This is a genomic window from Flavobacterium sp. CFBP9031 (genome assembly GCF_034044945.1).
Taxonomy (GTDB): Bacteria; Bacteroidota; Bacteroidia; order Flavobacteriales; family Flavobacteriaceae; genus Flavobacterium.
Genome location: NZ_JAXCWF010000002.1, coordinates 228,519 through 343,861 on the forward strand (window position 1 = coordinate 228,519; position 115,343 = coordinate 343,861).

Consider the following 115,343-nt stretch of genomic DNA (forward strand, 5'->3'; position numbering starts at 1 on the left):
CGGAAGCTCTTGGCAATTTTGTTCGAGGACGATTCGAACTCCATAAGTTATATCCTTTTACTGTAGATACCGAATTGGAATCTAAAATCAATCTGGCAGAAGTGCACAAATTTTATCCTCTAGATAGTTTAGAAGTTAAAGGAGATTTAAATTTAAAAGCAAGCATGCATGGAATTTTAAACCGCAAACAGAAAAAATATCCATCCTCAAAAGCAGTGGCAAGTATTAAGAATGGGTATTTGAAATCACTCAAATTTCCTAATATGCCAGTTGAAAATATAAATCTAAATGCTGCGGTCGTAAGTGAAAGAGGTACCGGAGAAGATTTAAATGTGAAATTGCAGCAAGCAGAATTTGTTCTGGCAGGATCGCCTTTTAAAGTGCAGGGAGAGGTTAGTAATCTTTACGATTTGGTTTACAATATAAAAACTCAGGGGACATTGGATGTTGGTAAATTAACCCAGATATTCCCCATTAAAGATTTGAGCATTTCGGGAGTTATCCAGACCAATCTTATTGCTAAAGGATCTAAAAAAGATATAGATGCGAAAAATTATGAGAATATTAAAAATGGAGGTAAGCTCGAAGCACGAAATTTAGTGATTAAAAGCGCTATGTTTCCTGAACCCTTTGAGATTTCTAAAGGAACATTTAAGTTTTTTAAAGATAAGATGCGCTTTGAAGAATTTAATGTCACTTATGGTAAATCTGATATTGTATTAAATGGATACATCCATAATATTTTAAGATATGTTTTTAATAGAAAATATCTACGCGAGTCTAACGAAAAGCTCAAAGCAGATATTAATCTATCGAGCAGTCAGATTGATGCAAACGAGTTTTTTGATATGATTGCAAAGTATACAGACCAGAAAGCCGAAGAAGAAGCAGCTCAAAAAACAGATTCTATACCTGTAAATGCAGTTGCTAAAAACAGTAATGCAAAGAATAAAAACTACGTAATTAGAATTCCTAACAGCGCCGATCTAAAAATCGCGGCAAAAGTCAATAATCTTCAATTTGATACTTATAAGATTAAAGATTTTGTTGGAACTCTAGTGGTTAATGATCGTAAAGTTCAGGTAACAGAAGCCGCTTTTAATATGGCAGGAACTAAAATAGCCATGACCGGTGATTATAAAGCGCTGCATCGCCGTTTAGCAAAGTACAATGCAAATTTTAAAGCTAGCAATTTTGATATCCAACGCGCTTATGCTGAGATTCCGATTTTTGCCGAATTGGTAAGTATGGCTAAAGATGCCTATGGATTGGTATCGGTTGATTACCAGCTAGGAGGAAGTATCGATCAGAATATGGATATTGACTTTAAATCTATTGAAGGCGAAGGAACATTGACCCTAGAGGATATTAAATTTAAAAATTTCAAGATTTTAAACCACGTAGCCAAAAAAGCAGATGCTGCAGATTTGGAGAAAGCAACTTTTAATAAAATTGCCATTCATTCGGCCATAAAGAATAATGTAATGACTATAACGCCGACAACCATGAAAATGGCTGGTTTTAGGGCGAAGCTTGAAGGGCAAGTTACTATGGATGGTAAAATAAATGTCGGATTTCGCTTGGGGCTGCCTCCAATGGGACTTATAAATATTCCGATGAAAATTACCGGAACGGCAGATGATTTCGAAATTTCAACCGGTAAATTCAAAGAGGATAAAACTTTCGAAGAAAAAACAGAACTCAAAAAACTTCAGCCAGAATATAGAAGATCAAGAGAAAAAGATACGTTGAATTAAATACGATCAGAATAATTTTTAAATTATTAGAAAATTAGAGGTGATTTTTTAATTATGAATGGATAACTAAAAAGCTCCTGAATAAACAGGAGCTTTTGTTAGATACTTGACCTCGCTAAATGTTATTTAAGATTTTTTCAAGTTGACGTTCACCTTCGATTGTCTGTGCACCTTTTTCCATCGAAGCAATCATTCTGGCAGCAGCAGCAGGTTCGCCAAACACCTTGCCTAGCATATTGCTTTCTGTGGTAATTCCATTTGTGTTGTGAAAAGCGGCGTTCACTGCATTTTTTGCAGCATCAATAACACCAGGAAGAAGGGAAGCCATGCGGGTTGCAAGGGTTGATACAAATGAATCAATCTCTTCCTCTGGAATTGCCCTGTTTATTATGCCGTATTTTTCAGCCGTTGCCGAATCATGCAGTTCTGCACCTAAAATTACCTCTAGCGCCCTTGACCTTCCTGCCAGTTTACTCAAGTATTGTGTTCCGCCTCCTCCGGGAATGATACCCATCAGTACTTCCGGCTGGGCAAGCCAGGTTTTTCCAGACACTGCAAAACGCATATCAAGGGCCATAGCCAATTCATTACCGCCGCCTCTTGCAAATCCCGATAGTTTAGCAATAGTTATTTGGGGAAGGTTGCGAAGGCGCTCATGAAGTTGCTGCATTGGGTTAAGTAAAGGATCTCCTTTACTGTCTGCCAGATTCATAAAGGAGGCCGGATCAGTTACAAAATTCATATCTCCATGAGCAATAAAAAACTCCGGGTTACTGCTTTGAAATACGATTACCTTTACTAAGTTATCTAAAGCCACCTTTTCTGCAAATTCTTTAAGTTCTGAAATTAGAACGGCATTTAGAACATTAATTGGAGGATTATTAAATGTAAGATATGCTACACCATGTAGAAGTTCTACCTCCATCAATTTATAGTTTTGGTATTGGGCTGGTTTGTTGTGAATTTCTTTTTCTGTATTCATTTTAGATGATTTAATTGTTTAAAAAACTTATACAAAATTGATTATTTTAAAAGATTAAAAAGCGGACATTTGTCTTCATTATTTAGGGACAAATGTCCCTTTCAGAAATTCTTTTGACTGCATTATTAGAAAATTATTATTTTTGATTAAAAAATATAAATGTTTGAAATCTTAAAAAAGCGGATGGAAGAAATCATGTGTATATCTGTAGAGGACATGCAGGGTTTGAAAGATATCCATCAAACAAAAAAAGTGAGGAAAGGACAAATCCTGCTCTCTGAAGGACAGGTATGCACACTGACATATTACATTGTAAAGGGCTGCTTGAGAGTATACCGTATTGATCAGAATGGAGAGGAGCATGTCCTGAAATTCGGAATAGAAAACTGGTGGATAAACGATGGGGAAAGTTTTAGTACCAAGGAACCGTCAAAAAGTTACATTCAAGCGCTGGAAGACAGTGATTTGATACTATTTGAGGAATCTCATTTTTCCAGACTTATACCGTCAGCACCTTCTTTACAGAAATTTGTAGAAGAAAAAACCACCAGAAGCTTTATTGCGAGCACAGAACGAATATATGAACAGATGAGTTTAAGTGCGGAAACCAGATACAATAATTTTATAAAAAAATATCCTAATATTTTCAATAGAGTCCCTCTTCATATGATTGCCTCGTATTTGGGTGTATCAAAAAAAACGCTAAGCAGGATTAGATCAAAAGTGTGATTTTGGGAGATGCTCAGCTGCTGAGGTTTCAACTTATTTCTTTTTAAAGTTAATGCCGTTACATAATTATATACCTCTTTTGATCGATACTTAAATTTGCAAATACAAGACAAACTTTAAATTTAGCTCAATACTTCTACTGGGAGAAAAATGTGGTGATGGCTGTAAGTTTTTTTTATGATATATGCGACAGTGGATACTTTTGAAAATGGTTTTCTAAAAGTTTAGAGAGAATAAAATTAAGCAGCTGGGGCTTTACATATCAACTGCAATGTGTTGTACAGATATTAAAAAATTCTGAGAGATGCGGCAGAACCATTCAGGGAAAAACAATAGATTAACTTCTGTGTGCTGGTTTTATTTTAATTAGAGACCCGCTTGGAAATATTTTACCGCGATTTAGACAGAATGAATCGCTTGGTTTAAGGAATTTTGAATTGTAATTATAAACATAGGAAGAGAATAAAAAAGTATATAAAGAGTTAGACAAACTGAAGTTACAGTAGTAGACATAAGGGATAGTAGATTGCTATTATAAAATGGCTACAACATTCAATATTTTGGCTACGTAGCTAAGGCTGGATATGCAGAACTTTGCTATGTAAAATTTTAAATAAATAAGTTATGTCAACTAAAAGTAAAATTGCATTAGTAACAGGAGGAAGCCGTGGACTTGGCAGAGATATGATTGTCAATCTTGCTAAAAACGGAAACAATATTATTTTTACCTATCACAGTAATAAGAGCGAAGCTGATAAGGTTGTTTCTGAGGTGTTATCGCTTGGACAAAAGGCTGTCGCGTACCCATTGGACCTTGGTAACATAAAAACCTTTGACAGTTTCGTGCAACAGGTGAGTGAGTATTTATCGGAACATGCAGGCTCGCCAAACTTTGATTACTTGATTAATAATGCCGGCGTAGGCCTATACGGTTCTGTAACGGATACTACTGAGGATGTATTTGACACCCTGATGAATATCCATTTTAAAGGAGTTTATTTCTTAACACAGAAATTACTTCCCCTAATTAATGATGGGGGTAGAATCATAAATATATCATCTGGCTTAACCAGGTTTACTTTTCCCAATGTTTCTGCTTATGCAAGCATGAAAGGAGCAATCGAAACCTACACAAGATCTTTGGCTAAGGAATTAGGCAGCAGGCAAATTACAGCTAACAGCATTGCTCCCGGTGCTATTGCAACTGATTTTGGAGGAGGTTCAACAAAATCTGATAAAAACAAAAGAAATGCAGTAGCATCAATCACAGCATTAGGACGTGTTGGCGAACCTGAGGATATTGGGGGAGTAGTTGCTTTCCTTTGTACTTCTGAAGCTGGGTGGGTTAACGCACAAAGAATTGAGCTCTCTGGAGGAATGATGGTTTAATATTTGTAAATTGGTAATATGATTCAACATCAGGTACATAGGGTAAAATCAATTGCTGAGTTTCATAAAATGAAGGGGCTGCCTTCGCCTCAGCACCCTCTAATCAGTTTATTTGATTATGAAACTTTTGAATGCTCCAATGATATCAACCACAAAAATTTTGTATTTGACTTCTATCATATTTCTATAAAGCGCAGCATTGATGCTAAATTTAAATATGGTCAAAGTCATTACGATTTCGATGATGGAGTTATGTTTTTTATAGCTCCGAATCAGGTTTTTGGCATTGAAAAGATTGAAGAATTGGCCAGCAGTAAAAGTGGATGGGTGCTCATGATACATCCTGATTTTTTATGGAATACTCCGCTGGCAAAAAATATAAGCCAGTATGAATTCTTTAATTATGCTGTAAATGAAGCGTTGTTTCTTTCTGAAAAGGAAGAAGCAACGCTTAATGCTATCGTGAAAAATATTGAACAGGAATATAAGGCTAATATCGATAAATTTAGCCAAAGCATAATTGTTTCCCAGTTGGAAACGATGCTTAACTATTCCGAGCGTTTTTATCAGAGGCAATTTTTAACACGTGGAGTAAGTAGCCATAAGATTTTAGATAATGTGGAAAAAATCATCGAAGAATATTTTAGTAATGAAAAAACATCTGGTCTCCCTACGGTTCAAGTTGTGGCTCAATCCCTGAATATATCTCCTATGTATTTAAGCAGTTTATTAAAATCAGTAACTGGTCTGACAACTCAGCAGCATATTCACGAAAAACTGATCCAAAAAGCCAAAGAAAAATTATCGACTACAGAACTGACAGTTTCTGAAATAGCTTTTCAATTAGGATTTGAACACAGTCAGAGCTTCTCTAAATTATTTAAAAATAAAACAAATATATCGCCTGTAAAATTCAGAAGTTTATTTAAATGATGGCAGCACAACTTATCATCTAAATAAAAACTGAATATGCAAATAAAAGCGACACATAAATTTAAGGTGCATTTTGTAATTTTGTATTGAAAAAAGTTATCCCTTCCAAATGTGACGCTCTACAATTTTGCCGCAAAACTCTGCCTTGTAAAATATCTTTTAAAAAGGCCTTAACTTTCTAAGGCAAAAAAGGCAGCCATTGTATAATATTGTTTTTAATTAAGCATTTTACTTAGACAAACATTCGATTTTTGTAACTTTGAGAAATGATGAGATCCGAAACATTAGAAGATTTTTACAGTGAACTTTACATTACAATTCCCTCAAACCTCAAATTTGAGACAGGTCATTTCAATGTCTTTAAATTTAATGGTCCAACAGGATGCCTTATAAGTCCAATTCCTTATAATCGAAGGGAATATTTTAAGATAAGTCTCATAATCGGTAGAAACAAGGTGCACTATGCTGATCAGACTATTGTTATTGAAAAGCAGGCGTTGTTGTTTGCAAATCCTCATGTGCCTTACAGCTGGGAACAGATCAGCGAGGATCAAAAAGGATATTCCTGTGTTTTTACAGGTACTTTTTTTCATCATTTTGGAAATCCGAAAGATTACTCCGTATTTAAGCCTAATGCTGTACCGGTTGTTGAGCTTTCTGATGAACAGTTAGAAAGAGCCGAACAGCTTTTTGCAGAAATGTATGCTGATTGGGAATCCCAATATGCTTATAAGTTTGACAGGATGCGAATACTAGTTTTCGAACTTCTGCATATAGGTGTAAAGGCACAGCCGGTTAAGGAAATTGAGATAAGTAACTCGAATGCGTCGAAGAAAATTACAAAAGAATTTTTAGAACTGCTCGAGAGGCAGTTTACCGATGAATATAAAGAAGGTATAATGCAGTTACGTTCTGCTTCAGATTTTGCTGAGCATTTGTCAATACATGTCAACCATTTGAATAAAGCACTACGCGAAACTATAGGTAAGCGAACATCGGCAGTAGTGCATGAGAGGATTATATTGGAAGCAAAAATTTTATTGAAGCATGGATCAAAAGATGTATCTGAAATTGCATTTTTTTTAGGTTTTAAAGAAAATACACATTTTAATAATTTTTTCAAGAAACACACAGGATTAAGTCCTAAACAGTTTCGCGCTATTTGATTTTTGTAATTATCAGATTGTTTTTTGTTAGCTGACCCCTGTCCCTGCATATAATTTTGTATCAATAATTTTAAATCGATACAATAATGTCAAAAACAATTTTTATTACAGGAGCTTCATCAGGAATTGGAAAAGCTACGGCTCTTTTTTTTGCAGCTAAAGGCTGGAAAGTAATTGCTACTATGCGTAAACCTGAAGCTGCAGCAGATCTAGCTGAAAACAGCAATATTACCCTGCTTCCTTTAGATGTCACAAATCCTGAGCAGATGCAGAAGACAGTTAAAAGGGCACAGGAATTGGGCCAGATCGATGTGGTTCTTAATAATGCGGGTTATGGAACAGTCGGCCCGCTGGAAGGAACTTCTGATGTAGAGCTGCAGCAAATTATACAAACTAATTTTACCGGAGTTATACAATTGACAAAAGCTTTTCTTCCTCATTTTAGAGAAAATAAAGGCGGGATGTTTATTACTATTTCGTCAATAGGAGGATTAGTTGCCTACCCCTTCTTTTCTTTATATCATGCAACTAAATGGGCAATTGAAGGCTGGACTGAAAGTATGGCGTTTGAATTGAATCAACTTGGCCTCCAGATAAAGACTGTTCAGCCGGGACCTACAAAAACTGATTTTGTCGGCCGTTCTTTAGTTGTGCCTGAGCATCCTGCATATGATGAATTTTTTGATAATTTCAAAAAAATATTCTTCAGTGATGAGGTTATAGGCAATCTGGCACCAGTCGAAACGGTCTCAGAAGTTATTTATGAGGCAGCGACTGATGGTAAAAATCAACTGCGTTATTTGGTTGGAGAAGTTGCTAATGATGATTACAAAAAGCGTTTGGAATTAGGCGCAGAAGAATTTCATCAGAATTTGGAAAAAGCATTTTTTAGTAAATAAAATATTAATACAAGTAACAGGCAGTATCTTGCAGCTTTTTGGGATGGGCTAAAAAAAATGCAGTGAAGTTAAGGGTGCAGAAATGCACCCTTAACTATTTTTTATAAAAATCTAATTTTCAGATTAGTGAGGATTTTTAAAAACCGCCTTAGTATCTTGTGTGAAATAAGGTATGAATTGTACAAAATGATTTGCCATGATTGTCGCACTAAACTCAAAATTTATCAAACGACACAAAAGCTTTAAAAATCTAGATTTCTCAGTTTTTTGCATTGATCTTGCAGCCCTAACAGGACAATTCTCGAATCATTTTCTTGATGATTTGAAGAAAATAAAAATCACTGAATACTAAATTTTCTGGTTCTAAATATCTGGGATAATCTCCTTTGAAATTTTTAAAAATATAATTGCAGATGTTTTTTTGATTAAAACATTTTTTGATTTCTTTAACAGTCTATGTAAGATAGTAGTTAATATTCTATATATTTGAGGAGCTTTAATATTAACAAAACATTACCTATGAAAATAAAACTACTTTATTTAATATTCTTTGTCAGCGTATCTTCTTTTGCCCAACAATACACCCTGATTCCCGATGCATATTTTGAGGCAGAACTAATCCGTCAGGGAATTGATTCAGGCACACCAGATGGTAAAGTTTTAACTTCAAAAATAAACACCCTGACTACCTTAAATGTTAGGGGAGTCGGTTTCATTGCCGATTTAACCGGGATTCAGGATTTCACTGCTTTAAAATCTTTGTTTTGTGATAGCAATCAATTAACGTCTTTAGATGTTTCCGAGAATACCGCTTTAACCTACTTGAGTTTTGGAAGCAATTACTTAACAACTATAGACGTTTCCAAGAATACTGCTTTAACAGAGTTACGTTGTTATCATAACCTACTAACAGTTTTAGATGTTTCTAAGAATACTTCTTTAACAATTTTACATTGTTATAATAATCAACTAAAGAACTTAGATCTTTCCAAGAATACTGCTTTGACATATCTAGATTGTTCTGATAATCAATTGGTAAGTCTTAATTTGAAAAATGGAAATAATTCTAAATTATCGACCAATAGTGCCTTTGATAGTAATAGCTTAAGCTGTATTCAGGTAGATAATGTGGCTTATTCTACTGCCAATTGGACAGCCAAAGATGCTGAGGCAAGTTATAGTTTAGACTGCTCAGCTTTTGTTCAATATACCCTTATTCCTGATGTGAATTTTGAGAAGAAGCTGATTTATTTAGGAATTGATTTTGGAGCAGTTGATGGAAAAGTGCCAACAGCTAAGATTGCTGCATTAACTTCTTTAGATGTCTCAAGCAGTTCTATTACTAATTTAGCTGGAATTCAAGATTTTACGGCTTTACAGTTTTTAAATTGTAATGGCAATCAATTAACGTCTTTAGATGTGTCCAAGAATATTGCTTTAACAAGATTATATTGTGAATCGAATCAATTAACGAGTTTAAATGTTTCTAAGAATACCGCTTTAGAGCAATTAACGTGCTATTCCAACAAATTAACAGCTTTAGATGTTTCGAATAGTTTAGCTCTGACATTGCTGTATTGTTATTCTAATCAATTAACGGCTTTGGATGTTTCTAAGAATACGGCTTTAATAGAATTATACTGTTATTCCAATCAATTGGCAAGCTTAAATGTTTCGCAAAATGTTTCGCTGACAGAACTAAGATGCCATAATAATCAATTAATAAGTTTTGATGTTTCTAAAAGCAGTGTTTTAACCAAATTATATTGTTATTCCAACCAGCTAAAAACTTTAGATGTTTCTAAGAATACTGCTTTAACCGACCTGTATTGCTATTCTAATCAATTAACAGATTTAGATGTTTCTAAGAATATGGGTTTAAGAAATATAGACTGCAGTTCGAATCAGTTAACGAGTTTAAATTTGAAGAATGGACGCAATGAATATCTCAATACCAAAAACTTTAAAAGTAACCCTGATTTAGGATGCATTCAGGCAGATAGCGATTATTATTCGAATAACACTTGGAAGTCATATAAGGACGCTTCTGCAAGTTATAGCAGAGATTGCTCAGCATACACCTTTATTCCTGATGTGAATTTTGAAAAGAAGTTAATCTCATTAGGAATTGATTTTGGAACTCCTGACGGAAAAGTGTTAACATCCAACGTTTATTGGTTAAACGACTTGGATGTTTCCTCCAGTTCTATTAGTGATTTAACCGGAATTCAAGATTTTAGAAATTTACAGACTTTACATTGTGAAAATAATCAATTAACGAGTTTGTATATTGCTAATAGTTTTGCTTTGGTAGAATTATATTGTCATCAGAATCAAATAACGGCTTTAGATGTTTCAAAGAATGCCGGTTTAGTATATTTAGTTTGTTATTCTAATCAATTAACGGCTTTAGATGTTTCTAAAAATATTAGATTAACAAAGTTAGATTGTTATGATAATCAATTAACGGCTTTAGATGTTTCTAAGAATACCAGCTTAGGAACTTTTTATTGCTATAATAATAAATTAAGAAGTCTAAATATGCAGAATGGAAAGAATGCTTGGTTTGTAAGCACCAATAACTTTACAAACAACCCTGATTTAACCTGCATTCAGGTGGATAATGCTAGTTATTCTACCGCAAATTGGGCTACAGCCAAAGATGCTACTGCAAGTTATTCGCATAGTTGCCCTGCCGTTATTGAAGTTAACGGTGAGTTCGAGAACAAGTTAATCGCTTTAGGGATTGATACTGTTAAAGACGGTTCTGTTTTATTGTCCAGCATAAAAAATGTAACCAGTTTAGATATTTCCAATTCCGGTATTACCAGTTTATCAGGTATCCAATATTTTTCAAACCTGGAAACCTTAAACTGTCAAGGAAATTTATTGACTTCAATAGATGTATCTTCTAACACGGCACTGAAATATTTAGATTGTTCAAAGAATCCACTATCGATTTTAGATGTTTCTAAAAACACCCAGCTTACAGAACTGTATTGTGATGGTATGGTAACAACCAATAAAAAAATCAATGCCAAAACCAGCGTTTCTAATCAACTAACGGCCTTAGATGTTTCTAAAAATGTATGGTTGACTAAATTGAGTTGTTCTAACAATCTAATAGTAAGTTTAGACCTTTCTCAGAATACTCTTCTTACAGATGTGAATTGTTCCAATAATAAATTGATCTCTTTGAATTTAAACAATGGAAAAAATAGCAAACTAGCTACTGTCAATTTCAAAACAAATGCTTCACTATCCTGTATTCAGGTAGATGATGCTGCTTATGCTAATGCCAATTGGTCAACAGCCAAAGATGCATTAGCAATTTATTCGAAAACAACTTGCACTTTAGGAATCGAAGATTTAATTTTTGACAAAATCGCCATTTATCCTAATCCGACCAAAGGAGAATTACATATTGACAACATTGTGCTAGAAAAGGCAAATGTGTACGAAACATCAGGAAAGTTGGTAAAAACTGTCAAATTTGCTAATGGCTCAAACACTAACAGCATCAATTTATCAGGATTCCCAAAAGGAATTTATTATGTGTATTTAGAAAGTGAAGGTTATGCTGTTGCTAGAAAAATAATTGTCGAGTAAATTAAAAAGCAAAAGGCATTTTACCATAACGGGATTCGAACCTTGTTCTGCTGCAAACACTGTAATTTATATGTTCTGCAAAATTGAAGTTGCTAGAATCGAACCACAAAAAAACCTGAGAAATATAGATTTCTCAGGTTTTATATTTTTTTAGTAGCCCTAACGGGACAATTTTCGAACCATTTTGTAACTGATCTTAAGAAATTGAATGTTGTTATTAAATTTAAATTTAAAACAACCTAATTGTTGTATGGTTTCTCTTTCGGATTACTATTATAGATTTTAAAGTCAGAGAAGGCGCTGACTCATATGTTAATATTTCTATTTTTTTTTATGATTTGGGTTATTATATTATTTTTACAAAATAATACTTCATATTATCCCATAGGCAAAAAGTAACAGTCCTGTTATTAAAAAAGCTGCTAAATCTGGAAATACACTTCATATGAATGAAGGACTAAATGGTATACCTTTAAACAATACAATTTATAGTGGGAGTCATGCAAGATATGACGCTATAATACAAAGTTATTTGGATGCAGTTCCTGCAAATGCAACACCAGATCAAGCCTATAGTGCTGTTTTAAATATTGTAAACAAAGTAAAGACTGCGATAGCAAATAACCCAGGGGTTCACATAAATCAATTAAATTTTTAATAAATGAAATTTTATAGTATAAAAAGTTCACTTAATTCTAAAGTGTTAGGGCATTATCCTCAAGTGAAAGATATTAAATACAATTGTGATGTTTGGGATGAACCCAAGTTTATAGAACATACTCATTTTGCTAAAATTAATTTTGTACCTATTACAGCCAATGCTATTTTACACGATAAGGCAAAAATCACAGATTTAATAAATGTATCAGGAATGGGATTTACTAATAAATTATTAGTTAGTAATAAATTAAAGGGCATTTTCGAACATTATAGAAAAACAGGATTACAATTTTATGAATCAAATTTAATACACAAGAATCATGAAGTTGATAATTATTGGGTATTGAATTTCTTTGAATCTGGTATGCATTTTATAAACTTTAATAGTTCGCAAATATATTTAACAGAAAATACATTTGATAAAGTAAGAGAGTTAGATATCAAAAATTTTAATGAATATCTCAATATGAAAGAAATTATTGATGAAGAAGGTTATCCCAAAGGGATTTTTATAGAGAAGTTTACGTTAGTAAATAACGTTGATGAGGATTTTTTCTTTTTAACAAATGTGCAAGGAGGTGTCAGTTATATTGTCTCAGAAAAACTAAAGATAAATTTAGAGGAGGAAAATTGTACAGGAATTGAATTTATGCCAATAGAGATTCAATTATCAGAATGGCTTCACGGTGGAGAACGTGATAAAATATATGGAAGTACTTAGGATATCTGTAAAGAAAAATATTACAACCATCTGAAAGAATTTACCATGTGCCCCCGATATATGATAGCGCTACTCAAGCGGCTCATTTCTCGTTCCTCTAATTAATCAGATCAGTATATTTATCCTTATGCCCTCTACATCAAAACTCGTCGGCAATGATTTCTAAAAATTTGGTAAAAAAAGAAAGAGAAAGACAGTACTAATTACTTTTAACCGAATATAACTTACAACGATAGCGCAGATTTGTAATCTGTGCCCGCAAAGAGAATCATAAAGGTATAAACGAGGAAAACACCAACTTTTTCAAGTGGTGTTTTGTCTTAGTAGCGGGAAGCATTCAAATATCTAACCAATTTATAAAATTATATCGTTTAAAATCATACTTAAAAAAGAATTATAAGCACCTCCAGATGCCAGAATACTGACGAGCAAAAATAAATTTTTCATAATTAAATGTATTTTAAAATTGTAAGGAATAAAATCACGTGTTTTTCAAAGTAAAACACATGATTTTATCAAATAGAATCAATTTTAAGATCTTTACAACTTTTTAAAATATAGTTTAATAAATCTATATTATTAATTATAATTCTGTACATTGATGTTAAGAGTGTTAAAATGTAGTATTATTTTTTCTTATTGCGGAAAAAGCTGCAAAGTTTGAAATAAAAATGAAATTTTTATTGATAATTTTTTAATTTTTTTAGTTTTGTGTTGAAAACAACTCCTAAAGGCAAGAGAATCTTCAATGAAGAATGAAAAAAGAGATATTGATTTATGGTATCAGATAAAAAAAGGAGATATTCACGCTTATCATCAATTATATGATCGGTATATAAATGCACTTTTTACGTTTGGCATGCAATACACTAATGACGAGGCCTTAGTGCAGGATGCCATACATGATATTTTTGTCGATCTTCATCGTTACCGTACTACAATTGCAAAAGATGTGGTTGTAAAATCCTATCTTTTCAAAACACTTCAAAATGATATTTTCAAAAAACTAAAATCGCAGACTAAAACCTTGCGTCTTGATATTGTTTCAGAAGGAGAATATCGAACAGATTCTGCCGAAGATGAACTTATCTTTAGCGAAACAACCTTAAATAAAAACGCCAGTTTAGCGTTAGCTTTATCTTCGCTTACCAAAAAACAGCGTTATGCACTTCACCTTCGGTTTAGTGAAGATTTATCTTATGAGGAAATTTCCTCTACTTTAGAAATTAGCTTAGAATCTTGCAGGACTTTGATTTACAGGTCTTTAAAAGAACTTCGGGCTAAACTTTAAAAAAACTTTAAAAAAACATTATTTTTTTTGTCTATGTTTTTGCCTTTTGATTCTTATAGCTAATAGAGAATCTAAAAGAAAAATATTTTGTACCCAAATTTCAAAATTTTACCAAAAAAAGATAAAGCTGATTTAAAAGCGAGAATTGCAGAAAGCATTGCATTCGAAAAACAGCGCAACCGAAGAAAAAGACTCCGCACACTTTCGTGGAGTGTAGCTGCTGTGCTTTTTATAGGCTTAGGAATTTCTGTTGTTTTTAAAAAAGAAGAAAAAGAAATAAGTCCGATTGAGCAATTTGCAAAAAGCAATATAACAGACGGCTCTTCTTTTGAGAAAAGTGATCAGGTTAAACTGGTATTATCCAATCAGGAATCTGTAACAGTTGGTGACAGCTCAACGATTGCTTATGATGCATCAGGAAATAAAGTTAAGGTCAATAATAAGCAGATAAAACAAACAAAATCTCTCGAAGCCCAATACAATACGGTTTTGGTTCCTTACGGAAAAAGAGCGCAGCTTAGTTTGGCCGACGGAACTTTGGTGTGGCTGAATTCTGGTTCTAAATTGATTTATCCTACTTCTTTTGATAAAGGTACAAGAGAGGTATTTCTGGAAGGGGAAGGAATTTTTGATGTGGCGCACAATGCAGCAAAACCATTTTTTGTAAAAGCAGCGAACAATTATAGTGTACGTGTATTAGGAACATTGTTTAATGTAAGCTGTTATGCCAAAGATGCAAAAGTTACAACTGCATTATTAAGAGGAAAAGTGCAGGTGGTTTATGCTAAAAAAGGCTTTTTCAATAATGATACACTTCAAGGCATTCTTAAACCGGGAATGATTGCGGCTTTAGATAAAAAACAGCAAACTATTAAAATGACTGTTCAGAATGTGGAGCCTTTATTTTCATGGAGAAAAGGCTATTATGAATTTTCACAGGAAAAACTTCCATTAGTATTAGACAAGTTAACACGTTATTATAATGTTGATTTTGTCATGAATAAAAAAGTAAGCCAGACCGAAACCTATTCCGGGGCTTTCAAACTTAATGATGATTTAGATAAAGTGGTCAAAACATTAGAAGCCACAACGGGTTTTGAGTTTGTTTATAATGACAAAACCAGAGAAATTACTATTAACTAATTATTAATGACTATAAATTGTGAGTGCCTATGATGTAAGATAAAACCTGAGAATAAAATAATCTAACCAGACCAAAAAAAAAACCAAAAGATGCTCGAACATCTCTTGGCTTATGTAAAATTTTAATTGCACTTGCAATTATCGATAAACTAAAACAAAATTATGAATAAAAATCATGATATAGGCTCTCTATTGCCTAAAAAAATCATCAACCTTACTTTTATTTTATTTATGAGAGTATTCATTTTAGTTCTGTATTTAGGATTAACCAGTATCTACGCCAACGTTGCCAAAGCACAAAATGAAATCTCAGTAAAGGTTCAGGGAGCTTCATTGCAAACACTTTTTACAGCGATTCAGCAAAAAAGCGATTACGTATTTTTTTACAATGATGATTTATTATCTTCTGTTAAAAAAGTAAGTATCAATCAATACGCTACCGTTCCTGAAATTTTAGACACGGCTTTGTATAATACAGGGTTAACTTATACTATTATTGACAAACAAATTGTTATAAAGAAAAATAAAAAAACGCAGCAACAAGTACAAGAAGAATATGAAGTTACAGGAATTGTTACCGATAAAACAGGAAATCCGTTAGTTGGCGTTAATGTTATAGTAGTGGGAAAACAAGCCTGGGATATTACCCGCGAAAAAGGTGATTTCCGAGTAACTTTAGCGGCCAATGATTCACTTCGTTTTGAATATTTAGGTTATAAACCGAGAACAATTGCAATTAACAATCAAAGAAATATAAAAGTTATTTTAAGTCTTGATGTTACCGAGTTAACAGGAGTTGAAGTAGTAGCCTCAAACGGTTATACAGATATTCCTAAAGAAAGGGTAACAGGAGCTTTTGAAGTTATTGGTGCAAAAGAACTTGCACAAGTCCCTACAGTAGATATTGCATCGAGACTGGAAGGAAAAATGGCAGGAGTAAGTGTAGATCCAAGAACAGGTAATATAGCCATTAGAGGAACAAATAGTTATGGAGCAAATTCTCCACTTATCGTTATCGATGGTTTTCCTCAACCTATAAGTGATTTCTATTTAAGTAAAAGAGGAGTTCCCGGACAATCGATCTTAAGTTACATTAATCCGGACGATGTTGAGAGTATTACAGTTTTAAAAGACGCCGCTGCAGCTTCTATCTGGGGTTCTCGTGCTGCCAATGGTGTAATTGTTGTAGTAACAAAAAAAGGTAAAAAAGCAGAGCCTACAATTAATTTCAGCACAACAACTACAGTAGGTGATAAAATCGATTTGAGCAAATTGCGTGTCATGAATACAGCGCAGTATATTGACTATGAAAAAGATTTGGTTGATGGCGGATTTGCAGCAGACGATATTAGCAATTGGCAAGGTAAAAATCCAAGCGCTGCTCAGGAAATTATGTTTCAGCAAAAAAGAGGAACAATTTCATTGGCAGAGAGAGATCAGATGCTGGATAAGCTTTCGCAAAATGATAATCTGGATCAGATTGGCAGATATTTATTAAGAAACTCATTAACCACGCAATATGATTTGTCTGTAAGCGGCGGAAGTGAAAAAAGCACCTATTACTTGTCTTTGGGGTATAATAAAGATGAGGCAGCCATGAGAGGTAATCAATCGAAATCATACAACGTGACTTTAAATAATTCCTTTCAGCTGAAAAGCTTTTTAAAATTAAACACAGGAATAAATTACGTTTCTTCCAGTTTTCAGGCCAATACCGTTGCCAATGAAGCCTTATCCAATGTTTCATCAACCGCATTGCGTCCTTATGATATGATTGCCGATGAAAATGGAAATGGTGTTGACCGTTATATTCTTTTCAGACCAGAAGTTGCGAAAGGATTTGAAAGCCAAGGATATCTGCCATGGTCTTATAATTATCTTGACGAATTAAATTATTCCAATGTAATTACAAAAGGAGCCAACATAAGACTTAATGCCAGTTTAACAGCTACAGTAAACAGTTGGTTAAATTTTGAAGCATCTGGAATGTACACTTCAATTGGCAACAAAACCAAATCTTTGAGCGAGCAGGACAGTTATTATGTTCGAAATATGATCAATGAAGCGACCTCAGTAGATACTGCCGGCAAATTGGTTTATGGTATACCAGTTGGAGCATATTTGTATAATATGACTACATCTAATGAATCTCAAAGCATGCGTTTTCAAATGAATATCAATAAGAATTTCAATGAAAATAATGGATTGCACTTTTTAGCCGGTTCAGAAATCAGAGAAGAACGCAGAGAAGGATCAAGCCAAAGATATTATGGCTATAATACCGATACAAATTCATCACAATCTGTAAACCCGACAACATATTATACTACGATCTACGGTTGGCAGACTTACATTGGAACTTCAGATAATAGCATCAGTAAATACAGAGACCGTTATTTATCGTATTACGGATTAGGGTCTTATGATTTTATGAACAGATACCACATATCTGGAAGTGTACGTTTTGATGATTATAATTTACTTGGAGCTTCCAGAAAAAACAGAGCATTACCATTATGGTCTGTGGGAAGTAAATGGGATATTAATAAAGAATTTTTCTTAAGAGAAGTAAGCTGGCTAGACAATTTATCGGCAAGAGTTACGTATGGTAAATCGGGAAGTGCACCCGGCGGCGGATTCGGAAGTCAAAGTGCTATCATTTCGGTTGGATCTATTGATTTTAATACGCAATTGCCAACAGCTTCTATTTCATTACCGGAAAATCCTGAAATTAAATGGGAAACAACATCGACTCTTAATTTTGGTTTAGATTATGGCGTTTTTAATAATCGCTTACGCGGAAGTGTTGATCTTTATTACAAAAAATCAAAAGATATTTTAACCAATATACCTTATAATCCAACCTATGGCTGGTCTTATTTAAATTACAATACAGGAACACTTGAAGGACACGGAGTTGATGTAAATATTGGAGGACTTATAATCAATAAGGCTTTTAAATGGAACAGTAATTTCAATTTTGCCTATAATACCAACGAAGTAACAGATTCTCGTTTTAAGGCTACATCTACAAACCAGTATTTTGGTTCAAGTCCGATATTGGGTGAAACAATAGGATACCTGTACGCTTATAAGTGGGCTGGTCTGGATGAAACAGGACAATCTACCGTTTCTAAAAAAGATGGTACAATTATAAATGCTTCCCAAGGTATCGCGAATGTTTCTCCGGATGACCTGAAATATATGGGAACTACTGTTGCGCCTTATTTTGGTGGGTTAATGAATGATTTCTCGTATCATAATTTCACATTGGGTGTTCAGGTTACGTATTTCATGGGTCATGTATTTAGAAACACAGTATTACAAAATTATCCTACTTATTCTGGTGCTCAATATGGTGCTGTCGCAAAAGATGAACTTATTGCAGATCGTTGGAGACAAGCCGGAGACGAAGCTGTTACCAATGTTCCGGGATTAACAAATATTAGTTTTAATAGTTTAAACCGTTATCAAATGGCCGATATCAACGTCTTGCCTGCAGATAATATTCGATTACAGCAAATATCATTAGGGTATAATGTTCCTTCAGAATGGCTGGCAAAAACTTTTATAAAGTCGTTAAGCTTCAATTTTGCAGCGAGAAATTTAGGTTTATTATGGGTTAAAAATGACCAGGGTATTGATCCTCAATACTTATCAAATAATAACTATAATACACTTGCACCACAGCGTAATTATACTTTACAGTTTAATTGTAGTTTTTAATTTTAAAAAATAGATTTTATGAAATTGCTAAAATTCACACTATATATTTTCCTGCCGGTACTTTTATTAAACTCTTGTAGAGATTATGTCGAAGTAGAACCCGTTGGAAACAACAGAATCTTAAAATATACATCTGATTACAGAGGTTTGGCGAACAATTATGAAAGCATGACTGTTGGAGGAGGAATTTATCTGCTTGCGAGCGCCGATGCAGAATTTCCAACAACCTACCAAAATAGCGTTTCGACTATTTGGTCTAATGCTTATACCTGGCAGGACAAAATATACGATCCGTCTCAGGGTGACTCAGACTGGAACGGTTTATATAAGGCTATTTATTACAGCAACGTAATTATTGACGGAGTAATGGGAAGTCAGGACGGAAGTGACGCAGAGAAAAAAGAAATTTATGCTGAAGCTTTTGTTCACAGAGCGTTTGCGTATTTACAACTGGTAAACACATATGGTCCGCAATTTGATCCGGCTTCAGATAATTCTGCAAAAGCAGTTCCATTATTATTAGCACCCGAATTGTTTTCAAAATTAGACAGAAGTACCGTGGGTCAGGTTTACGATCAAATTATCTCAGATTTAAACAGTGCTTTGGATAATGATATTCAGGATGCAGCGCCATTTAATGTCCTGCCGTCAAAAAGAGCGGTTTATGCTTTATTGGCCAGAACTTATCTTTATATGGGCTCTTACCAATTGAGTCTGGATAATGCACAAAAAGCTTTGGCTTTGCAAAACGGTTTGATAGATTTTAAAGAATTAGCTACAGCATACAGCTATCCCGTTTTGGTTCAGAATCCCGAAGTTATATTCTCAAAAACCTTGTTGACTACTTATGACGGATCTCCTTTATCAAATGATCTATTAAATAGTTTTGACAGCAACGATTTGCGTTACAATTATTATACAATAGCAGGAAGCAATTTTTTTCCTACTTACACAGGTAGAGGATTTGGTATGACCAGATATAGTTATACTAACGGAATTAACGTTGGAGTATCGGTGCCGGAAATGTATTTAATTTCTGCCGAGTGTTACGCAAGATTAGGGAAAACACAGCAAGCAGTTGATAACTTGAATATTGTAAGAGCAAAGCGTTATAAAACGGGTACAACGTATCAGGTTTCTGCAGCAACAAGCAAAGAAGCTCTGGATCTGGCGCTTATTGAAAGACAAAAAGAGTTTGTAGGCAGAGGATTTCGTTGGTTTGATCAGCGACGATTAAATCTGGATCCTCTTTATCAAAAAACATATACCAGAGTTTTCAAAAATCAGACGTATACTCTCGCGCCTAATAGCGATGGATATGTATTTCCAATCAATCAAAACTATATTGATTTAAACCCGGAATTGGGTAATTAAAAACAACAACAATGTTAAAGAAAATAGTAAATATCAAATTTTTGGTACTGGCGTTCTGTGTCTTTACCTTACAAGTAACAAGTCAGGAATTAAAGTCAAGATTAACCGGAATGGTCGATGTTCCCCTTCCGGGAACGGCTTTGAATATGACGTATGACGCAAAAGGAGGACCGCTGGAAAATATCAAAGAAATCAATGGTTATGCTTATGTTTTTAATGATTACAGATGGGAAATTGAAGATCTTAAAATGAAGAAAAACGGCGCGGTCTGGACTGTAAATTATACTGTTCCGCAAAATTGCGGCTTCATGGCTTTTAAATTTTATGGAAATACAGACAATGGTTTAGTTAAAGATACAGGACAAGACACAGGTTATCTTTTGGTTGTCTTTAAAGAGCCAAAAGTAAAAATGCCGGGAGCAGATTTAGCCTGGGCAACGTTTAGAAACAAAGATTTTAATTCTCAGTTTGACAGTTATTTTAAAGATTTTACAATCGACGGAGATGCTGCAGAATATTGGTTGAAAAAAGAAGCAGCTGCTAATGGAAACAATTTTCCAAAATTTATTGATACCTATATCAAAATATTAAAGGTTCAGAGACCAGAGAAATTCGATGAATTAGGTCACCGCTTTTTAGGAGATTTTACAAAGAAAATGAACGGTCAGCCGGAGGAAGTTTTTCTAAAAGTTCACAATTTATATAAATTCGAACTAAAAGATCAGGCAAAAGCAGATTCTCTTGAAACGGTAATTCAAAAACAATTTCCAAAAGGCGCTTTTCAAAGATTTAAAGCCTATCAGAAAATAATGCCAATTACAGATGGAGCAGAGAAAAACAAAGTAATAAAACAATTTTTAATTGATTTTCCATACACTTCTGATGTACCTGATTCTCAAAAGTATTTTTATGATAACATTGCAAAAACGCAATTTGGATATTATTTTGAAACCAAAGATTACAAAAGTGTTTTAGCTTTAATTCCGACTATGAATTTTGCTAATTTGAATGATGCTTATCATCAAAATATATCTAAAGCTTTGTATTTAAAAGTAATAGATCCTGCTGTTATAGAAACTATGGCCGTACCAATGATTAAGCTGATGCAGGAAAAAGTAAACGACTTGTCCTATATGCAGGGAATTTACTGGTCGCCAAATCAGTCCAATCAAAATGCTAAGGATAGACTAAACGATCAATTGGTGATTCAGATTCGTATGTACGATATGCTGAAAAAATACAAAGAAGTTTTAGAAACTTTCGATTTACTGCCATTTCAAAAGCGTTATGAAAAAGCGAGTATTAATGATATTCACTTAAGAGCATTAGAAGCATTAAACAAGCCAACAATTGAGGTTCTTAAAAATGCAGCAAGAGCTAATGCATTATCTGAAACATCAACCGCTAAACTAAAAGAAGCATTTTTAAAAGAAGGAAAAAAAGAAGCTGATTTTTCGGCTTATTTAGAGCAATTGAAAAAAGAAAATAAGTCTGAAGAAAAAATTGCTTTCATGAATCCGGTTCCTGCACCTGCAATTAAGGTACAGTCAGCAGACGGAAAAACAAAACAACTGGCCTTGGACAGCGGAAAAATTATCGTAATTGATTTTTGGGCGACATGGTGCGGGCCATGCAAAAAAGCTTTTCCGGCAATGCAGCAATTGGTAAACAACTTTAAAGAAGACAAACAAGTTGAGGTTTATTTCATAAGCACTCAGGAAACCAAAGAAGGATACAAAAAAGAAGCATTGGCTTACTTAAAAGAAAAAGGATTAAAACTGGATACTTATTTTGACTTGGTTAAAAAAGGCGGAGGAACGAATAACGAATCGTTTTCTAAATATGCAGCTATCTTTAAATCAAGCGGAATTCCAAGAAAAGTAGTCATTAAAAACGGACAAATCCGATTTACATCTGAAGGCTATTCAGGAAATCCAGGTCAGTTGGTTGACGAACTTACAGAGGTGATTAATGCTTTAAAGAAAGAGTAATTTCTTTTTGAAAATCAAAAAATATGAAAAATATACTTTTACTATGTACACTCGCATTGAGTGTACATAGTTTATCGGCACAGAAAAAAACGGTCGACGAATCGGCTTACCAATCATGGCAGAGAATCAACAGTAAATCTTTATCGTACAATGGTAAATGGATGTCTTACTCCACCGTTTTTCAGGATGAAGAAAAGGAAAATAAAAAACAAACCGTAATTCAGGAAGCTCCAAAAGGAAAACGCTTGGTGCTCAATGATATCAGTGATTTAAAATTCATCGGTAAAAAAGACTGGATTCAGTACAGTAAAAAAGACAGTACGGTTTTGCAAAATTTAAAAACAGGCGTAAAAAAAAATTGGAAAAGCAAGCATTACACCAATGCTCTTGACGGAACAGATTTTTTGTACTATTCGCGTCCGGAAGCTGTTAAAGGAGATTTTTTTCTGCAGCGTGTGGTTTTTTATAATTTAGAAAGCAGCGACAGTATTTCTGTAAATAATATAAAATCGTCCCGTTTTTTAAAGAACAACTCAATTGTTTATGTTCAGATAGAGAAAGATAAAGTATTTTTAAAACACGGATTTCCCGGAGGAAAACAACAGACTGTTTACAGCGGAAAAGCAGCTGATTTCGGTGATTTTCAATTAAATGAAAAACAAGACGGCGGTACTTTTACTCTAAAAGGAACTAACAGCACCGATTTCAATATGCTGTATTATTTTAATTTGAAAACTAATGCGACAAATCTAGTATTCAATTATGATGATATTAAATTAAATGACCCTGATTATTCCATTTCCAAAACAGCTTACGGACTAAATGAAAACAGCAATTTTGTTTCATTATTAGTGAACTCAAATAAACGTCAGGAAAACACACAGATTCCCAAATCAAATATCGAAATCTGGAGGTCCAACCAGGGAAGTATGGAGCGCAGACAGGAAATGCTGCGAAATTCAAAAACACTCCCAAGCGAACCAAAATTTATTTATGATATCCAAAGCAAGAAAGTCATAAAAGTAGCTTCTGCCGGTGAATTTGATCAGGTAATTATTCCTGAATCGGGTAATTTCAAAGGAGTTTTTGCAATTGATAAAAAGCCATACACAATAGAAGTAGACTGGACTTTTAACGAACGCAGTGATATGTACTGGATCGATGCTTTGACTGGCAGATCTACAAAAGTGCTGACAGGAGTTTTTGGCGGTGTAGCTTTAAATCCGCAGGGAAGTTTTGCTGTTTTTTATGATGAACAGCAAAAAGTCTGGACCGTTTTTGACAATGCTTCTATGCAGTTTAAAAACATAAGTTCACAAATTCCTTATCCCGTTTCTGATGATAATGTAGATATGAAATCCAGTAATACTGCGTTCGGAATCGCAGGCTGGTTAAACAATGGAAATACAGTTGTCCTTTATGATGAGTTTGATTTGTGGGCAATAGATCTTACCAATCAAAAAAAGGCGTATTCCATAACACAGGGTTACGGAAGAAAAAATAATATTGAACTTCGTTATAACGAATCGGGTTTTATTGGCGACTTAGACCAGAGAAAATCGATCACTTTCACAGGTTTTGATATTGTGCATAAATCTAAAGGAATTTACAAATTATCCAACAATAATTCGATAGCAAAAGTATTTGCAAACCCAGACTACAATGTAAGAGTTGAAGCCGTTTCCGGAGATGATTCAAGTATTTTATTTGCCAAAGAAAGTTATACTGTTTTCCCCGATTTATGGTGGGCAACTTCAGATTTTAAATCACAGCAGAAAATTACCGATATTAATCCGCAGCAAAAAGAATATTTCTGGGGAACTTCAAAAATATTGACCTGGAAGAGCTTCAGCGGAAAAGAAAATCAGGGTAATCTTTACCTTCCAGAGAATTACGACAGTAAAAAAACATATCCGGTTATCGTTCATTTTTACGAAAAACATACGGAAGATTTCAATGTATATCAAGCCCCTGAGGTTAGTACTTCAAACATCAATATTCCAACATTAGTGAGCCAGGGCTATATTATTTTTCAGCCAGATGTACATTACACGTACGGAGATCCCGGAAAAAGTGTTTATAATGACGTAATCAGCGGTGTCAAATATTTAATTGCAGAAGGTATTACCGAAAAAGGAAAAGTTGGTATTCAGGGACATAGTTTTGGCGGTTATGAAACGTCATTTTTATTGACTAAATCTGATATTTTTACTTGTGCTATTGTAGGTTCGGGAGTAAGTAATTTTACGGCTAATTATCCTGTTATGCGATCAAACGGTATTTCGACTATGTTCAAATACGAAGCCGATCAATACCGAATGGGAAGTTCGTTATACGATAACCTCGATGGCTACATTAAAAACTCCCCGATTTTTTCTGCTAAGAATATTAAAACTCCTGTACTTATCTTTCACAACGATAACGACCGTGCGGTACCGTATCAGGAAGGACAATCCTTGTTTTTTGCACTTCGCCGTTTAGGGAAAACTGCTTTGCTGGTCAACTACAAAAAAGAAGGACATTCTCTGGAAGATGCAGCAAACAAAAAAGACTGGACCAACAAAATGCAGCAGTATTTTGACTATTACCTAAAAGGTACAGCAAAAACAGACTGGATGTAATATAAGCCGATACATTAATACAATCCAAAGACTGTTATTTGAAGGTTTCTTTTGAGACCTTCAAATTAACAGCAGTAATTTCTTATACCATTTTCAAATTACAATTCAGGAAAAATCAATCAAAAAAAAAATATTAACCAAAATGAAAGCAAAATTATTTCTGGCGCATTTTATGATTCTGGGTTTAACTCAGGTATCGGCACAATTTAAAACTACAATTCCCTTACGGAAAGATGTAGTTCATGGCAATTTAAACAACGGAATGCAGTATTTTATCCTTCATAACGAATGGCCAAAAGACAGAGCCGATTTTTATTTTGTTCAGAATGTTGGAGCTATTTTAGAAGATGACAACCAAAACGGTCTGGCTCACTTTTTAGAACATATGGCTTTTAACGGAACGGAGCATTTTAAAGGAAAAGGCATTATCAATATGCTTGCAAAACACGGTGTAACGTTTGGACGTGACATTAACGCGTATACTGCGCATGATGAAACGGTTTACAATTTAAGTAATGTACCGGTTAAAAATCCCGCTTTATTAGACTCGTGTTTATACGTTTTACACGATTGGTCAGGGTTTTTATCTCTAAAAGATAGCGAAATCGACGCCGAACGGGGTGTAATTCATGAAGAATGGCGTACCAGAAGAAATGCCGATTTAAGAATTGGATCGCAGTTAGAACCGGTCATTTACAACGGTTCAAAATACGGAAAAAGAGATGTTCTGGGAGATATGGATCTTATTCAGCATTTTAAATACAAACTATTAAGAGATTATTATAAAAAATGGTACCTCCCAAACCATCAGGCGGTAATTATTGTTGGAGATATTGATCCTGCAAAAATAGAACAGCAGGTTAAGAAAATAATGGGGTCAATTCCAATGCCAGCCAATGCTGCCGAGCGTACTTATGAAGCAATTCCGGATAACGATAAATTGTTGTACAAACTGGCTTTGGACAAAGAAGCTCAGAAAACATCTATTTCGTTAAACTTTAAAAAGAATAAACCGCTGATTGAAGATTTTGCCGTATTTGAAAATAGTATTGCAGAACAATTGGCTTTGCAGATGATGAACAACCGTTTTAGAGAATATACGGTAAACAACGAAACTGCTTTGTTAAGCGCAGGTTTAAGTTATTCTGGTTTAACCCGTTTGACTTCTTTTTTTACTTTGACCGTAAATCCTAAAAACGGAAGATTGTTAGAAGCTTTTCAGCAGGCGTATACAGAATATGAGAGGGCAATTCAAAATGGTTTTACAAAAGAAGAACTGGATCGCGTAAAAGAAAATATGTGCACGGGTTATGAAAATCAGCTAAAAAATAAAGACAAAATCAGCAATGAATACTGGGCTTCGCAATTGCAGAATTACTTTTTGGAAGCCTCGCCTGTAATGAGTTTAGAAGATGAAGCAGCGCTTGTAAAAACAACTTTGTCAAAAGTAGATGTCAATGAAATTAATAAAGTATTTCGTGCACTTCCGACAGAAAAAAATCAGGTTTTAACCGTTTCAGGACCGGAAAAAGAAAATGTTACGTATCCAGCAGAAGCTGATTATACAAAGGTAATTAAAAAAGTAAAAGAGCAAAAGTTAGAACCTTATACCGAAACCATTGCAAATGCTGCTTTGGTGACCGATAAACTTACAGTTAAACCAATTGCCAAAAGATTTGAAATTAAAGGAATCAAGGAGGCTAAAGGATATGTTTTAGATAATGGAGCCAGAGTAATTATTTATCCAACCACTTTGGCGCAGGATCAGATTCTTTTTTCTGCTTTTAGTCCGGGAGGAATATCATTATTGCCGCAAGAGGATTTAGCATCGTCGCAGATTGCAGCGGTTTTAGCCAAAAACTCTGGATTAGGAGAATTTAAAGTTACCGATTTACAAAAACAGCTTTCGGGAAAAACAGTAAAAGTGAGTCCGTTTATTGGGGAACATTACGAAGGTTTTAGCGGAAGCTCTGTAAAAAAGGATTTAGAAACACTTTTAGAACTCACATATTTATATTTTAAAAATCCAAGATTTGAAACTCAGGCTTACAAGCGAATCATTGATTATTATGGCAATGCACTTGAAAATGTAACTGAGGATAACAGTAAAATTTTTGGCGATACAATTGCTTTATTAGATACAAATCACAGCAAAAGAACTTTTCTTTTAAGTAAAGAAAACCTTGGAGAACTAAAATTTGATGATGCTTCTAAAATTTACAAACAGCGTATCTCAAATGCTTCTGATTTTACTTTTGTTTTTGTTGGAAATATTGCTGAGGGTGACCTTGAAACCATCAATAAATATTTAGGAAATATCGCAGGGAGTCATACTCAGGAAAAGTTTATTGATCACAAAACAGGAATGGCAGAAGGATTTTCTAAAGAAAAACTCGTCAGAGAAATGAGCGTTCCTAAAACCAGTATTTATATGCATCTGGAGAACAGAAATGCAGCCTTTTCCGAGAAAAATCAGATTATGGCCTATATGTTATCGCAGTTGTTAGACAAACGATATTTAGATAAAATCAGAGAAGACGAGGGCGGAAGCTATGGCGTGCAGACACAGAGTTCATTATCGAAAAGTCCGACTCCGGTTTTTTCTCTTCGCGTAAGCTTTGACTGTAATCCTGAAAAAGATACAAAACTGCTTCAAATTGTATATAACGAGCTGGATGTAATTGTAAAAAATGATGTGTCAGATAAAGATTTATCAGATATAAAAGAAGATTTAATTAAAAGCAATCAGCAGAATATTAAATCAAATTCTTATTGGATGAACACGATTGTAGATCAGTTAAAAACCGGGGATAAATTTATTGGCAGTGATGCTTATGAAAATTTAATCAAAAGTATTTCTGTAAAAGACATTAAAAAATATGCAGGCGAGGTATTGCCAAATGCTAATAAAGTAGAAGTAATGATGCAGGCAGAGAAAAGTGAGTCTGTGTTAAATAAATAGAATTTAAAGAACGGCAATTCTTAAGGTTAATTTTAATGGTCTTTACAATTTTTTGAATTAGTTATTATTTGGCAAGGACTAAAAAGAGCTGTTTGCCGGCAGCTCTTTTAAAGCATAAGTCAAATATAGAAGACGTGCTTGCGGAAACTAATTTGATTAAGCAGCTGATGGATATTTTGTCTATCAGATAAAATGTATCTTGCAGGTCTTACTTCACAACTGAGTTTGATAAAGATCTTTTTATGGTTATAAAAAAAGAGACAGTAATGATTTGCGGCAAAATTGCGGCACATATGACTAACGAATTATAAACCCTAACAATAATGCGGGGTCCTATATTCTCTAAACTTGTAAGTACTGGATATTGATTTTTCAAATTCTAAAAAAGAACTGTATTCGCCGGTAAGGTTTGATAAAAGCGAAAAAAACAATCTTAAAAAAAAACGGATGTGGTGTTGGATATTGATCCAAATAGTGCGCGCCATGATATTGCCGCAAAACTTACAGCGGTGGAATATCTTTAAAAAACACCTAAACTTTTGCGGCAAAAAAAAAATCAACTGGTGAGATATAGAACCCAGGTTTCCCATAAAACAGCTCTGCTGTCTTTTACTGAGAATTTGAGTAAACTCTTAAAGGGTGAAATAAATGATGCTCTTCTGATTCTGTTTCTCTTTGGAAGATAATTGATATAACCGTACTCATTTAGGTCTCCGGTGCATCTGTGATAGGTAACAGGCCGCTTATTTTGGCAGTCTTCATAATTTCATGCCTGTTACTTTAATAGGATTCGTATAGCCTGCAGCAGTTCTGAACTGCAGCAGTGCCGCAGAAATTCCAATAGGGGTAATGCTGCTGCGCTGGTCTTTTTCTACTGCTTTGAAGAATTGCGTTAAAGGGTTCAGCTGGTCCATTACTCTTGTTATTTACTTGTGTTTTTTTCCTGAAACGGCGCCGTTCCTTATAAGGGTTCTGCGGGTCATAGGGGCTGGGTGTTTTTGGCTGCGGTTTTTGGGTTTTTGATCGGGTTTTGGGAATTACGGTGGTGTTTGTGGTAATTTTTGGTTGTATGGGAAGTTGTAATTTTATTTTTTGATTATTATATACATGGACAATGTTGAATCACTTGGTTTTTAGGTTAGATATTATTTTTTGGGCGCTTTTCCCGCTAACTCCGGGTCAATTGTATATAGTATTGTGTTTTATGTTTAAATTTTTTTTTGGAGCTTTTTCCCGCTATACGTTCCAATCTTTTGTGCCGAACCCCGGCACAAAAGGATTTCCACTGCTATCGGGGCTAGGATCTGTTACAGATCCAATTTGTCCTTGGAGAATGTAATTTGAACCAAAATGTTCTATTTTCCAGTTTACAGGTCGAAGTTAAGATTAAGAGTTATTGTATGTTTGAATTTCTTAACTTTGCATTATGAAAGAGATAATAACAAGAGAAATTTCGCAGTTTAACAATGAACTGAAACTCCAGGGTTTTAAGGCATTTCAGATAGAGGATGATGGCGCAGAAACCAGAACCTACAGCAGAAAGGAATTTTATAAAATCTGTCTGACTACGGGAAAAAGCAAGATTCATTATTCTGATAAAACCTATGAGCAGGAAGGAACGATTCTTTTTTTCGGAAATCCGCACATTCCGTATTCGTGGGAAACCATTTCTACGACATACGTTGGTTACACTATTTTATTTTCTGAGGAGTTTTTTAAAAACTCCGAACGTTCTGAAAGCCTGCAGCAATCTTCCTTTTTTAAAATAGGCGGGACCCCTGTTTTGAAAATCACAGAAGAACAGAGAGGCTTTCTCAATACTATTTTTCAGAAAATGATTGCCGAGCAAAAAAGTGATTATGTATTTAAAGATGAGCTGATCCGAAATTATATCAGTCTGATTATTCACGAATCCTTAAAAATGGAACCTTCTGAGAATTTCGAGCAAAACAAGAATGCTTCTTCCAGATTAGCATCTGTGTTTTTAGAACTGCTGGAAAGACAGTTTCCTATTGAAACCGCTTCGAATCCGCTCCAATTAAGAACGGCGCAGCATTATGCCCAGCATCTCAATGTGCATATTAATTACCTGAACAGGGCTGTAAAGGAAGTTACGGGAAAACCAACAACGACCCATATTACAGAGCGAATCATCACAGAAGCCAAGGCGCTTTTGCAGCATACCGACTGGAGTATTTCTGAGATCGCATATGCCTTGGGATTTGATTATCCAACCTACTTCAATAATTTCTTCAAAAAGACTACGGGAACCAATCCCACTGCGTTTCGTCTGGCTGAAGTTTGAATTTCTTAAGCTTTGGTTTGATAATCGTTACTTCCCTGCTTAAAGGCAGCCTTATCTTTGTATCTGAATATTTAATTCAAATATTATGTCAGATAAAGACCCTATTTCCGCTGCCTTATCATCTCAAAAAGATATTTTTGAGAGGCTTTTAGCCGGTGAGGCGATACTTCCAAACGATCCGCAACTAGGCAGATTAAGAGAAGAGGCATTTGCTGTCAAAGCATTGCTTAACCAGATGAATAATTCCTCAAATCCAGAGGAAATTGCACAGATACTGAGCATAATTTTAGATACAAAAGTTCAGGATGTAACCGTTTTTACACCCCTTTACATTAACTACGGAAAACATATTAGAATTGGTCAAAACGTATTTATCAATTTTGACTGCACCTTTTTGGCACTCGGCGGCATTACCATTGAAGACGACGTTTTAATCGGCCCGAAAGTCAGTCTTGTTACCGAAAACCATCCCTTAGATCCCAAGGAGAGAAAAGGACTGATTGGAAAACCTATCCACATTAAAAAAAATGCATGGATTGGTGCCAATGCCACTATTTTGCCCGGCGTTACTATTGGGGAAAATGCAGTTGTCGCGGCAGGGGCAGTAGTTTCCAAAGATGTTCCCGATAACACCATAGTTGGCGGGATTCCTGCAAAATTCATTAAAAATGTTTAACCTTAAAGCATATCGTATGAAACTGAAATCTTTTCTAAGCGTTACGGCTGTTGTTTTCGTTTTTTGTTTTTGTAATGCAGGCTGCAGCAAGGACAATGAAACGCTACCGCAAAACAATGAGAATGGAAATGAAAATACTAATACTAATTCAACAAGTAAAATGAAAATTACAATTGGTACAGCAGTTTTTACGGCGACATTGTATAACAACCCGAGCGCCGCTGCACTAAAAGCAAAGCTTCCCTTGACCATAAATATGAACGAACTGAACGGCAATGAAAAGTACTACGATCTCCCTGGTCCGCTTCCAACAAATGCTTCAGTTGGAGGCGATATAAAAGCGGGTGATTTAATGCTTTACGGCGACAATGTGCTGGTGCTTTTTTATAAAAGTTTCAGCACTTCCTATAGTTATACAAAACTCGGATACATTGACAATCCTGCGGGACTGGCCGATGCATTGGGTAATGGAAATGTAGTTGTGAAATTTGAAAACAATTAAAACAGGATCATTATGAAAAGTAATTTAAAAATAGCAGTGACACTTATAATTTGCGTGCTGGCAATAGCTTGCAATAAGGATAAAAATCAGGAAAAAATAAATGGAGATAAAAACCAGCTGACTCAAATTTTTCCAAAAGGTGAAAAAGGTTCAAAAGATTTATTTACAGGTAATGCATACAATACCGGTCTGGTTGATGCCGATAGCGTTTTTACAACAGCGGTTGGCAATGTATATTTCCAGCCTGGTGCAAGAAGCAACTGGCACAGTCATCCTTCTGGTCAAATCCTGATTATTACCGATGGTGTTGGTTATCATCAGATTGAGGGCAGGCCTGTTGAAATTATCAAAAAAGGGGATGTCATAAAATGTCCTCCAAATGTAAGGCATTGGCACGGCGCTAGCGCTGATGTGGGTTTGCAGCAACTGTACATCGTTCCAAACACTGAAAAAGGAATTGTAAACTGGAACGAAGCGGTAACCGATAAGTTGTATCAAAGTGCAAAATAGTTTTTCAAAAAGAATTGAAATTAAATATAATTAATTATGGAAAATAATATCAAAGATAAAGTAGTAATCATTACAGGAGCAAGCAGCGGGATGGGAGAGGCTGCTGCCAAGCATCTGGCAGGATTGGGAGCAACAGTGATATTAGGGGCTAGAAGAGCTGACAGAATTGACAAGCTGGCAAAAGATATTCAGCAAACGGGCGCGAAAGCTCTTGCTGTAGAAGTGGACGTGACAGATCTGGAGCAGGTAAAGAACCTGGTTGACACGGCAGTCCGGCAATTTGGACGCGTAGATGTCATCGTGAATAATGCTGGGGTCATGCCTTTGTCTCCAATGGACCGGATAAATGTAGAGGAGTGGAACACCATGATAGATGTCAATATAAAAGGAGTGCTCAATGGCATTGCCGCTGTTCTGCCATATATGAAAGAGCAAAAGTCCGGCCAGATTATCAACACTTCTTCTGTGGCCGGCCATAAAGTATTTTACAGCTCTGCAGTTTATTCGGCTACCAAATATGCGGTTCGCGCCTTAACGGAAGGCTTGCGTATGGAGCTTAAGCCCTATAATATCCGTACCACCATTGTATGTCCCGGTGCTGTTAAAACAGAGCTGCTGGAACATATTTCAGAGGCAGATATCCAGCAGGCCAACAAGGACTATGTAGGCGAAGTAGGGATTAGCGCGGACAGTTTTGCCCGTGTAGTGGCTTTTGCAATCAGCCAGCCTTCGGATGTAGACATTAACGAAATTATCTTTCGCCCAACAGCGCAGGAGCTTTAGTAAACCTCTGTACAAAATTTAGGAAAGAGATGATGAATTGGGAACAAGAGATAGCCCAGGAGTAGTATCTAAGTATTAAAAACAATTCAAATATAAAATGAAAAAAGCATTGGCAATCACAATATTGTTTCTGATAACAGGGCAGTTATTTGCACAAAAAACAAAATTAAATTCAGAAAAAATGAACACGTCAAAAGAACATTATACCTTCCAATTAAGCGATAAGGTAATACGTCAGAAAGTGAGCTTCAAAAACCGTTATGGCATTACGCTTTCTGGTGATTTATACCTTCCAAAGAATAAAGAAACTCAAAAATTATCAGCACTAGCCATTGGCGGGCCTTTTGGAGCGGTTAAACAGCAATCATCAGGATTATATGCCAATCAAATGGCAGAACGCGGGTTTATGGCGCTCGCTTTCGACCCGTCTTATACAGGGGAGAGTAGTGGCGAACCCAGAAATCTGACATCCCCTGAAATCAATACCGAGGATTTTAGCGCCGCGGTTGATTTTTTGGGATTGCAAAAAAACGTTGACAGGAACAAAATTGGGATCATCGGGATTTGTGGTTTTGGCGGCTTTGCCTTAAATGCCGCGGCTATTGATAAAAGGGTGAAAGCGGTTGCCACGACAAGTTTGTATGATATGACCCGGGTCATGTCCAAAGGATATAATGACTCGGTTACTCCCGAGCAAAGAACCAAAACACTGGAAACTTTAGGCGAGCAGCGCAACAAAGACGCCGAGGCTGGAAAACCGGCCGATGGGCCAAGGAACCTGCCCGAAAAATTAAAAGGTGATGAGCCGCAATTTGTAAAGGAATATTTTGATTATTACAGGACCCCGCGTGGTTTTCATGTCAATTCGGTGAACTCAAACGGAGCATGGCTTGCAACCAATCCAATAGCTTTTATGAATATGCCAATACTTGCTTATGTAAAGGAAATTGCGCCACGACCAATGTTATTGATTGCAGGGGAAAACGCGCATTCAAGATACTTTAGTGAAGATATTTTTAAAGTGGCAAACGAGCCAAAAGAACTGATCATTATTCCAAATGCAGTTCACGTTGATCTGTATGACAAAGTGGATGTGATTCCTTTTGATACATTAGGGCGTTTCTTTAAGGATAATCTGAAATAAGATTTCAAAGGGTTATTGAAAATTTTTAATTTTATATCGACCGCGTTTCCTAATGATCTTTAAAATTGGCTGCACCTTGCTAGGCGTTCAGAGCATAAACCTCCAAAGTCATTTGATTTAGGAGGTTTTTGTGTAAAGTTACTATATGCATAAGCCTTGGCGGTAACCGGCTTTTTTACAATTGAACAATTGATATGGCCAGCTAATTTTTTGAGCTGTTGAAAATTGGCCAGCTGCTGTTTATCTTCAAAAAAGGCAATTAATTCTAAAATAATCGAGATAAGATTCATAGTGGCCCCTGATTAATTGTTTGATTAACTTAACGAATAGTTTGAATTCACTAATTTTTTTATGAATCAATTGTGTTAACTTTGATCATAAATTAAATCTTAAGCTATTTATGATTAATTTTAAATAAAAACTAAATTAATTGGAAGATGATTAAATTAAATGTAAATAATAAATCACATGATTGTGACATTAGCAGTGACATGCCGCTGCTTTGGGCCTTGCGTGATATTCTACAGCTAACCGGTACAAAGTATGGATGCGGCGTAGCACAATGCGGTGCCTGTGTGGTACATCTTGACGGGGAAGCGGTGCGCTCCTGTGTTACTAAAGTGAGCCGTGCCCAGGGGAAAAAAATCACTACCATTGAAGGTTTATCTTTAAACAATGATCATCCTTTACAACAGGCATGGCAGGATATAGATGTCCCGCAATGCGGTTATTGTCATTCCGGGCAAATTATGTCCGCTGCAGTACTGCTGCGTGAGAATGACAACCCTACAGATCAGGATATAGATAATGCGATGGCCGGTAATATTTGCCGCTGCGGTACTTATCCCAGAATTCGAAAAGCGATACATATTGCTGCTGAAATACAACGAAAATCAGCTGAGAAATCCTAGAGATCAACAGATTCTAAATTTATACAACTTTTCAATTCTTCAGTATGATAAAAAATAGGCACTCAAAAAACATAAGTGTTATGCTCCGAAAAAAAGGCGGCTCAATTGCAGCTGTAATCCTAGTTATGATTACCATTGCAGCTTTTGGTTTTAGCAATACATACAGTCCCGATAAAGCATACAAAGATATACCCACGCCTATTGTAAAGGACAGTATAGCATCAGTTAAGGCTTTTGAGAAAGTATATAAAGTGCTGATGAGCCCCAGATGTGTTAACTGCCATCCCATTGGGGATATACCCCTGCAGGGAGATGACAGCCATATCCATAAAATGTTTCCAAAACGTGGAGCAGACGGTAAGGGGCTTTATGCCATGAAGTGTGCCAATTGCCACCAGTTGGAGAATACCGCAGGTCCACACGCGCCTCCGGGGGCTCCAAACTGGCATTTGCCCCCGGCTAACATGAAAATGGTTTTCCAGGGAAAATCGGCCCATGAGCTTGCCAAACAGCTTGTAGACCTGAAACAAAACGGCAATAAGAATATGAAGCAGCTCCTCGAGCATGCTGATGACGAACTGGTGCTGGCGGGATGGAAACCTGCCCAAGGGCATTCAATGCCTCCGATGAGCCACAGCGAATTTAAAAAAGCGTGGACTACCTGGATTAAAAACGGGGCCTATGCGCCAGCTAAATAATGAAGTTACACTAAACACTCAAAAACATGTCAGAGTCAAATAAAGTGCCAGTCTCAAGGAGAAGTTTTCTTAAACTGGCAGGTATAGGGGGAACGGCTTTCTACCTTGGTGTATTTAACAGCGCGGGTGCATCGGCCAATATCGTAAATCCGCAGCTGGGCATGCTCAATTCGGTGGAGATGAACGCCTGGATTATTATTGAGCAAAGCGGCAAGGTAACCCTTATAGACCATCGCGCAGAAATGGGGCAGGGTTCTTTTCATTCTGTACCGCAGATTATAGCCGAAGAACTTGAGGTGGACCTCAAGGATATTAATGTGGTATTTGCACAGGGAAGTAAAAAATATGGCGGCCAGATCACAGGGGGGAGCTCTACAATCCGGGGTTCGTATAAAAATCTTCTCAAGTTAAGCGCCACGGCAAGGGAAATGCTTATCGCTGCAGCTGCCGGTGTATGGGCTGTGCCGGGAGGTGAATGTTTTGCACAATCAGGTCATGTCATCCATAAGCCGTCGGGAAAAAGCCTGCATTATGGGGAGTTGGCCCAGAAAGCCTCTACACTGCCTGCCCCTTTAGAGGTAAAATTGAAAAAACGCTCGGATTATAAGCTGATTGGCAAAGGCATTCGACGAATTGATACGGCCAGAAAAACCAATGGAACTGCTGTATTTGGAATAGATAAAAGAATTCCAGGGATGGTTTTTGCGGCAGTGGAACGCAATCCCAGGCTGCGGGGAAAGCTCGTGAGCTATGACGACAGTGAGACCTTGAAAATTCCCGGGGTAAAAAAGGTATTTAAAATAAAAATGAAGGTACATAATACCCTGCGTGAAGGGGTGGCCGTTATAGCGGACAATACCTGGGCTGCCCTGCAGGGCAAAAAAACATTAAAAATTGTTTGGGACGACAGCGGGTTTGAGCATTTGGACAGCGCTGAAATATCCAAAAGGCAATTGGATTTACTCCAAAAAGAAAAGGGGCTCATCTTTAAAAAAGTGGGGGATCCAGATAAGATTATACAGGCTGCAGTAAAAAAGCTCGATGTGACCTACCAGACACCCTACCAGTCGCACTATGCAATGGAGCCACTAAACTGCATTGCGCATCATCAGGGAAATAAAATTGAAATTTGGGGACCCCTGCAGGCCCCGGACTGGATGCAGGAATTTATAAGTACAAGTTTTGGGATCCCTCTGGATTCGGTTATTGTAAATATGACCTTTTTAGGGGGTGGTTTTGGAAGAAAGGCCTTTACGGATTTCGTTCATGAGGCCGTTGTGATCTCCAAGGAGATCAGGGGACCTGTCCAGGTCGTATGGACAAGGGAAGATGATGCCAGCCAGGGGCCTTTCAGGCCGGGTATTTCCTATAGGGGAGAAGGTGTTATAGAGGATGGGGAAATGACCGCCGTAAAGTTTCGTATGGCGGGCCAGAACATCGACCACTGGATGTCCGAGAATAGGGGAAAAGCCAATGGAAGCACTACAGAAGGGTTTTTGGCGCCCTATTTCGAGTCGGTTAAAAATATAAGTTTCTCTGATATTCCTTTTGAAACGCCAATACCAGTGCTCTGGTGGAGGTCTGTCTATGCCTCTACCAATGGTTTTGCCTATGAGAGCTTTATGGACGAAATGGCGCATGCGGCCGGGAAAGACCCACTGGATTTTAGAAGAAAATATTTAAAAGAACAGCGCCTTCAGAAACTTATCGATAAGATGGAAGAAGTATCGGGATGGAAGGCAAGAAAAAAAAACGAAGGATTTGGCGTTGCCATCACCGAATGTTTTGACAGTACGGTCGGGCAGATCGTAAAGGTTTCCCGTAAGCCTGAAGGAGGGGTGAGGGTAGATAAGGTATGGGCTGTTATGGATTGCGGCTGGTATGTAAACCCCGATATTATTGAGGCCCAGATAGAGGGCTCTATCATAATGGCACTGGGAGCCGCTGCATTCCATGAGATGACTTTTACAGATGGAATGGCAGATCAGCAGAATTTTTACACTTACAATATGCCGCGCATCTATGATATGCCGCAAATGGAGGTGCATGTCATGGAGAATGACGCGGATGCCGGGGGTGTGGGCGAGCCTGCACTTCCGCCTTTTGCACCGGCGCTTACCAATGCTATTTTTGATCTGACAGGAAAAAGGATAAGAAAACTTCCTTTTAACCTGGACGAGGTATAGTTTAGGTCTTTTTCTATGTTCTTCACCGTTATGTCTTTGGGGTTGCTGTCGCGTTTCTTTTAAGGGTTCTGCGGGTCATAGGGGCTGGGTGTTTTTGGCTGCGGTTTTTGGGCTTTGTTTTGGTTTTGAGAATTACGGTGGTCCTGAGGTTAATTATTTTTTGGAGCTTTTTCCCGCTATCCGTTGCAATCTTTTGTGCCGAACAACGGCACAAAAGGATTTCCACTGCTATCGGGGCTATGGCTAGAATTACAGAATCAGAAAAATTAGCAAAGTAAAATAAAGTGTGTTAATTTTAAAAAAGGCAATCTAACCAGATTGGCTTTTTTATTGAGTTCTTTCATTTTGTTCTAAATTGGAACATTGAATTTGTGTTACGTTGTTACTATCTGTGTTAGTTTTGTAGCTCTAAATTACGATGAAGATGAACACAAATGAAAAAATTGCAGTTGAACAACACTTACTTAAAGTGTGTGGCTTTAATCCGGCAAGCCGTGAGTACAAATTAATTCAACTATTATTTAACAATGATGAGTTAGATTTTATTTCTACTAATCGTGATGATGCTGTTGAGCTTAGAAAAGAACTTTGGTTTTTAAAGTTCGAATGTCGGATGCAGTGGAACAAGGTAATTCTAACAGATGATGCCATTGTAAAATATTATGAAAATGTAATGGGTTTAATTGCTGAATCTAGAGAACCGGAAAAGAGTTTTTACGATATTAAAAGAGGACTTTAAAATAAATGATGATGATAACCAGGGAAGAGAAAAAAGAAATTACTAGGCACATTAGCAAAATTGGTGGTTTTAATGAAAAGACGAAAGGCTACCATGCCGTTGAAAATCTATTGATTTTGGGTGAATGGTCTTTTCATTGGTATGAGAAATCCTTCTGCATACAGAATGCAAGCTGGTTGCAACATATAGGTTTAGATGTTGAGGTTTTAAGTGATGCGGTGAAAGTATCAGATCAAGCCATTGAAAAATATTATATAAATGTGATGGGTCTTGCGATTGAATTTCAACCAGTCGACAATAATCTATCCAAACGTGATAGACGTTTAAGCGTTGGAAAAGAAGAAAGTAGTGGAACACGTCACTGGGGTAATCAAATTATGGCAAGGAAAAAAGATTCAGAATAAATAGGATAGTGGAATTCATTCTTGTGCAATTTATTTAATAAATCTGGTGTGATGAATTTCACTATCATTTAAAACTACAGTTTCTACTTTACCTTTTTTATTTTTTACTAGGATGAAATATTTACTGTTCATATAAAAAACAAATTTACCTTTTGCTTTTGATTCATTATTAAAAGTAATTTCAATATCTTGATTTTTAAATTTTTTTCTAACTTCATTTGCATCCTTTTTTGCTTTATCACTATAGACTAAAAAGCATAAAAAATACATAATGACTAGCACGCCGTAGATAAATTTTGATTTATTGACTGTTTTCTGCTCTATATTATATTTAGAGGAAAGATACATGTGTAAAATGAAAAATAATAGCAAACCAGAAAGGATAGATATAAAAAGTATATCACTCATATAGGTAGATAATATCATTGTAATCGCGACAGACACGCCAAATATTGCACTAGAAGCATCTAAATCATTACCCTTTTTATTTAAAACTTCAATAACGCCAGCTAAAAAACAAAAAAATACAAATAAAGATAAATACCATGTAGTTGTAATAAATTTTTCAAATGGCATTTCTATAAAAGAAGCATCAATATCCAGTACTGAAAAATAATTTGTCCAGTAAACCCAACCCATTTGATAAAGAACTATTCCTCCGATAGTTATAGTAGTCGCTAAATCAGTAATCTTATTTAATGTGTTTTCTTCTTTTTTTACAATTGGTATTTCTTCACTCATAAATTTGGGTATCTAGCTTTAAAAATCGTTCTTAAATCTTCATACTCACCATTTTTAAAAATGTCACTGAATCTTTGTGAAATCATTAATATTACTTTCCATTTATCTTTATCGGTCTTCGCTTTTTGATATTCTTTATCTCGCTCAACAAATTCAAGAAATTGTTTGGTTGGTGTATTGCTATGTTGTATTTCTTCAATTATCTTTTCTAATTGTGTCATACTTCTATTATGATTTAACTGATTTGAATTCAGATTTAAATGCCTTAAATGCTTCACGCACGTTTATAAGTTTGCGCTTTAAATGCTCTAATCTTTCATCATCCGATTTTAGTTCTTTGAAATCTGCATCCCTTTGTGAATCTCTGGCTACATCGCCTACTTGCGAATCTTCTTCAAGTTTTGATTTGATAAATTGTAGTAGTGTCATTTGTTTTTGGTTTAATAGTTTATATATGATAAATGTAAGTTTATGTTGAATTGTAAAAAAATAAAATTCAACAATTAATCTCTTACCCTAAGATATGACCCTTACTAATCATTACTTTCTATAAGTTTTTTTATCTGTTCAATCACTTGATTATCACTTGATTTTTTTATTGAACCTTGATTGAATACTGTAAATTCTATTGTAGAAGTTTCTGTGAATTTTGAAATATTTTCATTGCGTACTGCCAGGTTGAAAGTTAATATATTTAATTTTTCACTTGGAAATATTGCCGGAACAACATTTGTCGATAAAATTCGACCATCTTCAAAGTTATTCGTTAAGCTGTATGGATTTGTAGCACTAAGTTCCGCTGGTACAGTAGTATTTATTATAGCAGCAACTTTATATTTTTCGGCTACATTATTACCTGTATTTGTTATTAGCACTTCAATTTTAAATTCATAACGATTTATATTATGCGTATTTACAAGTTGTACAATAAAACTATCAATTTTTACCATACTCGCAGAAACTCTTAAATATGAATCTCTAACTTCATATTCCTCCATTGGTACAGACTTAAAATTAAATCTTCGGTAATATTTATTATCACCGTTTAAATGAGGACTATTAGGTGATTTAGGAATCTTAACCACATAAACGGTTTTCATAATGTCATTATCAAAACGTACTGGTATAATTAGTAAATTTTGAATTCGTTGCTGAATGTTAGAAGTTATTTTATTCTCAAGCCATTCTTTATTATATTTATTTCCATCTACAAAAGAAGTTCCAGTTGCCACATGATTTTCTTCATTAATTCCATAAAAAATAAGTCCGCCATCTGAATTTGCAAATGCACTCACATCTTTTGAAATTTCTTTACCATCACCTGATGATAATGCTCTAGCATCTTTAAAATCTATATTAATTGATTCCTCTGTTCTTGAAGCAATTAGTCCTAATATATATTCTTGTGTAAATTCTGTTTTATCTAATAAATTTGACATCTAATAATTTCTAAGTATTTAGTGCTAAATGTAAGGTTTTATTTTAATTTTGTTTTTATCACAATCTTTTAAATATGTCAATTTTCAAAATATTTCACGTTTATTTACTGATACTCTCAAAGATGAAAATCTACAAGATGTAACCTTAGAAATATCAGAAGTCTATTAATTTATTTGATTTTTATATATTAATTTCATTTCTCATCATCATTTCCATCTGTAATGTAGTCTTCTATATCTTCTTCTATTCTTACTTTTAATGGGTCTTCAACTAAAATAGTCTCTTCTTTAAGTTTATAAGTTGGCTTTATATTTAATTTCAAGTCTCCTTCGGTTTTATAATTTAAGGATACGAGCTTCCAATGTATTTTAACTTCTGTATTTTTGTTAAATGGTTTTAAACAAATAGTATCGAAGCCGATAGTATCATCTTGAACTAAAATAGTTTTCAAAGGAATAATTTTTCCCTGTCTATCTTCATTCCAAATGAAAGTATCATATTGAAGATTAGGATTTGGAATCATATAGTGGCTTTTTGTGCATGTTTCTATAGATTGGAAATCTCCTTCAAAATCTAAGAATACTTTGAATTCTTGAAGAGGTTCAGAGCCAAGGTTATGAAGTCTAAAATGAAATCTTGCATAACTATGATTAAAGCTGTACATCGAAAATGGTTTAATATGATCCGTACGAAATTGACTGAACAACATTTCAGAAAGTCCTACAAAGTTATCTTCTGCTGGAACAATTTTTTGTTTGTAATGTGTGATTTTCTTTCGAAACGGAATTTCGATAACGTATTCAGTTTCGTCATTTTCGAATGTAAAAAGAACTTCATGTTCAGTTTTAAAATTTATACTCCGAACATAATAGTCATGAGTTTGTTTATTTTCGTCTATTAAGTCAACAATATCTTCCCAAGAGTATAGGTGAACTTCAAAAAGTTTATTTTGTAAATGTTCTATATTTTTCTTTCGTACATATTCTTCAATCTTGGCATCTTTGTTTGCTGTCGTTGCGAAATACATTTTTTTTAGTGTCGGTTGAAAACTTAAAGCTAATTTGATTTCCCTATCAATTTCTTTTTCAGCCAAAGTTGCATTTGTGTAATCATCCTTCCCTTTACATTGAATTCCATAATATTTATCTTCTCCAAATGGTATCCCATAAATATCTATTCCATGCTGAGATTGTCCACTTCTTCCATTTTTTTTGATTTCGGGACACCTCCAAATTTCTCCCCATAATTTTTTACAGAGATTTTCAAAATCAGGCCAATTTTCAGGCTTACGTAATTGTTGTTTTGCTTTCATTTTATTATTGTTCCCCAAAGTTCTGTAAATACAGTGAATTTGTGAGTAAATTAAACCCTTTCTTCGGATTTGTCAAATCATTCCAAACATGAAACCAACTTTTCATTAAGCCAATTGCCTAATCCGTTGTAACTGTTGTAAGCCGTTTCTATTCACTTTTAAATTTATCAAAAAAATAATCGTTTCCACAAGGACATTCTGATACTAAATTTTCTTGATAGAAATTGATATAAGATTGCACAGCATTAAACGCCCTAATAAAATCAAAATCTAGGATTTCTCTATAAGTTCCTTTATAACCAGTATTAGTTTTTTCCGCCGGCTTTAGATGTATAATATCATTTCGTAATTGTATTAACTTATCTATGGATTTATTGTGTTTTTTATTTTTTGCTTGCTTGAAATCGATAAGTTTAATTTTTGGAACAACATTATAAAGTTTGTAGCTAACTGTAGGGAAAATTTTATTTCCGGTTTTATCTATAAACAAATAATCTTCTGGAATTACTCTATTAGCAAAGCTTTCCAATGAGGCCTGAAGATTTATTATACAATTAATAGCTGGCTGAAAAAAATCTCCTGATAAATTTAAATCTAAATTCTTTCCAGTTTCACCAGCTTTTGATGATTCTTCTAAAAGCTTAATCTTATAATGTTGTAGCCGTCCATAAGACATTACGGCATTTGAAAAGAAAATTGTAATTGGATCTACTTCGGGAAGTATAAGCTTTTTATTTTGGTAAATATAATCATAGCCATAAATTACTTTACTTTCCAGCATTATCATAATATCGAAATTTTCGTGCTCAGCTAATTTATTTGAACTCAAATATTCTTGGCTATATTTTTTACTTTCTTCCGGAACATTTGAAGAATCCAGTTCAGATGGATGAAAATCTATTTTGAATTCTTTTGAGGGTTTGAGTCGTACGTGTGACATTTGGTCGGATTTTGGTTTTGAAATAGCTTAAAACGTTGTTGTTGTTGTTGTTGTTGTTGTTGTTGTTGTTGTTGTTGTTGTTGTTGTTGTTGTTGTTGTTGTTGTTGTCTGGCGTTTTAGATTGTATATGATAGTATTTTTTGGGAGTTTTTTCCCGCTATCCGCTGCACCCAAGCGCAGCGAACTGGCGAAGCAATCTTTTGCGCCGAAACCCAGCGCAGAAGGATTTCCGTTTCACACGAGCGAAGCGAACTGGCGAAGCAATCGGGGCTGGACTGATGCATTGAATATCTGCTTTAGTATTATTTTAAGGAAAGATAATAAAAGAAAAAATGATTCAAAGTTAGTTCATTTAATATTTTAAACGAAAAAAAGGCACCAATTGTCTTCAATTGAGGCCTTTTGGCTTTGGCGACCCTTATTCCACTAATTAAATTTTTACGGCGTAAAAAGTAACCGCTACGCTTTTAAACAAGAAAATAAATAACACTTTTCTGGTTTCTGTTTTTTTTTGGGACGTAGTTTATATAACCGTATTCATTTAAATCCTTTATGCACCTGTGATACGTAACAGGACCGGTTATCTTGGCTATTTTCATAATTTCATGCCTGTAGGCTTTGATAGGATTGATGTTGCCTTGATTTGCTCTGAATTGAAGCAGTGCCGCAAAAATTCCAATATGGGTAATGCTGATGCGCTGGTCTTTTTCTATTGATCTAAAGAATTCAGTTAAAGGGTTTAATTGTTCCATCACTGCTGTATTTTAGATTTTATTCCTTTTTGGACAGATTGCTTCGGAAATGCTGCTGCCTGGTTTTTTGATGAAGCTGTCTGGATTTTACGAAAATGCCGGTCATAGATATTCAATGTTCTAAACTGCGGATTGGCCTCTATATAAATCTGATTTTCTCGTCCATTTTTAACCAGCACAGCAGATACGCTGTCACCCTGTCTTAAAGCATGTTTTAGTTTCTCCATTTCATATGTATTAGATATCTCTTTTAAAGGAATGGCCTTTAAAGTCTTTTCTAAATCATAAGCATATTCATTTCGAAATTCTTTTAAGTGATAACTGCCCGAAGCGTCTTGATCATTAAAGTCGAGCTGAAACCATGATTGGTTATGCTCTACAGAACGGCCTGACAATAAATTATAAGCTTCATTCAGCTTAAAATTGTTTTCCAGCGCATTTTTAAAATAATATTCCCTGCTGTCTTCTGGTCTAGAATTATTCTGCAGGCTGCTTTTAAATCCATCAAGTTCAAAATGCCCTTCAGCATTTTTTGAAAAGGAAAGGGTATGAGTGATCTTTTCTTTTTCATTAAGGCAGTAGGATAGTGGAATGGTGAAATTTTCCTGTTCCTTGTCAATAAGATTTTTTAATTTTTCGGATAAATCAGGAAAGCCGATACGCTGCACTTCCTCGTTAAGCGAATTGAAGTTTCTTTCGTCTTTTTTTGCCTCACTGCGGAGTGAAAGATGATTTTGCGTGCTGGTGATTATTTTCCTCAGGATACGTGAAATGAGACTTGGATATAATTGTTTTGACATCCTTTGGATTTCCATTTTAAGGATTCGAAGCATATGCTGCTCCTCAATATTTTTTGAAGATCTGTATTTCGTTCTGATTCTCTCGAACTGCCGCAGTTTCTCAGCCAATAAAGATCTGTTTTCTGCCGGAGTAATTGAAAAGAGCGTACCCAAACGCTCCTCTCTTGCTTTCCATTGGCTGAATTCCATTTCTACTCTATTTACGGGAAACTGCGGGTTCATCATCTAAACTTTAATAATTTTAAAATCTCTAAACCGAATTAGACTGCTGTCTTCTTTTTTTTGGTTTGTTCGCCGAAGGGGTTTCACTGTTCTCGTCAGCATTCTCCGACTGTTTTTTGTCTGATTGTTTTTCAGATGTTTTTTCTCCTTCTGATTTTTTCTCTTCCTTGCTTTCTCGATGATTGATGCGCTGGAGGTTTCCATCATATACATTAAGAGTCTTAAACTGAGGATTTGCTTCCACGAACATTTTGCTTTCAACGCCGCTGACAACAAAAGTCACAGACTGAAGATTTCCTTTTTTAAGGGAGTTCATAAGGTCTTGCTTATATTGCGGCGTAATGAGTTCTTTTATGGAATGTTTCTCAAGACTGGCTTCCAGATCATAGCCGTAATTCTGATGGTAATGGTTAATCTTAAAATTTCCGGAATTGTCTGTCTGTTTAAAATCGAATTTTAACCTGGAAAGCGTGCATGATTTTCTTGAACAGGGCGATATGCTCCGCCACTGCGTATTTACCAACGAATACTACAAGAAGAAAAACTCCCTTATCCTTTCGGCTAGATTTGAGAACAAGCCTGTGGAGACCATAGAGGTGGCGCTTCCCTCGCTTGAAGTTCTGCAGTGCAGGGGAGACAAAAACAGGGTTTCCCCGCATCATAAGCAGATTTTAAAGTTGCTGCATCAGAACCTCTATCAGATTAAAAAGCGCATGAAAAACAAAAAAGAAGAAAGAGCCGAAATTTAGTTTTGGCTTTTTTTATGGAATTCCGCGGCGCAGACACTTGAAAGGGATATTGTTTCAGGGTTCAGGCTTAATTCCGAAACAAAGTTCGGGAAGGAAAGGCGGTTCGCAGAAAAAAAATCCCCCATAAATGCAGGCGGAAAAGCCTGCTTTATTGCGTTGCTTTTTTCGCTTGCTTTCTCATTCCCGGTTCAGGTTCCATTATTAATCTTTAAACTTAAGAAATCATGGAAACTTCAAAAACACTTCAGAACTGGAATCAGGTGGCAGAAATCCAGCTTATCTACAAAGCAAAAGTGAAAGCATCAGACAGACCTTATATCAGTTCCTCCAAAACAGTTTATCAGCTGGCGCTCCAGTTCTGGAATGCAGATACAATCGAATTTTTTGAGGAGTTTAAGATCCTGCTTTTGAACCAGTCCAATAAGGTATTGGGCATGTACGAAGTATCATCGGGAGGAATTGCAGGCACTTCAGTTGACCTCAGACTGATTTTTGCAGCGGCGCTTAAAGCAAATGCCGCATAACTGATTATGATCCACAACCATCCATCAGGACAGGTTAAACCATCAGAGGCGGATAAACAGATAACCAGAAAAGTCAGAGAAGCAGGCAGTGTTCTAGATATCAAATTGTTAGATCATCTTATCATTACTCCTGAAACCTACTATTCTTTTGCAAATGAAGGAGCTTTTTAGCTCCGTTATTTAATAAACTCAAGTCTGCTTTTTTTATTAACAGAATGTACCACAAAAAAAATTAACAAATAATACTGCAAATGTTTATTTATAGCATTTTTTTTGTACAATTGATAATTCAAATTTATTAAGACTAGTATTATTTTTTTTGTATAATTGTATTGTAGATTTTTCTTAATGAAAGTTTTACTTCAAAACAATAAATATTTTTTGTTTAATCTTCTAATAAAATATATCTGATGAGTTTAAAAACTGATATTAGAAAAGATTTTCTCGATTTATTCTACTCAGATATAAAGGATCAGGAGTTGGAAAATTCAAATAAATTAAATTTATTTACTCTTCGCGTTACTAATAACCAATTTGTTTACAATGAACTGATTGATTTATTAGCCGACCAGTTGCACTACTTTGCCTTATCTAGAACAGAGGTAAAGAAATTAGTTGATGAAGGAAAATTTAGGACGCTTACTGATAAAGCAAGAGGTCTTCTTAGAAACCATTTAGAAATCAAAAAAAATCCTTCATCCACAACAAAAGAAACTGAAGGAGGTGAACTGGGGGAAATATTACTTTATTGCCTATTAGAATCTCATTTAAATGCTCCAAAAATTTTAACGAAACTTGAACTAAAAACCTCAAATCAAATGTTTGTTAATGGTGCAGACGGAGTTCATTTGCTGAAATTAAACGATAAGGATTATCAGTTGATTTTTGGAGAATCAAAGCTACATTCGGATTTACAACAAGGCATTTATAAAGCATTTGAATCCATTGGTAAATTACTTTCCCAAAAAGGAGCAAAAAAAGACTTTGAAATTGAACTAGTAAGCAGCCAACTGGTAAAGGAAGCTTACGATGAGAATAGCTATGATCTCTTAAAAAAAATTATTATACCAAGTGCAAGTACAGACGAAACAAATATTGACCATTCATTTGGAATCTTTTTAGGATTTAATATTGACATTGATGCCGACGAAAAAAAGATGCCCAATCATGAATTTCGCGAAAAGATCAGAACTAAAATTACTGCTCAGGTTAATTCATTATTAACCTCAATAAATTATCAAATAAAAAAAGCAGAATTCACAGGATATAATTTTTATATTTATGTTATTCCATTTTCTGATTTGGAGAAGACTAGACAGGACATAATAAAGGAATTATTATGAGCCAATTAAAAATCATAGATAAATTAACCGAGGACATACTGCATGATGAATATTTTAAAATTTTATTCGATAAATGTTCTTTGATAAATGCTGAACAAGCTATAAATAAAGAGATAAAAAGTATTCTTTCAAATAAAGAATTGAAGGATTCATTGAGATTTGCAGATATTCTTTCAAATTCATTAGATTCAGCGGCAAGAAACAGATCTTACCAGATTGTTACATTTCTTAATTATAATTATTGTGATAATGAAATATATAGAACAATGTCAAAAGCTATATATTCCAAATTGGGTAATTTTCCCGCAGTAAGATATCTGGAAAACTTAAATTCGAATCGTTCTTTAATACCATTTGACCGGATGATTGAAGTGGAAGCAAAAAAGATAATCCAGCATGTTCCGGACTCCGAGAATCAGGTTTTTACTGATTCTCAATATTTATTGTTTAAGAATTTAAGTTCAAGCCTGAGATATAGCTTTTCTGGTCCTACTTCAATGGGAAAATCATTTATAATAAAAGCTTTTATTAGAAAAGTTATAAAAAATATTCCTCCTGAAAATTTAGTTGTACTGGTTCCTACAAGAGCTCTAATTAATCAGTTTACAATAGATTTAAAAGGAGAATTACAAAGCATACTTGAACGCTATAATTATAAAATTGCAACCAATTCCAATATTAGCGATCTACTGACAGAGGAAGTTCATAACTATATTCTCATCTTGACGCCAGAAAGATTAATCAGTTATTTGTCGCAAAAGAACAATCCTCCAATAGGTTTTTTATTCGTAGATGAGGCTCATAAACTCGCACAGGAAAAGGATTCAAGAAGCATAACCACTTATTCTGCTATTGAACGAACGTTGAGTAAATACGGTAAAAATGTTAAGTTGTATTTCTCCTCGCCCAATGTTTCGAATCCGGAGGTTTTTTTGAATTTGTTTGACAGCCAGACTAGTGATAATTATTTTCAAACAGATGAATCGCCTGTTTCTCAAAATTTATACTTTATCGACATAGTAAACGAAACTGTAGAGCTAATTGAGAAAAATGATTTCAAAAAAATTGAGACAGAAAATTTTAATGAAAAATTTTCCACGATCAGTAGAGTGATAGATTATTTGGGGGAGAATTCTAATAATCTAATTTATAATAACAGCAAACCAAAAACCATAAATGGAGCGGTTGATTTTGTAAAAAATAGAGATCACAAAAAAATAGAAATCACAACTGCCATTGCCAACGCCTCAAAACAAATTAGGGATTACATCCATAAAGATTATTTCTTGGCTGACTTAATAGAAAATAGGGTTGCTTACCATCATGGAAAACTTCCGCAATTATTGAGAAATCTTGTAGAGGATTTATATAAGAGCGAGGAAATCAGGAATGTATTCTGCACATCGACATTATTGGAGGGAGTCAATATGCCGACTAAAAACTTATTTATCCTAAATAATAAAAATGGTTTAGGAAAATTGGAGGAAATTGATTTTTGGAATCTTACTGGCCGGGCGGGTAGGTTAAATAAAGAATTATTTGGAAATATCTACTGCATTAAACATGAGGATTGTACATGGGAAAATAAAAGTACTATATTGCTCAAAAAGCCCATTACCTTAAAGCCTACAATTTTGACCAAAATTGACAAGAATCTGCAGAAAATAGAAAAAATTTTATTAAACAAAAATATCAGTGGCACCGAAACTGAAAAAGAAATTCTAGATTACATAGCAAACATAATATGTATCGATACTTTAGAAATCAGGTCTTCATACAAAAGCCCAGTCATTGAAAAACTTATAGAGAAAAACAAACAGAAGATAATTGACATAGCGAAAAGCATTACAAAGGATATAACTATACCCAGAGAAATTCTTAATGCCAACCAGTCAATAAAAATTAGCAAGCAGCAAAAAATTTTTAATGTTTTAAAGGGAAGACATTTAAAAAAGCAGGATATAAGACTTCCAAATGCAGATATTTCCTATGCTGTCTGTCTGCAGATTTTGGAAAGTATGTATGATTTATATGAGTGGGATAAAGCTGAAAAAAAGCTTTCAAATAAGAATAGTATGAAATACTATGCTGTTATAATGAACCAGTGGATGAACGGAATAACTTTAAATCAAATTATAGTTCAATCTCTTAACTGGCATGATGAAAAATCCTTGCAGATACAAGTTGATTACAATGAGTTTGCAGTATTTGAGAAGAATAATTTAAATCATGTTAACATTGTTATTGAAAAAATTATTGATGATATAGAATACGTCTTAAGATTTTTGTTTGAGAAATATTTTAATCATTACTATCAAATAGTAATAAACTTGTTAGGTGAAGAGAATTCAGGAGAAAATTGGGCAACCCTTTTAGAATATGGTACTCAAAATAGAATTGTTATCGCATTACAAAATATGGGATTATCAAGACATACGGCAATGACTATCTATAATAAATGCAGATATGCGCTTACTATTCAAGATTCAAAGCTTGTATCAATCAACAAAAGTGAAATACTTAAAAATTATAAAGAATCATCCATAGAGTATCATGAAATAACTACCATGCTGTAATATTTAAGTTAAATAAAATACCCGAAATATATTATTATCGCTAACGCATAAATTGCTATAATTCAAAGTTAAAGAGTCCGATGTTGGAAAGTATGCGATGGTTGGCAATGGCGTTCGCAATGTTTCTTTCTATTGTTAAATTTGCGGTTGGTTTATTTCCTGCTGCGCGGCTTCAATAATCTTAGAAATAATATCCTGATCTGACCATAGCTTTTTTGAATTACAGTTTTCATAATACCAATTTATAAAGCTATTGTTTATATTGCTTTCAGGAATTAATTTAATGTTTTTTTCGACTATTTCAAGATGTTTGTGTTCTAGTTCTTCAAGCCATTCCTTATCAAATATTTCATCACTGCTTAAGATTGATCTTGCCTGTGATAACTTCCATACTTCTAATAAAATTCTGTATTTGAGGTCTGCCGTAGACTCCGTCGCCTGTTCTCTTATTTCGACATTCAAAAGATCAGCATGCTCATGATCCGGAATTATAGGTAAAGGGAGGTTTAAATTTAAATCTTCGAATTTAGTGTCATCAAAATCATTTAAAATTTCAAAAAGTTCCTTTTTGAATCTAAATCCGCTTACAGCTATGTTGTTCTGGATTGATAATATTGAGAAAAAATAGGCTGGGTAATCAGCTAAGGTGCGAAGTGAATATGCGAGTAAAAAAATGTTGTTTTCTTTTGTGAAGTCAAAATCTTTGATGCCTATCACTACAGTAGGAACATTTTCCATTTTGTTGATTCTTTTGGGCATTATAAAATCATAGCCGATTTCCTGAGATGCTGCTTCCAAAATTTGTTTGAGCTGGGACATTTCACTGGTAATAAATTCAGTATACCAATTCTCGATAGCCAGGCGCCCGACTTTCACAGGAATCTGGGTACTGAATGGAAAATGATTCATCAAGTAAGTAATGCTTTTGTAAAGTCGCTCATATATAATATTTTCATCTTTATCTACTAATGAGGAATCAAAATGCATTGCAGTGAGTTTTTCGATATCGTGAAAAGCAGTCTGCATTTCTTTTAGCTTAAGGAAAATGGACTTGAAATTGTTTGATGCTACATATTGGTCATTTTCTCCCTGTGGATTAAATAAGTTTGTAAATTGGGAATTTGAATTCCTAATTACGCCAAACCATGAATTGATTAATTGTTCAGCCTTCTTTAGATCGGCTTTATCAGGCATAGTATTGGCATATTTTGGATACGGTTTAACAGGAGTCATTGACTCGCTTAGTTTAGCGCTGGCTAGCACATAGATTTCTGTTTCCTTATCTCTTTTTGCCTTATTCCCTTCAAAAGAAGAGTCAATAATCCTCAAGACACTTTTACACCAGTCAATAGCTGCAGTTCGTATTTGCAGATTATTTTTCTGCCATTCAAAAGCTGAATTTTCATAATAATTTCTGCTTATAGTTTCTATCCATATGTTAGAATATGAAGCTTCAGATGAATCCGGAACGATTTCTGGACTGATGCTTTTAGTTGCATCACTTCTAGTTACTCTGATGATTTCTTCTGTTGGAAAAGGCAGTATAATGGGGTGGGTATTATATTTTAAATAATAAGGAAGAAAATTATAAACATATTCAATCCTATTCATGCTTTGATTGACCGTTGTTTTTGATGATTCACCATCCCATATGTAATGTATGTCAATATGGTTACCATTTTCTTCAATTCTTAAGGATTCGGTGTTTTTTCTAAGAAAGTTTATAATAATTTGTTTGTTCTCCAAAACATAATTTTCATACAATGGAGGATTTGATATAAAGGCATATTGAAAAAGTCCTACTGCTTCTTCGATTGAAAGATTTTTTAAGTTTTCGGATAAGAAATTTGTGTCAAAGGGAATAGTTAGTTTCAGATCAAGCTTTATAAACCATTTTGCTAGATGGCCTAGTCCCAGATATGAAGGTTTGAAGGAATTAGAGCTATTGATTTTGTTTATTAATGCAGCGGCGAGATAATTTATATCACCTCCCTTAAAATCATATTTCGATAAATTTTTCAAAAGATCTCGTTGTCGGGTCATGTTTTCAGTAAACTGGCTTGGCATTACTTTTAAAAGCTCATCATAGGTGTTGATCTGTTTGCCAGGTATTGTATGCATTACAAACAAATCCAAGGCTCCAATTTTGAATGCCTCATCAAACTGCTGCTGATTTTCGAGCCAGTATTTTTGAGGTTCAATATGAGAAACACCATTAAGGGCATATACCATATCCATATATGTTCCATGGCTTAGAATTTCTGATATACTGTTATAAAACTCGAAAGATTCTTCTTTTTTGATTAAAAGCGCGGCAGTCTGAAAGAAATTCTGCTTCTCGGAATCTTGTAGTAATTGATAAAGATTAATAAAAGTATCTGAAATAGCCAGCGTAATGTGCAATAGCTGCAGCAGATGAGAAGAACGGACTGGATGCAGTCCTTCAATATTTTTGCTGTCAAAATTAAGAAAATATTCGTTTTGCAGTTCTTGAAGCACTTCTCCGCGGTCCTGATTAGCAAATGATACAGATTTTTCAATATAGGAGACAAGGGTTTTGGTTTCTATTTTTAAACCAAGACAATCTGCAGCCGAGACGATTCTAAGAATTTCCGTTTTGGCAGCTGGACTTCTATCATCTTTTAATTTTTTAATCTGTGATTCAAGGCGTTGGCTGATCATTTCACCACGTGTCAGCAAGTAAGTGTATTCAATCAGCAGACCTTTATCTAAAACCTGTTCCCAGACAGGCTGCCATTCTTTAATTTCCGGATGCAGTTTTCCTTTTTGTTTGAATTGCTTGAAGATATCCTCAGCTTCTTCTTTTCCAATACTGATATCTACCGGCTGCATGCTGATAGAGGAAATGTCACCCCCATATCTTATCCAATCTTCGTATCTGGAAGTGATGATATATTTAACCGGCAGCATTGATGTACGCTGCACCAGTTTCTGCCAGTTATCCACCGTTGCATCTAGGCCATCAATAATCACAACTGGGAATTCACCGATCAAAACACGTGAATGAAGGAATTCCATTATTGAATTAGCCTGTTCCCAGCTATTTGCAATATGAAGCTGGTAAATATTACGTTTTTCTCTCAGGGTATATCCGGTCTGCCAGGCGAGGGTAGATTTTCCCTGCCCACTCGATGACCTGATAAGGACGACATCATTAGTTTTGACAGCCTGGATTATTTCTTTTTCCCACAATTTTCTTCGCGCTGGAAGCCCGTTTGAAATATGATAAGGCTTGGCAGCTTTACCATCATAATAATTTAAAAGACTGGTAGGAGATTCATTAGAATAATTTATCTGCTCTATCCAGTTGTTTTTTACAGCTTCATTTTTTACAGCCTTGGAATAGGAGTCTCTGACATCTTCAAAAACTGCACGAACATTTTGATGGCTGATTGTTGCTCGTTCCTTAGACCATTGTAAAATATTGTTGACTAATGCATTTATAAATTGTTTTTCTGTACCGATGTTGACGCCCCAAAATTTAATTAAAAGCTGTGTAATGCTTTTTGTAATTTCATCAAATGAGATTCTTTCATATGATATCCTGCTTAAAAAGTCCTCAATATCAAAGGCAGGTTTATAGTAACTGGTTATTTTTGTTTTCCAATGTTCCATTGAATTTGATGTAAGCCTATTTTCAAACAGTTGTTTTAAAGCGCCGTCCGATACTTGGAAATTATGAATCAGTCTAAAGGTGCTTGAGCTATCTCCTAAATAAACCTGCAGGAAGTTCTGAAGAACATTCCAGTTCCAAAAGTCACCTGCATTTATTTTGTTATCAGACGATTTTAATTGGATGAACTCACATGAGTTTGTGGTCAAGGAAGTTTGTATTGAGTCTATATCTTCAATTCCTTCAAGTGTTATTTTTTCGTTACCTGCCGGTTCATTTAGTTTTTCAAGAATTAGTTGGCAGGAATACAAAACCTGGTAATGAATTCCTCTAAAGTTAACCGCTCCACCGTTTCTTTTTTTTAGAAGTGTATTTAAATCCTCTATGATATCTAATGTTTTTATTTTTTTGTTGGGAGATTGCATATAGATTAATTAAAATTTAAAGGATTAGTTAACTATAGATATTAAATAGTAGCTGATATTGCTCATAAAACTAACTAAATAAAAATACTCACAAAATTTATTTTAAAAACACGTATTTATACGGGCATTTTAGTAGATGGACGTTATATATATTTATAAGCAATGAAACTTCAAGCTAATATCATTTACAGTAAATTAAATTTATTACTATAGTATCTATGGCAATTTACATAATATAAATAGATGCTAATTACGGTTTTCCGTAAAGAAAAAATATAAAAAAAAAGGATATTTGATTTGTACTAATAAAAGATTATTTGAAATGAAAATAAGTGCGTTAAAGATTAAAGGTTTTAGATCTTTTGGACCGGAAGAAATATATATTCCAATCAATGAAAAATTGGTTGGATTCATTGGCCTTAATAGCGCAGGTAAGACTGCATCGCTTGAGGCATTGAAAAAAATGTTTGGTCATTCTTTAGCAGATAGAGAGATTTTCCGCCAAGATTTTCATATCGGAAAAGAGGAGCAGGCTGATGAAATCGAAGAAAGAATTCTTTCAATTGAAGTTAGAATTGATTTTGTTGAGGATGATATGGAAGCAATTCCTCATTTCTTTACCGATATGGTCGTTGATGATCAAGGCGATATCCCTTATATACGTTTAAGATTAGAAGCAATCTGGAGAAAATCTGATTTTGAACCTGAAGGAGAAATAGAAAGTAAAACTTACTATATAAAAGTAGGAGAAGATACTCCAGAAAAAGAGGATGACAAACAAATTTTCCCAAATCACTTAAGAAAATTAATACAAGTATTGTATGTTCCCGCAATTAGAAAACCAGCAGAACAACTAAAATATGCTTCGGGAAGTATTTTATATCGCGTTTTAAAAAAAATTAAATGGGATGACGCTTTTAAAACTGAATTTGATAGGAAGATAAAAGAGATAAACAATGATTTTAAAGGGCTGAATGAATTTAGCACCGTTCAAAATTCTATAACAGACTTGTGGCAGCAGTTTCATAAAGATATCCGCTATCAAGATTCTACACTTAGTTTTGCAGGTACCGATTTTGACTCGATTCTTAAAAAGTTAGAAATATCCTTCAGTCCGACAGGCACTCATAAATCGTACAAGATAGATGAATTAGGGGAGGGGTACCGGTCGCTTTTTTATTTGACGCTTGTTTGTGCATTGCTGGAGATAGAAGAAAAGCTAGCAGAAAATGAAGCAGACGAAAATATTGGAATAAATCGTCCATTGCTTACAATTTTAGCTATTGAAGAGCCAGAAAACCATATAGCTCCACAATTATTAGGAAGAGTAATAAAAATACTAAAAACAATAGCAGATAAAGAAAATTCTCAGGTTTTATTGTCCTCGCATACTCCCGCAATTGTGAAGAGACTTGATCCGGAAAGTATTCTCCATTTTAGAATAACTGAAGAGTACGAGACAGAAGTTAATCAAATACTGCTTCCTGATAAAAAAGATGAAGAATATAAATATGTAAAAGAGGCAGTGCATAATTATCCTGAACTCTATTTTGCTAAATTAGTTGTTATTGGGGAAGGAGACAGCGAGGAAGTTATTTTTAACCGTCTTATGGAGGTCATGGAACTTGATTTTGATGATAATATTATCACTTTTGCTCCTCTTGGACATCGTTTTGTCAATCATATATGGAAGTTATTAGAAACACTTCATATACCTTATGTAACACTTTTAGATTTAGATTTAGAACGTGAAGGAGGTGGTTGGGGAAGAATAAAGTATGCTCTAAAACAATTGATTGATAAAGGTTCTAGCAAGAAGATTTTATTAAAGCTCCGAGAGAATCAATATTTAACAGATGATGAACTTGAAAATATGCATCTTCGAGATTTAAAAAAATACAATAAGCAGGCTTTAGAAAATTGGATAAGAGTAAAATTAAATAAAAGGAATATTTTTTATTCTGCTCCCTTAGATTTAGATTTTCTGATGCTTAGCCATTATCCAGATTATTATAAAAATGCAATTCCTGAAAACGGAGGACCGCAAATTCCTGACGAAAAAAAGCAGAATGTAAAATTTAATGAAAAATTGATTGCGTCAGTTCGTGCGACCTTAAAATCTGAAAATGCTCAGGGAGAATCGTATAATGAAGATGAAAAAAAGTTAATGATCTGGTACAATTACCATTTTTTGGGCAGAGGAAAGCCAACAACACACATTAAAGTTTTATCCTCCATGACTGATGATGCGATAAGAGAAAATTTACCTGAGGTCTTCACACAAATTTTTGATCGCATATCATCAATTTTAAAAAAGGATTGACATTTTATGAAGCCTTTACAAACCAATTGCTGGAATCCTGTAGACGGGATGAATTTAGAAGAAAATGCACTTCTGGTAGCCAAAAAAAGTAAAAACTATCTCGTGGTAGCAGGGCCAGGCGCAGGAAAAACAGAGCTTCTGGCGCAGCGTGCCTGTTTTCTTTTACAGACTAACACTTGCAGGTTTCCACATAAGATCTTAGCAATAAGTTTTAAAAAGGATGCGGCTTATAATCTAAAGGAACGTGTGATAAAGCGCTGTGCTGATGAGCTTTCTAAACGGTTTGATTCTTATACGTTTGATTCATTTGCAAAGCAGCTGTTGGATCGCTTTATTCAAGCTCTTCCAGACGATTTTAAAATTAATCCTGACTATGATATTATTCATGGAGATCAGTTAATATTAGATCTATACGAATCTGAAAACGCTGAATATTGCAACACAACACACAAAAAAACTATCCTCGCATTTCATCACGCGCAACTTCCTTTTTCAAATGATAGTCTCGAGGATGAAATTAGAATGAAGGTATGGAAGAAAATGATCCAGCAATCTAAATTATCATTTGCAATGGTTATGAGGCTTGCGGAGTATATAGTTATTAGCAATAAGAATATTCGAATATTTCTCCAACAAACTTATCATTTTGTTTTTTTGGATGAATTTCAAGATACCACAGAAATTCAATATGATTTCTTCAAGAGCTGTTTCTTAACGAGTAAATCAGTATTCACCGCTGTTGGTGATGACAAACAGCGTATAATGATTTGGGCAGGTGCCAGAAAAACTATATTTGAAGATTTTATTGCAGAAACCGGAGCTACTCGTATTCCGCTTACAATGAATTTTAGATGTGCTCCAAGGCTGGTTACTTTATTAAATCATCTCACGCAAAATCTATTAGGGAAAACAGATTTTGCCACACCCTCCCCGAAATGGAACAATAATCAAGGCGAATGTTTTGTATGGTTCTTCGAAAATCCTGCAGATGAAATGGAAATATTATTTCAAGAAGTGAAAAAATGGATTGAAGAAGATGGTATCGATGCCAGAAATATATGTATACTGGTTAAGCAGCAACTAGGACAGTATGTTGGCGAACTTATTAATTACTTTAACCAATATGGAATAAAGGCGAGGGACGAAAATGTTTTTCAAGATCTTCTTTCTCAAGAACTTCCGATATATATCATTAATACGCTGTATGTCATCTTTCAGAAAAAATCTCAAGGGAGGAAACAAAAAGTATTCACTTTTTTAAGTAACCTTCATACAGAATTAGAGGATGAACAGTTATTGAAATTAGAAATAGCACTTTCAAATTTTATAAAAGCAACAAAAAAAAAATATAAAAAAACTGTTTTTACTGATCAGCATTTTGATTCTTTGATCGATGATATAATTGATTTTGCGGGGCAAGACCGCATCAGGGTATTGTTTCCTCAATATAAGAATCCTGCTGAGTTTACAAGGATTTTAGTTTTATTAAGAGATGAGTTTCTTAAGAATTTTGAAACTGTAAATGATATGGTTTTAGCATTAGATATGCTTATCGGAGAAGATACAATCCCTGTGATGACAATACATAAAAGTAAAGGATTGGAATATCATACAGTTATATTTATTGGATTGGAGGATGGGGCATTCTGGTCCTTCCAACAGCAGGAAGATGAAGATAAATGTGCATTTTTTGTTGCATTATCCAGAGCAAAAGAAAGGGTTGTTTTTACTTTTAGTCAGCAAAGACCCAATAGATTTGGAAATCTTGCAACTCAATATAGAGATAATATTGAAATTTTATTTCAAGAACTTGAAAATTCCGGTGTAGTTGAAATGAGTGAAAAAAAAGTTGATTAAATAATATTTAAGTATATGTCTTGATTGTAAAATCCACTTTATGGATTCAGAATTTGTTTTTAAGTAAAAGTTTCTAATATCATAAAAATAATATTAATTCAGGTATGAAAAAAAAGCATTTAATTCTTTTAACGCAGTTGATGGAAAAGAAAAAAGAAGATTTTAGTTTCGATTCTCCTTATAATATTTTGATACATAGCATCCTTAACAATATCGAATTAAACCAACTTATAGATTACTATCTTAAGATGAAAAATACCGATCTTAAGAATTCTGTGAATTCAAATATTAGCAAACGTCTTATTACAGCAAACGATTCAGAAAAAATCTATTCGAATTTTCATAGTCAATTAGAATGTGCACCTTATATCAGAAGACAAAGGATTAGGAATATATTGTATGAATTACTGCCAACCTTGCCAGATATTTATTATGAAGACTTTTTCAATACATTTTATTATTCCAGATATTCCAATGATAAGAAATCTGCGATTAGCATTTTTCAAAAAGTTTCAGATAAAAGGCATCATGAAATAATTCTAAAAGATTATTTCAAGTCTGGTAACGAAATCTATTTACAAGCTTTAATTGATGATAATGCTTCCGAAATTTTATCCTCAAAAATAGAAGAAATTTGGGATTCTGATCCTAAAAGTTATTTAAAGAGAAGTATAATTTTATTACTGCAAGAAAATTATTTAAACTCTCTTGATTTCCTACGAATTAAAGACTCAAAACATTACCATTTTTTGAAATGTAATATGAGAGTATTCAATATAAAAGAAGTTTTGCGTAGTTTTCAAGATATTCCAGAGAAAGAAAGACATTTTGCTATTTTTAATATGAGTAAAAAAGTAAGCTGGAATACTTTAGAAAAACAAATTTTAATGTACTTGAATTAACTATACTTATCCTTGCAATTCATTTTTCGAGTTGCCATTAATTTATTCTTTAATTTTAGAAAAGCTTTTTATGCCGATTTATTTTACTCCAGAAGAGAAACTTCTAGCATGGTACGATCAGAAAACTATTAAAAAGTATCGTCCTCTAATTTCTGCAGAATTGATTGATCAATTTGGCAAAGGTCCATATAGTGAAAAGGAGATGACAAAGATTTTGTTTTTTACTTTAGAATGGTATCAGAAGCAATTTTTGGAAGTGATAAGTAATGAAACGGAGCTGTCTTTTTATCAGGCACTTTTCCTTTTTCATGAGGTATCATGTGATTTTCAACAGAAAAGACCAAATGTTTCGCCTGTTCAAGAAATGAACAATCAAAAGTTCGCAGTATACCGGAGAGTTTTAAAGCTTTGTTTAGAACAGGGATGCGATTTGAAACTGACAAGCGGGCCGCCGGGCTCTTTTGAATATCTCAAAAGTAAAGAGGATATAATTGATTCGCTACTTTATTTAGGCGATTTTATTTTTGCCTGCTCAAATCTGCTTGCCGAGCAGCACTTGATTGAAGACTGTGTAGACCTTAAATTTACTGGAGATGATCTTTATTATTTTGATCATAAACATCATTATGGTTATTTAATTAAAGAATTGCTAAACACCATAAACGGACATTTAGATTATGCAGTCACAGGAAATAATGATTTTGTTGATTTTAAATCGGCAGTTAATAGGTGTCTAGGAGTTGATTATGACAAGGCAGTTGCGACTATACAGGCAATTCACGAAAATGCAGATGGAGGTAAGTTTATTTTGGACGAATGGTGGATTTTTCCACAAAACCTTGAAAATTTATATGGTATTCCTTATAAAAACGGTGAGCAGTTTTACAAGGGGCTGACATTGTCAAAAGAGAATAAAATGTCGTTGGGAGAAGCAGTGTACAAACCGCATAATATTAACAAGTACTTATATCGCCCTTTCCTTGTTTATAATGTTGAAGGCGTTGATTTGACTTTTGTAGGCGACAAATCTTTTATAGAAAGTGTCATGTCTTTGACTACAAATGCTATTGGTTGGGGTAAATTTCCTGAAGAATGGAATAATGACTGCTTTTCTGCATATGTTAAGAGCAAAGTCTCTGCTAACGATAAAATTCTTGAGGATGAAGCGGACAAAATATTAGATAGCGCAGGAATTATTTTTGACAGAAATATTAAATATCTTAGACGTTGGAATGGACAGCATCTAAATATTGACACTCCGGAATGTGGAGAGATTGATTTTTTGTTTCTACATAATAATAGGGTTTATATAGCTGACAGTAAGCATCAGATAGCACGATATGATATGAATAATTTCAGAAATGACTACGCCTACTTTGAAACTAATAAAAAAGCATACAATAAAACTATTAAGCGAAAAATTGAATTCTTGTCAAATATGGAATCTCAACTTGAAGAACATTTTCAAGTGCTTCAAAATGACAGAAATTTTAAATTAGGATCATTTGAGGTTCAAGGTATTTTTATAGTCAATACGCCTACTTTTATAATGTTTAATAATGCTTATAGAATTTACACGCTAAAAGATTTTTCCGAGTTTATTAATAATACGTTTGTTGACAAGACCTACACAATTTTTATTGAAGATGAAGAATATGATGCACTTTTAGAAGTAAATTACCCTTATTTTAAAAAGCCAAATTATAAGGTTTTTGATGATCAGGATTTAGATGAAGAAGGCGAATAAAAGTTTATGCTGGAGCTTAAAGATAAATTATTTAAAAATTCAAACTAAGACAAATCCGTTTTTTTTTATGTATTTATAAAATTTATAAAAATAAATTTATTGTCAACTGGATTGTCAACTAAAACACGTAGATATACTTGCTGCAATTTTTTATTTTTTTATTTATTTTATTGCCTTAATAATTAGAGCTGAATACAAATGCTTTAATCAGGCAACTTGCTGTTCTGCTTTAGGTTTTTATTATAGTCATGAAACATATAATAAGTATTGGAATAAATAATACCGAAGGATTGCAGCCTCTTCAGGGAGCAGTAAAAGGAGCGGCCGATTTTGCCGATTGGGGTATTTCTCAAGGATACAAAACCACTCTAATAACAGATCAGAGCGGGGACGTTTCCCAGAATCAGATTTTCACAGAGATTAATAAGATCGTTAACGCAAAGAATTGCGAGAAGCTGATCATATTTTTTTCAGGACACGGCATATTGCGGAGCCCCAGTCAGGAAATATGGCTTTTAAATCAAGCTAGAAATAATCCAAATGAATCAGTGAATCTGACTGAATCGATTGAATATGCGAGACTATCAGGTATTCCATATATAGTTTTTATATCTGATGCCTGCCGTGTGCTGCCTCAGGAACTTCAATTCACTGGCAATGGGTCATTAATTTTTCCAATTCGTCCCGATACGGGCCAGGACTGTTTTATAGATCTTCTTTACGCAACCAGACCAGGAAATCCTGCTTCCGAAGTGAGCGTCAGCAAAAGTTCTGAGAAATTTGGACTGTTTACCCAAACTATAGTTGAAGTTTTAAAAGGTGATTACCCAGAACTGATCACACAGGATGCAGGGGTGAGCCTGAATTCATATTATGATGCTGAGAGTTTAACTAGTGACAAAGGATATAAGAAACTTACGGGCGGGTCATGGTTTATAAATACGATAAATAGTGAAGAGTCGATTAAATCATTAGTCAGCGAAAAAGCTAAAGCGATCAGTATTAGCTTAAAACAGACACCTGAGATTAGAATCCAATATCAAAATCCAAAGCCTCACTTGTCAGAATTTGACGATTCTGCCGCTAAAGACATGCTGCTGTCATCTAAAAAGGAAATAAAAATTAAGACTTCTTCAGATAAGATGATAGTCAAAGGCGTGCAGGAAAATCTGAAAACAGGCATGGAAGCACTGAAAATAGAAAATAGAAGCTTTAAATCCATTTTAAATGGTTTTGAATCTATACCCAATTCTATAAATATGTATGAGGTCAAATCAAATTTAATCAAAAATTCAGAAATAATTTTTGATGCAAAGGGTAAACCTGCCTTTGAAACATATACTGGATTTTCCGTTACTGGGGCAAAAGTCAAGGACGTTTTGATTAATTGCAACTTTGACATTGAATATTATAATGGTAGTGCCAATATAAGAATTTACAAAGAAAACAAAACTTTTTCGGCCTTGATTATACTTAGTAATGGACAATCCGTTCCTGTAGCTGTATTATATGGATACATTGGTAACCTTGTTTTTAAGAAAAACAGGCTCCTGACAATAAATTATACGCCAAGCAGAAATACTTTTAAATATGCTTTCTATGAACAGTTTGAAGATAAAATCTCATTTGTAAGAGCCTTTGTAGCTGGGGCTGCAAATGAAGGCTTTGACTATTCTAAAGTTTTTGAAAATGAATTTAATGATCAAAGACTTTTCTTTAGCGATGCAGGGAGCTATTTAAGGCAAGAAAAATCTTTAGACCCTTCCCTCGGACTTTACGCTGTTTATGCCTATATGCAGCAGGGAAAAACAAAAGATATTAAGTCTGTTTACAGATTTATGGAAAGAGAACCTGATAATATGATTTTTGACGTTGCGATGCTTGCCGGTGAACTTGAAAACCATTTATTTAATACAGCGCCTTTTTGTCCAATGATCGCTTTGGGATGGGCCTATAATGGTAAGTTTAAGGATGTTGTACACCAAGGGGTGATGGAAGCATCACAGAGCATACTGCCAAATCTTTGGACTACATTCGATAAAAAGGGAACGGCAATTTTAAAGGAGCTATTTACCATAAACGAAATAAAGTAATATGAAATTAATATTTGTACATGGCCGTGGCCAAGGAACTGAAGATGAACAGAAATTAAAAAAGCAGTGGATTGACACACTCAAAACAGGGCTTGCAAAATCTGGACTAGAGCTTCCAATTGCTGAGTCTGATGTTAAATTTCCGTTTTATGGCAAAATTTTAGACCAGATGATACTTGAATACGGAAAACCGGTCAGAAGTATTGTTAAGAAAGGAGCTAACGGGGAAAATGTGCAGGATGCCCGTTTTGTTCATGATTTTTTAAAAGAAGTATCAGATAATGCTAAAATTACAACCCAGCAGATTGAAATGGAAAACCCAGAGCAAATAACTGATAAGGGACCGTTGAATTGGGGGTGGGTGCAAGCTATTTTGAGAGCTTTAGATGAACATACTTCGTGGGGGGAAGTATCAATAAAAAAGTTCACAAGAGACGTCTTTATATATTTAACGGTTTCAGCTATAAATGAGAAGATTGATGAGATGGTTACAGATGTCTTTGACGATGAACCGTGTGTTGTTGTCGGGCATTCATTAGGATCCATTGTTTGCTATAATGTTTTAAGAGACAGTAATTCCTTTAAAGTATGTAAATTTATAACTGTTGGTTCTCCATTAGGCTTAAAAGCAGTAAAGAATTATTTAAAAACTCCGATTATAATGCCTCAATGTGTTAAGAACGGATGGTATAATGCTTTTGATGATAGAGATGTAGTAGCTCTAAACCCACTGAACGAAGAATATTTTGAAATTGATCCAGCCATCGAAAACAAAAGTGATGTTGAAAATCATACAAAAAACAGACACGGTATAATAGGATATCTAGATGATAAAGAAATTGCCAGACAGATTTATGATGCACTAGTTAACGGATGCTGATAAATTGTAATATTTTATTTTAATATTTTTAAATCCATATGAAGTGATGCTGAAGTCACAAGGCTTTCAAATAAAAAATTTGCAGCATTGTTTGAGTTATTGAAAATTTAGATAATTTATTCGACGTTTTGATTCTGAAATGTACGTGCAAATCAACCTTTAAACCGCTGAATTAATATTTTTTCTTTTTTTTTTACTATTGGTAAGTGTTTTATCTTTAGCGATATATCAAATTTATTTTGTATCATATTTGTACCATACCGTTGTAAAGTATTGATTTATATGGTGTGTTAATTTTGAAGAAGTAAAATAATTCTTTAGTACTAAGTAATTAGTACAAAGTATTAAGATAGAAAACCGAGTCAGAAATGACTCGGTTTTTTTATGGGTATAAATTACTGTAGAGATGCACTGCAGTGCGTCTAAGTCTAGGTTTTCCATAAACTGATAATTGTCATTTCGTGTTCGGATTCTTTTTCGTAATATTACTATTGTAAATTTTCATGGATGAGAAAGATCAAATACAAGAAAGGACGTAAGTTGCAACACATTACTTTAGAGTATACTGGCACCCACAAAGAGCACGAAACAGAAATGCAGCTTTTTGTTTATAATGATAATGATGTTGTTGAATATGATAAGTTTACAGTTCTTGCCCTTAATTCTTGTTTTGATTATACTAAAAACAATTGGCTCAATATTCATGGTTTAAACGATATTAATCTGATAAAAACTATTGGAGCGCATTTTAAACTTGACGATTTTCTTTTAGCCGATATTTTAAATACAACCAAAAGAACCAAGTTAGAAGAACAGCAAAATGTTTTATTCTTTAATATAAAATCGCTTTTGCCCTCTGAATATTCCGATAATATTAGTGTGGAACAAATCAGTTTTATTCTGAAAGAAGGCATTCTAATTTCTTTTCAAGAAAAAAGAAGCGATTTCTTTACCCATATTCGTGAGCGTTTGCGTACCCATGCAGGAATTGTTAGAACCAAAAAGGTAGATTATCTCTTGTATTTGCTTTTAGACGCTGTAATGGAGAATTTCTATATCACATTGGAAGACGAAGAAGATAAAATTGAAGAATTAATCAATTTGACCAAAAAAGAAGCGAAACCCGTTATTTTAGAGAAAATTGAAAATCACCGTGATAATTTAAATTTCTTAAAACGCTCCATTATACCGCTTCGGGATTCTTTGTTTTATCTAAAAACGATTAAAGATGATGATGAATCAAACGGTTTAATTCAAAAAGAAACATTTAATTTCTTTATTAGGCTTCATCAAAAAAGTCTAGAGCTTTTAGAGCAGATAGAATCTGACATGAGCGCATTGGAAAGTGCCTCAAACTTTTATTTCTCGGAACAAAGCCGAAAAATGAACGAAATCATGAAAACGCTGACGATTATTTCAGCAATCTTTATTCCGCTTACTTTTATAGTTGGAGTGTACGGAATGAACTTTGAAAACATGCCAGAACTTAAAACCCAAAATGGCTATTTTGTTGTCATGGGGATTATGTTCTTGCTCGTAGTCGCCCTGATCATTTATTTCAAAAAAAGACGCTGGTTTTAACATTTGTTACAATCCAGAGAAGTAGTATTTATGTAATTTTGTTATTTAGAATAAATATAAATAATTATGAGTAAAGCAATATATATAGCCACTAGCGACCATAACAGTGGTAAATCAATTATTACGCTCGGTTTAATGAGTATCTTAATTGGTAAAACGGCTAAAGTAGGGTATTTTAGACCTATAATCGAAGATTTTGTGGATGGTGAGGTAGATAATCATATCGAAACTGTTTTGTCGTATTTTAACCTTGATATTGCGTTTGACGACGCGTATGCTATTACCAAAAGCAGATTGATTAAGAAAAAGAATAAAGGTAAGATAGGAGAGGTTCTTGACTTAATTATTGAAAAATATAAAAAGCTAGAGGAACGTTTTGATTTTGTTTTAGTTGAAGGAACAAGTTTTACAGGCGAGGGAACTTCTATCGAATTAGACTTGAACGTTTTAATTGCCAAAAACCTCGGAATTCCAACCATAATTGTAGGTTCAGGAGTTGGTAAGACTTTAGAAGAACTTTTAGATAGTTTATATCTGGTTTATGATTCTTTCAAAGTAAAAGAGGTTGAAGTATTATCAGTTTTTGCCAATAAAGTGCAGCCGGAAAATATAGAATTGGTTACTACGAGCTTGCAAAAAAGTTTACCTTCAAATGTGTTGATTAATACAATTCCGCTTATTTCGAGTTTGAATAATCCGACCATGCAGGAAATCGTACACGAATTGAATGCTAAAGTGCTATTTGGAGAAAATTATCTGAATAATGAAATTGGGCATTACAGTGTAGGAGCGATGCAATTGCATAATTATCTGGTCCATTTGCATGACAATGCGTTAGTTATTACTCCAGGAGACCGTTCTGATATTATTTTAGGTGCTTTACAAGCAAATGAATCAGCAAATTATCCAACTATTTCAGGAATTATCCTGACAGGAAATATTGTTCCAGAGGAAAGTATTTTAAAGCTTATAGAAGGACTTTCTCCTATTGTCCCAATTATTGCTGTTGATGGTGGAACTTATCATATCACCAATAAAATAGGTTCGATTAAATCGGAGATTTACGCTAACAACACGCATAAGATAGAAACATCGATTAACACTTTTGAAAAGTACGTTCAAATTGAAGCTCTATCGCAAAGAGTAATCACTTTCCAACCTGAAGGAATGACTCCAAAAATGTTTCAATACAACATGGTTAAAAGAGCTAAAAAGCATAGAAAACATATTGTATTGCCAGAAGGAAATGATGACCGAATTATTGCAGCAGCTTCAAGATTATTAGATATGGATGTGGTTGATATTTCTATTATTGGAGACAAAAAACAAATTGAAAGCAAAGTGGCAGAACTCGGACTTACATTTGATTTTTCTAAAGTAAACATCATCAATCCGATCGAATCTGAAATGTATGAAGATTATGCTAATACGTACTATGAGATAAGAAAGGCGAAAAACGTAAGCATTACAATGGCAAGAGATTTAATGGAAGATGTTTCGTATTTCGGAACAATGATGGTGTACAAAGGACACGCAGACGGAATGGTTTCTGGTGCGGCGCACACTACACAGCACACGATTTTACCAGCACTACAATTCATTAAAACAAAACCGAATTCATCTGTAGTTTCTTCTGTATTCTTTATGTGTTTAGAAGATCGAGTTTCTGTTTTTGGAGATTGCGCTATTAATCCAAATCCAACGGCAGAACAATTGGCAGAAATTGCAATTTCTTCTGCAGAATCAAGTTTAGCTTTCGGAATTGAACCAAAAATTGCGATGCTTTCTTATTCTTCTGGGTCATCTGGAAAAGGTGATGAAGTAGACAAAGTGAGAGCGGCTACAACAATCGTAAAAGAAAAAAGGCCAGACTTAAAAATCGAAGGACCAATTCAATACGATGCTGCGGTGGATTTAACTGTAGGAAAAAGCAAAATGCCAGATTCAGAAGTAGCAGGGCAAGCAAGCGTATTAATTTTCCCTGATTTAAATACAGGAAATAACACGTATAAAGCCGTTCAAAGAGAAACTGGAGCATTGGCAATTGGTCCAATGTTACAAGGCTTAAATAAACCCGTAAATGACTTAAGTCGCGGTTGTACTGTAGACGATATTATTAATACGGTAGTTATTACAGCAATCCAAGCGCAGGGAATGTAAATTCAATTAAAAATTAAATAATAAACTAAGAACCTTAGCATCTTAGAACCTTAGTACCTTTAAAAAGAATGAAAATACTAATAATAAACTCAGGAAGTTCTTCAATTAAATATCAATTAATGGTAATGCCAGAAAACGAAGTAATCTGTTCTGGAATGATTGATAGAATTGGTTTAGAAACTTCAAATATAACTTTTAAAACAGCAACCGCTTCAATCGAAGAAATGCTTCCGATTCCGAATCATAAAGTAGGTTTACAAAAAGTAGCCAATATGCTATTGGATGCTGAAAAAGGAGTTATTAAATCAACTTCAGAAATTTCGGCAGTGGGACATCGTGTTGTGCATGGAGGAAGCGATTTTAGTGACACCGTAAAAATCGATGAGAAAGTTAAAGAAAAGATCAAACAGCTTTTTGAATTGGCGCCTTTGCATAATCCAGCAAATTTAGAAGGAATTAATGTAGCAGAAGAGATTTTCAGTTCAGCAGAGCAAATTGCTGTTTTTGATACCGCTTTTCATCAGACTATGCCAGAAGTAGCGTATAAATATGCTATTCCAAATTATCTTTTGACAGAAAATAAAGTCCGTGTTTATGGTTTTCATGGAACGAGCCATAAATATGTGTCTGAAAAAGCCATTAATTATTTAGAAAATAATTCTAAAATAATCACGATTCACTTAGGAAATGGCTGCAGTATGGCCGCTGTTAAAAATGGAAAATGTATTGACACTTCAATGGGGTTTTCTCCTTCAAATGGTTTAATCATGGGGACTCGTGCTGGAGATATTGACCAGTCTGTGGTCTTTTATATGATTAAAAATTTAGGATATACTCCAGATGAAGTAAATGCTGTTTTACTGAAACAAAGCGGTATGCTTGGTCTTACAGGCTACAGTGATTTGCGTGATATTGAAGCTGAAGCCGAAAAAGGAAACAAAGATTGCCAGTTGGCATTACATATGAATGCTTATAGAATCAGAAAGACGATTGGTGCTTACGCAGCAGCTCTAAACGGACTTGACGCTATTGTTTTTACTGCGGGAATTGGAGAAAACTCATCATACATGCGTAATTTGATTTGTACAGATATGAATTATTTTGGAATTGAAATTGACGCAGCAAAAAATCAAATTCGTTCTAAAGAATTAAGAGAAATCAATTCAGAAAATGCTACTACAAAAGTTTTAGTTGTTCCAACAGATGAAGAGTATGAAATTGCCAATCAGGTTTTTCAATTACTGGAAAATTAAAATTTAAAAATGGACAATAAACTATTTGAGCTTGAAAAGCAACTTGAAGATTATTCTGGATATTGTCAATTGGACATCGAAAGTCGTTTGTTGTTTCCTGAAAATTTCAGACAAATTTATAAATATAAAATTTTCGGAGACAATCTACTTTCAATCCCAGCAAATTTAATTATCGATGGTGATGATGATGAATTTGAAAAGCCATTTAGTTTTTTAAACACGTCAGAAGAATTAGATGTTTTTGAAACAGAGTTTAGATCTGAAATTTCAGGCGATTTTATCCAAATAGGTCATTTATATAATTTTACAGAAGTTGTACTGTTAAATAAGATAAAAAATACAGTGCATGTTTTTCATGTTTCTGATATTGCAGATAAAGACTGGTTGAATTATAAATTAGAGAATGGGATTTGTAATTTGGATGAATTTGTAAATAGTATTAGGCCACAGACAGTTTGTTGTTTAATCAATCCGAAAGATTATTCTGAATGGGATATATTTGAAATTAGAAATGAGACAGAATTAAAAACTGAAAGAGAATTGATGGAATTTAAAGATAAAAAAACTGTCAATGAAGAATATATTGAACAAGTGAAAAAATCTTTAGAAAAAGGATTTGATATTAATTACGCTCCTCAATCAGTACTACTTAATTTTAAAAAATGATTTTATCTAAATAGTATAAAAAACTCCTCAAGCTTGAGGAGTTTTTTTTTGACCTAAAAATTAAATATTTGTGAGTATCTTTGAAGTTAAAAACGAATACTTTGAAATCGATACTTTTTAAATCAGTTATCTTCTTTTTCATCGCTTTACAACTTCAAGCACAAGAATTACTTCCCTTTGTCGAAAATTACAGCAAATCAGATTATCAGGGTGATAATCAGATTTGGAATGTGGCACAAGGAAATGATAATGCGATGTATTTTGCCAATAATCACTATTTGCTTCGTTACGACGGAGTAAAATGGGAAAAATATACACTTCCGAACAAAACGATCATTCGATCTATCCTGATTGAAGGAGATAAAATCTATTCTGGTTCTTATAAAGAATTTGGCTATTGGTATAGAAAAGAAGGAACAATGCACTATGTTTCTATTACCAAAAATCTTAGATTATTTGATGAGAAGGACAACGAGGAAATTTGGAAAATATTCAAATTTAACGGGTCTCTTTATTTTCAATCTTTTAATGATGTTTTTATTTATAATGGAAAAACAATTAAGAAAATTAAATTTCCATTTCTTATTTCTTATTGTTTTGGTGTAGATAAAGATTTATATGTTGCTTCTGTGAGAGACGGAATCTTTAAAATGAATGGTAAATATATTGCCAATCCAAAAGGATGGAATGTTTTGAAAAATACTGTCGTTCATGCCATAGAAAAGTATCAAAACCAGACTTACATCTTTACACAGAAAAAAGGAGTATTTATTGTAGAGAAAAATGGACTAAGAAGTTGGGAGCATCCAATAAATGAAGTTTTAAAATCGGCTACAATTAATGTGGCAAAATTTGTCAAAAATGAAAAATTAATTATCGGAACTGGAAATCGTGGAATTTTCATTTTAGATTTAAAAACCAATTCATTCAAAAATATTGAACGCAATAATGTCTTAATGAATAATTCGGTTTTAAGTTTAGGATTGGATAAAGAAAATGATTTGTGGGTTGGTTTAGATAATGGTATTGCGCACGTTGAGGTTAATTCTCCTATTTCTTTCTTTTATGATAATTCTGGACTTTTAGGATCAGTTTATGCAGTCGCTTCAATTAATAAAGGCTATTTAATTGCTTCCAATCATGGAATTTTTGAATATAGTGCCGGAAAGTTTAATATGATGCCTAATACGCAAGGGCAGGGCTGGAATATTTCTCTCATTGATGGAAAATATATTATAGGTCATAATGATGGTACTTTTTCGTATGAAAATAATACTTTGACCAAAATAAATGGTGTTAGTGGAGGTTGGAATATGTCTAAGAGCAGTATTAATGATACTTACTTTCAGTCGACTTACAGCGGTATTCTGGTTTATGACGATCCCTCAAACATGTCTCATTATAAAATCATAAAAGATCTTGCAAAACCTATAAAATATGTTGCTCAAAATAAAAAAAATGAAATTTGGGCTGCAGATAATTATCGTGGTTTGTATCGTGTTTTATTAGATGATAATTACAACACGCTAAAAGTTGAAAATGTCACACAGCAGAGTAAAATACAAAACGATTTTGGGATAAAGATTTTTGAGTTTAGAAAAGAAATACTTTTTCTAATTAATAATTCTTGGTATACCTACAATTCGATAGCTGGTAAATTGGAAGAAAATGAATTGTTTAATACAAGTTTTAAAAATGTAACAGATATTGTTTCCATAGACGATGATCATTTTATGGTGTTGCAAAACGGAATCTTATATCATATTTATGCCGAAGGAAACAAGTTTGTGTGGAATATTATTCAGGAGAAATATTATAAAGGAAAATTAATCAATGAGAATTTAAGGATTTTCAAGAAAGATAATTATTATCTGTTTAATCTCGATGACGGATTTGTTTCACTTAAACTTGAATATGAAAACAAACAAAATTCTGGAGTAAAAATTGAAGCATTTAGTAATGATATTTTAGTTCCTAACGAAGAGAAAGTTAAATTCAATACGGAATTAAAGATTAACGTCATTTCGGGAATTTATGGTGCGAGCAGACCAAATTTGTTTTATAAACTTGATAAGGAAAAAGAATTTATCTCTATTTCAGACGGATTAATCGTTTTGAATAATTTAAGCAGTGGTGATCATACAGTAGAAATATTCAAACACGATGGATCAACTTATGATAAAGTTTCTTCTTATAAATTTAAAGTTGCAGAGCCGTGGTATTTTTCTTTTTGGATGATTCTGTTATATCTTCTTGTTGTTGGTGCAGTTTTATTTTTCTATTATAAATGGAATAAACTTCGCTATATGCAAAAATTAAAATTGCAGGCTGAAGAATTAAAACATCAGAGAGAAATTCTTGAGATGGAGTTGAAGAAAGAAAACGAACTTAATATTCAAGAATATGAAAAGCATATCTTGGAATTAGAATTGCAAGCAAAATCTTCAGAAGTAGCGGGTAAATCTTTATCAATTGCCAAACAAACAGAAATGATTGATAAAATTCAAGGTATTTTGGAAACCGAAAAAGATTTTGGCAAACTTAAAAATGAAATTAGAAAAGCAATTAAGATCAATGAAGTGAATAAGCACGAATGGGAAACTTTTGAAACCAATCTGAATCAAATTCACAATGAGTTTATTATTAACCTTTCTAAAAAATATCCACAATTAACTCCAAAGGATATAAAACTGTGTGTTTATCTAAAAATGAACCTTTCTTCTAAAGAAATTGCTCCTATGATGAATATCTCTTTTAGAGGTGTAGAATTGCATAGATATCGTCTTAGAAAGAAGCTAAACCTTACTCAGGACGAAAACCTGTCAAAGTTTTTATTAACTCTGTAAGATTTGGTTTTGTTTTTTACAGAATTTATATTTTTCTATATCATTTTTTATATAATTGCGATACATCATTACTACATCATAATGTTATGTTAAACGAATTTCTTTAACATTTATAGTGTTGATAATCATTGTTGTAAGCTAAAATTTTAACATAATGATGTAGCTATGTTGTAGTGGTATTTGATGTACTACAACGTTGTAATTGCTTAATTTGGCTCTACTAACTTAAACGATTACGTACTGTATGAAAAATTTTATTTTTAGCTTTTTAGCGCTCTTGCTGCTGCCTACCTATATGATGGGGCAAGCTCAAGCAATTAAAGGAAAAGTAGTAGACAGTAATGGAATGGGAATTCCAGGAGCAATTATCGCTTCAGCTGATGCTAGAGCAACTGCAGATGCAGATTTCGACGGAAACTTTACAATTAATGCAAAACCTGGAGACATTTTAAAAGTTTCTATGTTGGGTTTTGATTCGGTTTCTGTACCGGCTACTGCCGCACCAATGTCAATAACCTTAAAAGAAGCGGGTGATACTGCTTTAAAAGAAGTAGTTGTAATTGGATACGGTACAAGAAAGAAAATTGATAATACTTCGGCTGTAAGCTCAATTAAGTCCGAAGAGATTACCAAAATGAAAGTAATAAATGCTTCTCAAGCTATTCAAGGTAAAGCTGCAGGGGTACAAGTTGCTACTTCAGACGCACCAGGAAGTACACCTTCTATTGTTATTAGAGGGGTTGGTACTGCATTAGGAGGAAGAAATCCATTATATGTTGTGGATGGTATGCCTACTGATAACATTAATAATATCAACTCAAATGATATTACTTCTTACGAGGTTTTAAAAGATGCTTCTGCACTTGCTATTTATGGAACAAGAGGTGCAAATGGGGTAATCATGATTACTACTAAAACAGGTAAAGGAAAACTTACTGTAGATATTGATAGCTATGCTGGTTTTAGATCTCCTCTAAAGAAAGTGAAAATGGCAAATGCTGACCAATATATTCAGTATAATAATGCGGCATTTATTAGTCAGTTTCCTGCTGGAAGATTTTCTCAAAATCAACCGTATAATACAAACTGGTTTGATGAAATAACAAGAACAGGAGTTTACACTCAAAATAACGTATCGCTTTCTGGATCAGGAGAAAATATTAAATATTTCTTTAGTGTTGGTAATTACGAAGAAGAGGGTATCTTAAAAGGAACTGAATACGGGCGTACTACTTTTAGAAGTAATAATGAGTACAAAATTTCGGAGAAACTTAAAATTAGCCAAAATTTCAGTGTTAGTTCTATAAAAAATACTCCACAGCCAATGTCTGCATTCACATCTGCTTACAGACAATCGCCTTTAGTTCCGGTACGTTTTCCTAATGGAAAATATGGTGTGCCATTTATACAAAATGGAGTTATTTCTCAAACGGGAGATTCTTTTAACTCAGTTGGAAACCCTGTTGTTGCATTAGATTATAACAACGAGCAACAAAAAACAGTTACACTTCAAGGTGGATTAAGATTAGATTGGGATATCATGAAATCATTGAAGTTTACATCTCAATTTAATGGAGAATATTTTACTTATAAACAATATAATTTTGTTGATAATTTAGGTCTTTGGTTAGCAGCTGATCCAAGCAGAGTAGAAGCTTCTTATGACAAAAAGAGTTTGAATACAAACACTTTGACAAGAAATACTGATGATTATTTCAACTGGAATTTATCGAACTATTTTACTTATAACAAAGTTTTTGCAGAAATTCATGATGTTGAAGTTACTGCAGGTATTGAGGCTAACGTAATAGGAACTAGATCAAAAACTACTGCAGATATAAGAAACGTAAATCCAAATAGTAACTATTGGGGACTTGATGGTATTAATTACGCACAAAATGGAGGTGTAACTACATATAAAGCTGTAAATGATAATCAAGCTCGATTAGCATCATATTTTGCACGTTTTCAATATAAATTATTGGATAGATATTTATTAACAGGTACTGTAAGACGTGACGGATCTTCAAATTACTCGAGCGACTACCGTTGGGGAACATTCCCATCAGTAGGTATTGGATGGATTGTAACAAAAGAAAGCTTCTTATCTGATATTAAAAATTTAGATTTATTAAAAGTTAGAGGTTCTTGGGGTAAATTAGGAAACCAAAAAGTGCCATTAAACATTCAGTCATTTACATCTGGAGTAGATTATAATGGAGGTTCTGGAACAACTATTAATTCCCAAATTGATCCAAGTTTATCATGGGAAATTGTAGAAGAAGCTTCTGCAGGTATTGATGTTGAGTTATTTAATAGCAGATTGAAAGGATCGTTTGATGTTTACAGTAAAAATACTAACAATGCTATTTTAAATGTTACGCCTTATTCAACTTCAGGAATTACTGTAGAATCTCCAACACACGTAGGTGAGGTATCTAATAAAGGGTACGAAATCGCTTTACGTTGGGATGATAAAATCACAGATAACTTAAGTTACTGGGTAGGAGGAAATTTCTCTCATAACAAAAATGAATTAGCTAGTTTGAAAAATGTAAGACTTGCAACAATTAATGGTGGTTCATTAGGAAATGGTCAAGTAACAAAAATACTTGATAATACATCAGTAGGACAGCCTTTAGGTAGTTTCTATATGTACGAATATGCAGGGGTTGATCCAGCAAACGGACAAATGTTGTATTATACAGCAGACGGAAATAAGGTAGCTCAAGGTGCTTTAGATCAAACTAAAGACAGAAAATATGTAGGTTCAGTTTTACCAACTTCTACTTACGGGGTTACTTTAGGATTAAATTACAAAAATGTTGATTTCTCTGTAGACGGATACGGAACAGGTGGAGCCAAAGTATATAATGGAAAAAAAGCGCAGCGTTTTTATGGGGAAAATGTAGAAACGTCTTTACTTAATGACATGTGGACTCCAACAAACACATCAGGATCTAATCCAGCTCCATTTAATCAGGTTCCAGTAGCATCAACTTATTATTTAGAATCTGGAGATTTTTTCAGAATCAATAATATCACATTAGGATATAAACTTCCATTAAAAGAAGAAGGTTTTATTAACTATTGTAGAATCTACGTAAATGCTATGAATCCTTTCATTAGCCAAAAATTTTCAGGATTCTCACCTGAGGTTTTAGGAGATGGTGAATTAGTTAAAGGTACTCAGGGAGTTGAGTTAGATGCTTATCCAGCATTGAAAACATTTGTAGTTGGTGCAAACTTAAAATTTTAATATCATGAAACGATTATATATATCACTTTTTATACTTTCTGGTTTGTTTGTATCTGGATGTTCAGATGAATTTTTGGAAGTAGATCAGACAAAAAATATTCCAGCAGATCCTGCTTTAGTGGATAGCGATGCAGGGGCTACATCAATGGTTGATGCAGTTTATAATATATTTTTATCTTGGGACATGTCTTCTTTTGCTTGGAACGGGGTAAGCAGTATTATGACTGACGACGCAGATAAAGGTTCAGATCCAGGAGATACTGGTACAGATAAAGATGTTTTAGACGCTTTAACGTTCAATTCTTCTACACCATCTTTTAGTAGTATCTGGAATTATAATTATGCAGGAATCAACAGAGCTAATCAAGCATTAGCAATGTTTCCAAAGCTTAAGCAAGTATCTCCAGCTTTAAAAACAAGATTAGAAGGAGAAGCTAAGTTTTTAAGAGCTTTTATGTATTTTACTTTAGTTAAAGGATATGGAGGAGTTCCAATTGTTGACCGTTTGCCAATTCCTGGAAATGAAGAAGACAGACTTATGCAGTTAACTCGTAAAACTCCAGCTGAAGTTTATGCTTTTATCGAAAAAGATTTAAATGACGCTATCGAAGCTTTGCCATTAAAATCTTCATATAGTGGAAATGACGTTGCACGTGCTTCTAAAGGAGCTGCTTATGCTTTGTTAGCTAAGGTTAATTTATACCAAAAAAACTGGCAAAAAGTAATTGACAATTGCAATCAAGTAACAGGTTATTCTTTAGTTTCTGACTATTCTCTACAATACAAGAAAGAAGGAGAGTTTGGTCCAGAGTCAATTTTTGAAATTAATGGAATTGGAGGAACTTCTTCTCCAGGATATGGAATAGGAAATTATACTGTTTCTCAAGCGCCTAGAGGTGCTGGAGGATGGGGATGGGGTTTCAATACACCATCTCAAGGACTTGCTGACGCATATGAAGCTGGAGATGTAAGAAGAGCTGCAACCATTATTTTTAGAGGTTCTGTTTTGTATGATGGTAGAGAGGTGGCATCTACTGTATCTAACCCAATGTACAATTATAAAGCATATTCATCAGCGTTTTACAATCAGGAATTTACAGACGTAAATCTTAGATATTTAAGATATGCTGAGGTAATATTAATGAAGGCTGAGGCTCTAAATGAATTAGGACAAACTTCAGAAGCGATTCCTTTGATCAATCAAATTAGACATAGAGCGGGATTAGGTGATACTCCAGCAACAGGTCAGTCAGATGTTAGAAAAGCAATTTATAAAGAAAGAAGATTAGAATTTGCTTTTGAGCACGACAGATGGTTTGATCTTGTAAGAACAGGACAGGCAGAAGCAGCTATGAAAGCTGATGTTAGCGCTACTTTCCCTAACGGAAAAACTTTTATAGTGGGTAAACATGAGTTATATCCAATTCCAGCTTTAGTGGTTCAACAATCTGGAGGGGTAACAACACAAAACCCTGGTTATTAATCAAAATCTTAAAAATCACTTCCCTTTAGATTTTCTAAGGGAAGTGATTATTTATTAAAATCTTAAATTTTTATAATGGTTAGAATTTCAGTTTTATTTTTAGCTTTTACTTTTTTTAGTTGTGGATCCAATGCCGATAAGTCGAAAGAAAATGTACAGGAAAATACTTCTGGCGTTACTGCATTAACAGACGAGCAGCTTTTAGATGCTGTTCAAAAACAAACTTTTAAATACTTCTGGGACTATGCAGAACCAAATTCTGGATTAGCGAGAGAACGTTATCATCCTGACGGAGTTTATCCTGAAAATGATTCGAATATCGTTACAACAGGTGGTTCAGGTTTCGGATTAATGGCACTTGTTTCAGGAATGTCTCAAGGTTATATTACTAAAGAGCAAGGGGTAGAAAGACTTAACAAAATTGCAGATTTTTTAGGCAAAGCAGATCGTTTTCATGGAGCATGGTCTCATTGGATTGACGGAAATACAGGAAAAGTAAAACCTTTTGGAACCAAGGATAATGGTGGTGATTTAGTCGAAACTTCATTTTTGGTTGCAGGAATGATTACCGTTCGTGAATATCTTAAAGATGGTTCTGAAAAAGAAAAAGCGGTAGCACAAAAATTTGATGCACTTTGGAAAGGTGTTGACTGGCAATGGTACACAAATAATAAAAATGTTTTGTACTGGCACTGGTCTCCGAGCTATGCTTGGGAGATGAATTTTCCATTAGAAGGATATAACGAATGTCTTATTACTTACGTAATGGCAGCGTCTTCACCAACGCATGCAATCGATGCGAAAGCATATCACGAAGGATGGGCGAGAAGCGGTGGTATAGTTTCTTCAAAAACAAAATACAATATCCCACTTATTTTAAAGCATAATGGTGCAGAAGAATTTGGAGGTCCATTATTCTGGGCGCATTATTCTTATGTAGGTTTAGATCCAAACCAGTTGACAGATAAATATGCTAACTATTGGGATTTAAATGTTAATCAGACTAAAATTAACTACGAATATTGTGTTGAAAATCCGAAAAAAATTGCGGGTTATGGACCAGAATATTGGGGATTAACAGCATCATATTCAAGAAATCCTGACGGTTCTATTGGATATAATGCACATATGCCAAGTAACGATCAAGGTGTGATTTCTCCGACAGCGGCAATTAGCTCAATCGTTTATACGCCAAAAGAATCAATGACATTTATTCGCAATTTATATGAGAATCATAAAGATGAAACTTGGGGAAATGCAGGTTTTTATGATGCTCTTAGTTTAGGAAATAAATGGGTAGCAAAACGTTATTTGGCAATTGATCAAGGTCCAGAAGTTGTAATGATCGAAAATTACAGAACAGGATTATTGTGGAAATTGTTTATGAATGCTCCAGAAGTAAAACAAGGCTTAACAAAACTTGGATTTAAATCTGGAAAATACGGAATTTAAGGTTCTATGAAAAATAAGTTAGCATTTATATTTCTGTTGTTTTCTATAGTTGTTTTTGGGCAGAGTGAAACAACTGGAAAAATCAATACAGTTATAATGTCTAAATATGAACTGGGATATGTTTTACATCGTCCAGCGAATGTTAAGGAGAAAAAACCATTGATTGTTTTTATTTCGGGCGATGGAGAAAAAGGAACCGATTTGGAGAAAGTAAAAATTAATGGTCCTTTAAAATATTTAAAAACACACCAATTAGACGCTTATGTTTTGGCCCCGCAATGCAAAGAAGACGAAAATTGGGATATAGAATCAATTTATCAGCTGATTGTAAAAATTCAGAAAGAGAATAAAATCGATTCAGAAAGAATATATGTTACTGGTTTGAGCTCAGGAGGTTGGGCTTCTTGGAATTTGGCTTTTTCACATCCGGATCTATTTGCAGCAAATGTACCTGTCGCGGGTTTGTAGATTTAATTCAGTTAGAACATGCTTGTGAAATAGCTAATATTCCAACCAGAATTTTCCACGGATTACAGGATAATGTGGTAAATGTAAATTATGCCATCACGATTTATAATGAATTGAAAAAATGTAATACCAAAGATGTAAAGCTGACCATTTTTGATGATGCAAATCATGACAGCTGGACAAGAGTTTATGATAACAAAGAGATCTATGACTGGATGTTACAGCAAAGAAAAACGAATACAAACAAATAAATAGAATAGAATGAAATCACTTTGATTCAAACAAAAAATTGAACAAAGAAAAGTGATTCCATGTTCCGATTAAAAACAAATATTAAATACACATGAAAAACAAATTAGTCTTACTTTTTTTAGGATGCGCTGTTTTGGGTTATGCTCAAAAAAAGCCAGCTAAAAATACAGTGAAAATTAAACCAAAGTCTGAATTTGTGGCGGAGTTAATGTCAAAAATGACTTTAGACGAGAAATTGGGTCAGTTAAACTTGCCAACATCTGGTGATATTACCACTGGGCAGGCAAACAGCTCAAATGTGGCAAAAAATATTGCTGAAGGAAAAGTGGGTGGTTTGTTCAACATTAAATCAGTTCAAAAAATTAAAGAAGTGCAGAAAATTGCGGTTGAAAAAAGCCGTTTAAAAATTCCGTTGCTTTTTGGTATGGACGTTATTCACGGTTACGAAACAACATTCCCAATTCCGTTAGGCTTATCTTGTACTTGGGATATGGGATTAATTGAAAGAAGTGCACAAATTGCTGCAAAAGAAGCAAGTGCAGACGGAATTAACTGGACATTTTCTCCAATGGTTGATGTTTCTCGCGATCCAAGATGGGGAAGAGTTTCTGAAGGTTCAGGAGAAGATCCATACTTAGGAAGCCAGATTGCAAAAGCAATGGTGAATGGTTACCAACAGCATGATCTTTCAAAAAATAACTCAATTTTAGCTTGTGTTAAGCACTTTGCATTATATGGAGCTCCAGAAGGTGGACGTGATTACAACACTGTCGATATGAGCCACATCAGAATGTTTAATGACTATTTCCCTCCTTACAAAGCTGCAGTAGATGCTGGTGTAGGTTCGGTTATGGCTTCTTTCAACGAAGTTGACGGAATTCCAGCAACAGGAAACAAATGGTTAATGACAGATGTTTTAAGAAAACAATGGGGTTTTAAAGGATTTGTAGTAACAGATTTTACTGGAATTCCTGAAATGATTGAGCACGGAATGGGAGATTTACAAGCAGTTTCTGCTCAATCTCTAAATGCTGGTGTTGAAATGGATATGGTTGGAGAAGGTTTCTTAGGAACTTTGAAAAAATCTTTGGACGAAGGAAAAGTAAAAATCGAAACAATCGATAATGCTGTAAAACTTATTCTAGAAGCAAAATACGACTTAGGATTATTCCAAGATCCGTATAAATATTGTGATGAGAAGAGAGCAAAAACGGAGATTTTTACAACAGATAGCAGAAAAGAAGCACGTGATATTGCTGCACAATCTTTAGTTTTATTAAAAAACCAAAACCAGCTTTTACCACTTAAAAAATCTGGAACAATTGGTTTAATCGGACCATTGGCAGATGCTAAAGAAAATATGCCAGGAACTTGGAGTGTGGCTACAAAAATGGAAAATGCCGTTTCATTATTGAGAGGTATTAAAGAAGTAGCGGGAGCTGGAACTAAAGTTTTATATGCAAAAGGAAGTAACTTAGATTACGATGAAACTTTTGAAACTAATGCGACAATGTTCGGTAAAACCTTACACCGTGATGCTCGTTCAAAAGAAGATTTATTGGCAGAAGCTTTAAAAGTAGCAGAGCAGTCAGATGTAATTGTAGCAGCTTTAGGAGAATCTGCAGAAATGAGCGGAGAATCTAGCAGCCGTACAAACTTAGAAATTCCACAAGCGCAGAAAGATTTATTAAATGCGTTATTAAAAACTGGAAAACCAGTTGTTTTAGTTTTATTTGATGGACGTCCGTTAGTAATTACAGACGAAGAAAAAACAGTTCCAGCAATTTTAAATGCTTGGTTTGCTGGTACAGAAGCTGGTTATGCAATTGCTGATGTGTTATTCGGAGATGTAAATCCTTCAGGAAAATTGACTTCAACTTTCCCAAGAAGTGTTGGACAGTTGCCAATTTATTATGCACACAAAAATACAGGAAGACCGCTTTCTAACACAGAAGGGAAATTCGAGAAATTCAGATCAAATTATATTGACGAAAGAAACGAACCTTTATTCCCATTCGGATTTGGTTTAAGCTACACAACTTTTGATTATTCAAACATCAAAATTTCTTCTGATAAAATGAATCCATCTGGAAAATTGAAAGTAACTGTTGATGTAATAAATACTGGAAATTTTGACGGAAAAGAAACAGTTCAATTATACATTAGAGATTTAGTTGGTTCAGTAACAAGACCAGTTAGAGAATTAAAAGGTTTCCAAAAAATAGCACTTAAAAAAGGTGAAAAACAGACAGTAAGTTTTGATATTACTGTTGAGGATTTAAAATTTTATAACTCTGATTTACAATTCGTAGCAGAGCCAGGGCAGTTTGATATTTTCGTTGGAGGAAATTCAAATGCCGATAAGAAAGTTAGTTTTGAGTTAACTAAATAGTTGGTTTATTTGATTAGTGAAAAGCCCTTCGTTTGGAGGGCTTTTTTTCTAAAAAGACAAAACCTTTTTGTAATTTTTTAACTACGTTATTATGAATAAAATTAAAATATTTAGTGCCGTATGTCTTATTGCTTTCTCTTATTGCAATGCGCAAAAAAATGCAATAGTAGCACATCGCGGAGCTTGGAAAAAGAATAATCTGCCTGAAAATTCTATTGCATCATTAAGACATGCAATAGATTTAAAATTGCCAGGATCAGAGTTTGATGTTTGGAGAACAGCAGATGATTCACTTGTAATTAATCATGATGCCCATTACAACAAACTGCTTATTGAAGAAACAAATTATGCAGATTTGATAAAGTTTAAACTTTCTAACGGAGAAAAACTTCCAACGTTGTATGAATATATTTCAGAAGGAATGCGAAATAACAAGCATACACTTTTGGTTTGCGAAATTAAACCTTCTGAAATCAGTAAAGAAAGAGGACAAAAAACGGGTGTAGCAGCAGTCGAAACCATTAAAAAATTAAAAGCCGATAAAAATACCTGCTACATCAGTTTTGATTACGATATTCTAAAAAAAATCAGAGCAATAGACCCTAAAACTTCTTTGCAATATTTAGAAGGGAATAAATCTCCAAAAGAGGTAAAGGCGGATAAAATTAACGGTGTTGATTACCATTATTCTGTTTTTCAAAAACATCCTGAATGGATACAAGAAGCAAAGGATAACAAAATTATTCTAAACGCTTGGACTGTTAATGAGGCTAAAGATATGGATTGGATTATTGCACACAAATTCAATTACATTACTACAAACGAACCCGAACTTTTAAAGGAAAGAAAAGAGATTAAAAAATAAGTTGTAAAGCTTAACTAAAGAATCTAACCATGAAGAATATATATAAACAATTTAAGCCAATTTTATTGCTTTCGATGCTTTTCGGAAGTAGTCTTTCGGCACAAAATTCTGGTAAAACAGAATGGTTTGACCCTAGCAGACCAGCAACAACATATTGTAATCCGATAAATATTGGGTACAATTTTACGACTCATAATCACAACGGAATTCCAGAATCACGCCGTTCAAGCGCGGACCCAGTAATTATTACTTATAAAGGCGAATATTATTTATTTGCAACCAATCAGGCTGGTTTCTTTTGGAGTAAAGACATGTCAGACTGGAATTTTGTTTACGGAAGTTTCCAGAGACAGCCAGGAGATGACGACCAATGTGCTCCAGCAGCATGGGTTGTAAATGATACTTTGTTTTATGTAGGTTCAACTTGGAAAAGAGATCATCCGATTTGGAAAACGGCAGATCCGAAATCGGGAAGATGGACACGTCACGTAGACAAAGCAATGCTGCCAACTTGGGATCCAGCGATTTTTCAAGATGATGACAAAAAAGTATATATGTACTACGGCTCAAGCGGAAAATTACCACTTGTAGGTGTTGAGGTTGATTATAATACTTGGCTTCCAAAAGGAAATCAAGCAGACTATGCAGAATTGTATAAAGCGACAGAAGTAGAGGATATTCAGAAAGTTTATGGACAAGTTAAGGAAGTCGCTATTTTGGATCCTTCGGCTCACGGATGGGAGCGTTTTGGACCAAATAACGATATGGAACCTGCACCTTGGGGGAATTTTATTGAAGGAGCTTGGATGACAAAACATAACGGAAAATATTACATGCAATATGGAGCGCCTGCTACCGAATTTAAAGGCTACGCAAATGGTGTTCATGTTGGAGATAATCCGTTAGGGCCATTTACGTACCAAAAACATAATCCGATGTCATATAAACCAGGCGGATTTGTAATTGGAGCAGGACACGGAAATACTTTCGCAGATAATTATGGAAATTACTGGAATACAGGAACGTGCAAAATCTCTATTAAAGATCGTTTTGAGCGTCGTATAGATATGTTTCCTGCCGGATTTGATAAAGATGATGTAATGTATTCGATCACAGCTTATGGGGATTTTCCAATTGTATTGCCAACAGCCCAACGTGATCAAACAAAAGGAGCTTCTTCTGGATGGATGCTGCTTTCCTATAAAAAGCCTGTAACGGTTTCTTCTTCAGAAGAATGTATGGAAGTAGAAACGCACAGAATGGATAATGGCGGTAAAAAAGTATATGAGAAATTCTGTTATGGACCAGAAAATCTTACCGATGAAAACATTCAAACCTATTGGTCTGCAAAAACTAGCAATCCAGGAGAATGGCTTCAAATGGATTTAGGAAGACAAATGGAAATTAATGCTCTTCAGATTAATTATGCAGACCATAAAGCAACGCAGTTTAATAAAGCAATGGATATCTATTATCAATATAAAATCTATATGTCTGATGATGCTCAAAATTGGACTTTGGTTGTAGATAAATCTAAAAATGATAAAGATGCACCTCATGATTATGTAGAGCTTTCAAAATCTATTAAAGCGCGTTACATTAAAATGGAGAATATTCATAATGCATCTGGTTTATTTGCAATTTCAGATTTTAGAGTTTTTGGAAATGGATTGGCAGCAAAACCAAAAGCTGTTGCTTCTTTTAAAGTAGACAGAAACAAGGCAGATTCTAGAAACGCTATGATTTCTTGGAAAAAACAAGCTGATGCTATTGGTTATAATATTTATTACGGAATCGAACCAGATAAATTGTATAACAGCATTATGGTTTTCGGTGATAATACCTATGATTTTAGAGGTTTAGATAAAGGAACAAAATATTATTTTACGATTGAGCCTTTTAATGAAAACGGAATCGGAACGAAAAATAAGATTATTGAAGTTAAATAGTCTTTATTTAAAAAATCTGTAAAAGCTCTAATTGCAAATTGAAAAATTTGTAATTGGAGCTTTTTTTTGAGAAAAGGTTAAGAAAAAGAACTTAGAACTGTCAATAATTTTGTTCCTTTGTGAACGTGCCAAAAGCACTATAAACTCCAAAATTACTATCAAAACTATGAAAAAAACGATTCTTTTAACTGCATTAGTTTTAAGCGGATTGACATCTTTTGCTCAGACAAATGATGAAAAAAACATCAAATTATTTTATAAAAAAGCTTTAACCGAATCAAAATGTTACACTTGGTTAGAATATTTGTCTAACGATATCGGGGCTCGTTTGTCTGGATCTAAAGGTGCAGAACTGGCAGTTGACTATACTAAAAGACAATTAGAAAGTTTAGGACTAGATAAAGTTTATTTACAAGAAGTTATGGTACCTCATTGGGTACGTGGCGAAAAAGAAACGGCTTACATTCTTGATGGAAAAGTGAAAACTACTGTGCCGATTTGTGCACTTGGGGGTTCTGTAGCTACTGCAAAAACAGGTCTTACAGCAGAAATAATCGAAGTTCAAGGAATTAAAGAACTAAATGAACTTGGAGCAGATAAAGTAAAAGGAAAAATTGTTTTTTATAACAGACCAATGAATCCTGAAAATATTGAAACTTTTACGTCTTATGGAGCTTGCGTAGACCAAAGATATGCTGGAGCAAAAGAAGCTGCAAAATTAGGTGCGGTTGGAACAATTGTTCGTTCTATGAATTTACGTTTAGACGATTTCCCTCATACAGGTACTCAAAGCTACGGTGATTTGCCAAAAGAACAATATATTCCAACAGCTGCTATTAGTACAAATGGAGCAGAATTGTTGAGTAAAACTTTAAAAAGAAATCCAGCTTTGAAATTTTATTTTAAACAATCTTGCGAAACTTTACCAGATGCATTGTCTTATAATGTAATTGGTGAATTGACAGGAAGTGTAACTCCAGAAAACATTATGGTTGTTGGAGGACATTTAGATTCTTGGGATTTAGCAGATGGTTCTCATGATGATGGAGCAGGAGTAGTGCAGAGCATGGAAGTAATTCGTATTTTGAAAAACTTAAATTATAAGCCAAAAAATACGATTCGTGTGGTATTGTTTATGAACGAAGAAAATGGCGGAAAAGGTGGAGCTAAATATGAAGAGGTTTCAAAACAAAATAAAGAAAACCACATTTTTGCTTTAGAAAGTGATTCAGGCGGATTTTCTCCAAGAGGATTTTCAATTGAAGCAGATGATGCTAATTTGAAAAAGATTCAAGGTTACAAAGACCTTTTTGAGCCTTATTTGGTACACAGTTTCACAATTGGCCATGCAGGTTCAGATATTAGTTATTTGACTTCTCAAGCTATTGTAAAAGCAGGTTTAAAACCAGATTCTCAGCGTTATTTTGATTATCACCACGCAGCAAACGATAAATTTGATGCAATCAATAAAAGAGAGCTTGAACTTGGTGCAGCGACAATGACCACATTAATGTATTTATTAGACCAAAACGGAATTGAAACTAAAAAAGCAAATTAAGTTTCAGAATAAGATACAAAAAGCCATAAGTTTTTACTTGTGGCTTTTTTTTATGTCAAGATTTCATCACAACTAAATAATAAAAATAGAGGATTGGAATATTTGAAAATAAGATTAGAAGCTTCACTCCAAGATCTTTTCGCTGTTCTGAGAGATGAATAAATAAATCTGTCAAATGCACAAACATAATTGCATTTACAATTATTGCTCCTAAAGCGAAAGGCCATGCAATAACTAATACCATAGCATTTCCGTTTGAAACGATGTAAAGAATAAATAGAATTGTACTGATTGCAAATGTGCCAATAGCTAATTCTGTAGACTGTTTTTCTTCAGAAGGATTATAAATTGTTTTCATGATTTTTAAATTTTAAAAGTTTGCTGAATAGTTTGAATTGGCAAAAAAAGCATTTTTGAAAAATCGAGGTAATGAAAGGCATTTGCCTTTTTCCCTCTTTTAAATTGCTGAATGAAATAGCTCATACGTTTCGGATAAAAAATAGTGCCTGTTAGTATGACCATAAACAAATACAAGCTTTTCTTTCCATTTCCGAGTAAATAATACTGCATTCCGATTTCTTCATAAACTGAAATTCCCGTATTGGTCAGAACATGAATGATGTCGTGATCTTCCAGTTTTTCTTGGATATCAAAATGATTTTTATAAAGAAAACTACCCAAGCTAAATCCTAGGCTTTCTTCAGGGTAATCCATTAAAAGACCTTTCTCAATATTCCAAGGCTGGTTCTTCTTGAAATATTTTTGATACGGTTTTTTAGAACATTCATACAGTTTTTCAATCAAATAATCTTTCATAGGTTAACTTTTTGTAAAGTTCTTTGAATTTCAAAGTAAATAGATAAATAAAAAAGCTAGAAACAATAAAGCAATCTAGCTTTTTAAAATATTAATAAGTGTCTATTACAGTTTTTAAAATAGTAGAATCGGCAAGGTCAGAAGGAGCAACGACTTTTTCCTGTAATGGTATATTGTTACCATAACGTTCTTTTAGTATTTTCTGAACTCTCGGATCTTGCAAATTAAAATCTTTCAATTCTCTAAGTGGAGACAATTCGATTCCTGCAGCATTTTTATAAATTTTCCAGATCAATTCAGAGCAATATATCCTGTTATCAGTCCATTCAAAATAAGCATCATATTCTTTACCGTCAAACTGCTGGCTGTAGTCTTTCATTTTTTGTAAAACTTCTGGTTTTAAAACAGTATCGTCTTTTAGTCGTTTAACAACATATTTATGATCTTTTCCATGTTGGATCCAATCTTCCAACGGAGTAAGCTTTACAGGCTGAACAGCTTCAAAAACAAACCATTTTCCGTTAATGTCATAAATGATTCCACAATGAGAAAACTTCGAATTTGTCGCAATGCGAACTGCTTCACACTGTTTAGATTCTGATGTTTGAAAAATAAGATCTCCGTCTTTAAACTTGCTAACAGCTGTTTTTTCTGTTTTGGATGTTCCAGTAAACGGATTATTCGGAAAAACTTTTATAGCCACGAATAAGGCACAGCCAAAGCTTAAGAAAAAAGTAATAATCGGAAATAAATATTTTTTGTTTTTCATAAAGTAAAATTTAAAGTACTTTGAAGTACAAAGTAAATGATAAAAAAAATAGCTGCCAAATAAAATGATAGCTATTTTCTAAATATATTTTACGAAATATTAGAGTCTAAAAATACCTCCAACAGCAATAATTCTTTGAAAATAAGTAAAGTGCTGAGAAGCTTTATCTTCATTGCTAGTAGTTGTTCTAATGTCTTGCATATTGATGTAACCACCTTTTAGTTCTCCCTGAATATAGAAATGCTTGAAGAAAGTAACGTTTAAACCAGCTTTTGCAGAAACACCATAACCAGAAACGTGAAAATCATCGTGACGTTCTTTACCTAAAAGAGTAGTATTTGTTTTAGGATATAAAACTCCAGCGCCAATACCTTCGGTTAAGTTAATCTGAACTTTATCAATATTTGGTAATCCAAACCATTTAGAAACATCATCAAATCTTGCAACTTCCGTATTAATGTAGTTTAAACCATCTGTATGTTCGTACATTAAAAAAGCTGGACCATTTACATTTATTTCACCATTGCCATAACCGCCTTCTTTCGCTCCTCCTTGAGACATATCTACAGGAGTATTGTTGTAATTACCATTGTAAATTGACGCGGGATCATCTGCAGGTAAATTGATGTTTCCGGTAACATTTGCGATTTGATTCTGTGACATTACATATTTCATATGGTCAACACCAATTGTAACACTATAATGATCACTAAAAAAGTAACCCAATCTCAAATTGGTTTGAGGAATAGTCATGTTAACAGGATTGATGTAATCAACATGCCATCCTTTTGGTTTGTCATGAGCAGCCATATTCTCAACTGTAAAGTTGTAATCTTTACCTCTAAAGTTTACATCAGATTTTGAGTAGCTTTCTCTGTTACCACCCCACATAACAAAGAATTTTCCTTTATTATGGGCAGCATATTTTTGTACTGGTATTTCTTCCTGAGCAAATGTGTTTAAAGAAACGCAAGTCAGTAAGAAAAATAAAATTTTTGTTTTCAAAGAACTTAAGTATTATAAAAAATTAAAATGAGTTAACCGTTTTTCTAATAGCTACTAATTTGTTCATCAAACCTTCAAAATAGTCTAAATGAAGCATATTAGCACCATCACTTTTTGCATTTGCAGGATCAAAGTGTGTTTCGATAAAAATACCGTCAACACCAACTGCGATACCAGCTTTTGCTACTGTTTCAATCATGTCAGGTCTTCCGCCTGTAACCCCAGCAGTCTGATTTGGCTGTTGTAAAGAGTGTGTTACATCTAGAACTGTAGAAGCATATTGCTGCATAGTAGGAATACCTCTAAAATCAACAATCATGTCTTGGTAGCCAAACATAGTACCACGATCTGTAACCATAACATTCTCATTATTACAGTCTAAAACTTTTTGAACAGCATGTTTCATGCTCTCCGGACTCATAAATTGTCCTTTTTTCAAGTTTACCACTTTTCCGGTATTGGCAGCAGCCACAACAAGATCGGTCTGGCGTACTAAAAATGCAGGAATCTGTAAAACGTCAACGTATTGAGCTGCCATGTCAGCATCTTCGTTTGTATGGATATCTGTTACAGTTGGAACATGAAAAGTTTCTGAAACTTTTCTTAAGATTTTTAAAGCTTTTTCGTCACCAATGCCCGAAAAACTGTCAATTCTAGAACGGTTTGCTTTTTTGAAAGATCCTTTAAATACATAAGGAATCTGAAGTTTGTCGGTAATACCAACTAATTTTTCAGCAATTCGCAACGCCATTTCTTCTCCTTCGATAGCACAAGGCCCTGCCAATAAAAAGAAATTTCCGCTGTCAGTATGCTTAATTTGTGGAATATGTTGTAAGTTCATAAAATTATTTTTTGCACTGCAAAGGTAGTTATGATTTATGAATAGCAGATGAAGATTTAAGATTATTTTAAGAACTCGAATAGCTGACTAGGAGCTGAGTAGAATTAACGAATTGCTAAAATTTCTTTAAAACCATTAAGTGCTTTTTCCGTGGCAATATTAAAGCATCAAAAGAAACTAATAAATGACATTTATCATGTTCTAAAGTTTTACAGTTTAATGCAAGAAATAGTAAGATTTATATCCTATTTCTTTTTGCTCGCCATCTCCTTATTATAAATTGAATTGCAAGAATCAATATAAGAACAAAAAGTAAAAAGAAACAAGCTACAGCCATTCCAAAAAGTGGCATGCCACATCTCATAGGATTTGGATATCGTTCATATTGTTTAGAAAAATTATAATCAGCAATATTAAAAGCCACAAGAGAAAGTACAATTTGCAGGATAAAATTGATCCAAGAAATTTGGCTGAATTTAAATGATGCAGGTCTATAGATAGAAAATGTTCCCCAGATTAACTGTGATAATACGGGTAAAATAATCAGCAATAACGGTAGTATAGTAAGCATAATCATGATCTGAGATTATTCTATTTCAACCTCAATCCCATCGGAACCATTAAAATCCCTTTTTCATAAATATTCAAATAGAGTTTTACAGGCTTTTTCTGCCCTTCCCATTTCAATTCATAAACATTCAAAAATCCAGCGCCCATATTGCTTCTTTTGGTTGGAAACGGGCAACAAGTTTCTAATCTAGTATACGTAATTTTTTCGCCATTAGGACCAGCCAAAGCATTTAAGAAACGGGTTTCGTTTAAAGTCTCACTATTTGTATTTTGAAAAAATATATTAACAGGATAATCAGGATCATAACCGTACTTTTTGTCTTTAGCAAATTGCGTTATAGCAAACGTATTGTCCTTCTTCAAAATCAAATCAGGCGCATTATCATCAACATTTTTTAAAGTCGATTTTGTGCTTACACAAGAAGAAGCAAAGATTACTAAAACAATTAAAAGTGCTATTTTTTTCATCATTGAGGTGGTTGGAAAAGTTAAACTGTTTGCTGTTCTTTTTTTGGATTTAGTTTTAAAACACCAACTACAATCAGATATTGTGCCAGAAGATAAGTTAACATAATAAAAAAGGAGCTTTTAGGAATTGGAGCATAAAATTTATTTACAGCCAAAATACTGTCAGAAATAATAAAGAAAACAGCCCCTAAAAACACAAGCTGATTTCCCGGTTTTTCCCACACTAAAAATCCGTTGAAAGCAAATAAAAGCATAATTGAAATTATCGAAGCGTAAATAGAGACAGGAATTTCAAGATCTCCTAAATGGGGCATTAATAGAGAAACCATCCCGATTAAATAGACTGCAATTAATATACTGCCAAATATAAAAATAGGTTTGTTTTGCTTTTTTCTAATTCTTTTCTGCTTATTGAAAAGAATGCAGTAGATGATATGTGCAGATAGGAAACATACGAGTCCTAGAATAAAATAAATTTCACCAAGATCTGAAAAAAGTAAAATAACATCTCCAAGCCAAGAGAGCACAAGCGCAGCTAATAAAATATTCTGCGTTGGAAAACTTCTATAAAAGTAAGCGCCAAACCCAATAATTGGTATTAGAATGGGTTTGAGAAAAAGATCAAAACGTTCGTGCCCAGTGAGCAGGATAATGAGGTAAACCACACTAAATGCAGCGTAAATTTTAAAAAAAGATGAGTTTCTCATAATAGGGGTTATGAATTGGTATATTGGTTTTGGTTGGTTTTAAAGTCAAAATTAACAAAATAAAGTGTTGTTAAAAAAGATAAAATCAGGTAGGTAAAAATAATGTAATTACTAATTGGAATTGTACGATTTAGCCCAAACCAGTCTCCGTAATAGCCAATAATACCAATTACTATTGCTAGTCGGATGCCTTCCCATAAGAGAGCAAATCTACTTTTGTCCATTAGCTCTGTGTAACTATATATGGTTACGAAAATAAAAAAACCGTAGATAAAAATATTTGGCAGACCAATTTTGGCAATATTTTCAAATAGATAGCTTACAAATAGTAAGGTTATTAAAACTTGTAAGACCGACCAGTAAATTAATTTTTGAGAGTTTTGAGTGCCGTATTTCTCAAAATTAAAAACATTTTCAATTTTGTTTACAGGATATTTTTCTTCAAAATTTTCGGGGCGCCAGCCTGTTGGTTTAAACCAAATGGTGAGTTTGTCTTTCCATTTTGGAGCGCGCCAGGCATCTTTTATAAGTAAGCTCAAATGCTGAAAATTTATTTTAATAGGATTCCAGGTATTGGCAGGTCTTGTGATTCCGAAAACCGGTGGAACTTCGTCTAATTCTTCTTGGAAAGTGCCAAAAAGTTTATCCCAAAAAATAAAAATCTGAGAGTGGTTTTTGTCTAGGTATTCTGAATTAATAGCATGATGCACCCGATGATGCGAAGGAGTTACTAAAATATGCTCCAAAAAGCCCATTTTTTTGATGTGTTTGGTATGATACCAAAATTGCAAAAATAAGTGAATAGGAAGCGTTATCGCAATTACTGAAGCAGGAACACCCAGTAAAGCAGCAGGAATCAATAAAAAAGTAAAGAGATTAACCAAACTAGCAATGGGCTGACGTAATGCGCAGGCAAGATTAAATTCTTCACTGCTGTGATGAATAGCATGTTTGTTCCAAAGAAAATTAATCTGATGCGCTAGTCGATGACTCCAATATCCGTAGAAATCAATCACAAAAAAGGCTATGAAATAGGAGAGAACATTGGCTTCTAAGTGCTGTAATGCAATTTTAGAAACTAGCCATTCATAAGAAAGAAAAGTAATACTGAGTCCTAAAACATCTTTTACCGAATTGGTAATGCCAGAACTAATGCTCGATACGCTGTCTATAAGTGGCGCCGTATCGTTTTTTACATAAATGCCGTATATTTTTTCAATGATAATTAAAGTCAAAAAAATGGGCATTGCAATAATCAATATCTTTCCATATTCTTCCATAAAAAAAGCATTCTATTTCGTTCAAATATAGAATAAAATCGAATGCTTTTTAAATTATTGTTAAATTAAACGGTTTTTAATGTGATATTTTGATTTAAAATAAGACAAATAAAAACGCATTCTATTTTATTCGAATATAGAACAAAACAGAATGCGTTTTTAAATTATGGATCAATTAGACAATTTCGGCGCTAAGTCCAGCTTCCAAAAGTTGTGTGCATTGAGGTTTAAGCTTTTCAATCGGACCAGTTTTTACAGTGCATTTTCCGTTGTAATGAACAATCAAAGAGCATTGTTCAGCTTGTTCAGCCGTATGGTCGCAAACACGCATAAGAGTATCGATTACGTGATCAAAAGTGTTTACATCATCATTATAAACAATGATCTCGTTATTAAAAGCAATGGCTTCTTTTTCGCGAACTCTTTCTCTTACTTTTTCTTTAGTACTCATATCTTATAGGTTTTGTACTGAATTGATTATCAGTATCTAATTTACGTATTTTAAAGATACCCAGTTGTTTCTTTGAAGCTTTTTAACATAAGTTAATCCCTTTTCAACGCATGAAGCGTCAATAAATGGAATGTCTTCTTCATAAAAACCGCTAAAAAGAATAATTCCTTTTGGGTTCAAAGCATCAACATAAGCCTGCATATCGTTCAACAAAATATTTCTGTTGATATTGGCAATGATTAAATCGTATCTTTTACCCGCTAATAAAGCCGCATCGCCCTCATAAACGCTGATATGTTTACAATTATTGCGTTCGGCATTTTCAATAGAATTTAAATAACACCAATTGTCAATATCAATGGCATCGATAGGTTCAGCGCCTTTCATTTCTGCTAAAATAGCTAAAATGGCAGTTCCGCACCCCATATCAAGTGTTTTTAAGCCTTTTACATCCATTTCCAATAAATGCTGAATCATCATATGAGTAGTTTCATGATGGCCAGTACCGAAACTCATTTTAGGTTCGATCAAAATATCAAACTCAGCGTCAGTTTTTGGGTGAAAAGGAGCTCTTACGTGGCATTTTCCATCAACATCGATTGGTTCGAAGTTTTTTTCCCATTCTTCGTTCCAGTTTACCTGATCGATTTCTTCAATGGTATATTCAATTTTAAACTCTTCAGATTGTAAAATGTAAATATCATCCAGAATATTCTCATCCCATAAATCTTTCTTCACAAAAGCCGAGATTCCGTTTTCTGTTTCTGTAAAACTTTCAAACGCTTTTTCGCCCAATTCAGCAACTAAAATTTCTGATCCTAATTCTTTCGGCTCAATCGTAAAATGATATCCTAAATAGATGTTTGACATAAATAAAAATTTTTGCAAAGGTAATTCTTAAATTATAAACTTCAATTCAAAAATTCCAAATTCCAATACAAAAAAACCATTCGCACCGCGAATGGTTTTTTTGTAAAATCTAAAATCTAAAATCTAAAATCTAAAATCTAAAATCTAAAATCTAAAATCTAAAATCTAAAATCTAAAATCTAAAATCTAAAATCTAAAATTAGATAGCAGTTACAATAGCTAAGAAATCGTCAGCTTTTAAAGCAGCACCTCCAATTAAGCCACCATCTACGTCTGGTTTAGAGAAGATTTCTTTAGCGTTTTCTGGTTTTACAGAACCACCGTATAAAATAGAAACTTCATCAGCGATTTCAGCTCCAAAAGCTTTACGGATAGTTTCTCTGATAAATTCATGCATTTCTTGTGCTTGTTCTGGTGAAGCAGTTTCTCCAGTTCCAATAGCCCAAACTGGTTCGTAAGCTAAAACAATTTTAGACCAAGATTCTTTAGCAATATGGAAAACACCATCACGTAATTGATTTTCAACAATATTAAAGTGATTACCAGATTGACGATCTTTTAATTCTTCTCCAAAACAGAAAATAACTGTCATGTCATGTTTTAAAGCTGTATCAACTTTGTTTGCAATTAAAGCATCTGTTTCGTGGAAAATAGCTCTACGCTCAGAGTGACCTAAGATTACGGTGTTAACGCCAATGCTTGTTAACATATCTGCAGAAATTTCTCCTGTAAAAGCACCACCTTCAGCTTGGTGAACGTTTTGAGCAGAAACACCAATAGTTGTATTTTTTAATTTTGCAGCAGCAGCTTGTAAGTTTACAAAAGTTGGAGCTACAATTACTTGTGCATTTGTTTTAGCTGGAATTTTAGCCACTAATTCGTTTAATAATTCTTCAGTTTGCGCAGCATTTTTATGCATTTTCCAGTTTCCTGCAACAATCGATTTTCTCATTTTGGTAGTTTTATATTATTTTTTTGTTTTTTTGTTTTGAAAGAAGTCAAAATTTAAATTGAATTTTGACATTGATATTGTTATTAAAATATTATTTCAATGATTGTAAAGTAGAATTGATTTTCTCAAAATCAGTTTCAATCGCTCTGTATAAAACGATTTTTCCAGTTTTATCAACTACAATGTATCTTGGAATCCAGTCTAAGTCAATAGCTTTTCCAAAAAGCCCTTTCATGCCATCATTCATCATGTAATGATCGCCTTTATTTAACTCATGTTTTTCGATTCCAGCTTTCCATTTATCAGCCGTTTTATCAGCAGAAATGAATAAGTAAGACACATCAGGATTATTAGCTTGTAGCTCTTTTAATTTTGGCATTGCTTTCACACAATCACCACACCAAGAAGCCCAAACTTCTATCACTAAAGTTTTGCCTTTGTATTTTTTTAAGATGTTTTTGAATGTAACCTGACTTCCATCAGTGGCTAGTAATTTCTCAGACAGAGCTTCTTTAGAAAAAGCTGTTTTTTGAGCTTGTGAGCAAGAAAAAGAAATAAACGCAATTACGACTAGAACTAATTGTTTCATATTTGATTAAAATTATTTTTTATTAGGGTACTGAATTCACAAAGTTAAACAAACAAATTGAATGCCAATTGTAGATTAACAAAATTTGAAGAGTCGTTTATTTTGTAACAAATCGACGTTTTTTGGTTGAAAAAAGAGTATTGAAATCGTAATAGTTGAGGTAGGAAATGGTGTTTTTTCCTAATGGATGTGTTTTGCAAATAAAAAAATGATAAAAAATTTATTTTTGGAAAAAGATTTTAATCAAAAAAACGTCAGATTGCAATAAAAAAAGCCTTCAATAAAATCAAAATTATTGAAGGCTTCCTTTATGTTTTTCAATGCTTAATTTAATTCATAGTTGCCATTTGCCCATTTTTTGCTCGGAGCAATCCAATTGTCTGCAGCTTTGAACAAAAAGCCGTGTTTTAGACCTGTGTTAAGTTCAATTTCTTTAAAATGATCTATTTTACATTTCGAAGTTTCTTTTCTTTTAATGGCAGAAACTCCATAAATATCTGATTTTTCGTAAATGGTTAAAATATTGCCGCAGAAATTAATATCTGGAATTTCTTGAATATCAATATCTCTAAAGCATCCAATGAAAACAAAATTCACATCTGGATTAGAGAGATAAGTCGAAACATATTGGGCAATATAACCACCTTGTGAAGTTCCAATTACGGTAATATGATTTGGCGGAACCCCTTTTTTAATTAATGCTTTTACCTGTTTTACAATCTTTTCTGCGTACTCAGCAGAATTTGTGTTTTTCTTTCTTTTTTCACTAAAAACGATGAAATTATCTTTTCTGAATGATTCTAAAATTTCGTTGTATTCTGCTTTTCCATATTCGGCATGAGTTGCGTTTAAAGGATTTTCTTGAACAAATTTGTTATGAAAAAAGAAAATGTAACGCTGATCTCTATTAAAAGTTTTTTCTTGGCTGAAACCTGAAAAACTTAAAAAAAGAAAAAAGAAAGCAATGGAAAATACTTTTGGCATTAGTTTCATGGGTAGTTTTTTATGAAATAAAAGTAAATAGAAAAACAGAATAATTCTTATCTTTTTTTTCCTAAAAAAATGTAATTGAATGCATTTATAAAAAACGGAAATGTAACAATCACAATCCAGATTATAAATTGTTTCGGAACAAATTGATAATAGTAATTTAAAAAGAAAATAGTACTTATAAAAACGATACAAATTAAAGAATGTAAAGGCGAAACCTGATTATGTGAATACCTATTTATATGATCGCCTTTGAGTTTTCTTACGCTATTAAAATACTTTGAATTGAAAAATTTGCCCGGGCGTGGTATAAAACGAAACAACATGATAAAATTCTGAATGATATAAATACTCGAAATGCCTAATAGAAAATATTGGAGACCGAGATAAAGTATTTTTAATATGTTGGCAGTAATTTCGATTGGAGCTGGCTCATCAATAATATGAAGATTATCTACTGCAAAAAGAAACATAATAATAGAGCTCCAAATGCTCAAAATAAGCTTGTGCGTGTTTGATAAATGTGTATTTGTAAACGCATGAAAAATAGAAAACAGCGAAAACAACAAGCCAATTACCAGAAATGTCTGCATGACAATATTTGTGCTTGTGATGAAATCATAATCGATTGCCCAATAAATAACAGCGATGGATTGTAACAAAGTAATGCCTTCTGTCAGTTTCGGAATGATCCTGTATTTATAAAATAAAAGCGAAAAGATAAAATACAATACCAAGAAGATAGAAGGCCAAATTCGAATACTAAGGGTGAAAACGTCTCCTAATCCATGTCTACTGTGAGAATCTGCATTATTTATGAAGTTTAAAAATGCGAAGGCAATAAAGAAAGATACTAAACCAATAATTACTACAAGAACCCATCTGCTGGTAATTCTTTTACTTTCAAAAATTACTCCAGCCATCAGGGCCATTATATTAATTGGTATTAAATGACTGCCAGAAGTTGCTTTGATATAAGTATCATAAACAATGTAAACAAGTAACGCCGAAATAAACATAAAAAGCAAAGGATTTGAAAAAAATCTTTTGGTTAATTGCTGTGGTATTCTTGAAATCATAGTAGGGTAGGGTATCTTAAAGTTTAATTTGGGGTTTAAAATTTAGAAAACAAAACGCCAATTCAACTAAAACAAGAAGAATTGGCGTTGGTAAAAATGTATATCTATAGTGTATAATTACAATTTTAAATCATCAACATCGTTGTAATGCACTTTTTGAGCGATAGTTCCGTCATGTACCACAACAATGCTTGGGTTTGCTCTTTCGACCGTTTTTAAAGCTGTTCCGTCGCAGAAATAGAAATCAATGTCTAAAGTATATTCTTTTTTGGCTTTAGCAATTTCATCAGCTCCAGAAGCCGTCATTCCGATTACTTTGTAGCCTTTTGCTTTTGCATCTGCAGTAACTTTTGCTAATTTTTTCATTCCTTCTGGATTTGATAAATTCAAATCGTAAGTTACATAGATTAACAATTTTGGCTCTTTTAATAATTCTTCTTTATAATCAGAATCATCTTTTGTCATAGTAAAATCGTGAATAGGAGGAACGTAACCTTCAGAAATTACTTTGTCTTTACGATCCACAAAAACAGCACCTTCAGGAATATTCATTAAATCTTTCTCTGTAAATTCTTTGTCAACGCCATTTACTTTGTAGATAAAAATCATTTCTACAACCGATTTTGGAGCACCTTCTGGAATTTCCATTCCTTTCTCGATGTTTGTACCTACTTTATACGGACGGAAATCTTTGATTGGATTATGGTTAATAACCCAAACGGCCATAAAAACACATAAAACAATACTGATTAAAGTGATAATGTTAGTTGCCAATTTAGAGAATAAAGGTTTTACTAATTTTTTGTTGATGAATAAAATCAAGATAAAGAATAGTAAAACAATATCTTTTGTGAATGATTGCCAAGGCGTTAAATGTAAAGCATCTCCAAAACATCCACAATCTTTTACTACATCAAAATAGGCAGAATAGAAAGTAAGGAATGTAAAGAAAACAATTAGTAAAAGTAAAGCCCAAATCGTTAGTTTTGATTTATAGCCAACCAACAGCATAACGCCTAATACTACTTCTAAAATCACTAAAAAGATCGCCAACCCTAAAGCCAATGGCTCTAAAAACGGCATATTGAAAACTGGTTCACTGAAATATTCAGCCAGTTTATAAGAGAATCCAACAGGATCGTTTAGTTTGATTAGTCCGGAAATGATAAATAATACACCGACAAATAATCGGGAAAATTGAGTAATGATGTTTTTCATGGCAAATATTTAGGGTTTAAATTCCAAAACTAAAATTCCAAATTCCAATTTTTCAATAAAATTTTGGGATTTGGAATTTTTAAAATTGAAATTTTACTTGTTTATAGGGTTTAAGATTAAAGCAAACACAGAGTAATTAATCATATCCTGATAATTGGCATCGATACCTTCAGATACGATTGTTTTCCCTTTGTTGTCTTCAATTTGCTTAACGCGAAGGAGTTTCTGCAAAATTAGATCGGTTAAAGAACTTACGCGCATATCACGCCAAGCCTCGCCGTAATCATGATTTTTGGCCTCCATTAATTCTTTGGTCAATTTTACTTTAGCATCATATAATTCAGTTGCTTTTTCAACATCAAGATCGGGCTGATCAACAACGCCTAATTCTAATTGAATCAAAGCCATAATAGAATAATTAATGATTCCGATAAATTCTCCTTTTTCATCTTCATCCACTTTACGAACATCATTTTCTTGTAAACTTCTGATTCGTTGCGCTTTTATAAAAATTTGATCTGTTAGCGATGGCAATCTTAAGATTCTCCACGCGCTACCATAATCTTTCATTTTATTGATGAATAAGGTTCTGCAAACCTCGATAACATTATCAAATTCTTGGGAAGTATTCTTCATTTATATGCTGTATATTTGCTAAAATTTCTTCAAAAATAAGGATTAAATTAAAGAGTTTCAAGTTTCAGGTTTTCTTTGTTTCAAGTTTTTTCTAAACAAAGTGTTAACAGCAGTAACTTGAAACTAAAAAATGTTTCAAGTTTTAGGTTTCAAGTTTTAACTTTTCGAACTTACGCAATCTGCATCAACTTGAAACATGAAACATGAAACAAAAATAACAAAACGCATGACGATTAACTGCAAAGGTGAACTTATAAATTTATCGATTCCTAAAGTAATGGGAATCTTGAATATTACGCCGAATTCTTTCTTTGACGGAGGGAAATATAAAAACGAAGACGAAATAATTTCGCAAGTAGATAAAATGCTTTCTGAAGGCGCAACATTTATTGATATTGGAGCGTATTCCAGCAAACCAAGCGCTGAGTTTGTAACCGAACAAGAAGAAATTGACCGAATTGTTCCAGCAATAGAATTGATTTTAAAACACTTTCCAAAGACTTTATTATCTATTGACACTTTTAGGGCTGAGGTTGCAAAAGCAAGTATCGAAAGTGGTGCGGCTATTATAAATGATATTGCTGCAGGCGAATTGGATGAAAAAATGTTTGATGTAATTGCGCATTATAACGTTCCATATATCATGATGCATATGCGTGGAAATCCGCAGACGATGCAGAGTTTGACCCAATATGACGATATCATTAAAGAAATGCTTTTTTATTTTTCTGAAAAAGTGAAAAAAGCGAGAGCTTTAGGAATCAACGATTTGATTTTAGACCCTGGTTTCGGTTTTGCCAAAACAACCGATCAGAATTATGAAGTCATGCAAAAAATGGAACTTTTTAATCTTTTAGAATTGCCCGTTTTAGCTGGAATTTCAAGAAAATCAATGATTTATAAAACGCTGGATATTACGCCTCAAGAAGCCTTAAATGGAACAACTTTTCTGAATACAATTGCTTTGACAAAAGGCGCAAAAATTCTGCGTGTGCATGATGTGAAAGAAGCGGTGGAATGTGTTACTTTGTTTAATAAACTGAATAAATAGAATTCATTTTATTGTAGATAGATTTATGGAAAAGCCAAACATTTTAAATACTCTGAATATTCTCAAAAAAGTTGAAATGGGTGAAAACTCAACAATTTTACTATATTTCGGAAATATCCCTAATTGGAATCAAAATGATTTTTCTTATAATATTGGAGAATCTGTAGATCATTATGAAGTTGTAGAAGTAAATTTCGATCTGGAATACTCAGATAAAGTTGATTTATATTGGAAAATTCACAGATATATAGGGGAAAGATCTTTTATAACTGTTGAAAACAATTTTATAAGCTTATGGCGTGGAGAAATAACAGACTATGAGGAACAGTGGAATTATTTTGATGATTTGGATGACGAAATTCTGATTCTAAATTATAAAAAATATAACGTTGAAAAAACAATGCAAGATTGGAAAACAGATTATATGAAACTAGAAAAAAGATATTATTCATTATTAATAGAAAAAATGCAATGAAATACTTTACTCTAATTATAGTTTTCCTTCTTTTCTCCTGTGGAAAAAAAGAAGACGTTTTATTGCCAAAATCAAATGTTTCGATTGTAAAAGATGTACAAGATCATTCGCCGATTTACATTTTCTTTAAAAAAGAAGGAAAAGATACCATCGCCGATTTGAATAGAAAAAGTGCGATTATCTCAACCAATTGGATATTAAATATTGACAAGCGTTTGCCATTAAAAGTTGTAATTCCGCAGGTAATCAAAATGCAGGAAAAAAAGCGAGCTGACAGTGCTCACAAAAATGAAAATGCCGAAAATTATTATTCCTACGCAGATTCTATTGGGAAAAATCTAGCCTTTTTGCCTTTCACGAAAGTGTTTTATAAAATGGAGAAACCTACAGCAGGAAGTTTTGTGGTTTACTTTAGAAAAGGTAAAAAACAGGTTTTTATGGGAAATCAGGAAATAAAAATATCAGAAATACTAAAGCAGTTTTATAGTATAAAGTTTGATAAAGTACCAGATCTAGTATTTTTATTTGATAAGAACATGAGTTATGAAGAATATATTCAATATAAAATTCTACTTCAAAAAGACGTGACTTATAATCTTGACACACTTCCCGTAGAATTTATTTTCTAACTTGAAACTTTAAACCTGAAACAAAAAAACTATTGATGATGATACGGCTCATTTCGTAAAATGGTAAATCCGCGGTACAATTGCTCTATAAAAAACAAACGAACCATTTGGTGCGAGAACGTCATTAGCGAAAGCGAAACTTTTCCTTGCGCTTTTTTATAAACGGTTTCAGAAAATCCGTAAGGACCACCAATTACGAAAACTAAAGTTTTAACACCAGAATTCATTTTCTTTTGTAGTTCTTCAGAAAAACGAACGCTTGAGAATGTCTTTCCGTTTTCATCCAACAAAATCAATTGATCGGTTGCTGAAAGTTTAGACAGAATTAATTCGCCTTCTTTTTCCTTTTGCTGACTTTCAGATAAGTTTTTTACGTTTTTGATATCGGGAATAATTTCCAGATCAAATTTGATGTAAAAGGACAAACGTTTGGTGTAGTCGTCTATCAAAGTTTGAAGCGATTTATTATCTGTTTTGCCTATGGCTATAAGTTTAATGTTCATTGGTTAAGTTTTTTGCAAAGAATTACACTAATTCGCACGAATTTACTTTTTGCCACAGATTAAAAAGGATTAGAATGATTTCTTTAGATTGTCACCCTGAGCGAAGTCGAAGGGCGTTCCAATTGGACGTAGGCTTCGACTTCGCTCAGCCTGACAAAAACAGCAAATAGAAAATCCTTTTTAATACTTTTAATCTGTGGCAAATAAAAACATTATTTTTTATTTTCAAAAACCGTTTCAAAATGTTCTACAATTGGAAAAGGTTCGTAATAATGATGTAAAATCTTTTTCCATTCGAGATACGCTTCAGAAGTTCTAAAACCTACTGTGTGATCTTCTAATGTATTCCAATCGACCAATAAAAGATATTTGTTTTCGACTTCCAGACATTTCTCTAATCGATGCCCTAAATAACCATCAATTGAAGAAATGTATTGACTTGCTTTTGCAAAATCGACTTCAAATTGATTTGCTAAGTCTGGTTTTACGTAAAGAAATGCTGCCTCTAGTATCATATTTAAAGGAATTTTATCTGCTTAATCTGCCAAATCTGCGAGAGTATATTTTTCCCGCAGATTTAGCAGATCTGATAGATTTTATTTTTACTAGTTTTTTGAGAACTTTGCTTCAAAAGTTTTAAAGCGGTTATCTAAATCTTTTATTAATTGTTTTTTTACTGATGCGTCTTGAATAAAACTGTAATTGATGCTATTGTAAACGTATTTTTTAATTGTTTCGTAATTCACATCAGGATATCTTTTTGCCAGTAAAACATATTGTTCGGTCATATTGCTTCTTAAAATTCCCGCATCGTCTGTGCTGATCACAATTGGCACATTAAATTCTTTGTAAAGCGTAAACGGATGTCTGTTTTCTTTTACTTTCAAAATAAATTCGTTACTGACTAAATTGATTTCAATCGGAATATTTTTTTGAGCCATATATTTCAATAAATCATAAGAATTGGCTTCATAAGCGATATCAACTCCGTGGCCAATTCTGTTGGCACCTGCTACATAAATAGCGTCATTAATATGCCAAGTCAATTCTTCGGGCTGAACTAAACCTAAAGTCAATTCACCAGCATGAAGCGTATATTTTACGTCAGGAAATTTGGAATGACAGTATTTAAACATCACCATGTGCAACCAATAATCTTTCATAGAAGTCTGTCCGTGTTCTGGCGAAACGATATTTACACCAGCAGTCAATTTACTTTCGCTTGACGAAATAAAAGCAATAACCAGATTTTTAAACAAATCTACCGGTTCCATAAAACGAAGCACAAAGTTTTGATAACGCATCGTGAATTTATCGTCATCCATTTTTAAATCCTTGTGTAGCTTGGCAATGAAATTATTGTTGAAATCGTCAGCATATTTTTTAGCCTCTTTTTTCTGAAGTGATTTATACAATTCATCCAAAAGTTTCAGAACCGCTTTTTCGTCTTTTTGTTCTGAAGCTTGACGAAGTTTCGTATTGAAATCAGCTAAGTCAGAAACATTCATATCACATGGAATTGTTGATAATTGCGTTTCAATATAAGTAACGTTTTCTGCAATCGCGCGTTTTTTTAGTTCAAGCATTCCTTCTGCAAAATGCCCCGCGATAGTGGGTTCAAATTTCATGAAAGAATCAAAAAACTGATCATCCGAAGGAACAGAACCATTATAATCTTTTACCGACCAAGTTTGCATGATCTGCTGTTCGTAATACTCTAATTTTCCTTTGTTATTAAGAGAAGAGAAGTTTTCCCAGTTTCCTTTTTCGGGTTTGGTTTTAGAAACTGCCATAGTTTCCAAATTTAAATAAAAATCTTCTGCAATAGCTCTTTCTAAAAGAGGTTCTGCATAAACTGATCCTGAAAAATGGTGGTGTAAATCGCCTCCTTTAGGCATTTGTTGAAAGAAAGCTGTTAAGGGAGCTTCATTATTTCTGATTTTTTCTAAATAACTCTCAGCCGATTGAGAAAAGCCGATTTGTGCTATAAAAAAACAGAAAAGCGTAATTATTCTTGTCATACTCTAAGATTAAATTACGCGCAAATATACGAGTTTTCGGAGAATTTTGAAAATTTGTTTTTTGTTGTGGTGAGTTTTACCGCAAAGAGCGCAAAGTTTTATGATATACGAAACCTAATATAAACGCAAAGTTCGCAAAGCTTTATGTAAAAAACTTTGCGAACTTTACGTAATCCTTTGCGTTCTTTGCGGTTAAAAAAAACTTAGAATCTTAGCATCTCAGAACCTTAGAAACTCAAGAAAAAAGTACATCACGAATTTCTTCAACTTTATCGAAAACGCTTTTTGCGAAAGGACAAAGTGGAATAATTTTTAAGTTGTTATTTCTAGCATATTCTACAGCTGCCATAACCAGTTTCTTACCAACGCCTTTTCCGTTAAAATCTGGGCTTACTTCGGTATGGTCAATGATGAATTTTGAATCTCCCGCCCAAGTATAAGTCATTTTTCCAGCTTCTTTTCCGTCTTCTATGGCTTCAAAATAGCCTTTTCTTGTATCGTTTATTTGTTGAATTTCCATATTATTTATACTAAAGAAGTTTCTATTTTAATTGTATTTATAAGTGTTTTATGGACAGGACAGCTGTTGGCAATTTTCAAAATTCGCTGTTTTTGAGCATCGTCTACATTTCCTGTAATTAAGATTTTGGTTGAAAATAAAGAAACGGTATGTTCTTCATTCTTTTCAAAATCTACCCAGATTGTAAGTTCTGAAACATCCCAAGCTTTGCGGTCAATGTACATTCTTAATGTAATTAAAGTGCAGGAAGCGAGCGAAGAAGCTAGGAGTTCAAACGGACTAAAGCCTAAATTTTTTCCGCCCATTTCTTGCGGTTCGTCGGCAATTAGAATATTTCCTGTTTTAGAAGTTATTTCTGTGCGATATTTTCGGGTGTCTATTGTAGCTTTTACTGTATCCATATTTATTTGATTCTTGGTTCTGGTAATGGCACAAATTCAGTTTCTCCTGGAACTTTCGGGAAAGTTTGGTTTGTCCAATCTGTTTTTGCTTTTTCGATGAGGTTTTTGTCAGATGAAACGAAGTTCCAAAAGATAAAATGCTCTTCAGGAAAAGGCTGTCCGCCAAAGATATAAACAGTCGAATTCGCGGCAATTTCGAATTCGCAAAGAGAAGCTTCAGTTGTAATCAGAATTTGTCTTGGATCGTAAGTATGTTCGCCATTTTTAATGCTTCCATCTAAAATATATAAACCGCTTTCGCCAAATAAATGTTCTCCAATATTGATTTTCTTCGCTTCTTTGCTTTTAATTTCAATAAAATAAAGCGGACTATAAACAGGAACTGGAGATTTTTTGCCAAAAGCTTCACCAGCAATTAATTTATACGAAACGCCATCTTCTTCCCAAGCTGGAATATCATCTGCTTCAACGTGCGTAAAATTAGGTTCCATTTGCTCCAATTCTTTTGGAAGCGCGACCCAAATCTGCAATCCGTGAAGCATTTTGTCTGAATGTCTTAGATATTCAGGAGTTCTTTCAGAATGAACTATTCCTTTACCCGCTGTCATCCAGTTTACAGCACCTGGTTTTATTTCTAGTTCCGTCCCTAAACTATCGCGGTGCATAATACTTCCTTCAAACAAAAATGTAAGAGTAGAAAGTCCGATATGCGGATGTGGAGGAACATCCATATTTTCATGATCACTTAAATGCGCAGGTCCCATATGATCGATAAATACAAATGGTCCGACAGCTCTTTTTTCACGGAAAGGCAATAATCGCCCTACCATAAAATTGCCAATATTGGCAGCACGTTCTTCGATAATTAAACTGATATTTGACATGTGGTATTATTTGATTTGAAAACAAAATTACAGTTGTGATAGAAATCTGTAACTTAATTTAGATTAAGAAAAGTTGTTTTTGGTATTAATTATAAAAGTAGTGAAAATGTGTAATTATTCAAATTATTGATTTTGATGTTTCTAAGTTTTTTTGTCATTTCGACGAAGGAGAAATCTTCGCAAGAAACTCGACAAAGATTGAATTCTCGTTGCGGAGCTACTTGTGGAGATTTCTCCTTCGTCGAAATGACAAACTAGACGACGACACCTTGATTATTTACGAAATTTGTACTTTTAATCAATCAATTCAAACTCCAAAACTTCACTTTCTGTCCCATTAATAATAATTGATAATTGATGCACTCCCGTATAAAAAACACGTGTCGTAATTAACTTAAACGATTGGTTTCTTTCAATCTTAGTTAATTGATTGGGATGATAAATTTTTTCACTAATCTTAAAGACTTTTTTCGCCAAATGCCCTTTTGCTTTTTTATAATGAACCGCATATTCTAAACGGATTGTTTTTGGTTCTTCGTTTTTATTATTTAAGTGAAATTGAAACTGCAAATAATCACCAATTTTTACAATTGGCGTTTTAATTTCGAAAGACGAAAGTTCAATATTGGTACTTTCTAAACCATAATGGCCTAAAATTTCAGGATGTCCTTGTTTTAATAAAGTTCGGCAGCCGTGTTTGATGATTCCGTCGATTTCTTTGCTATGCCCTTTCCATTTATTGGCGATTTCTAATACAATCTGTGGATTATCTTTTGCAATATCATTTAAATTATTGGCAACACTTCTGCGGACATATTCTGAGGGATCATTCTTTAAATTCTCCAAAATTGGAAGAATAGACGAGGGGTCTTTTTTAAGAAACGGAATTGCCATTGCCCAAGGTAATCTTGGGCGAGAACCTTCGCTGGCTAAACGTCTGACGTGATGATTTTCGTGCAATGACCATTGGATCATTTCGTTGATCATTTGTTCTTTATATTTTAAAATAAAAGGACGAACGGCAAATTCGCAGCTTATAAATTGTGTTATGGAAACAAAGGCTTTCACTGAAGTTTCAAAATCATCTAAACCATACATTTCGATATAATCGGCAAAGAAAATGAAAGCCAAATTGCTGTCTGCAAAATTATTTCTCTTTAAATTTTCGATGATTTTATCAATTAAAGAAGTGGCTTCTACGAAATTTTGAGGCATGAATTGATGAAGTACAACTGTAGTATGTTTCATTCGTTCTTTCCATTCTTTTTGAATAAAATCACCTTCATAAATGGTATCGATGAATTTCTTTTTGTTGAATGAAGGATGCACTTCGGCCACAGCTTGACCAAATTTTTCGTAAAAAGAAACCGAGTAAATATCTTTAATTAATCCCATAAATTTTGTTTGATTGAACTTCAAAGATATTTAATTGAACGCTTATTAGTAGATTAAGTTTTGTTAAGAATTGTAACTTTATTTTTCGGAATATCTTAATGGTTAAAAAAGAGATATTTAATGTTTTATGTGATTTTTCATGTTGTCAGAACTTTCAAATCCATAAAATATATCCTAATTTAGCATTATTATTAAAAACAGAAAAATGATAAGCAAAGCTCAATTTCAAGCAGAATTAAAACTTTTAATCAGTAATGCCATTAGAGAAGATGTTGGTCCAGGCGATTATAGTTCGCTGGCCTGTATTCCAGATACAGCACACGGTCAGGCTAAATTATTGGTAAAAGATCAAGGAATAATTGCTGGTGTTGAATTGGCTAAAATGATATTTGAGCATGTAGATCCGAAACTGAAAGTGAAAACTTTTATCGAAGATGGAACGCGTGTAGAGTATGGCGAAATTGTTTTTGAAGTTTCTGGGAGCTCGCAATCTATACTAAAAGCAGAAAGAGTTGTTTTAAATACTATGCAGAGAATGTCTGCAATTGCAACAAAAACAAACCATTTAATGCAACTTTTGGAAGGGACAAATGCAAAAATATTAGATACACGTAAAACAACTCCAAATTTTAGAGTTGCAGAAAAATGGGCTGTAAAAATTGGCGGAGGAGAAAATCATCGTTATGCTTTGTATGATATGATTATGTTGAAAGACAATCATATCGATTTTGCTGGCGGAATTACTCGCGCTATTTCTAAAACTAAAGAATATTTAAAGGAAAATAATCTGGATTTAAAGATTATTGTTGAAGCCCGCAATCTAGATGAAATTAGAGAAATTTTATTGAGTGATGGTGTTCATAGAATCCTAATTGATAACTTTAATTATGAAGATACCAAAACGGCTGTTGCTTTAATTGGTACAAAATGTCAGACAGAATCTTCAGGAAATATTAGCGAAAAAACAGTTCGCGAATATGCTTTGTGCGGTGTAAATTATATTTCGTCTGGAGCTTTAACACATTCTGTTTATAATATGGATTTGAGTTTGAAAGCGTTTTAAGGAAGTTATAAGTTTTGAGTTATAACTTATGAGTTTTGTAAATCTAAAATCAGAACTCTAAAATCTAAAATCAAAAAAATATGTCGCAAGAGATAGAAGATCGGATTGAGAAACTGCCTGTGGTGCGGACTTTAGCCCGACTTTTGAAGAAAATAAAACTGCCTTGGCTGGAAGGATTTTCATTGTACGATTTATTAGAAATGTACACCATCGGGATTATTGATGGCGCTTTTTCGTATCATGCAAGTGCGGTTTCTTTTAGCTTTTTTATGGCTTTATTTCCTTTTGCGCTGTTTATCTTAAACTTAATTCCGTTTATTCCTATAGACAATTTTCAGGAAGATTTTTTGCAGTTTGTGCAACAGAGTGTTCCTCCGAATACGTTCGATGCTATTAGTAAAATCATCAGCGATATCTTAAATAATAGTCACTCAGGATTGTTATCGTCAGGTTTTTTGCTTTCGATATTCTTAATGGCAAATGGTATTAATGGAATTCTAAGCGGTTTTGAATCTTCCAAACATGTTTTTGATAAACGCGGTTTTTTTAGACAATATCTAGTTGCGCTAGCGATCTCTATTGTTATGACTGTTATTCTGTTTGTAACAGTAGCAACAATTGTGGTTTTTGAGGTATTTATTCAAAAAACAATAATTCAGGATGTACTGAGTGATCGAATTCCGTTGATCATTTTAGGAAGATATCTGTTTGTTGTTTTAATGATTTTGATAACATCTTCAATATTATTGCGTTATGGTACAAAACAGTACAATAAAGTGCCTTTTATAAGCATTGGTTCTGTTTTTACAACGGTCTTAATTGTTATATCTTCATTCTTTTTTGGGATTTGGGTTATAAAATTTTCAAAATACAATGAACTTTATGGTTCAATTGGGACATTATTAATTCTAATGTTTTATATTTGGATAAACTGTATGATTCTGCTTTTAGGGTTCGAATTGAATGCTTCTATCAGAAAATTAAAACAAAAAAAAGAAAAATAATATGAAAAATTTGATGCTAACTATCGGAGTGTTCTTCTTTGCGCTGACCATGCAAAGTCAAAGTGTAATTGGAAAATGGAAAACAATTGACGATGAAACAGGAGAAGCTAAATCTATAGTAGAAATCTATGAGAAATCAGGAAAAATATATGGTAAAGTAGTAGATATCCTTCGCGACAGCCACAAAAAAGATGTTTGTGTAAAGTGTGATGGAGCCGAAAAAAATAAGCCAATTTTAGGTATGGTAATCATGAATGGTCTTAAGAAAGATGGTTCAGAGTATAATGGAGGAACAATTTTGGATCCTACAAGTGGTAAAAAGTATAAATGTTATGTTACTTTAGAATCTGCAGACAAATTAAAACTTCGCGGTTATGTTGGGATTTCTTTGATGGGAAGAACGCAATATTGGACCAGAGTAAAAAACTAATTAAAATATAATGCGAAAAATTGCTTCAATAATTTTATTCTTAGTTATAGTTTCAAATAGCTTTGGACAATCTAAGAACTCGCCATTACAAATAAGTCATCTTACGGGTGACTTTTATGTTTATAAAACTTTTAACGAATACAAAGGGGTAAAGATTTCTGCTAATGCTATGTATGTCGTTACAAAAGAAGGTGTTGTTCTTTTTGATGCTCCATGGGATAAAACGCAGTTTCAGCCTTTATTGGATAGTATTGAAGCAAAACACAATAAAAAGGTAGTGATGGTTTTTGCAACGCATTCGCATGAAGATCGCGCGGGTGGATTGGATTTTTATAGAAAAAAAGGAATTAAAACCTACTCAGGTAAATTGACAGATGAAATCCTTAAAGGGAATAAAGAAGGAAGAGCAGAATTTGTAATTCCAGATGATGCGACTTTTACAGTTGGGCAATATAATTTTGAAGTGTATTATCCAGGTAAAGGCCATGCGCCAGATAATATTGTGGTTTGGTTTGGGAGAGAGAAAATTCTTTATGGAGGTTGTTTTATAAAGAGTGTTGAAGCACAAGATTTAGGGTATTTAGGCGATGCTGATGTTAAGGAATGGGAGAAATCCATAAAAAAAGTTCAGTCAAAATTTAAGAATCCGAAGTTTGTTATTCCGGGGCACGATGGAGGAACGACAAATGAATCTGTTGTGCATACTTTAAAGCTGATTCAGGATTATAATCTTTCAAATGACACTTCCTCTAAATCAGGTCAGAAATAATAACTGACTTATAATAAAAATCCATGTATTTCATTGAAGTTATTTTACCGCTTTCTTTAGCTAAGACATTTACATACCGAATTTCTGAAGCCGAATTTCATTTCATAAAAAAAGGAATGCGTGTTGCTGTGCCATTTGGTAAAAGTAAAATATATACAGCGCTTGTTCTGGACGTTCATGAAAATGCTCCAACATTATACGAAGCTAAAGAAATCCATCAAATTTTAGATGAAGTACCCATTGCGACCGAAATCCAGATTAAACATTGGCTTTGGGTTGCAAATTATTATATGTGCGGAATTGGAGATGTGTATCGAGGCGCATTTCCGAGTGGATTATTGTTGGAAAGTGAAACAATCATTTCGCATAAACCTGATGTTGTGGTAAATGACAGCGAACTTTCTGATGATGAATTCTTGATTTATGAAGCGTTACATCATCAAAGTTCATTAAAGATTCAGGAGATTACTTCGATTTTAAATAAAAAGAATATACTTCCGATTCTGCAAAAGCTAATCGCGAAAGATATTATTTTTTTGGATGAAGAAATAAAAGAAACATACAAACCAAAATTGGTTCGATATGTTAAATTGCATTCAAAGTACGAATCTGATAACGGCTTGGCTGAATTACTCGAAGTGCTGAAAAGTGCTAATAAACAGAAAGAAATTGTTTTAACTTATTTTCAGTTGAATGCTTCGGAGAAAAAGCCTATTACGGTCAAAAAACTTACGGAAGTTTCAAATGTAACAGCAGCAGTTGTAAAGGTTTTAGTTGAAAAAGAAATTTTCGAAGAATATTATTTGCAGCATGATCGTGTTACATTTAATGGAGAAGTATCAGATAAGCAATTGCAGCTTAGTGAGGCTCAGGAAAGTGCTTTTTCTGGAATCAAAAATAGTTTTCTGGAGAAAGAGGTTTGTCTGCTTCATGGTGTAACTTCTAGCGGAAAGACTGAGATTTATATCAAGTTAATTGAAGAGTATTTAGAGACAGGAAAACAGGTTTTGTATCTGTTGCCAGAAATTGCTCTTACTACGCAGTTGGTTTCGAGATTGCGTTTTCATTTTGGAGACAAAGTAGCTGTTTTTCATTCCAAATACAGTAATAATGAAAGAGTTGAGGTTTGGAGGCAAACGCTTGAAAACTCTCCAAAAGCACAAATTGTAATTGGAGCAAGATCGGCTTTGTTTTTGCCTTTTAATGATTTAGGATTATTAATTGTTGACGAAGAACACGAGCAGACTTTTAAGCAGACAGATCCTGCACCAAGATACCATGCGAGAGATGCTGCAATTGTTTTGGCTAATTTTCATAAAGCAAAAGTGTTATTGGGTTCTGCAACGCCTAGCATTGAAACCTATTTTAATACCCAAAATGATAAATACGGATTGGTAACACTTTCTGAACGTTACAAAAATGTCCGTTTGCCTGAAGTACTTTTAGTTGATTTAAAAGACAAGCATTTCAGAAAAAAAATGACGGGGCATTTTAGCGATCTTTTAATCGAAGAAATTGCAGAATCGATGTCATTAGGAGAGCAAGTTATTTTGTTTCAAAATAGAAGAGGATATTCGCCTATAATAGAATGTTTGACTTGCGGCCACGTTCCGCATTGCCAGCAATGTGATGTAAGTTTGACTTATCATAAACATAAGAATCAATTGAGATGCCATTATTGCGGTTATTCTATAGCAAAACCTACAAATTGCCATAACTGCTCCAGTATTGACTTAACTACAAAAGGATTTGGAACGGAGCAGATAGAGCAGGAGTTGGCTTCACTTTTTCCGAAAGCAAAAACAGCTCGAATGGATCAAGATACGACTCGAGGTAAATTTGGTTTTGAAAAGATAATCGATACGTTTAAAAATCGCGAAATTGATATTTTGGTGGGTACGCAAATGCTGGCCAAAGGACTTGATTTTGATAATGTGGGTTTAGTCGGAATCATGAATGCGGATAATATGCTCCATCATCCAGATTTTAGAGCTTTTGAACGTAGTTTTCAAATGATGACTCAAGTTGCGGGAAGAGCAGGTAGGTCTGAAAAACAAGGAAAAGTTGTCATTCAGACTTATAATCCGAATCATAATACAATTCAACAGGTTACAAACCATAATTATATAGGTATGTATAAAGAACAGTTGTATGATAGGCAAATCTATAGATATCCGCCTTATTTCAGGATTATTAAGCTTACGCTAAAGCATAAAGATTTTGATAAATTGAAGGAAGGAGCTATGTGGCTGTATCAGGTTTTAAGTCAGAACTTAGGAATGCCTGTTTTAGGGCCAGAAGAGCCAGCGATAAGTAGAATACGAAATGAATATATCAGAACTATTTTAATAAAGATTCCGCATAATCTTCATTTAGGAAACACAAAAAAAACTATTCAGAAAATGCTGAATAGTTTTGAAGCTGTGGCTCAATATAGAGCTATAAAAGTTGTAGTAAACGTTGATTTTTATTAAAACGACAATTTAAGAAGAAGTTGAAAGTGCTTTTACTAGATCCTCTTTTTTATTGCGGCTTAGCGGTATTTTGGTAATGCCAATTTCGGCAAATTTACTATTGAATCGTTCAACCTTATCGATATTAATAATATACGATTTGTGAACACGAATAAATTTGTCTTTGGATAAATCATTTTCAAAAGACTTCATAGTAGAGAGAACCAAATTGCTGTCGTCTTCGGTTACTACTCTTACGTAATCTCCAAAAGCTTCAATCCATTTTATTTTTGAAGTGAAGATTTTAAGTTTTTTTAGATTACTTTTGATGAATATATGTTCGCCTTCTTCTTCTTTGATATCTTTTTTAAGCAAATGCATATCAATTGCTCTCTTTACCGAGGCATTAAAACGATCTACTGCAATAGGTTTCTGAAGATAGTCGGTAGCGTCATAGTCGAAAGCTTTGAGGGCATATTCGGCTTTAGATGTAATAAATATAATTTGCGGTTTTGATTTTAATCCGTCAAGAAAATCAAATCCGTTAATAACTGGCATTTCTATATCAAGAAATATTAAGTCAATATTATTTAATGAGATACAACTTTTTGCTTCAATTGCATTAGAAAAATCCCCGATTAAATGCAAGCCTGGGTGATTATTGACCAATTTGGCAATAATTGTCCTTTGTATAGAACTATCATCTACAACAACACAGTTTAGTTTCATAACATTTATATTTAGAATAAATTCAGGATAGCAGTAGTAAATGTATTATTTTTTTGTAAAAAAAACTAAGGTTGAGGCATCTTTTTTGCATTATGACGAATAAAAGAAAAAAAATGTTGGATATGTAAATTAAATGCTTACTTTTGCACCCAATTTTAACAAATAAATTTTTTATTTATGAATCATTATGAAACTGTTTTCATTTTAAATCCCGTTTTATCTGAGGTTCAGGTGAAGGAAACAGTAACGAAATTTGAAGAATTTCTTACTAGTAGAGGAGCTGAAATGGTATCGAAAGAGGATTGGGGTCTTAAAAAAATGGCTTACGAAATCCAAAACAAAAAAAGTGGTTTTTACCATTTATTCGAATTCAAAGTAGCTGGAGAAGTTCTTTTAGCTTTTGAAACTGAATTCAGACGTGATGAAAGAGTTATGCGTTTCTTAACTGTAAGTTTAGATAAACATGCTATTTCATGGGCTGAGAGAAGAAGAGCAAAATTAAAATCTACTAAAGCGTAATTATTATGTCTACAATCGAGCAATCTGCAAAAGGAAAAAAAGACGGAGATATCAGATATTTAACGCCTTTAAACATTGAAACTAACAAAACTAAAAAGTATTGCCGTTTCAAAAAATCAGGAATCAAATACATCGATTATAAAGATGCTGATTTCTTATTGAAATTCGTTAACGAGCAAGGAAAAATTCTTCCACGTCGTTTAACTGGAACTTCATTAAAATACCAAAGAAAAGTTTCTGTAGCTGTAAAAAGAGCTCGTCACTTAGCTTTAATGCCATACGTGGCCGATTTATTAAAATAGTATAAAAAAATCTAGTCGCTGGTTTCTGTTTGATCAGAACCTAACTTCTAAAATATAAGGACAACAACATGGAAATTATTTTAAAACAAGACGTACAAAACCTAGGGTTTAAAGATGATGTAGTATCTGTAAAACCTGGTTACGGTCGTAACTTTTTAATTCCTCAAGGTTTTGCTACTTTAGCAACTCCTTCTGCTAAAAAAGTTTTAGCTGAAAACCTAAAACAAAGAGCACACAAAGAAGCTAAAGTTGTAGCTGATGCTAAAGCAATAGCTGAAACTTTAAAAGCTCTTGAAATTAAACTTACTGCAAAAGCTGGTGGAGAGAAACTTTTTGGTTCTATCACTAACATCGATATTGCTGCAGCTTTAGAGAAATCTGGTAATGCTATCGATAGAAAATTCATCACTAGCGGTGTTGTAAAACGTTTAGGTAAATACAATGCTACAGTTCGTTTACACAGAGATGTAATCGTTGAATTAGCTTACGAAATTGTTGCTGAAAAGTAATAGTTTTTAGATCTATACAAAAATCCCGATGAAAGTCGGGATTTTTTTGTTTAAGACAAGATTAATAGTAATAATTAGACTTATGGCTGTTGGCTTAGAGCTCACAGCGTAAAGCATAAAGCCTAAAAAAGAAATGAAATACGCAAGATTAACAAAAGAGCAGTTTGACGAATTACATGCTGAATTTGCA

At 33.8% G+C, this 115,343-nt stretch carries 100 protein-coding genes and 1 pseudogene (1 of these 101 only partly in view); 63 read left to right on the top strand and 38 right to left on the bottom strand.

Annotation, left to right across the window (positions count from 1 at the left end):
• Window positions 1-1,757 (top strand): AsmA-like C-terminal region-containing protein (locus SOM12_RS04540; RefSeq protein WP_320492553.1); only part of this gene is annotated, 1,757 nt, incomplete at its 5' end.
• Between the two features lie 115 nt (window positions 1,758-1,872).
• Here the strand turns inward: SOM12_RS04540 and SOM12_RS04545 are convergent.
• Window positions 1,873-2,739: an enoyl-CoA hydratase/isomerase family protein gene (locus SOM12_RS04545; protein WP_320492554.1), complete on the bottom strand. Its 867-nt coding sequence runs from the start codon at window positions 2,737-2,739 to the stop codon at window positions 1,873-1,875.
• 159 nt (window positions 2,740-2,898) lie between these two features.
• On the opposite strand from SOM12_RS04545, the gene SOM12_RS04550 reads away from it, so the two are divergent.
• The 15 genes from SOM12_RS04550 to SOM12_RS04620 all read left to right on the top strand — a co-directional run bounded on the left by SOM12_RS04550 (window position 2,899) and on the right by SOM12_RS04620 (window position 27,953).
• Window positions 2,899-3,468: a Crp/Fnr family transcriptional regulator gene (locus SOM12_RS04550; protein ID WP_320492555.1), complete on the top strand. Its 570-nt coding sequence runs from the start codon at window positions 2,899-2,901 to the stop codon at window positions 3,466-3,468.
• Between the two features lie 624 nt (window positions 3,469-4,092).
• Window positions 4,093-4,857, top strand: coding sequence for an SDR family oxidoreductase (locus tag SOM12_RS04555; protein ID WP_320492556.1), 765 nt, complete (start codon window positions 4,093-4,095; stop codon window positions 4,855-4,857).
• 18 nt (window positions 4,858-4,875) lie between these two features.
• Window positions 4,876-5,790 carry a helix-turn-helix transcriptional regulator gene (locus SOM12_RS04560; RefSeq protein WP_320492557.1) on the top strand — a complete coding sequence of 305 codons (915 nt, stop codon included), beginning with the start codon at window positions 4,876-4,878 and terminating at the stop codon, window positions 5,788-5,790.
• A 266-nt stretch (window positions 5,791-6,056) separates the two neighbouring features.
• Complete coding sequence (locus tag SOM12_RS04565; RefSeq protein ID WP_320492558.1) at window positions 6,057-6,956, top strand: helix-turn-helix transcriptional regulator; 900 nt, start codon at window positions 6,057-6,059, stop codon at window positions 6,954-6,956.
• Between the two features lie 86 nt (window positions 6,957-7,042).
• Window positions 7,043-7,855, top strand: a complete 813-nt coding sequence (locus SOM12_RS04570; RefSeq protein ID WP_320492559.1) for an SDR family oxidoreductase — start codon at window positions 7,043-7,045, stop codon at window positions 7,853-7,855.
• Window positions 7,856-8,374: 519 nt separating this feature from the next.
• Window positions 8,375-11,464, top strand: a complete 3,090-nt coding sequence (locus tag SOM12_RS04575; RefSeq protein WP_320492560.1) for a T9SS type A sorting domain-containing protein — start codon at window positions 8,375-8,377, stop codon at window positions 11,462-11,464.
• Window positions 11,465-11,909: 445 nt separating this feature from the next.
• The gene (locus SOM12_RS04580; RefSeq protein WP_320492561.1) at window positions 11,910-12,122 is read left to right on the top strand and encodes a hypothetical protein; all 213 of its coding nucleotides are present in this window, start codon (window positions 11,910-11,912) and stop codon (window positions 12,120-12,122) included.
• A gap of 3 nt (window positions 12,123-12,125) precedes the next feature.
• The gene (locus SOM12_RS04585) at window positions 12,126-12,845 is read left to right on the top strand and encodes an imm11 family protein (RefSeq protein ID WP_320492562.1); all 720 of its coding nucleotides are present in this window, start codon (window positions 12,126-12,128) and stop codon (window positions 12,843-12,845) included.
• Window positions 12,846-13,593: 748 nt separating this feature from the next.
• Complete coding sequence (locus tag SOM12_RS04590) at window positions 13,594-14,136, top strand: RNA polymerase sigma factor (RefSeq protein WP_320492563.1); 543 nt, start codon at window positions 13,594-13,596, stop codon at window positions 14,134-14,136.
• A gap of 87 nt (window positions 14,137-14,223) precedes the next feature.
• On the top strand, window positions 14,224-15,279 hold the full coding sequence (locus tag SOM12_RS04595; protein ID WP_320492564.1) for a FecR family protein: 1,056 nt from the start codon (window positions 14,224-14,226) through the stop codon (window positions 15,277-15,279).
• A 162-nt stretch (window positions 15,280-15,441) separates the two neighbouring features.
• Window positions 15,442-19,005 (top strand): SusC/RagA family TonB-linked outer membrane protein, encoded by a 3,564-nt coding sequence (locus SOM12_RS04600; protein ID WP_320492565.1) that lies wholly within the window; start codon window positions 15,442-15,444, stop codon window positions 19,003-19,005.
• Between the two features lie 18 nt (window positions 19,006-19,023).
• On the top strand, window positions 19,024-20,379 hold the full coding sequence (locus SOM12_RS04605; RefSeq protein ID WP_320492567.1) for a RagB/SusD family nutrient uptake outer membrane protein: 1,356 nt from the start codon (window positions 19,024-19,026) through the stop codon (window positions 20,377-20,379).
• An 11-nt stretch (window positions 20,380-20,390) separates the two neighbouring features.
• The gene (locus SOM12_RS04610; RefSeq protein ID WP_320492568.1) at window positions 20,391-22,370 is read left to right on the top strand and encodes a TlpA disulfide reductase family protein; all 1,980 of its coding nucleotides are present in this window, start codon (window positions 20,391-20,393) and stop codon (window positions 22,368-22,370) included.
• A gap of 23 nt (window positions 22,371-22,393) precedes the next feature.
• On the top strand, window positions 22,394-24,991 hold the full coding sequence (locus SOM12_RS04615; RefSeq protein ID WP_320492569.1) for an alpha/beta hydrolase family protein: 2,598 nt from the start codon (window positions 22,394-22,396) through the stop codon (window positions 24,989-24,991).
• A gap of 142 nt (window positions 24,992-25,133) precedes the next feature.
• Window positions 25,134-27,953: an insulinase family protein gene (locus tag SOM12_RS04620; protein WP_320492570.1), complete on the top strand. Its 2,820-nt coding sequence runs from the start codon at window positions 25,134-25,136 to the stop codon at window positions 27,951-27,953.
• Between the two features lie 758 nt (window positions 27,954-28,711).
• Here the strand turns inward: SOM12_RS04620 and SOM12_RS04625 are convergent.
• Entirely contained in the window at window positions 28,712-28,867 is a 156-nt protein-coding gene (locus SOM12_RS04625; protein WP_320492571.1) for a hypothetical protein, read from the bottom strand.
• A 512-nt stretch (window positions 28,868-29,379) separates the two neighbouring features.
• Between SOM12_RS04625 and SOM12_RS04630 the strand changes: the two genes are divergently transcribed.
• The 6 genes from SOM12_RS04630 (at window position 29,380) to SOM12_RS04655 (ending at window position 33,873) form a co-directional block, all read left to right on the top strand.
• Window positions 29,380-30,258 (top strand): helix-turn-helix domain-containing protein, encoded by an 879-nt coding sequence (locus SOM12_RS04630; protein WP_320492572.1) that lies wholly within the window; start codon window positions 29,380-29,382, stop codon window positions 30,256-30,258.
• Window positions 30,259-30,343: 85 nt separating this feature from the next.
• Window positions 30,344-30,934, top strand: a complete 591-nt coding sequence (locus SOM12_RS04635) for a sugar O-acetyltransferase (RefSeq protein ID WP_320492573.1) — start codon at window positions 30,344-30,346, stop codon at window positions 30,932-30,934.
• A 16-nt stretch (window positions 30,935-30,950) separates the two neighbouring features.
• Window positions 30,951-31,436, top strand: coding sequence for a cyclophilin-like fold protein (locus SOM12_RS04640; protein WP_320492574.1), 486 nt, complete (start codon window positions 30,951-30,953; stop codon window positions 31,434-31,436).
• A gap of 12 nt (window positions 31,437-31,448) precedes the next feature.
• Entirely contained in the window at window positions 31,449-31,946 is a 498-nt protein-coding gene (locus SOM12_RS04645; RefSeq protein WP_320492575.1) for a cupin domain-containing protein, read from the top strand.
• A gap of 36 nt (window positions 31,947-31,982) precedes the next feature.
• Window positions 31,983-32,729 (top strand): SDR family oxidoreductase, encoded by a 747-nt coding sequence (locus SOM12_RS04650; RefSeq protein WP_320492576.1) that lies wholly within the window; start codon window positions 31,983-31,985, stop codon window positions 32,727-32,729.
• Between the two features lie 97 nt (window positions 32,730-32,826).
• Window positions 32,827-33,873, top strand: coding sequence for an alpha/beta hydrolase (locus SOM12_RS04655; RefSeq protein WP_320492577.1), 1,047 nt, complete (start codon window positions 32,827-32,829; stop codon window positions 33,871-33,873).
• Window positions 33,874-33,932: 59 nt separating this feature from the next.
• Here the strand turns inward: SOM12_RS04655 and SOM12_RS04660 are convergent, their stop codons facing one another.
• Window positions 33,933-34,163 (bottom strand): hypothetical protein, encoded by a 231-nt coding sequence (locus SOM12_RS04660; protein WP_320492578.1) that lies wholly within the window; start codon window positions 34,161-34,163, stop codon window positions 33,933-33,935.
• Window positions 34,164-34,310: 147 nt separating this feature from the next.
• Between SOM12_RS04660 and SOM12_RS04665 the strand changes: the two genes are divergently transcribed.
• From SOM12_RS04665 to SOM12_RS04685, 5 genes are all read left to right on the top strand, one after another.
• On the top strand, window positions 34,311-34,784 hold the full coding sequence (locus tag SOM12_RS04665; protein WP_320492579.1) for a (2Fe-2S)-binding protein: 474 nt from the start codon (window positions 34,311-34,313) through the stop codon (window positions 34,782-34,784).
• Between the two features lie 80 nt (window positions 34,785-34,864).
• The gene (locus tag SOM12_RS04670) at window positions 34,865-35,482 is read left to right on the top strand and encodes a c-type cytochrome (protein ID WP_320492580.1); all 618 of its coding nucleotides are present in this window, start codon (window positions 34,865-34,867) and stop codon (window positions 35,480-35,482) included.
• Between the two features lie 26 nt (window positions 35,483-35,508).
• On the top strand, window positions 35,509-37,668 hold the full coding sequence (locus tag SOM12_RS04675; protein ID WP_320492581.1) for a xanthine dehydrogenase family protein molybdopterin-binding subunit: 2,160 nt from the start codon (window positions 35,509-35,511) through the stop codon (window positions 37,666-37,668).
• 424 nt (window positions 37,669-38,092) lie between these two features.
• The gene (locus SOM12_RS04680) at window positions 38,093-38,407 is read left to right on the top strand and encodes a hypothetical protein (RefSeq protein WP_320492582.1); all 315 of its coding nucleotides are present in this window, start codon (window positions 38,093-38,095) and stop codon (window positions 38,405-38,407) included.
• A 5-nt stretch (window positions 38,408-38,412) separates the two neighbouring features.
• Window positions 38,413-38,811, top strand: a complete 399-nt coding sequence (locus SOM12_RS04685; protein WP_320492583.1) for a hypothetical protein — start codon at window positions 38,413-38,415, stop codon at window positions 38,809-38,811.
• A 30-nt stretch (window positions 38,812-38,841) separates the two neighbouring features.
• Here the strand turns inward: SOM12_RS04685 and SOM12_RS04690 are convergent, their stop codons facing one another.
• The 9 genes from SOM12_RS04690 to SOM12_RS04730 form a co-directional block, all read right to left on the bottom strand.
• On the bottom strand, window positions 38,842-39,552 hold the full coding sequence (locus SOM12_RS04690) for a hypothetical protein (protein WP_320492584.1): 711 nt from the start codon (window positions 39,550-39,552) through the stop codon (window positions 38,842-38,844).
• Window positions 39,549-39,773 carry a hypothetical protein gene (locus tag SOM12_RS04695; RefSeq protein WP_320492585.1) on the bottom strand — a complete coding sequence of 75 codons (225 nt, stop codon included), beginning with the start codon at window positions 39,771-39,773 and terminating at the stop codon, window positions 39,549-39,551. The genes SOM12_RS04690 and SOM12_RS04695 overlap by 4 nt, the downstream gene beginning before the upstream one ends.
• Before the next feature lie 7 nt (window positions 39,774-39,780).
• On the bottom strand, window positions 39,781-39,981 hold the full coding sequence (locus tag SOM12_RS04700) for a hypothetical protein (protein ID WP_320492586.1): 201 nt from the start codon (window positions 39,979-39,981) through the stop codon (window positions 39,781-39,783).
• 104 nt (window positions 39,982-40,085) lie between these two features.
• Entirely contained in the window at window positions 40,086-40,991 is a 906-nt protein-coding gene (locus tag SOM12_RS04705) for an ATP-binding protein (RefSeq protein ID WP_320492587.1), read from the bottom strand.
• A 194-nt stretch (window positions 40,992-41,185) separates the two neighbouring features.
• Window positions 41,186-42,304, bottom strand: a complete 1,119-nt coding sequence (locus tag SOM12_RS04710) for a hypothetical protein (protein ID WP_320492588.1) — start codon at window positions 42,302-42,304, stop codon at window positions 41,186-41,188.
• A 148-nt stretch (window positions 42,305-42,452) separates the two neighbouring features.
• Window positions 42,453-43,244, bottom strand: a complete 792-nt coding sequence (locus tag SOM12_RS04715; protein ID WP_320492589.1) for a hypothetical protein — start codon at window positions 43,242-43,244, stop codon at window positions 42,453-42,455.
• A 467-nt stretch (window positions 43,245-43,711) separates the two neighbouring features.
• Entirely contained in the window at window positions 43,712-43,996 is a 285-nt protein-coding gene (locus tag SOM12_RS04720; RefSeq protein WP_320492590.1) for a hypothetical protein, read from the bottom strand.
• Window positions 43,996-44,985 (bottom strand): hypothetical protein, encoded by a 990-nt coding sequence (locus tag SOM12_RS04725; RefSeq protein WP_320492591.1) that lies wholly within the window; start codon window positions 44,983-44,985, stop codon window positions 43,996-43,998. The genes SOM12_RS04720 and SOM12_RS04725 overlap by 1 nt, the downstream gene beginning before the upstream one ends.
• A 61-nt stretch (window positions 44,986-45,046) precedes the next feature.
• The gene (locus SOM12_RS04730; protein ID WP_320492592.1) at window positions 45,047-45,334 is read right to left on the bottom strand and encodes a hypothetical protein; all 288 of its coding nucleotides are present in this window, start codon (window positions 45,332-45,334) and stop codon (window positions 45,047-45,049) included.
• Window positions 45,335-45,488: 154 nt separating this feature from the next.
• Here SOM12_RS04730 and SOM12_RS04735 point away from each other — a divergent pair, with 154 nt between their 5' ends.
• The 4 genes and pseudogenes from SOM12_RS04735 (at window position 45,489) to SOM12_RS04750 (ending at window position 50,210) form a co-directional block, all read left to right on the top strand.
• Window positions 45,489-45,767, top strand: coding sequence for a PcfJ domain-containing protein (locus SOM12_RS04735; RefSeq protein ID WP_320492593.1), 279 nt, complete (start codon window positions 45,489-45,491; stop codon window positions 45,765-45,767).
• Between the two features lie 224 nt (window positions 45,768-45,991).
• Window positions 45,992-46,462 (top strand): annotated as a pseudogene (locus SOM12_RS04740) (JAB domain-containing protein).
• A 239-nt stretch (window positions 46,463-46,701) separates the two neighbouring features.
• A complete protein-coding gene (locus SOM12_RS04745) occupies window positions 46,702-47,634 on the top strand; it encodes a DUF1837 domain-containing protein (protein ID WP_320492594.1) in 933 nt (310 codons plus the stop codon).
• Complete coding sequence (locus SOM12_RS04750) at window positions 47,631-50,210, top strand: DEAD/DEAH box helicase (protein ID WP_320492595.1); 2,580 nt, start codon at window positions 47,631-47,633, stop codon at window positions 50,208-50,210. The genes SOM12_RS04745 and SOM12_RS04750 overlap by 4 nt, the downstream gene beginning before the upstream one ends.
• A gap of 135 nt (window positions 50,211-50,345) precedes the next feature.
• Here SOM12_RS04750 and SOM12_RS04755 read toward each other — a convergent pair whose 3' ends face one another.
• Window positions 50,346-54,269, bottom strand: a complete 3,924-nt coding sequence (locus SOM12_RS04755) for a hypothetical protein (protein WP_320492596.1) — start codon at window positions 54,267-54,269, stop codon at window positions 50,346-50,348.
• Window positions 54,270-54,591: 322 nt separating this feature from the next.
• Here SOM12_RS04755 and SOM12_RS04760 point away from each other — a divergent pair, with 322 nt between their 5' ends.
• The 20 genes from SOM12_RS04760 to SOM12_RS04855 all read left to right on the top strand — a co-directional run bounded on the left by SOM12_RS04760 (window position 54,592) and on the right by SOM12_RS04855 (window position 86,255).
• Complete coding sequence (locus SOM12_RS04760; protein WP_320492597.1) at window positions 54,592-56,592, top strand: ATP-dependent nuclease; 2,001 nt, start codon at window positions 54,592-54,594, stop codon at window positions 56,590-56,592.
• Window positions 56,593-56,598: 6 nt separating this feature from the next.
• A complete protein-coding gene (locus SOM12_RS04765) occupies window positions 56,599-58,449 on the top strand; it encodes an ATP-dependent helicase (protein WP_320492598.1) in 1,851 nt (616 codons plus the stop codon).
• 104 nt (window positions 58,450-58,553) lie between these two features.
• Window positions 58,554-59,351 (top strand): hypothetical protein, encoded by a 798-nt coding sequence (locus SOM12_RS04770; RefSeq protein WP_320492599.1) that lies wholly within the window; start codon window positions 58,554-58,556, stop codon window positions 59,349-59,351.
• A 70-nt stretch (window positions 59,352-59,421) separates the two neighbouring features.
• On the top strand, window positions 59,422-61,098 hold the full coding sequence (locus tag SOM12_RS04775; RefSeq protein WP_320492600.1) for a hypothetical protein: 1,677 nt from the start codon (window positions 59,422-59,424) through the stop codon (window positions 61,096-61,098).
• A gap of 248 nt (window positions 61,099-61,346) precedes the next feature.
• Window positions 61,347-63,191, top strand: coding sequence for a caspase family protein (locus tag SOM12_RS04780; RefSeq protein ID WP_320492601.1), 1,845 nt, complete (start codon window positions 61,347-61,349; stop codon window positions 63,189-63,191).
• Window position 63,192: 1 nt separating this feature from the next.
• Window positions 63,193-64,071: a hypothetical protein gene (locus SOM12_RS04785; protein WP_320492602.1), complete on the top strand. Its 879-nt coding sequence runs from the start codon at window positions 63,193-63,195 to the stop codon at window positions 64,069-64,071.
• Window positions 64,072-64,578: 507 nt separating this feature from the next.
• The gene (gene corA, locus SOM12_RS04790) at window positions 64,579-65,652 is read left to right on the top strand and encodes a magnesium/cobalt transporter CorA (RefSeq protein WP_320492603.1); all 1,074 of its coding nucleotides are present in this window, start codon (window positions 64,579-64,581) and stop codon (window positions 65,650-65,652) included.
• Window positions 65,653-65,718: 66 nt separating this feature from the next.
• Window positions 65,719-67,812, top strand: a complete 2,094-nt coding sequence (pta, locus tag SOM12_RS04795) for a phosphate acetyltransferase (protein ID WP_320492604.1) — start codon at window positions 65,719-65,721, stop codon at window positions 67,810-67,812.
• Window positions 67,813-67,880: 68 nt separating this feature from the next.
• The gene (locus SOM12_RS04800) at window positions 67,881-69,065 is read left to right on the top strand and encodes an acetate/propionate family kinase (RefSeq protein WP_095927759.1); all 1,185 of its coding nucleotides are present in this window, start codon (window positions 67,881-67,883) and stop codon (window positions 69,063-69,065) included.
• A 9-nt stretch (window positions 69,066-69,074) separates the two neighbouring features.
• Complete coding sequence (locus SOM12_RS04805; protein WP_320492605.1) at window positions 69,075-69,731, top strand: hypothetical protein; 657 nt, start codon at window positions 69,075-69,077, stop codon at window positions 69,729-69,731.
• Window positions 69,732-69,832: 101 nt separating this feature from the next.
• Window positions 69,833-72,577, top strand: coding sequence for a helix-turn-helix and ligand-binding sensor domain-containing protein (locus SOM12_RS04810; RefSeq protein ID WP_320492606.1), 2,745 nt, complete (start codon window positions 69,833-69,835; stop codon window positions 72,575-72,577).
• Between the two features lie 244 nt (window positions 72,578-72,821).
• On the top strand, window positions 72,822-75,836 hold the full coding sequence (locus SOM12_RS04815) for a SusC/RagA family TonB-linked outer membrane protein (RefSeq protein ID WP_320492607.1): 3,015 nt from the start codon (window positions 72,822-72,824) through the stop codon (window positions 75,834-75,836).
• 4 nt (window positions 75,837-75,840) lie between these two features.
• Window positions 75,841-77,319 carry a RagB/SusD family nutrient uptake outer membrane protein gene (locus tag SOM12_RS04820; protein ID WP_095927756.1) on the top strand — a complete coding sequence of 493 codons (1,479 nt, stop codon included), beginning with the start codon at window positions 75,841-75,843 and terminating at the stop codon, window positions 77,317-77,319.
• Window positions 77,320-77,394: 75 nt separating this feature from the next.
• A complete protein-coding gene (locus SOM12_RS04825; protein ID WP_095927755.1) occupies window positions 77,395-78,771 on the top strand; it encodes a glucoamylase family protein in 1,377 nt (458 codons plus the stop codon).
• 6 nt (window positions 78,772-78,777) lie between these two features.
• Window positions 78,778-79,239, top strand: coding sequence for a prolyl oligopeptidase family serine peptidase (locus tag SOM12_RS04830; RefSeq protein ID WP_320492608.1), 462 nt, complete (start codon window positions 78,778-78,780; stop codon window positions 79,237-79,239).
• A gap of 74 nt (window positions 79,240-79,313) precedes the next feature.
• The gene (locus SOM12_RS04835) at window positions 79,314-79,490 is read left to right on the top strand and encodes a hypothetical protein (protein WP_320492609.1); all 177 of its coding nucleotides are present in this window, start codon (window positions 79,314-79,316) and stop codon (window positions 79,488-79,490) included.
• A 92-nt stretch (window positions 79,491-79,582) separates the two neighbouring features.
• Window positions 79,583-81,883, top strand: coding sequence for a beta-glucosidase BglX (gene bglX / locus SOM12_RS04840; protein WP_320492610.1), 2,301 nt, complete (start codon window positions 79,583-79,585; stop codon window positions 81,881-81,883).
• A gap of 91 nt (window positions 81,884-81,974) precedes the next feature.
• Window positions 81,975-82,748, top strand: a complete 774-nt coding sequence (locus tag SOM12_RS04845; protein WP_320492611.1) for a glycerophosphodiester phosphodiesterase family protein — start codon at window positions 81,975-81,977, stop codon at window positions 82,746-82,748.
• A 29-nt stretch (window positions 82,749-82,777) separates the two neighbouring features.
• Window positions 82,778-84,697, top strand: coding sequence for a discoidin domain-containing protein (locus tag SOM12_RS04850; protein WP_320492612.1), 1,920 nt, complete (start codon window positions 82,778-82,780; stop codon window positions 84,695-84,697).
• Window positions 84,698-84,863: 166 nt separating this feature from the next.
• Window positions 84,864-86,255: a M20/M25/M40 family metallo-hydrolase gene (locus tag SOM12_RS04855; protein ID WP_320492613.1), complete on the top strand. Its 1,392-nt coding sequence runs from the start codon at window positions 84,864-84,866 to the stop codon at window positions 86,253-86,255.
• Window positions 86,256-86,310: 55 nt separating this feature from the next.
• Here the strand turns inward: SOM12_RS04855 and SOM12_RS04860 are convergent, their stop codons facing one another.
• From SOM12_RS04860 to SOM12_RS04940, 17 genes are all read right to left on the bottom strand, one after another.
• Window positions 86,311-86,613 carry a hypothetical protein gene (locus SOM12_RS04860; RefSeq protein ID WP_320492614.1) on the bottom strand — a complete coding sequence of 101 codons (303 nt, stop codon included), beginning with the start codon at window positions 86,611-86,613 and terminating at the stop codon, window positions 86,311-86,313.
• A 5-nt stretch (window positions 86,614-86,618) separates the two neighbouring features.
• The gene (locus tag SOM12_RS04865; protein ID WP_320492615.1) at window positions 86,619-87,071 is read right to left on the bottom strand and encodes a hypothetical protein; all 453 of its coding nucleotides are present in this window, start codon (window positions 87,069-87,071) and stop codon (window positions 86,619-86,621) included.
• Window positions 87,072-87,162: 91 nt separating this feature from the next.
• A complete protein-coding gene (locus SOM12_RS04870; RefSeq protein WP_320492616.1) occupies window positions 87,163-87,840 on the bottom strand; it encodes a YiiX family permuted papain-like enzyme in 678 nt (225 codons plus the stop codon).
• 99 nt (window positions 87,841-87,939) lie between these two features.
• A complete protein-coding gene (locus SOM12_RS04875; protein WP_320492617.1) occupies window positions 87,940-88,845 on the bottom strand; it encodes a hypothetical protein in 906 nt (301 codons plus the stop codon).
• 22 nt (window positions 88,846-88,867) lie between these two features.
• The gene (kdsA, locus tag SOM12_RS04880) at window positions 88,868-89,686 is read right to left on the bottom strand and encodes a 3-deoxy-8-phosphooctulonate synthase (protein WP_320492618.1); all 819 of its coding nucleotides are present in this window, start codon (window positions 89,684-89,686) and stop codon (window positions 88,868-88,870) included.
• 238 nt (window positions 89,687-89,924) lie between these two features.
• On the bottom strand, window positions 89,925-90,257 hold the full coding sequence (locus tag SOM12_RS04885) for a hypothetical protein (protein WP_320492619.1): 333 nt from the start codon (window positions 90,255-90,257) through the stop codon (window positions 89,925-89,927).
• Between the two features lie 20 nt (window positions 90,258-90,277).
• On the bottom strand, window positions 90,278-90,724 hold the full coding sequence (locus SOM12_RS04890; RefSeq protein ID WP_095927739.1) for a 2-dehydro-3-deoxyphosphooctonate aldolase: 447 nt from the start codon (window positions 90,722-90,724) through the stop codon (window positions 90,278-90,280).
• A 20-nt stretch (window positions 90,725-90,744) separates the two neighbouring features.
• Complete coding sequence (locus tag SOM12_RS04895; protein WP_320492620.1) at window positions 90,745-91,431, bottom strand: lysoplasmalogenase; 687 nt, start codon at window positions 91,429-91,431, stop codon at window positions 90,745-90,747.
• A gap of 8 nt (window positions 91,432-91,439) precedes the next feature.
• Window positions 91,440-92,711, bottom strand: a complete 1,272-nt coding sequence (locus tag SOM12_RS04900) for a sterol desaturase family protein (protein WP_320492621.1) — start codon at window positions 92,709-92,711, stop codon at window positions 91,440-91,442.
• 175 nt (window positions 92,712-92,886) lie between these two features.
• A complete protein-coding gene (locus SOM12_RS04905; RefSeq protein ID WP_095927736.1) occupies window positions 92,887-93,162 on the bottom strand; it encodes an ATP-dependent Clp protease adaptor ClpS in 276 nt (91 codons plus the stop codon).
• Window positions 93,163-93,198: 36 nt separating this feature from the next.
• Window positions 93,199-94,032, bottom strand: coding sequence for a 50S ribosomal protein L11 methyltransferase (gene prmA / locus SOM12_RS04910; RefSeq protein WP_095927735.1), 834 nt, complete (start codon window positions 94,030-94,032; stop codon window positions 93,199-93,201).
• A 199-nt stretch (window positions 94,033-94,231) separates the two neighbouring features.
• Complete coding sequence (tpiA, locus tag SOM12_RS04915; protein ID WP_095927734.1) at window positions 94,232-94,984, bottom strand: triose-phosphate isomerase; 753 nt, start codon at window positions 94,982-94,984, stop codon at window positions 94,232-94,234.
• A gap of 91 nt (window positions 94,985-95,075) precedes the next feature.
• Entirely contained in the window at window positions 95,076-95,573 is a 498-nt protein-coding gene (locus SOM12_RS04920; RefSeq protein WP_320492622.1) for a TlpA family protein disulfide reductase, read from the bottom strand.
• 324 nt (window positions 95,574-95,897) lie between these two features.
• Complete coding sequence (locus tag SOM12_RS04925; protein ID WP_095927847.1) at window positions 95,898-96,557, bottom strand: alpha/beta hydrolase; 660 nt, start codon at window positions 96,555-96,557, stop codon at window positions 95,898-95,900.
• A 56-nt stretch (window positions 96,558-96,613) separates the two neighbouring features.
• Entirely contained in the window at window positions 96,614-97,642 is a 1,029-nt protein-coding gene (locus SOM12_RS04930; protein WP_320492623.1) for a hypothetical protein, read from the bottom strand.
• A gap of 117 nt (window positions 97,643-97,759) precedes the next feature.
• Window positions 97,760-98,860 carry a BT_3928 family protein gene (locus SOM12_RS04935; protein WP_320492624.1) on the bottom strand — a complete coding sequence of 367 codons (1,101 nt, stop codon included), beginning with the start codon at window positions 98,858-98,860 and terminating at the stop codon, window positions 97,760-97,762.
• Between the two features lie 93 nt (window positions 98,861-98,953).
• A complete protein-coding gene (locus tag SOM12_RS04940) occupies window positions 98,954-99,496 on the bottom strand; it encodes a DUF1599 domain-containing protein (protein ID WP_095927730.1) in 543 nt (180 codons plus the stop codon).
• 226 nt (window positions 99,497-99,722) lie between these two features.
• Here SOM12_RS04940 and folP point away from each other — a divergent pair, with 226 nt between their 5' ends.
• From folP to SOM12_RS04955, 3 genes are all read left to right on the top strand, one after another.
• Window positions 99,723-100,547 carry a dihydropteroate synthase gene (gene folP, locus SOM12_RS04945; RefSeq protein ID WP_095927846.1) on the top strand — a complete coding sequence of 275 codons (825 nt, stop codon included), beginning with the start codon at window positions 99,723-99,725 and terminating at the stop codon, window positions 100,545-100,547.
• Between the two features lie 76 nt (window positions 100,548-100,623).
• On the top strand, window positions 100,624-101,022 hold the full coding sequence (locus tag SOM12_RS04950) for a hypothetical protein (protein ID WP_141248103.1): 399 nt from the start codon (window positions 100,624-100,626) through the stop codon (window positions 101,020-101,022).
• Window positions 101,019-101,651 carry a hypothetical protein gene (locus SOM12_RS04955; RefSeq protein WP_095927728.1) on the top strand — a complete coding sequence of 211 codons (633 nt, stop codon included), beginning with the start codon at window positions 101,019-101,021 and terminating at the stop codon, window positions 101,649-101,651. Before SOM12_RS04950 ends, SOM12_RS04955 begins: the two co-directional genes overlap by 4 nt.
• Before the next feature lie 29 nt (window positions 101,652-101,680).
• On the opposite strand, the gene rlmH is transcribed toward SOM12_RS04955, so the two are convergent.
• The 7 genes from rlmH to SOM12_RS04990 all read right to left on the bottom strand — a co-directional run bounded on the left by rlmH (window position 101,681) and on the right by SOM12_RS04990 (window position 107,375).
• Complete coding sequence (rlmH, locus tag SOM12_RS04960; protein WP_095927727.1) at window positions 101,681-102,154, bottom strand: 23S rRNA (pseudouridine(1915)-N(3))-methyltransferase RlmH; 474 nt, start codon at window positions 102,152-102,154, stop codon at window positions 101,681-101,683.
• 212 nt (window positions 102,155-102,366) lie between these two features.
• The gene (locus SOM12_RS04965) at window positions 102,367-102,669 is read right to left on the bottom strand and encodes an antibiotic biosynthesis monooxygenase family protein (RefSeq protein ID WP_095927726.1); all 303 of its coding nucleotides are present in this window, start codon (window positions 102,667-102,669) and stop codon (window positions 102,367-102,369) included.
• 90 nt (window positions 102,670-102,759) lie between these two features.
• On the bottom strand, window positions 102,760-104,175 hold the full coding sequence (locus SOM12_RS04970) for an adenosine deaminase (RefSeq protein WP_320492625.1): 1,416 nt from the start codon (window positions 104,173-104,175) through the stop codon (window positions 102,760-102,762).
• 235 nt (window positions 104,176-104,410) lie between these two features.
• Window positions 104,411-104,695 carry a GNAT family N-acetyltransferase gene (locus SOM12_RS04975; protein WP_095927724.1) on the bottom strand — a complete coding sequence of 95 codons (285 nt, stop codon included), beginning with the start codon at window positions 104,693-104,695 and terminating at the stop codon, window positions 104,411-104,413.
• 5 nt (window positions 104,696-104,700) lie between these two features.
• The gene (locus tag SOM12_RS04980; RefSeq protein WP_095927723.1) at window positions 104,701-105,096 is read right to left on the bottom strand and encodes an OsmC family protein; all 396 of its coding nucleotides are present in this window, start codon (window positions 105,094-105,096) and stop codon (window positions 104,701-104,703) included.
• Between the two features lie 2 nt (window positions 105,097-105,098).
• The gene (locus tag SOM12_RS04985; protein ID WP_095927722.1) at window positions 105,099-105,980 is read right to left on the bottom strand and encodes a pirin family protein; all 882 of its coding nucleotides are present in this window, start codon (window positions 105,978-105,980) and stop codon (window positions 105,099-105,101) included.
• Window positions 105,981-106,274: 294 nt separating this feature from the next.
• A complete protein-coding gene (locus tag SOM12_RS04990; RefSeq protein WP_320492626.1) occupies window positions 106,275-107,375 on the bottom strand; it encodes a DNA alkylation repair protein in 1,101 nt (366 codons plus the stop codon).
• 205 nt (window positions 107,376-107,580) lie between these two features.
• Here SOM12_RS04990 and nadC point away from each other — a divergent pair, with 205 nt between their 5' ends.
• From nadC to priA, 5 genes are all read left to right on the top strand, one after another.
• Entirely contained in the window at window positions 107,581-108,438 is an 858-nt protein-coding gene (gene nadC / locus SOM12_RS04995; protein ID WP_095927720.1) for a carboxylating nicotinate-nucleotide diphosphorylase, read from the top strand.
• 80 nt (window positions 108,439-108,518) lie between these two features.
• Window positions 108,519-109,442 (top strand): YihY/virulence factor BrkB family protein, encoded by a 924-nt coding sequence (locus SOM12_RS05000; RefSeq protein ID WP_095927719.1) that lies wholly within the window; start codon window positions 108,519-108,521, stop codon window positions 109,440-109,442.
• Window position 109,443: 1 nt separating this feature from the next.
• Window positions 109,444-109,872, top strand: coding sequence for a DUF2147 domain-containing protein (locus SOM12_RS05005; RefSeq protein WP_250835664.1), 429 nt, complete (start codon window positions 109,444-109,446; stop codon window positions 109,870-109,872).
• Between the two features lie 10 nt (window positions 109,873-109,882).
• Window positions 109,883-110,641 carry a subclass B1 metallo-beta-lactamase gene (bla-B1-FLAV, locus tag SOM12_RS05010; RefSeq protein ID WP_320492627.1) on the top strand — a complete coding sequence of 253 codons (759 nt, stop codon included), beginning with the start codon at window positions 109,883-109,885 and terminating at the stop codon, window positions 110,639-110,641.
• Window positions 110,642-110,664: 23 nt separating this feature from the next.
• Window positions 110,665-113,115 carry a replication restart helicase PriA gene (priA, locus tag SOM12_RS05015; RefSeq protein ID WP_320492628.1) on the top strand — a complete coding sequence of 817 codons (2,451 nt, stop codon included), beginning with the start codon at window positions 110,665-110,667 and terminating at the stop codon, window positions 113,113-113,115.
• 9 nt (window positions 113,116-113,124) lie between these two features.
• On the opposite strand, the gene SOM12_RS05020 is transcribed toward priA, so the two are convergent.
• The gene (locus SOM12_RS05020; protein ID WP_008463025.1) at window positions 113,125-113,823 is read right to left on the bottom strand and encodes a LytR/AlgR family response regulator transcription factor; all 699 of its coding nucleotides are present in this window, start codon (window positions 113,821-113,823) and stop codon (window positions 113,125-113,127) included.
• Between the two features lie 177 nt (window positions 113,824-114,000).
• On the opposite strand from SOM12_RS05020, the gene rpsF reads away from it, so the two are divergent.
• From rpsF to SOM12_RS05040, 4 genes are all read left to right on the top strand, one after another.
• On the top strand, window positions 114,001-114,342 hold the full coding sequence (gene rpsF / locus SOM12_RS05025) for a 30S ribosomal protein S6 (protein ID WP_068842999.1): 342 nt from the start codon (window positions 114,001-114,003) through the stop codon (window positions 114,340-114,342).
• A gap of 5 nt (window positions 114,343-114,347) precedes the next feature.
• On the top strand, window positions 114,348-114,644 hold the full coding sequence (rpsR, locus tag SOM12_RS05030; protein ID WP_002987043.1) for a 30S ribosomal protein S18: 297 nt from the start codon (window positions 114,348-114,350) through the stop codon (window positions 114,642-114,644).
• Window positions 114,645-114,712: 68 nt separating this feature from the next.
• Entirely contained in the window at window positions 114,713-115,153 is a 441-nt protein-coding gene (rplI, locus tag SOM12_RS05035; RefSeq protein ID WP_095927713.1) for a 50S ribosomal protein L9, read from the top strand.
• A gap of 133 nt (window positions 115,154-115,286) precedes the next feature.
• Window positions 115,287-115,343: the 5' end (the start) of a DUF6495 family protein gene (locus SOM12_RS05040; protein ID WP_095927712.1), read on the top strand. It continues 417 nt past the right edge of the window; 57 of the gene's 474 nt are visible here — the first part of the coding sequence; the start codon lies at window positions 115,287-115,289; its stop codon lies off the right edge, out of view.

Bases quoted from the DNA above. Each gene is read 5' to 3' on its own strand.
- SOM12_RS04545 (WP_320492554.1), bottom strand. From the start codon at position 2,739: ATGAATACAGAAAAAGAAATTCACAACAAACCAGCCCAATACCAAAAC.
- SOM12_RS04550 (WP_320492555.1), top strand. From the start codon at position 2,899: ATGTTTGAAATCTTAAAAAAGCGGATGGAAGAAATCATGTGTATATCT.
- SOM12_RS04555 (WP_320492556.1), top strand. From the start codon at position 4,093: ATGTCAACTAAAAGTAAAATTGCATTAGTAACAGGAGGAAGCCGTGGA.
- SOM12_RS04560 (WP_320492557.1), top strand. From the start codon at position 4,876: ATGATTCAACATCAGGTACATAGGGTAAAATCAATTGCTGAGTTTCAT.
- SOM12_RS04565 (WP_320492558.1), top strand. From the start codon at position 6,057: ATGATGAGATCCGAAACATTAGAAGATTTTTACAGTGAACTTTACATT.
- SOM12_RS04570 (WP_320492559.1), top strand. From the start codon at position 7,043: ATGTCAAAAACAATTTTTATTACAGGAGCTTCATCAGGAATTGGAAAA.
- SOM12_RS04575 (WP_320492560.1), top strand. From the start codon at position 8,375: ATGAAAATAAAACTACTTTATTTAATATTCTTTGTCAGCGTATCTTCT.
- SOM12_RS04580 (WP_320492561.1), top strand. From the start codon at position 11,910: ATGAATGAAGGACTAAATGGTATACCTTTAAACAATACAATTTATAGT.
- SOM12_RS04585 (WP_320492562.1), top strand. From the start codon at position 12,126: ATGAAATTTTATAGTATAAAAAGTTCACTTAATTCTAAAGTGTTAGGG.
- SOM12_RS04590 (WP_320492563.1), top strand. From the start codon at position 13,594: ATGAAGAATGAAAAAAGAGATATTGATTTATGGTATCAGATAAAAAAA.
- SOM12_RS04600 (WP_320492565.1), top strand. From the start codon at position 15,442: ATGAATAAAAATCATGATATAGGCTCTCTATTGCCTAAAAAAATCATC.
- SOM12_RS04605 (WP_320492567.1), top strand. From the start codon at position 19,024: ATGAAATTGCTAAAATTCACACTATATATTTTCCTGCCGGTACTTTTA.
- SOM12_RS04610 (WP_320492568.1), top strand. From the start codon at position 20,391: ATGTTAAAGAAAATAGTAAATATCAAATTTTTGGTACTGGCGTTCTGT.
- SOM12_RS04615 (WP_320492569.1), top strand. From the start codon at position 22,394: ATGAAAAATATACTTTTACTATGTACACTCGCATTGAGTGTACATAGT.
- SOM12_RS04620 (WP_320492570.1), top strand. From the start codon at position 25,134: ATGAAAGCAAAATTATTTCTGGCGCATTTTATGATTCTGGGTTTAACT.
- SOM12_RS04625 (WP_320492571.1), bottom strand. From the start codon at position 28,867: ATGGACCAGCTGAACCCTTTAACGCAATTCTTCAAAGCAGTAGAAAAA.
- SOM12_RS04630 (WP_320492572.1), top strand. From the start codon at position 29,380: ATGAAAGAGATAATAACAAGAGAAATTTCGCAGTTTAACAATGAACTG.
- SOM12_RS04635 (WP_320492573.1), top strand. From the start codon at position 30,344: ATGTCAGATAAAGACCCTATTTCCGCTGCCTTATCATCTCAAAAAGAT.
- SOM12_RS04640 (WP_320492574.1), top strand. From the start codon at position 30,951: ATGAAACTGAAATCTTTTCTAAGCGTTACGGCTGTTGTTTTCGTTTTT.
- SOM12_RS04645 (WP_320492575.1), top strand. From the start codon at position 31,449: ATGAAAAGTAATTTAAAAATAGCAGTGACACTTATAATTTGCGTGCTG.
- SOM12_RS04650 (WP_320492576.1), top strand. From the start codon at position 31,983: ATGGAAAATAATATCAAAGATAAAGTAGTAATCATTACAGGAGCAAGC.
- SOM12_RS04655 (WP_320492577.1), top strand. From the start codon at position 32,827: ATGAAAAAAGCATTGGCAATCACAATATTGTTTCTGATAACAGGGCAG.
- SOM12_RS04660 (WP_320492578.1), bottom strand. From the start codon at position 34,163: ATGAATCTTATCTCGATTATTTTAGAATTAATTGCCTTTTTTGAAGAT.
- SOM12_RS04665 (WP_320492579.1), top strand. From the start codon at position 34,311: ATGATTAAATTAAATGTAAATAATAAATCACATGATTGTGACATTAGC.
- SOM12_RS04670 (WP_320492580.1), top strand. From the start codon at position 34,865: ATGCTCCGAAAAAAAGGCGGCTCAATTGCAGCTGTAATCCTAGTTATG.
- SOM12_RS04675 (WP_320492581.1), top strand. From the start codon at position 35,509: ATGTCAGAGTCAAATAAAGTGCCAGTCTCAAGGAGAAGTTTTCTTAAA.
- SOM12_RS04680 (WP_320492582.1), top strand. From the start codon at position 38,093: ATGAACACAAATGAAAAAATTGCAGTTGAACAACACTTACTTAAAGTG.
- SOM12_RS04685 (WP_320492583.1), top strand. From the start codon at position 38,413: ATGATGATGATAACCAGGGAAGAGAAAAAAGAAATTACTAGGCACATT.
- SOM12_RS04690 (WP_320492584.1), bottom strand. From the start codon at position 39,552: ATGAGTGAAGAAATACCAATTGTAAAAAAAGAAGAAAACACATTAAAT.
- SOM12_RS04695 (WP_320492585.1), bottom strand. From the start codon at position 39,773: ATGACACAATTAGAAAAGATAATTGAAGAAATACAACATAGCAATACA.
- SOM12_RS04700 (WP_320492586.1), bottom strand. From the start codon at position 39,981: ATGACACTACTACAATTTATCAAATCAAAACTTGAAGAAGATTCGCAA.
- SOM12_RS04705 (WP_320492587.1), bottom strand. From the start codon at position 40,991: ATGTCAAATTTATTAGATAAAACAGAATTTACACAAGAATATATATTA.
- SOM12_RS04710 (WP_320492588.1), bottom strand. From the start codon at position 42,304: ATGAAAGCAAAACAACAATTACGTAAGCCTGAAAATTGGCCTGATTTT.
- SOM12_RS04715 (WP_320492589.1), bottom strand. From the start codon at position 43,244: ATGTCACACGTACGACTCAAACCCTCAAAAGAATTCAAAATAGATTTT.
- SOM12_RS04720 (WP_320492590.1), bottom strand. From the start codon at position 43,996: ATGGAACAATTAAACCCTTTAACTGAATTCTTTAGATCAATAGAAAAA.
- SOM12_RS04725 (WP_320492591.1), bottom strand. From the start codon at position 44,985: ATGGAATTCAGCCAATGGAAAGCAAGAGAGGAGCGTTTGGGTACGCTC.
- SOM12_RS04730 (WP_320492592.1), bottom strand. From the start codon at position 45,334: ATGAACTCCCTTAAAAAAGGAAATCTTCAGTCTGTGACTTTTGTTGTC.
- SOM12_RS04745 (WP_320492594.1), top strand. From the start codon at position 46,702: ATGAGTTTAAAAACTGATATTAGAAAAGATTTTCTCGATTTATTCTAC.
- SOM12_RS04750 (WP_320492595.1), top strand. From the start codon at position 47,631: ATGAGCCAATTAAAAATCATAGATAAATTAACCGAGGACATACTGCAT.
- SOM12_RS04755 (WP_320492596.1), bottom strand. From the start codon at position 54,269: ATGCAATCTCCCAACAAAAAAATAAAAACATTAGATATCATAGAGGAT.
- SOM12_RS04760 (WP_320492597.1), top strand. From the start codon at position 54,592: ATGAAAATAAGTGCGTTAAAGATTAAAGGTTTTAGATCTTTTGGACCG.
- SOM12_RS04765 (WP_320492598.1), top strand. From the start codon at position 56,599: ATGAAGCCTTTACAAACCAATTGCTGGAATCCTGTAGACGGGATGAAT.
- SOM12_RS04770 (WP_320492599.1), top strand. From the start codon at position 58,554: ATGAAAAAAAAGCATTTAATTCTTTTAACGCAGTTGATGGAAAAGAAA.
- SOM12_RS04775 (WP_320492600.1), top strand. From the start codon at position 59,422: ATGCCGATTTATTTTACTCCAGAAGAGAAACTTCTAGCATGGTACGAT.
- SOM12_RS04780 (WP_320492601.1), top strand. From the start codon at position 61,347: ATGAAACATATAATAAGTATTGGAATAAATAATACCGAAGGATTGCAG.
- SOM12_RS04785 (WP_320492602.1), top strand. From the start codon at position 63,193: ATGAAATTAATATTTGTACATGGCCGTGGCCAAGGAACTGAAGATGAA.
- corA (WP_320492603.1), top strand. From the start codon at position 64,579: ATGAGAAAGATCAAATACAAGAAAGGACGTAAGTTGCAACACATTACT.
- pta (WP_320492604.1), top strand. From the start codon at position 65,719: ATGAGTAAAGCAATATATATAGCCACTAGCGACCATAACAGTGGTAAA.
- SOM12_RS04800 (WP_095927759.1), top strand. From the start codon at position 67,881: ATGAAAATACTAATAATAAACTCAGGAAGTTCTTCAATTAAATATCAA.
- SOM12_RS04805 (WP_320492605.1), top strand. From the start codon at position 69,075: ATGGACAATAAACTATTTGAGCTTGAAAAGCAACTTGAAGATTATTCT.
- SOM12_RS04815 (WP_320492607.1), top strand. From the start codon at position 72,822: ATGAAAAATTTTATTTTTAGCTTTTTAGCGCTCTTGCTGCTGCCTACC.
- SOM12_RS04820 (WP_095927756.1), top strand. From the start codon at position 75,841: ATGAAACGATTATATATATCACTTTTTATACTTTCTGGTTTGTTTGTA.
- SOM12_RS04825 (WP_095927755.1), top strand. From the start codon at position 77,395: ATGGTTAGAATTTCAGTTTTATTTTTAGCTTTTACTTTTTTTAGTTGT.
- SOM12_RS04830 (WP_320492608.1), top strand. From the start codon at position 78,778: ATGAAAAATAAGTTAGCATTTATATTTCTGTTGTTTTCTATAGTTGTT.
- bglX (WP_320492610.1), top strand. From the start codon at position 79,583: ATGAAAAACAAATTAGTCTTACTTTTTTTAGGATGCGCTGTTTTGGGT.
- SOM12_RS04845 (WP_320492611.1), top strand. From the start codon at position 81,975: ATGAATAAAATTAAAATATTTAGTGCCGTATGTCTTATTGCTTTCTCT.
- SOM12_RS04850 (WP_320492612.1), top strand. From the start codon at position 82,778: ATGAAGAATATATATAAACAATTTAAGCCAATTTTATTGCTTTCGATG.
- SOM12_RS04855 (WP_320492613.1), top strand. From the start codon at position 84,864: ATGAAAAAAACGATTCTTTTAACTGCATTAGTTTTAAGCGGATTGACA.
- SOM12_RS04860 (WP_320492614.1), bottom strand. From the start codon at position 86,613: ATGAAAACAATTTATAATCCTTCTGAAGAAAAACAGTCTACAGAATTA.
- SOM12_RS04865 (WP_320492615.1), bottom strand. From the start codon at position 87,071: ATGAAAGATTATTTGATTGAAAAACTGTATGAATGTTCTAAAAAACCG.
- SOM12_RS04870 (WP_320492616.1), bottom strand. From the start codon at position 87,840: ATGAAAAACAAAAAATATTTATTTCCGATTATTACTTTTTTCTTAAGC.
- kdsA (WP_320492618.1), bottom strand. From the start codon at position 89,686: ATGAACTTACAACATATTCCACAAATTAAGCATACTGACAGCGGAAAT.
- SOM12_RS04885 (WP_320492619.1), bottom strand. From the start codon at position 90,257: ATGCTTACTATACTACCGTTATTGCTGATTATTTTACCCGTATTATCA.
- SOM12_RS04890 (WP_095927739.1), bottom strand. From the start codon at position 90,724: ATGAAAAAAATAGCACTTTTAATTGTTTTAGTAATCTTTGCTTCTTCT.
- SOM12_RS04895 (WP_320492620.1), bottom strand. From the start codon at position 91,431: ATGAGAAACTCATCTTTTTTTAAAATTTACGCTGCATTTAGTGTGGTT.
- SOM12_RS04900 (WP_320492621.1), bottom strand. From the start codon at position 92,711: ATGGAAGAATATGGAAAGATATTGATTATTGCAATGCCCATTTTTTTG.
- SOM12_RS04905 (WP_095927736.1), bottom strand. From the start codon at position 93,162: ATGAGTACTAAAGAAAAAGTAAGAGAAAGAGTTCGCGAAAAAGAAGCC.
- prmA (WP_095927735.1), bottom strand. From the start codon at position 94,032: ATGTCAAACATCTATTTAGGATATCATTTTACGATTGAGCCGAAAGAA.
- tpiA (WP_095927734.1), bottom strand. From the start codon at position 94,984: ATGAGAAAATCGATTGTTGCAGGAAACTGGAAAATGCATAAAAATGCT.
- SOM12_RS04920 (WP_320492622.1), bottom strand. From the start codon at position 95,573: ATGAAACAATTAGTTCTAGTCGTAATTGCGTTTATTTCTTTTTCTTGC.
- SOM12_RS04925 (WP_095927847.1), bottom strand. From the start codon at position 96,557: ATGCCAAAAGTATTTTCCATTGCTTTCTTTTTTCTTTTTTTAAGTTTT.
- SOM12_RS04930 (WP_320492623.1), bottom strand. From the start codon at position 97,642: ATGATTTCAAGAATACCACAGCAATTAACCAAAAGATTTTTTTCAAAT.
- SOM12_RS04935 (WP_320492624.1), bottom strand. From the start codon at position 98,860: ATGAAAAACATCATTACTCAATTTTCCCGATTATTTGTCGGTGTATTA.
- SOM12_RS04940 (WP_095927730.1), bottom strand. From the start codon at position 99,496: ATGAAGAATACTTCCCAAGAATTTGATAATGTTATCGAGGTTTGCAGA.
- folP (WP_095927846.1), top strand. From the start codon at position 99,723: ATGACGATTAACTGCAAAGGTGAACTTATAAATTTATCGATTCCTAAA.
- SOM12_RS04950 (WP_141248103.1), top strand. From the start codon at position 100,624: ATGGGTGAAAACTCAACAATTTTACTATATTTCGGAAATATCCCTAAT.
- SOM12_RS04955 (WP_095927728.1), top strand. From the start codon at position 101,019: ATGAAATACTTTACTCTAATTATAGTTTTCCTTCTTTTCTCCTGTGGA.
- rlmH (WP_095927727.1), bottom strand. From the start codon at position 102,154: ATGAACATTAAACTTATAGCCATAGGCAAAACAGATAATAAATCGCTT.
- SOM12_RS04965 (WP_095927726.1), bottom strand. From the start codon at position 102,669: ATGATACTAGAGGCAGCATTTCTTTACGTAAAACCAGACTTAGCAAAT.
- SOM12_RS04970 (WP_320492625.1), bottom strand. From the start codon at position 104,175: ATGACAAGAATAATTACGCTTTTCTGTTTTTTTATAGCACAAATCGGC.
- SOM12_RS04975 (WP_095927724.1), bottom strand. From the start codon at position 104,695: ATGGAAATTCAACAAATAAACGATACAAGAAAAGGCTATTTTGAAGCC.
- SOM12_RS04980 (WP_095927723.1), bottom strand. From the start codon at position 105,096: ATGGATACAGTAAAAGCTACAATAGACACCCGAAAATATCGCACAGAA.
- SOM12_RS04985 (WP_095927722.1), bottom strand. From the start codon at position 105,980: ATGTCAAATATCAGTTTAATTATCGAAGAACGTGCTGCCAATATTGGC.
- SOM12_RS04990 (WP_320492626.1), bottom strand. From the start codon at position 107,375: ATGGGATTAATTAAAGATATTTACTCGGTTTCTTTTTACGAAAAATTT.
- nadC (WP_095927720.1), top strand. From the start codon at position 107,581: ATGATAAGCAAAGCTCAATTTCAAGCAGAATTAAAACTTTTAATCAGT.
- SOM12_RS05000 (WP_095927719.1), top strand. From the start codon at position 108,519: ATGTCGCAAGAGATAGAAGATCGGATTGAGAAACTGCCTGTGGTGCGG.
- SOM12_RS05005 (WP_250835664.1), top strand. From the start codon at position 109,444: ATGAAAAATTTGATGCTAACTATCGGAGTGTTCTTCTTTGCGCTGACC.
- bla-B1-FLAV (WP_320492627.1), top strand. From the start codon at position 109,883: ATGCGAAAAATTGCTTCAATAATTTTATTCTTAGTTATAGTTTCAAAT.
- priA (WP_320492628.1), top strand. From the start codon at position 110,665: ATGTATTTCATTGAAGTTATTTTACCGCTTTCTTTAGCTAAGACATTT.
- SOM12_RS05020 (WP_008463025.1), bottom strand. From the start codon at position 113,823: ATGAAACTAAACTGTGTTGTTGTAGATGATAGTTCTATACAAAGGACA.
- rpsF (WP_068842999.1), top strand. From the start codon at position 114,001: ATGAATCATTATGAAACTGTTTTCATTTTAAATCCCGTTTTATCTGAG.
- rpsR (WP_002987043.1), top strand. From the start codon at position 114,348: ATGTCTACAATCGAGCAATCTGCAAAAGGAAAAAAAGACGGAGATATC.
- rplI (WP_095927713.1), top strand. From the start codon at position 114,713: ATGGAAATTATTTTAAAACAAGACGTACAAAACCTAGGGTTTAAAGAT.